Source organism: Vibrio sp. VB16, assembly GCF_015594925.2.
GTDB lineage: Bacteria > Pseudomonadota > Gammaproteobacteria > Enterobacterales > Vibrionaceae > Vibrio.
In genome coordinates this window covers 2,937,350-3,052,692 of record NZ_CP087590.1, presented here as the reverse complement: position 1 = coordinate 3,052,692, position 115,343 = coordinate 2,937,350, and the positions used below count along the sequence as shown (strand labels likewise).

The window sequence follows — 115,343 nt, the reverse complement described above, 5'->3', positions numbered from 1 at the left end:
TTGTTACAAGCTTACTAAGCTAGGTATATATGCGTTTTGGTTAAAAATAGCATGACTAATTACATTGATTATCGTTCTAAATTGGGCAGATAATGAATGAACTCACAGCAGCGATTTATACGAGAAGAACTCTTAGGGAAGGTGAAGGCCGGTGAACAAACCGTTATATGTACTGAAATTTGGTGGGACGTCGATTGGTTCTATTGAGCGAATTAAAGCCGTTGCGAATAGAATTATTAAGACGAAATCCTCAGGGGTTAATGTTGTCGTCGTTGTTTCTGCAATGTCGGGTGAAACCAATCGACTGATGAGTCTAGCGCAAGAGATTGACGACGTGCCAAATGCGCGGGAGTTAGATGTATTGCTGTCTGCCGGAGAGCAGGTTGCGATGTCTTTACTTTCGATTGCGATAAGTAAGCATGGTTATAGCAGCGTGTCGTTGACAAGCGGGCAGGCTCAAATACTAACAGATAACGTTCATAACGATGCCACTATCCGACAAATTAATACTAGCCATATAGAAGGTCTATTAGCGGATAACAAGATAGTGATTGTTGCTGGTTTTCAAGGGACCACTGAATATGGCGACATTACAACGTTAGGGCGTGGTGGCTCTGATACTACAGCGGTTGCACTTGCCGGTGCTCTGGGGGCTGACGAATGTCAGATATTCACCGATGTCGACGGAATATATACCTGCGACCCTCGAGTAGTTAAGAGCGCACGAAAATTAGATCGTATAGACTTTCCTAATATGGAGGAGATGTCTAGAAAAGGGGCCAAAGTTCTTCATCTCCCTAGCGTACAGTTCGCGTGGGCTCAAAATGTGCCATTAAGAGTACTCTCTTCTTTTTCTCACGATAAAGGAACTCTCGTTAAAGGAGAGGCTTGCGATAAGGGCATTTGCGGTATTGCGTTACAAAGGTCATTGATATTTGTGCAAGTGGATGCCGATGATCTGGATTCATTAAAAAAACAGTGTCGGCTGCTTGGAATTGCGCTGTGGAACGTGATCGAGGAAACAGATCAGAGTGGTGTAGTGATCCTTCAAGAGAGTTTTGCTAAGTTAAGTCTGGTTTTTATTGAAAAAATCCGTAATAGTGAAGCGGTGAGTGCATTGACTATTGTCGGTAGCAAAGCGAAAGGGATTTTGCAGCAGTCTTGTGAATTATTTGCACAGCATGATATAAAAATTCTAAACCGCGCGGCAGGGATAAACTACTCAACGTTTATTCTTAAGCCTGAGTTATTAGAGAAAACAGCTAATCTTATTCACGAAAAACAGATTAAATTCAAGGTAGAGCTTGAAGAACAACGAAAATTAGCTATTTCTTAACTAGTATTGTTTACGAAGATAGATGTTTTGTTGGATAATAAGCCTTATTACAGAGAAAGTTCAGAGATTACTCAAGGAGTGGAAAAATGCTGATTTTGACTCGCCGAGTTGGCGAAACGTTAATGATAGGTGATGAAGTAACAGTGACAGTACTTGGTGTCAAAGGGAATCAAGTTCGAATTGGTGTGAATGCTCCGAAAGAGGTATCCGTCCACCGCGAAGAAATATACATGCGTATCCAAGCTGAAAAAGGGACGGCGACGAGTACCGTAGCAGGAAGTAATCCAGTACCAGGTAGCAGTACGGTATCAGGAAACTACTAAGCGTAGATATCGCAAAAAAGGCTAGCAATGTGCTGGCCTTTTTTGTTTCGGTATAACCGAAAAATAAAAGTAATAAGCAAAGAAAACTGTGTTTTTCTAAGATGTTGGTTGATTAGTGCCCTATCAAACGTTTTTTACTTAATTTAACTAAGAAAGTATTTGACATATTTTTAGTAAATCGTAATATGTGCCTCCGCAAGATGGTGAGGTGGCCGAGAGGCTGAAGGCGCTCCCCTGCTAAGGGAGTATACGGCTTAATACCGTATCGAGGGTTCGAATCCCTCCCTCACCGCCATCCTTGTGTTTAGTAGAAATTATGCGCTCGTAGCTCAGCTGGATAGAGTACTTGGCTACGAACCAGGCGGTCGAAGGTTCGAATCCTTCCGAGCGCACCATTTCTAACATGTGGTGAGGTGGCCGAGAGGCTGAAGGCGCTCCCCTGCTAAGGGAGTATACGGCTTAATACCGTATCGAGGGTTCGAATCCCTCCCTCACCGCCATTACTAACCTAGTTAGTAATACAATGTAATTAGTAACACAATGGTCTCATTTGACCATTTTTTTGTTTCTCAGAAACATAAACGTGATATATTTCACAACCTGTGCGCTCGTAGCTCAGCTGGATAGAGTACTTGGCTACGAACCAGGCGGTCGAAGGTTCGAATCCTTCCGAGCGCACCATACATCAAGGGTAATGTGGTATCTGAACGCTGACATGCTTCTTTTCCAAGTATGAATTATCAGGCCATGTACCGATAAAGAAATTGTGCGCTCGTAGCTCAGCTGGATAGAGTACTTGGCTACGAACCAGGCGGTCGAAGGTTCGAATCCTTCCGAGCGCACCATACATCAAGGGTAATGTGGTATCTGAACGCTGACATGCTTCTTTTCCAAGTATGAATTATCAGGCCATGTACCGATAAAGAAATTGTGCGCTCGTAGCTCAGCTGGATAGAGTACTTGGCTACGAACCAGGCGGTCGAAGGTTCGAATCCTTCCGAGCGCACCATACATCAAGGGTAATGTGGTATCTGAACGCTGACATGCTTCTTTTCCAAGTATGAATTATCAGGCCATGTACCGATAAAGAAATTGTGCGCTCGTAGCTCAGCTGGATAGAGTACTTGGCTACGAACCAGGCGGTCGAAGGTTCGAATCCTTCCGAGCGCACCATACATCAAGGGTAATGTGGTATCTGAACGCTGACATGCTTCTTTTCCAAGTATGAATTATCAGGCCATGTACCGATAAAGAAATTGTGCGCTCGTAGCTCAGCTGGATAGAGTACTTGGCTACGAACCAGGCGGTCGAAGGTTCGAATCCTTCCGAGCGCACCATACATCAAGGGTAATGTGGTATCTGAACGCTGACATGCTTCTTTTCCAAGTATGAATTATCAGGCCATGTACCGATAAAGAAATTGTGCGCTCGTAGCTCAGCTGGATAGAGTACTTGGCTACGAACCAGGCGGTCGAAGGTTCGAATCCTTCCGAGCGCACCATACATCAAGGGTAATGTGGTATCTGAACGCTGACATGCTTCTTTTCCAAGTATGAATTATCAGGCCATGTACCGATAAAGAAATTGTGCGCTCGTAGCTCAGCTGGATAGAGTACTTGGCTACGAACCAGGCGGTCGAAGGTTCGAATCCTTCCGAGCGCACCATATTTTCTTCAAATCACCCGCTCGTCTGATACCATTCTTAACTCTAAGATTTCTAACAATTCCAATACGCCAAGAACCCGTAACATCTTTAGTGATTCTCGTTAACAAAGCATTAGCATATTAAGTGTATGGTTTTTACATCTTGCTGTTTTTTAGAAAGAAATTTTAATTTTATTACCTATCTCTCAGTATTTATTGCTGTATTCGCTTAATTTATTTTTAGCGTTCCGTTAATATATTTCCAAAGAGGCTGATTTGTAGTAATTCGTATAGTTTTAATGGATTAAACAATAGAAAACTCTGTTAGCTTATTTGAACACGTATTCGAAATTGACAATTAGACCCCAATCGAGATAATCCTTAACGACAAGTTTGTGAATGGATCTCAAGCTTAGGATTAATTGTCTCTAAGACAGCGAAAGGAAGCATAATGACAGATATTGGAAGTTTATTGGAACAGGCCGCTACACTCATGCTCACTGGTATGGGTGTCGTGTTTGTGTTTCTGACCATTCTTGTATACCTAGTTCGGCTGATGTCTTCGCTGGTACCTGAAGAAGTACCACAACTGATAGCTGCCCCAATTCAACATTCTAAAGTTCAACAAACATCATCTACTGTTAGTCCAAAAGTTATAGCGGCGATTTCTGCTGCGGTACATCAGTACCGAACTTCTCATACTAAGTAGTAAATTTAATAAGATTAAAAGGAGTTATTAAGCATGTCTAAACCACTTGCTCTTACTGATGTTGTGCTACGCGATGCCCATCAATCGTTATTTGCTACTCGTATGCGTATCGAAGATATGTTACCGATCGCAAAGGAACTGGACAATATAGGCTATTGGTCTTTGGAAACATGGGGTGGTGCAACATTTGATTCATGTATCCGCTTCTTAGGTGAAGACCCGTGGGAACGTCTGCGTGAGCTTAAAAAGGCGATGCCAAATACACCGATGCAAATGTTGCTGCGTGGCCAGAATTTATTGGGCTACCGCCATTACGGTGATGATGTTGTTGAAAAGTTTGTTGAACGATCTCATAAAAACGGTATGGATGTTTTCCGTATCTTTGATGCGATGAATGATGTACGTAATTTCCAACAAGCAGTGAAATCTGTTGTAGATGTAGGGGCTCATGCTCAGGGCACACTCTCTTATACGACAAGTCCGGTTCACAATTCAGATACATGGGTAGACTTAGCGAAACGCCTTGAAGATCTTGGATGTCATTCTCTTTGTATCAAAGATATGGCAGGGCTGCTCAAACCCTATGAAGCTGAAGAGTTAGTTACTCGTATTAAGGCGTCTTGTGACGTGCCTCTGGCGCTACACTGTCATGCGACTACTGGTTTATCTACCGCAACGGCTATAAAAGCCGTTGAAGCGGGTCTAGACATACTAGATACGTCAATCTCCTCTATGAGCCAGACCTACGGTCATACGCCAACGGAAACCGTTGTGGCGATGCTAGAGGGCTCTGAGCGTGATACTGGTCTTAAACTAACGGAGATAGAACCGATTGCCGCCTATTTCCGTGAAGTTCGTAAAAAATATGCGAAATGGGAAGGGGCGATGAAGGGCGTGGACTCACGTATTCTGATTGCTCAAGTACCCGGCGGCATGTTAACGAATATGGAAGGCCAGTTAAAAGAGCAAGGCGCTGCTGATCGTATAGATGAAGTATTGGAAGAGATCCCGCGTATTCGTAAAGATCTTGGCTTTATCCCATTGGTCACCCCAACATCTCAGATTGTGGGTACTCAAGCGGTCATCAATGTTTTAACCGGCGAACGCTATAAGAGTATTACTAAAGAGACGGCGGGTGTACTTAAAGGTGAATATGGTCAAGCACCAGCTGAAGTAAATAAAGAACTGCAAGCTCGTGTATTGGATGGAGCAGAGGCGATCACTTGCCGTCCAGCCGATCTGATAGAAGATGAGCTGGATACATTGACAACGGAATTATTGGAAAAAGCAAAAGCAGAAGGCATCTCTCTAGCAGAAGATACAGTAGATGATGTCTTAACTTATGCGTTATTCCCTCAAGTGGGTCTTAAGTTTCTTAAAAACCGTCGCAACCCAGACGCGTTTGAACCCGCTCCAGGTAAAGAAAAACCAGCACCAGCACAAATTGCAGCACCAGTGGTTGGCGGTGTTGAATCGTACAGTGTTAAGGTGGATGGTCAAGTATACGATGTCGAAGTCGGTCCACAAGGTCAGCTTACGACAGTGACACCTACTACTGTTGCACCAACAACTACTCCTGCAGCAGCGAGCGATGCTGAAGTGGTTCTTGCACCGCTCGCTGGTACCATTTTTAAAGTGATGATTGCCCCTGGAGCACAGGTTGCGGAAGGTGAAGTACTTCTCATCTTAGAAGCAATGAAAATGGAAACAGAAATTCGCGCAACAAAAGCTGGAACAGTTGCAGAAATCAACGTTAAAGAAGGTGATGCCGTAATGGTTGGTTCTCCTCTACTTAGCTTGGCTTAAGGGAGAATCATGGAAGGTTTAATGCGTCTTTGGAATGATACAGGAATAGCCAATTTTGAATTTGGTCAGATCTGTATGATCGCCGTCGGATGCCTGTTACTATTTTTGGCCATTCGTAAGGGCTTTGAGCCCTTACTATTGCTGCCAATTGGTTTCGGTGCAGTACTAGCAAATATCCCTAATGCTGGTTTTACTGAGCCTGGCGGTATGCTTTACTTCGTGTACCACGTAGGTATTGAGACTGGTGTGTTCCCATTAATCATCTTTATGGGTGTAGGAGCAATGACCGATTTTGGTGCCTTAATAGCTAACCCAAAAACCTTGTGGTTAGGTGCCGCGGCTCAATTCGGGATTTTTGTAACACTGTTTGGTGCTATCTTATTGAATTACATACCTGGTATGGAATTTACTTTAGCAGACGCGTCGTCTATTGCTATCATTGGTGGTGCTGATGGACCGACGGCGATATTCTTATCCAGTCGATTATCGCCTGATCTTCTGGGTCCTATTGCGGTTGCTGCATATAGCTACATGGCATTAGTGCCTATCATTCAACCACCGATAATGAAGGCATTAACCACGCCAGAAGAACGTCAAATCAAGATGGCCCAGTTGCGTCATGTTGGTAAGACCGAGAAAATACTGTTTCCACTCGCTGTCCTGTTAATGACAATACTTTTCTTACCATCAGCAACACCTTTGGTGGGGATGTTTTGTTTAGGCAACTTGATGCGTGAAGCTGGCGTTGTTGAGCGTTTATCTAAAACGGCACAAAATGAACTAATTAATATTGTGACTATTTTCTTGGGTCTCGGTGTTGGTTCTAAATTACAGGCCGATAAATTCTTAAACCTAGAAACGTTAGGTATTTTGGCGCTTGGTGCAGTGGCATTTAGTATCGGTACGGCGGCAGGCGTACTTATGGCTAAGCTAATGAATAAGTTATCAAAAGAAGATATTAATCCACTTATTGGTGCGGCAGGCGTTTCTGCTGTACCTATGGCTGCACGAGTTGTGAATAAGGTCGGCCTTGAGGCCAATCCACACAATTTTTTATTGATGCATGCGATGGGGCCCAATGTGGCCGGTGTACTTGGATCTGCGGTAGCTGCTGGTATTTTGTTAGCGTTGGTCGGTTAATATCTGGTCGTAATCCAAACAATTGGGTTAACCAAGTAGAACAAAATGGTTTATAGTCAAAGGGATGCTAACGCATCCCTTTTTTCGTTTGTTTGAGGGGAACCAAGTGACTGAGAATATAAAAATAGTAATACCTGAGTTCGGAAAACCTGATGTTTTGGATTTTGTGAGTGGAGAGATACCTAAACCTCAAAAAGGTGAAGTTTTAGTAAAGGTCTATTTTTCAGGCTTGAATCCGATTGATGTCAAAACCCGAGCAGGAATGGGCTGGGCTGCGGCTCAAAATAAAGATAATTTACCTTGGACGCCTGGTTATGAAATATCGGGTAAAATTGTCTCTATGGGTGAGAATACGCAACGGTTTGTCGAGGGTGATACTGTCGCGGGGCTGGTTGGTTTTCCATTAAATGCAGGTGGATACAGTCAATATCTTTGTGTGGCGGAAAAACATTTGAGTTTGGTCCCCAATGCAGTAACGTTAGAGGCTGCAGCTGCGTTACCAGTAGCGGGACAAACGGCGGCTCAGGCACTAAATAAAGCGGGTGTAAAAGCGGGGGATAGGGTTCTGATACTTGCTGGAGCAGGAGGCGTTGGACATATTGCTGTGCAGATAGCAGTAGCAGCGCAAGCAGAAGTCTACACCACGTGTAGTGAATCAAATTTGGATTTCCTTGCAAACCTTGGTGCTCATGCCGTCAACTATCAGTTTGCTCCTGTATCTGAACGAGTTTCCGATGTGGATGTACTTATTGATCTTATTGGTGGTGATGTTGCTCTTGATGCCCTTAAGTGTTTGAAAGATAAAGCCAAAGTAGTCACTGTTCCTACCATCACCAAAGATCTGATCTGTGAAAAAGCTAAAATTTTAGGGTTTAGTGCTGATGGCATGCTTGTAGAACCGAATCCAGAACAGTTAGACACTATGTTATATATGGTAAGTGTTGGTTTGTTGAAAGTAGATGTTCAGCCAGCGATATCGTATAAAAACGTTGTAGAGGCCCATCATAGGCTTGAGACCGGGCATACTAGAGGCAAGTTAGTATTGGACATGCGGTGTTAGATCAGATCGCTCTGTATTTTACTGACTCAGCCCTTTGGGTATTAGGGATATCTGGTTTCTTGAGTGCAACCTTGCTACCCGGCGCTTCGGAAGCGACGTTGATTGCGACCTTGGGTATTAAACAACACACGGTTTTTTCTGTTATTTTTATCGCGACTTTAGGTAATACGTTAGGTGGCCTTACAAATTATTGGATAGGTTTATGGTTACCAAATCGAACTCAAAAAGAAAAACATGGTCATAAAGCGATAGGATGGCTAAGTCAGTACGGTTATGTTGCCCTTCTTTTTAGCTGGCTTCCAGTTATCGGCGATCCTCTATGTTTGGCAGCAGGATGGTTGAGGATGAAATTTCTTCCCAGTTTTATTTTAATAGCCCTCGGTAAGGCATTGAGGTACAGCGCTCTAACCGCGTTGTTTTATGGATTGATTTAAGGATTTATTAATGAAAAAAATAGGGCTCAGTGCGATCTTTTTAGTCGCCTTATATGGTTGTTCTCAAACAACATCAACAGATAGTGATATTCAAGTACCTGAAGGTTTTACTTTCATTGAGCAATCATTAGCTCAACCCAACAAGGTTTCGATACCTTATTCCAAGTTCGTTCTTGATAACGGACTCACATTGATCTTGTCACCGGATGATTCAGACCCTTTAGTACATGTGGATGTGACTTATCACGTCGGCTCAGCAAGAGAGGATGTCGGGAAATCTGGTTTTGCCCACTTTTTTGAACACATGATGTTTCAAGGTTCAGAACACGTGGGAGATCAAGAGCATTTTAAAATAATCACTGAAGCTGGTGGTACGTTAAATGGTACGACCAACCGAGATAGAACCAATTATTTTGAAACCATTCCCTCCAATCAATTAGAGAAAATTCTTTGGTTAGAATCGGATCGTATGGGTTTTCTTATTGATGCTGTATCACAAAAAAAATTCGAAATACAAAGAGATACGGTTAAGAATGAGCGTGCACAAAATTATGACAATCGTCCATACGGTTTAATGTGGGAGCGATTAGGTGAAGCACTTTATCCCGAAGGCCACCCATATTCTTGGCAAACAATTGGCTACGTAGAAGATTTAGATAGAGTAGATGTTAACGATTTGAAGGCATTTTTTCTTCGTTGGTATGGTCCAAATAACGCGACGTTAACCATTGGTGGTGACATCGATGTAGAGCAAACACTCAATTGGGTCAGTAAGTATTTTGGTTCAATTCCTGAAGGGCCAGCCGTAGAGAACTCAGAAAAACAACCGGTTAAATTGGATAGAGACAAATACATTACGCTCGAAGATCGAATAAAACAGCCGATGGTAATGATTGGTTGGCCAACCACCTATCGAGGAGAAGAGAGTCAAGCGGCATTAGATACCCTTGCGTCAATCTTAGGTAGTGGAAAAAATAGCGTTTTATACCAAGAGTTAGTGAAGACTGAGAAAGCGATAGACGCAGGAGCGTTCCATCAGTGCGCTGAGCTCTCTTGTAGTTTTTATGTCTATGCAATGGGCGATTCTGGTGATCAAGGTGACTTAAGTAAAATTTATGATGATCTGATGGCGGCGCTAAACAACTTTAAAGCGAATGGAGTAGAACAAGATAAGCTTGAACAGATTATTGGCCAAGCAGAATCTAGCGCCGTATTTGCATTACAGAGTGTTCATGGGAAAGTGACTCAATTGGCTTCCAATGAAACGTTTTATGGTCAACCGGACAGGATAGAGCGACAGCTGGAACAACTTAAAGGTGTGACACCTGAAGCGGTAATCAATGCCTATAGCAGGTTTGTCGATGGAAAAAATAAGGTGACATTGAGTGTTGTACCAAAAGGGCAATTAGATTTAGAGGTAAAAAAAGCAGATTTTATTACCCCAGAGAGAACACTACCTAAATACAATAAAATTGAAAGCGGCGATTTAGAATATTCTAAAGCAGAGGACAGCTTTGATCGATCGATAATGCCTTCTGTTGGCGGCGCCGTTAAAGGTAATATGCCTGAACTCTACAATGTTTACCTAGATAATGGGATTGAGGTTCTAGGCACTGAATCAAGCGAGACCCCTACGGTTGAATTGCAGATTTTATTACCTGCTGGGCACAGATATGTATCTAAAGGTCAGGAAGGCTTGGCAAACTTTACATCTGAAATGATGCAAGAAGGTACGACAGAAAAAAGTATCGAAACGATTCAAGCCGAGCTCGATAAATTGGGTAGCTCTATTAGTTTTGGTTCTGGAAACTACACGACAACGATCAGCGTTTCTTCATTGAAGAAAAATCTCAGTCAGACGTTAGTCATTGTTGAGGAGATGCTCTTTAAACCAGAATTTAAACAAGATGATTTTGACCGTTTAAAGAAACAATCGTTAGAAGGTCTTATCTATGAACACCAAAGACCTGCATGGTTAGCATCGCAAGCAACCAGACAAATACTGTTTGGCAGATCGACATTTGGCCGTTCAAATGATGGTACCTTAAAGTCGATAGAGAGCATTCAACTTGAAGACGTGAAAGGGTTTTATAATAGTAATTATACTCCGCTAGGAACCCAAGTTATTGTTGTCGGAGATATTTCTAAAGAGACATTAATCCCCAATCTTAAATTTCTGAGTCAGTGGGAAGGGTCTGATGCACCGATACTACGACCTCAAATAGTAAAACCACCGGTAGGACAACATATCTATCTTGTTGATAAGCCAAGTGCGCCACAAAGTGTAATTAGGTTAGTCCGACAAGGACTGCCATATGATACGGTTGGTGAACAATACCTCAACCAACTCGCTAATTTCAATCTGGCCGGTAACTTTAATAGCCGAATTAATCAGAATTTACGCGAAGATAAAGGGTATACCTATGGTGCGAGTGGTTATCATGCGAGTAATAAAGAGATAGGTATCATTGTCTTCGATGCTCAAGTTAGAGCAGATTCAACCGTCCCATCTATTCAAGAGTTCATTAAAGAGATGAAACGCTACAGTGAAGATGGCATGACCTCTAAAGAGTTAGCGTTTATGCGCTTGGCTGTTGGTCAACAAGATGCTTTGAAATACGAAACACCAAGCCAAAAGGCGAGATTGCTGTCAAATATACTTAATTATTCGTTAGATGATGACTATATAGAGCAGCGGAACGCGGTATTGAGTAATGTAAATCGCTCTACATTGAATGAGGTTGCAAGCAAATGGTTTAATCCTACTGACTACCAAATTATAGTAGTAGGAGATGCTAAGAGCTTAAAACCTCAATTGAAAGATCTGGATATACCAGTGGTAGAACTTGAAATTTCTAAGTAGCGCACACATATAAAGAGAGGCACAAATTGTCTCTCTTTATACTCGCTGCATACAAAAATGCAGAACTAGTATTTTATATAAAAAAGCGTAACCTACGCAAAAACAAGATTAAAAGTGGTCACCATTTTGACAAATTTTTCCTCAAGACTGAAAAAAGTAGCGAAAAACCCTGATAATTTTAAAAACATTGGTCGTGGTGTTGAGCGCGAAACTCTTCGATACACCTTGGATGGGCATTTAGCACTAACACCACATCCTGTTGGTTTAGGGTCTGCACTGACAAACAAATGGGTGACCACCGATTTTTCAGAATCATTATTGGAGTTTATTACCCCTGTTTCTACTGACGTAGAAGAATTAATTGGTCAGCTATCCGATATTCACCATTTTACCGTGAAAGAGATGGGAGAAGAGAAGCTTTGGCCTCTCTCCATGCCTTGCTATGTCGAGAATGAAGATGATATCGCCTTCGCACAGTATGGCTCATCGAATGTAGGTAAAATGAAAACGCTATACCGTAAAGGACTTAAAAACCGTTATGGTAGTTTGATGCAGATTATTTCTGGTGTTCATTTTAATTTTTCGTTTCCTGAAAGCTTATGGGATTCTCTTTACGGCGAGCAGTCAGATAGCGATAGAGCCAATACAAAATCAGATGAATACTTCAACGTTATCCGAAATTATTACCGGTTTGGTTGGTTAATTCCTTATTTCTTCGGTGCCTCTCCTGCTATTTGTTCTTCTTTCTTACAAGGTAGAGAAACCGAGTTACCTTTTGAAAATATCGGTCAGACGCTTTATCTTCCTTATGGTACATCCTTACGATTAAGTGACTTGGGTTATACCAATAGTGCTCAGAGTGAGTTGCAAATTAATTATAATAATCTTGATGGATATCTAGACGGTTTAGAAAAAGCGATTCAAACGCCTTCAAGTGATTTCGCCCAGATCGGTATCAAGATAGACGGAGAGTACCAACAACTTAATAGTAATGTTCTGCAGATTGAAAATGAATTGTATGCTCCCATTCGTGCCAAGCGCGTAGGTCAATCTGGTGAAAAACCATCAGAAGCATTAAAGCGTGGTGGTGTAGAGTACATAGAAGTACGCTCATTGGACGTAAACCCATTCAGTCCGATAGGGGTAACAAAAGAACAGATTCGGTTTTTAGACCTCTTTTTAACCTGGTGCTTGATTAAAGATACAGGCCCAATAGACAATAAAGAGCTTTGCTGTTGGAAGGATAACTGGAATAGAGTTATTCAAGAAGGTCGCAAACCCGATTTGATGTTGACGGAAGACTGTGATGGCAAAGAGCGTACGTTACACGATTATACTAAGCACATTTTTGCTGATCTACAGCTGATTGCCTTTGAGATGGATATGGCGAGTGATGGCGATGAGTATCAGCAAACATGCCAAGAACTGATGACGTGGATAGACAATCCTGAATTGACTATTTCTGGCCAGTTATTAGAGAAAACAAAAGAGCTAGGCGGTATTGGTCAGGTTGGTTGCACCTACGGTCGCGAGTATAGAGACCACCACCTATCAAATCACTATAATGTTTATAGTCAACAAGAGATGCAATATGAAGTAAGCGCTTCTCTTCAAGCTCAAAAAGAGATAGAGCAAGCTGACGAAGTGAATTTTGATGAGTTTCTTGAAGACTACTTCTCATACCTAAAATAATGAATCGGCTCGAAATCTGAATCGAGCCAATGGAGATATAAAAATGCCGTTACTAGATAGTTTTACTGTTGATCACACAAGAATGAATGCACCAGCTGTTCGCGTGGCAAAAACTATGCAAACGCCAAAAGGGGATACGATTACTGTATTTGATTTGCGTTTTTGTGTGCCAAATAAAGAGATACTCTCTGAACAAGGTATTCATACGTTAGAGCATTTGTATGCGGGCTTTATGCGTGCACATTTAAACGGTGCGGGTATTGAAATTATCGATATCTCTCCAATGGGTTGCCGTACCGGTTTTTATATGAGTTTGATTGGCACCCCAGCAGAAGAGCACGTAGCAGATGCGTGGTTAGCCGCGATGGAAGATGTGCTAAAGGTAGAAAACCAAAATAACATTCCAGAGCTAAATGAATATCAATGTGGTACCTATGGTATGCACTCTTTAGCCGATGCGAAAAATATCGCCAAAAATGTGATTGAAGCTGGGATTTTAGTGAATAAAAATGACGAGTTGGCATTGCCTGCTTCGATGTTGAAAGAGCTGAATAAGTAAACGTATTTTTATTTGAAGCGAATGGTATTTTAAAGGGAGTGTCACCTTATGGTGACACTCCCTTTCTTATGACTGAATGTTAAGTTCGAACCGGCTACTTCCGAGCAGGAAAGACTTTAACTAAGCTGATCCTGTTTTCCGTAAACTTCATGATTTCCATTAGGTGTTTTTCAACCTCGATACTAACTTGGCTTTCAGGGATATCTTCTAGGTGTTCTAATATAAGCCCATTAAGTGTTCTTGGTCCGTCCGTAGGCAGTTGCCACTTCAAACCCTTATTAATGTCACGAATATTGGCACTTCCTTCAATGAGGAAGCTCCCATCACCCTGTGGGGTGATTTCTTCAGATAGACTTGGTGCTATAGACGTCGTAAATTCGCCAACGATCTCTTCCAAAATATCCTCGAGAGTGACAAGACCAATAATATCGCCATATTCATCGACAATGAGTCCTATTCTTTCTTTATTACGTTGGAATTTCAGTAGTTGCACGTTTAGTGGCGTCGCTTCTGGTATGAAGTAAACTTCATCTGCTGCACGTAAAAGTGTCTCTTTTGTAAACTCATTTTTTTCTAGCATCAAACGATAAGCTTCACGTAAACGCAGCATTCCGACAACTTCGTCTATTTGGTCGCGATAAAGTACGACTCGCCCATGTGGTGAATGCGTTAACTGTCGAACGATTGATTTCCAGTCATCATTAATATCGATACCCGTAATTTCATTCCTAGGCACCATAATGTCATCTACAGTGACGTTCTCTAAATCGAGAATGGATACCAGCATTTCTTGGTGACCACGAGGAATGAGACCTCCGGCCTCGTTTACAACAGTACGAAGTTCATCAGAGCTTAAAGGATCCTCAGTAGGGTGTGTCGCTTTTATACCGAATAATCGTAATACACCATTGGTAATTAAATTCACCATTAGCACGACGGGTGCAAGCACCTTCATCAGTACGTTTAATATAATACTGCTGGCATAGGCGACTCTTTCTGGATAGAGCGAAGCTAATGTTTTAGGGGTAACTTCAGCAAAGACAAGCACAACAAGCGTTAATAACCCCGTCGCTATTGCGACACCAAGATCACCAAATAGACGCATTCCAAGTATGGTTGCGATGGCAGAGGCGAGGATGTTGACTAAGTTGTTTCCAATGAGAATAAGGCCAATTAAGCGGTCGGGGCGGCTTAATAGCTTTTCGACACGTTTTGCACCTTTATGGCCTTTTCCAGCCAGATGCTTTAGTCGATATCGGTTTAAGGACATCATTCCAGTCTCAGAACCTGAAAAATAACCAGAAATGACGATTAGACATGCGAGTATGGTAAACAGTACACCCGTTGATATGTCATTCAATGTTTGGAATTCCTTTTTTTAATTATCGCTCAATTTATGACTTAAGTGATTTGAGCTGTCAATTATATTATGAATAAATAGTGTTTTTAGTAGCGGGTAATCGGTTAGTTCAAAATGATTTCTCGAACAAATCGGCTGCCAAAATAGGCAAGTGTAAGCAAGGTTGCACCTGCAATCGCAAACCATGTTACCTTTTTACCACGCCAACCTTTTTGATAATGTCCCCAGAGTAATACGGAATAAATTACCCAAGCAACAAAAGAAAGAATAGATTTATGGGCTGAACCACGCGCAAACATATCATCTAAAAATACGAATCCAGATAATAGCGTTAAGGTTAGCAGACCATTGCCAATGAGGATTATGTTAAAAAGTTGCCTTTCTACTTTTAATAATGGCGGCAGATTAGGGTTCACTGCCATCGCTTTTTTGTTCTTCAATTTATAGTCTAACCAAGCGAGCTGAATTGCATATAGTGCGGCAATCGTTAAGGTCGCATAAGCGAAAAGTGCGATTGTAATATGGATTAACAATCCCATTTTCCCTTCAAAGTGAGTAATGAATGCACCAGGTAAGAAATTTGAAGCGAGAATGCTAATAATCGAAAACCCGTAAACGACAGGCAACAAAAACCACAAACGGGTTTTAAACATCGCCAAGCTCATTACTAATGAAGTAATAAAACTGACGAGAGAAGCAACATTGAGCATGCTCAAGTTTTGTCCGCTTGAACTGTTGTGAATTTGGCCGTGTAATAGCCATACGTGGAAAATAATTGCTAACGCCGCACTCACGAAGACTGTTTTTGCCTTTATGTGGGTCTGCTGAGATAGCCCTGGGACTATTGTTGCGGTAGCAATTGCATATAAAATGGCAGCGGCAATAGCGATTATACTGTCCATATTTTCCTAATAAATTCTTATCTAATGAACGGATTATAACGCGGTTAAACTCGATGAGCTATCTAAGGATCGAATAAATCATCGTTTAGATTTTGGAAGATCAATTACCTAAGGTATACTGCCGACATTAATCGCCCTTGCTTTGCTAAAAGGTGTTTCGAAAAGTCCAGCTAAAGAGACAGACATGTTTGAGAATTTAACGGATAGACTATCCAGTACACTTAAAAATATTAGCGGCAAAGGTCGCCTAACAGAAGACAATATAAAAGAGACACTACGTGAAGTACGTATGGCTCTTTTAGAAGCTGATGTCGCCCTTCCTGTTATACGTGAGTTTATTAAGCGCGTAAAAGAAAGTGCCGTTGGTGTAGAGGTTTCTAAATCATTAACCCCCGGCCAAGAATTTATAAAAATAGTTCAAACAGAGCTAGAAGGGGTAATGGGTGAATCTAACGAAGAGCTCAATCTAGCCGCCCAACCACCAGCCATAATTTTGATGGCAGGTTTGCAAGGTGCCGGTAAAACAACCAGTGTTGCTAAGCTCTCTAAACACTTAAAAGACGTTAACAAGAAAAAAGTGTTGGTTGTCTCTGCCGATGTTTACCGCCCTGCGGCGATTAAACAGTTGGAAACGCTTGCGTCTGACGTAGGAGTGGATTTTTTCCCTTCCTCTGCTGATCAAAAGCCGATTGATATTGCGAATGCTGCCGTTGACCATGCTAAGAAGAAATTCTATGACGTTCTTTTGGTTGATACCGCAGGCCGTCTAGCCATTGATGAACAAATGATGGGAGAGATCAAAGACCTTCACGCCGCGATAGAGCCAGTAGAAACGTTGTTTGTTGTCGATGCAATGACGGGTCAAGATGCCGCGAACACAGCAAAAGCCTTTGGTGATGCATTACCTTTGACTGGTGTTATCCTGACAAAAGTAGATGGTGATGCGCGTGGTGGTGCTGCACTATCCGTTCGTTATATCACTGGCAAACCGATTAAGTTCTTAGGTGTGGGCGAAAAAACCGACGCACTTGAACCTTTCCATCCAGATCGCGTTGCTTCACGTATTCTTGGTATGGGAGACGTTCTATCTTTGATTGAAGATTTAGAACGTAATGTCGACAAAGACAAAGCCGCCAAAATGGCGAAGAAGTTCAAAGAGAAGAAAGGTTTTGATCTTGAAGACTTCCGTGAGCAACTTGGACAGATGCAGAATATGGGCGGCATGATGGGAATGATGGATAAACTTCCAGGCATGAGTAACCTACCTGCTAATGTTAAAGATAAAGTTGATGACAAGATGTTCAATCAGATGGAAGCAATGATTAGCTCCATGACAATGAAAGAACGTTTACGCCCTGAATTAATCAAAGGCTCACGTAAAAAGCGTATTGCTGCAGGTTCTGGCGTGCAAGTGCAAGATGTGAATCGCATGCTAAAACAGTTTACTCAAATGCAGAAGATGATGAAAAAAATGCAGAAGGGTGGCATGAAGGGAATGATGCGAAATATGCAAGGAATGATGGGCGGCATGGGTGGCGCAGGTGGCATGGGCGGAATGGGTGGACCATTCGGCCGATAACACTCAAACATGAATATATGGCGCAAGCTATGCGCCATATAGCTTTGACTAATATTTTCTTACTGCTTTAGCTGCTTGATCCTCCTACCAAAATATAAACATTTCCGAAACCGTTTCTAGATCACAAAAAGCCTTGCAAAAACCCCAAATAAGAGTAAAATTCCGGGGCTTTAAATTGGCACGAGACCCCAGGTTGTTAAATTAAAAATTACGGCTTTTGGGGTTATTTTTATTATTGAGAAAGCAAAGAGGACGATATGGTTACCATTCGTTTGGCACGTCACGGCGCAAAGAAGCGTCCATTTTACCAAATCGTAGTAGCAGATAGCCGCAACGCAGCTACTGGCCGCTACATTGAGAACGTTGGTTTCTTTAACCCAACAGCTCAAGGTCAAGAAGAAGGTTTACGTATTAACCTAGACCGCGTTAACCACTGGGTTAGCGAAGGTGCTTCACTATCTGACCGTGTTACTAAACTAGTAAAAGACGTTCAAAAAGCGGCTTAATTATTATGTAACAAAGCAATGTCGGTTAAAGGAAACGAACTAATGAACGAGCAAGCTGAAAGAATCGTAGTTGGCAAATTTGGTGCGACTTACGGTATCAAAGGTTGGCTTAAAGTTATTTCCTATACAGACGATGCTGAAAGCATTTTTGACTATAGCCCTTGGTATATAAACCAAAAAGGCAAATGGGTTGAATACAAGGTTGAAAGTTGGAAGCGCCATAACAAAGGTATGGTTGCTAAAATTGAAGGATTAGAGATCCGAGAGGACGCTCATCTTCTAACTAACTTTGAAATTGTGATTAATCCAGAGTCATTACCGGAACTGTCAGAAGATGAATTTTACTGGCGTGAATTGTTTGGTATGCAGGTATTAACAACGAAGGGATACGACCTCGGTACTGTCTCTGATATGTTAGAAACTGGTGCAAATGATGTTTTGGTAGTGAAAGCAAATTTGAAAGATGCTTTTGGCCAAAAGGAACGATTAATTCCGTTTCTTGAAGAGCAAGTGATTAAAAATATTGATCGCGATGCTCAACGGATCGAAGTTGACTGGGATCCTGCGTTTTAAACTCCACAGTAGAGCGAGAGAACAGATATGTGGGTTGGCATAATTAGCCTATTTCCTGATATGTTCCGTTCAATTACTGAATTTGGGGTTACAGGTCAAGCGGTTAAAAAAGGTCTTTTGTCAGTTGAGATATGGAATCCTAGAGATTTCACTCACGACAAACATCGAACAGTCGATGATAGACCCTACGGTGGTGGTCCTGGTATGTTGATGATGGTGCAGCCTTTGCGCGAAGCCATACAAACTGCTAAGAAATCAGCACCGGGAAAGACGAAGGTTATTTATCTTTCTCCTCAAGGTCGAAAACTTGACCAAAGTGGAGTTGAAGAGCTTGCTACGAACGAGAATATGATTCTTATTTGTGGACGCTATGAAGGGATAGATGAACGCATCATACAATCTGAAGTTGATGAAGAATGGTCAATTGGGGATTTTGTGATGACGGGTGGTGAACTGCCAGCCATGACGTTAATTGATTCAGTATCGAGGTTTATACCCGGTGTACTTGGAGATTTTGCGTCAGCGGAAGAAGATTCTTTCGCAAATGGTTTGCTAGATTGTCCGCACTATACACGTCCTGATGTTTTAGATGGAATAGAAGTACCATTGGTACTGAAATCTGGAAATCATAAGGATATTCGTCGCTGGCGATTGAAACAATCGTTAGGCCGTACTTGGCTTAGAAGACCAGAGCTCTTGGAAAACCTAGCTCTGACTGACGAACAGGAACAATTACTAACTGATTTTATAAAAGACTATCGGTCTTAAAATACAGTTAAGTAACCTATTTTATTTAGTATCAGTTTATTCTAGGAATTTTAAAAATGAGTAACATCATCAAGGCTCTTGAAGAAGAGCAAATGAAACAAGACCTTCCAAAGTTCAGCCCAGGTGACACTGTTGTTGTTCAGGTTAAGGTAAAAGAAGGCGATCGCGAGCGTCTACAGGCCTTTGAAGGCGTTGTAATCGGTATTCGTAATCGTGGCCTACATTCAGCATTTACTGTTCGTAAGATCTCGAACGGTGAAGGTGTTGAGCGTTCGTTCCAAACTCACTCTCCTATGGTTGATAGCATTGAAGTTAAACGCCGTGGTGCAGTACGTCGTGCCAAGTTGTACTACCTACGTGAGCGTTCTGGTAAGTCAGCTCGTATTAAAGAGAAGCTTGCTAAGAAGTAATGCTAACCAGCATTCTCAAATAGAAAACGGGTTCCATATGGAACCCGTTTTTTTATACGAGAAATAAAACTGTAAAAAAGAGTACTTAATCTTGCCAAGTAACGATTTAAACCGTCGTTTAATAAGGCTCTTCTGACCAACCATCTGAATCTGACATGTCGGGAGCGCCTGCGATCGTGTTTTTCTCATCAGCCCATTCCCCAAAATCTATCATCTGGCATTGCTTACTGCAGAAAGGACGATATTGGTTCTCTGTACTCCAAACCACCTCTTTTTTACATTGAGGACAAGAAACGATAGATGGTTTAGATTTAATTGGTGTAGACACGAATTGTATTCCTTAATTACAAATAGCAAGATCGAATTCGACATCTTGGCTATAGGCTTGTCCATTATCAAAGGACATAAATTTTATCGCAAATCGATTTTTGTGTCCCGAAATCATCGGGAAAACACCATCAGCTAACGGTATATTCAAACGTAAGATATTTGCCTCTTCTGCATCACTCTGATAAAAGCCGTTACGGGCTATTTGTGGATTAAAATATCCGGTTTCTCGGCAGAGTTTTAACCATAGATTAAGTGATTTTGACAAGGGTGCCAACGTGTTCATCCATCCTTGAGCATTTCTTTGTCTTTGCTCGATAGGGAGGTGATTCCAATAATGCAAAGCCGGTAGGTCAAAACAACATGTTCCACCAGGTAAGTTAAATCGTTGACGTATGGAGCTTAAAAATCGGTCTTCTTTCAATGTACGACCAAAGCGTTCTGCAGCCATGAGATACTTATGAGTTGTGTCTAACTCTTCCAATACAGTAAGTAGCTTCTCTTGGTCAACACCATCAACGTTTAACCAATGCTTATAATTAAGGCGCTGCTTCTCTAAATCTTTGGCTAATTCAGCTTTTAATTGGATCTGTTCAAATATCTCAAGTAAATCAAAAATTGAACGGAAAAATTGATGATACTGTAGATTATCGACAAAGCTTGCGGAGTGGTGCATCTGTCTCATGAGTGCTTCTACTCTAAGATAGATACGGGTCTTTTCATTTAGTGGGTGTTCAAATTTGTGTTTTGTCATTCCGCGACCTTACCGTCTCCTTTGGTTTACTTCTTTGATCATGCTCGACTTAGCGACATATAGTGCTGATGAAGCTTCGAAACTTGAGGTAAAAGATCAATGTTCTCATTGTCATTTTGAATAACATCGTCTGCAAATTTCAACTTATCAGCTCGACTTGCTTGAGCTGAAAGTATCGATTTTACTTGAGACTTTGAAACATTATCTCGTTCCATTGTCCGCCTTATTTGCACCTCAGTACTGACATCAACGACTAAGATTCGATCTGTCATTGATTGTAGTTGATTTTCAACCAATAAGGGAACTACTAATAGTGCATAAGGTGTTGTTATCTTATCGAGATCTTGTTTCATCTTGTCGCGAATCATGGGATGCAGCAAGTTATTCAGCCAAGTCTTCTCATTCTGGTCTGTAAATACCCGAGATCGTAGTGCTGTTCTATTGAGTTCACCATTTGGACTTAGTATATCTCTTCCAAAGTGTTCAGTAATTTCGGCTAAACCAATAGTGCCGGGTCCAACAACTTCTCTTGCAACGACGTCGGCATCAACAATACCGATATTGAAGTGGTGCTGAAATAGATTGGCAACCGTCGTTTTGCCGCTAGAAATGCCTCCCGTTAATCCAATTATATATGGCATGTTAAATACCTAATACAGAAGAATAGTACCAGACCATGATTTGATTTCCCCATAGTAGACTTATCCATCCAGCAATAGCAAGATATGGACCAAAGGGAAACTGTCTATCGATTCCTTTTTTTTGCAAGCGTAATTGAATGAGTCCGAATATGAGTCCCACAAAGGAAGACAATAACACAATCATAGGTAGGTGTTGCCAACCTAACCAAGCCCCAAGTGCCGCGAGGAGTTTAAAATCGCCATATCCCATGCCTTCTTTACCTGTGACTATCTTAAATACCCAATACACGCTCCATAGACAAAGGTACCCAGCAATGGCTCCAATTACGGCATCTTGCAAAGAGACTGGGCTCCACCCAATCAACGCAAGGAAGAGACCAAACCAAGTTAATGGTAAGGTGATGCTATCGGGAAGAAGCATGGTATCGAGATCGATAAACGTTGCTGAGATTAATGCGAAAGAAAAGAAGAGAAGAGCTATAGAGTAGTAACTTAGTTCAAAATAGTAAGCAATTGTGCAACTCATTATTGCCGTTAATAACTCGACCAAAGGATAACGAATACTAATAGGTTCTTTGCAATGATGGCACTTTCCTTTGAGCAATAACCAACTTATTATTGGGATGTTATCAATTATACGTAATGGCGTTTTGCATCGAGGGCAACTAGAACGAGGAATACTTAAATTAAATTTTTTGTTATCCAATGGGATATTAAGATCTGGGAATGTTTCCGCACAATCTTGTTTCCATTCGCGCTCCATCATGATTGGTACGCGGTGTATTACCACATTTAAAAAACTGCCGACAATGAGTCCAAATATCCCCGCGAAAACAGGGTAAAGCCAAGGGTAATACTCGAATAATTCCATTTATAGGCCTAGGTAAAAAGAGGTGCAATACGCATTCTATCCTAATACGTCCATCATGTTAAAGATAGGTAAGTAGATAGCGATGACTACACCACCGACAACGACACCCAAAAACAGAATAAGTAAGGGCTCTACTAAGGTATTCAATTTATCTATGCTCTCATCTAGTTCTGTATCAAACGTATCCGCAACTTTATTTAGCATGCAATCAAGTGCTCCAGATTGTTCCCCTACCATGACCATTTGAATCATTAAATCTGGAAAGCAGTGGGTTTTCGTCATGGCTACATAGATAGGTACACCAGTTGATACTTCATCGAATAGTTGATTCACGGCTGCTCTAAAATAAAGGTTAGTGGTTAGATTTATGCTGTTACGAATGGCGCTGATGACGGGAACTCCGGAACGAACCATTACCGCCAATGACCGACTAAATCGAGCAATGATAGATTTCACGATCAGAGGGCCAACAACAGGGATACTGAGTTTTTTTTTGTCGATGAGCCGATGAAAACGATAAGAGTAGACAATGAGAAACTTATAAAACGAAGTAAGTGCGATTAACCAAGTTAACTGCTTGGCCGTATTAGTACTTAACCAGTGAGAGAGGGAAATGATTTTCTGAGTAAACCAAGGTAATTGAGCACCAAAACTACGGAACATATGTTCAAATTCGGGTATGACCTTTACTAACATCAAATAGGTGACTAAAAAGGCTAATAATAAGACAAAGATAGGATAGATCATTGCTTTCACAAGCTTAGATTTTTGTTGCGTCGTTTTTTCTCTATAATGAGCAATTCTTTCGAAAGTTTGTGCTAACTGCCCGGAAAGTTCAGCGCTAGAAACCAAATGTACATAGGTATTGTCAAATAGGGGACTGGCCTTTTTAAGGGCTTCGGACAGTGGACATCCTTCCTCAATCGCATTTTTAATTAAGGTAATAACAAGTTGGCCACCTGATTTAGGGTGATTATTTGCAAGCAGTGATAATGATAAAGTTAAGGAAAGTCCAGAATTAAGTAGTGTGGCTAATTGTCGAGTAAATAGATTGATGTCTTTTGCTGTCATTCGTTGTTTTTTTAGCGAATAAAATGAGATTTTGATCTGTTTTATATCTCTTATATAAATATTCCTATTTGTCAGTATTGAAATGACTTCATATTTATCTCTTGCGAACATAGTGTCATTTATTTGCTTTCCAGTAATATTTCGGCCGGTCCAGCGGTAACGCTGTAAGGGAAGTCGAGTTGATTTCATTTTTTGCCTTTGAATAGCTAGCGCGATAAGTGGGTACTAAAAGACTAAGGTTCGTTGCAATTCTTTGATACTCGTTATCCCTTCAATTAATTTATTTTTCCCTGATTCAGACAGAGGAATAAAACCATTCTCTAACGCTATGTCGTTTATTTTAGAAGCACTGTTTTGGCGTTCAATTGTTCTCATAAGGGTTTTGTCTATGTTTAGCAATTCGAATATACCAATCAACCCTGAGTAACCGTTGAGACAGTCGGAGCATCCGTGAGGATTAGCTTTGTATATTTGTAGAGAACCTCGAGGGTTTAGCTTTCGATTCGAAGAGGTTTCCAAATCGAATTCTTTGCATACAGGACATAATGCCCGTGTAAGTCTCTGCGCGACGACTAATGATAAGCATGAGGCTAGGCTAAATTTATCTACCCCCATGTTAAGCAGTCGAGTAACTGCTTCGCTAGCTGAGTTGGTATGCAGTGTGGAAAGTACAAGGTGACCAGTTTGTGCCGCTTTAATTACAATCTCAGCGCTCTCAATATCACGAATTTCTCCGACCATAATAATGTCAGGGTCTTGTCTTAGAAGGGCTCTTAGGGTGGAGGTGAAGTTCAGGTCGATTTTGTCGTTCATTTGTACTTGATTGATACCTAATAGGTTAATCTCGATCGGATCTTCAGCCGTTGATATGTTCTTTTCTGGTGTATTGAGATAGGTGAGCGCGGTATATAGTGAAATGGTTTTACCACTTCCTGTAGGGCCGGTGATTAATATTAATCCTTGAGGTTTACTAATTGCAGACACATAGAGGTCCAATTGCGTTTGGGATAAACCTAGGGCTGTTATGTCTAATGGGACTGATTGTGTTTTGAGCAATCTAAGGACGATCTTTTCTCCCCATAATGTTGGCAATGTAGAGACGCGAATATCAACGCTCTGTTTAGACGTTAGCGTGTGTTTAATCCGCCCATCTTGCGGAAGTCTTTTCTCTGCAATATCCAAGTTGGCCATTACTTTTATTCTAGAAGACAGCCTATTTGCTAATTGGGAGGGCGGAGAATCTATCTCGACTAATACACCATCGCATCGTAAGCGAATACGGTATTTATGTTCATAAGGCTCGAAATGAATATCTGAGGATCTTTTCTGTATTGCCTCTAACAAAACCTGATTGATATAACGGCTAATAGGGTCATTTCTTTGCAACTCAGCACTAGTTATGTTTAGTTCTTCATCAGAAAGAGGCACCAATTCAGATAGTTGGTCATTGCTGATGTTTCTAATTATATCCATAGTTACTCCTATACGCTCACCTAACCGATTTCAATATTCAACCCATAGCTATTAAATCAAAATACCGTGCCTGTTGAGCATTGTTTTGGGACAACTAATTTTTCAGTAACGTCTGTAATGCATGTCCAACTTCCCACGTTATCGCGATTAAGTGCGATTTTCTTCTTATTAAATTGAGTATCACTACTCATCGTTAGGATCAGTTGACCTGATAGAGGGTGGTTGGTTGCTGACTTTGTTTCGATATCACCTAGTGATGAAGCGGTCGCACCGAGATCTGAGGCAATTTGGCTTGAAGATAACGTCGGGAACGCTCCACTCGTTGCTATGTAATCTTCTACATTAATCTTAAGTGCGGCAACGGTTGCCATTGCGGCACCTAATTGAGACTTTTTGATGTAATTTTGATACTGAGGAATGGCGATAGAGGACAACACACCAATAACAGCAACGACTATCATCAGTTCTATTAAAGTGAAGCCACTACTTCTTATGTTGCGATTATGGGGTAGGCGGAAACTACCGCTGCTCTTGAAAGCGGTGTCGGGGTTAAAAAGCATAATATTCTCCTGCTGTGGGTCATAACGAAAAGCAAGAGTAGAAAGAACGGGGGTAAACAGAAACGCTGTCGATCAGAGAACGCGTGTCGATTAATGAAAATTATTTTTTGTTGCGGGTGTTGTTAAAAATGATCCGACAGAAACTGAATTAGACCATGCCTAATCTAATGCTAGCTGATCTGGAGTGAACATTGATTTACGGGAAAAAAAAAAGAGGCTAGGCCTCTTTTCTCATAAACTAATTTATTATTGTCTTCTAACGATGCTCGAAGATAGTTACTTAAAACGCATTGACAGGTCCATCGCTTTTAGGTGTTTGGTTAATGCGCCCACAGAGATATAATCAACACCCGTTTCCGCAAATTCTCTAATGGTCGCTAATGTTACGTTTCCTGAGTTCTCTAAATCTGCTCTGCCAGCGTTGATTTTCACTGCTTCTCTCATCATATCGGTAGTAAAATTGTCTAACATAACGATATCAGCACCAGCGTCAATTGCTTCTATGAGCTCCTCAAGCGATTCTGTTTCAATTTCAACTGGCTTGCCAGGGTTAAGCGTTTTCGCCACTGAAATGGCCTTATTAATACCACCGCAAGCGATGATGTGATTTTCTTTAATTAAATAGGCGTCGAATACTCCGATACGATGATTAAAACCACCACCGCAGGCAACCGCATATTTTAGCGCGCTGCGTAAACCCGGAATAGTTTTACGTGTGTCTAGTAGCTTGCAGTTTGTTCCTGCGATCTGTTGGGCATATTTTGCAGTTGTGGTTGCGCAACCAGACAATGTCTGAATAAAGTTCATGGCGTTGCGCTCACCCGTCAATAACACTCTTGCGGGACCAGATAGCGTGCACAAGGTTTGATTTGGTTCGACCTTGTCACCATCTTGTACATGCCAATCTATGCTTACCTTACTTCCAAGTTGTTTAAACACTTCATCAGCCCAAGCCTGCCCGCAAAAAACGCCCGATTCACGAGTAATAATGGTTGCGACGCTTTGTCGATCTGACGGAATAAGCATTGCGGTGATGTCTGCCGTAACCTCCAATGTACCGCCTAAGTCTTCACGTAGTGAATCTGAGACTGTACGTGTTATTTCTAAAGGAAGTTGCTTTTTTAAGTAATTAAGGCGAGCGTCGCTGTCGTGTGTATTTTTCATGGCTGATCTGGCGCAAGTAGGTAGGGAGTAGGGAATGATACTCCGGCTTGTGAATTATTTCAGCAGGAAAACGAGCAATTTGTGTATCTAATGTTAAAAACTTGCCCAGTAATGCCTACCAAGCCCTTGTTGTCATTCTGATAGTTGCGATAGAGTGTCAAAGATTAACCAGTTCAGGAATGCATAATGAGAATTACAACGGATGCTTGGTTGGAAGGTGTGAGGCATGTACCCTCTCCTTATTGCGATACACGGCCTAATGAGGTGAATGTGAGTTTGCTTGTTGTTCATAATATAAGCCTACCTCCAGGCCAATATGGCGGCAACGCAATTGAACAATTTTTTACTGGCAAACTTGTACCAAGTGAACATCCATTTTTTGCCGTCATTCATCAAATGAAGGTCTCGGCTCACTGTTTAATTCGTAGAGATGGAGAAGTGGTGCAGTTTGTACCATTTAATATGAGAGCTTGGCATGCTGGGAAATCTAGTTTTTCAGGCGTAGAGCGATGCAATGACTATTCCATTGGTATCGAATTGGAAGGTACCGATTTTGATTCGTACACAGATCAACAATATGTGTCTTTAGGACGGGTTACAACGCTATTGATGGAACGATATCCGTTTATAACTACCGATCGAATTACGGGTCACCAATACATTGCCCCACTAAGAAAAACGGATCCAGGTTTGGTCTTTAATTGGCGCTATTTTCATAGTGTAATCAAGTGTGACTAATCGTATTGTAGTCAATGATGTTGCGTGTTTTAACAAAACGCAAAGAAACATTTTTTTAACAAGAGTGAAAATTATTATACTTAATGTAGCTACATCAACAGATTAATGTATATCGATGACAATGAGATGTTAATCTTATGTTACACGTGGTATTTTATATGATTTAAATCAATTTTCGTCTAGACACTAACGTTATTTTTATGTTAACTTTTGTCCACTTTAAAATTGGTAATACCAATTTACATGGTTCACAAATTTGAATAATTGAGTAATAAATAACGATATGGCTTATCAAAGGATACGTCAGCCTAAACTTTCCGATGTGATAGAGAAAGAAATTGAAAGGCTGATATTAGAAGGAACATTCTCACCAGGCCAGCAATTGCCGCCGGAGAGAGAACTAGCGACGCAATTTGATGTCTCGCGTCCTTCTATCCGTGAAGCGATTCAAAGACTAGAAGCCAGACGTCTTTTGACTCGTCGTCAAGGTGGTGGAACCTTCGTAAGCGAAAGCTTATGGAAAGGTTTTTCAGATCCGCTACTTGAACTTCTATCTACTCATAATGAAACCCAATTAGACTTGTTAGAATCTCGCCACGCATTAGAAGGAATATCGGCCTACTTTGCCGCTTTGCGTGGGACAGAAGAAGATTATATAAGAATTCGCAGTATCCAAGTGCGGATCCAAAAAGCGGAAGAAGAGAAAAATGTAGAGCAAGAAGCCGCCGAAGTAATGAAATCACTCATCGCTATCACTGACGCCGCCCATAATGTTGTGCTACTACATATTGTTCGAAGCCTAGCGCCTCTTCTTGAGCAAAACGTATTACAGAATTTAAAACTATTGAACCGCCGCAGTGATGTGGCTGGAAAAGTAAGTAGACACAGAGCTAATATTGTTGATGCGATCGTTTCTGGACAGCCTGAACAGGCTCGTGAACTTTCTCATTCTCATTTAGCTTATATCGAGGAAACATTGTTGGATATCAATCGTGAAGAGAGTAGAAGGAAACGCTCTTTACGTAGAATCCAGCAGAGCGATAAGTCGTAATTGAATTATCGCATGTTCACTAGATCCAACTAATAAAAAGGATAGACCGCCATGTCTGAAGTCATTAATAATGACGTTGATGCACTGGAAACTCAAGAGTGGCTTGCTGCACTAGAGTCAGTAGTACGTGAAGAGGGTTTAGAGCGTGCACAGTTCTTACTAGAAACAGTTTTAGATAAAGCACGTCTTGATGGTGTAGATATGCCTACTGGTGTTACTACAAACTACATCAATACGATATCTCCCGATCAAGAACCCGCTTATCCAGGTGATACTACTTTAGAGCGTCGTATTCGTTCTATTATTCGCTGGAATGCAATTATGATTGTATTACGCGCCTCTAAGAAAGATTTAGAGTTGGGCGGTCATATGGCGTCTTTTCAATCTTCAGCTGCGTTCTATGAAACGTGTTTTAATCACTTCTTTCGCGCACCCAATGCGAAGGATGGTGGTGACTTAGTTTACTATCAAGGCCATATTTCTCCGGGTATTTATTCTCGTGCATTCGTAGAAGGCCGATTGACGGCAGAGCAGCTTGATAATTTTCGTCAGGAAGTGGGTGGCAAGGGTATTCCTTCTTATCCGCATCCAAAATTAATGCCCGAATTCTGGCAGTTCCCAACTGTCTCTATGGGACTTGGCCCTATTTCTTCTATTTACCAAGCTCGATTCCTCAAGTATTTAGATGGACGTGGACTTAAAGATACATCTGAGCAGCGTGTTTTTGCGTTTTTAGGTGATGGTGAAATGGATGAGCCGGAGTCACGCGGCGCGATCTCATTTGCCGCTCGTGAAAAACTTGATAATTTATGCTTCCTTATTAACTGTAACCTACAGAGACTTGATGGTCCTGTAATGGGCAACGGTAAGATAATTCAAGAGTTAGAAGGCTTATTTAAAGGCGCGGGTTGGAATGTAGTTAAGGTTGTTTGGGGCAGCGGCTGGGATGCACTGCTTGCCAAAGATACATCAGGTAAACTACTGCAGTTAATGAATGAAGTAGTTGATGGTGATTATCAAACATTTAAATCCAAAGATGGCGCGTATGTACGTGAGCATTTCTTTGGACGTTATCCCGAAACTGCAGCGCTTGTGTCTGATATGACAGATGCTGAGATCTTCGCCCTAAAACGTGGCGGTCATGATTCTTCGAAGCTTTATGCCGCGTACCAAAATGCAGCACAAACCAAAGATCGCCCAACGGTTATCCTTGCTAAAACAGTTAAAGGTTATGGGATGGGTGGAGCAGCTGAAGGTATGAACATCGCTCACCAAGTGAAGAAAATGGACATGACACATGTTCAACAACTTCGTGATCGTTTAGGCCTAAAAGATCTTGTTTCTGATGAAGAAATGAAGTCTCTGCCTTACTTAAAACTGGAAGAAGGGAGCGCTGAATTCGAATATCTACACGCTCGTCGTAAAGCGTTGCATGGTTATACACCTGTTCGTTTGCCTAACTTCACTCAGCCGTTAGAAATACCTCAACTGGATGAGTTTAAGCCACTACTTGAAGAACAAAAGCGTGACATCTCGTCAACAATGGCATTTGTGCGTACGCTTAATGTGTTACTGAAAAATAAAGGCATTGGTAAGAATATTGTTCCTATCGTTGCTGATGAAGCGCGTACTTTCGGTATGGAAGGTTTATTCCGACAAATTGGTATTTATAACCCACAAGGGCAAAACTATACACCTCAGGATCGAGATATTGTCTCTTATTATAAAGAAGCGACATCAGGTCAGGTACTTCAAGAAGGTATCAATGAGCTAGGTGCAATGTCTTCATGGGTGGCGGCTGCGACATCGTACAGCACCAATGATTTGCCAATGATTCCATTTTATATCTACTATTCTATGTTTGGTTTCCAACGTGTTGGAGATATGGCTTGGATGGCCGGTGACCAACAAGCACGTGGTTTCCTATTGGGAGCAACGGCGGGTCGTACAACATTGAATGGTGAAGGTCTTCAACATGAAGATGGTCATAGCCATATCATGGCAAGTACAGTACCAAATTGTATCTCTTATGATCCCACTTTTGCTTATGAAGTGGCTGTTATTGTACAAGACGGTATTCGTCGCATGTATGGTGACCAAGAGAACGTGTACTACTATTTGACACTTATGAATGAAAACTATGCGATGCCAGCGATGCCAGAAGGTGTTGAAGAAGGTATTCGTAAAGGTATCTATAAGCTCGAAACTCACGAAGGTAGTGAAGGCAAAGTTCAATTGCTGAGCTCTGGAACTATCATGAATGAAGTTCGCAAAGCAGCAGAAATTCTAAGTGAAGAGTATGGTGTTGCCTCTGATGTTTATTCTGTTACCTCGTTCAATGAAGTCACTCGTGATGGGCAAGAAGCGGAACGTTACAACATGCTTCATCCTGAAGCAGAAGCAAAAGTGCCTTATATCGTTGACGTTATGGGTTCTGAACCAGCAATTGCAGCAACGGATTATATGAAGAACTATGCGGAGCAAGTTCGTGCATTTATCCCTGCCGAGTCTTATAAAGTGCTTGGTACTGATGGCTTTGGTCGTTCAGATAGTCGCGAAAATCTGCGTCGTCACTTTGAAGTGAACGCTGGATATGTCGTTGTCGCAGCTCTAAATGAACTGGCGAAACGTGGTGATGTTGAGAAATCTGTGGTAGCTGAAGCAATCAAGAGATTCGACATCGATGCAGATAAAACTAACCCGTTATACGCATAAAATAGGACAGAATAATGGCAATCGAAATTAATGTACCGGATATAGGTGCGGATGAGGTTGAAGTTACTGAGATTCTTGTCAGCGTAGGCGACAAGGTTGAAGAAGAGCAATCTCTTATCAGCGTTGAAGGCGACAAAGCTTCAATGGAAGTTCCTGCGTCACAAGCGGGAATTGTAAAAGAGATTAAAGTTGCTGAAGGCGACAAGGTAACGACGGGCGCATTGATAATGATCTTTGAAGCCGCTGATAATGGAACAGTTTCAGCTCCGGTTCCAGAACCTGAAGTAGCCTCAACGGTTGCTGCAGTCGTCTCTCTAAAAGAGATCACCGTACCGGATATCGGTGGTGATGAAGTTGAAGTCACTGAAATAATGGTTGCTGTCGGCGATGTTATCGATGAAGAGCAATCACTTATTACTGTTGAAGGCGATAAAGCTTCAATGGAAGTACCAGCTCCATTCTCTGGTACGTTGAAAGACATCAAGATAACTGAAGGCGACAAAGTTACCACGGGTTCACTTATCATGGTTTTTGAAGTGACAGAAGGCGGAGCGGCACCAGTTGCCACAATAACGCCGACTGAGTCAGTGCAAGCTGTCGCTGAGCGTAAAGAGATCAAGGTACCTGATATTGGTGGTGATGAGGTTGAAGTCACTGAGATCATGGTCGCAGTGGGTGATGCTATTGAAGAAGAGCAATCACTTATTACCGTTGAGGGCGACAAAGCCTCAATGGAAGTGCCTGCCCCGTTTGCTGGTGTTTTAAAAGAAATCAAGATCACAGAAGGCGATAAAGTTACTTCTGGTTCTTTGATTATGATATTTGAAACGATGTCTGCAGGCACGCCAGTAGCCGCAGTAACTGCAGCCGCACCTTCAGTAGCCGCTCCCGCAACTAAACCAGAAGCACCTAAAGCCGCCGCATCACAAGCGCCAACAACGGGTGAGTTTGAGGTTAATAATGACTATTCGCATGCGTCTCCCGTGGTTCGTCGTATCGCACGTGAGTTCGGTGTCAATCTAGCGAAAGTTAAGGGAACGGGTCGTAAGAGCCGTATCCTTAAAGAAGATGTTCAAAGCTACGTTAAAGAAGCATTGAAACGTCTTGAATCTGGTGCCGCCGCCGCAGGTAAAGGCGATGGTAGTGCACTTGGCTTACTTCCTTGGCCGAAGATTGATTTTAGTAAGTTTGGTGATGTCGAGACTAAACCGCTATCACGAATTCAGAAGATTTCTGGTGCGAATCTCCACCGTAACTGGGTAATGATTCCACATGTTACACAGTGGGATAATGCTGATATTACTGAACTAGAAAAATTCCGTAAAGAGCAAAATGCAGTAGAAGCGAAGAAAGATTCGGGTGTTAAGATTACGCCTCTCGTGTTTATCATGAAGGCGGTTGCGAAGGCGCTTGAAGCATTCCCGACATTTAACTCTTCATTGAGTGAAGATGGTGAAAGCTTAATACTGAAGAAATACGTTAATGTAGGTATCGCGGTTGATACTCCAAATGGCTTAGTGGTTCCGGTATTCAAAGACGTGAATAAGAAAGGCATTTATGAGCTTTCTGACGAGCTAATGGCTGTATCGAAGAAGGCGCGTACGGGCAAACTTACTGCAGCGGATATGCAAGGTGGTTGTTTCACCATTTCAAGTTTAGGTGGTATCGGCGGAACAGCGTTCACTCCAATAGTGAATGCGCCTGAAGTCGCTATTTTAGGCGTATCTAAGTCTGAGATGAAGCCTGTTTGGAACGGTCAAGACTTTGTGCCGCGTTTACAATTACCTTTATCGCTCTCCTACGATCACCGAGTGGTTGATGGAGCAGAAGGTGCTCGATTCATTACTTATCTAAATGGTTGTCTATCGGATATCCGTCGATTAGTACTGTAGTAAAAATGAAAGGTGGCGATGTAGCCACCTTTCTTGTTTTATAATTTCATATCATTCTGGTTAGTTTCGAGTATGGTATTTATAAATTAACGACAATAATTTCATTGATACGGCATTGCTGTTAATGGAATTGTTGTACAGCTCACAGGCTAAATGGAATTTCTTTTCACTTCGTTAACAAGTTTGTAAACTGTTGGGGTCTGAAAGAAAAAGAAGTTAACAATTATCGACTTTAGCCTGTTAGGGATAATGACTACAAGAGGTCACAATGAGCAAAGAAATTAAAGCCCAAGTCGTCGTACTTGGTGCCGGTCCTGGTGGATACTCCGCTGCATTCCGTTGTGCAGACTTAGGTTTGGAAACCGTACTTATCGAGCGCTATAGCACACTAGGTGGTGTATGTCTGAATGTTGGGTGTATTCCATCAAAAGCATTGCTGCACGTAGCGAAAGTAATTGAAGAAGCTAAAGCCCTAGCTGAACACGGTATCGTGTTTGGTGAGCCACAAACTGATATAGATAAAATACGTCTGTGGAAAGACAAAGTGGTTGGACAGCTAACCAACGGTATCGCTGGTATGGCTAAAATGCGTAAGGTTACTGTTGTTAATGGTTACGGAAAATTTACCAGCCCGAACTCTATTGAGGTTGACGGTGAAGACGGTAAAACAACGGTAAACTTTGACAACGCGATTGTTGCCGCTGGCTCTCGTCCAATTAAGCTGCCGTTTATTCCACATGAAGATCCACGTATTTGGGATTCTACGGATGCTCTAGAACTGAAAGAAGTACCTGGAAAACTACTCATTATGGGCGGTGGTATCATTGGCCTAGAAATGGGTACGGCATATCATTCTTTAGGTTCTAAGATCGACGTTGTAGAAATGTTTGATCAACTTATTCCTGCGGCGGATAAAGATATCGTCAAGGTGTACACCAAACGAATTAAAAACAAATTCAATTTGATGCTGGAAACTAAAGTAACAGCAGTTGAAGCGAAAGAAGATGGTATCTACGTTACGATGGAAGGCAAAAAAGCGCCTGTGGAACCAGAGCGTTATGATGCAGTACTCGTTGCGATTGGTCGAGTACCAAATGGTAAGCTTCTTGATGCGGAAAAAGCAGGTTTAGAAGTAGATGACCGCGGCTTTATTAATGTTGATAAGCAGATGCGTACAAACGTACCTCATATCCATGCTATTGGTGATATTGTAGGCCAACCAATGCTTGCTCACAAAGGTGTGCATGAAGGGCATGTTGCTGCTGAAGTTATTTCTGGTAAGAAACATTACTTTGATCCTAAGGTCATTCCTTCTATTGCTTATACTGAACCAGAGGTTGCTTGGGTTGGTAAAACAGAAAAAGAAGCAAAAGAAGAAGGAATAAATTACGAAGTAGCCTCTTTTCCTTGGACTGCTTCGGGTCGTGCAATTGCATCTGATTGTTCAGATGGTATGACTAAACTTATTTTTGATAAAGTATCTCATCGCGTGATTGGTGGCGCTATTGTTGGTACTAATGGTGGCGAGCTATTGGGTGAAATAGGTCTAGCAATCGAGATGGGTTGTGATGCTGAAGATATTGCATTAACCATTCACGCACACCCAACCTTACATGAATCTGTAGGGCTTGCTGCGGAAGTATTTGAAGGTACAATTACCGATCTTCCAAACAGAAAAGCGAAGAAGAAGTAATTATATTTTCTTGAAAAAACCGCCTTTATTGGCGGTTTTTTATTGCCATAAAAAAGCGATGGTCGCCCATCGCTTTTTGTTTATTGCCAATTAACGTTATTATTTTAATCTTCTTTATAGATACAAAGCATATTCAAAAAACTATCGGTGAACTGGTCAAGATGTTGTTTATCATTGTTACGATTCGCTTCCAAATAGATAGCGTAACAGATGGCATGAAACATTTTAGCCAGGTTTTCAGGTTTTTGATTTTCACATATCTCCCCACGTTCAATAGACTGGGAAAACATGTTTTCTACTAATAGTCGACTGTTTTTATTGAGAGAAACATAAAGCGGCCACACTTCATCGCGAGCTGATGCACTCCACTCAAACCACACTTTTAACCAGTGCTCATTTTGTAATACCAGTTCACACATATTATCTGCTGTGTTTTTAAGATTTTCTTTAGCATGTAAAGAAGTGTCTATATTCTCATTGAGAAAAGCAGAAAACTGACGAACAACATGGTGTAATACCTCGTCGACGAGGTCTTCTCTTGTAGGGAAATAATTGAAAACCGTAGCAACTGAAACTTGTGCAATTTCAGCTATATCGGCGTGGCCACCACGGCCTATACCACGACGGGCAAAAACGTCTAATGCAATATCCATTAATTGCAATTTACGTTTTTGCGGGGACAAACGAGTCCGAGGATGTTTCTTTATCATGTCCATAACGGGTTTACCTTGCCAAATCGTTGATTATCTAATTTATACTTATTATGATTGTTTATATTGCTTAATGAGTGTACAAGTGCATATAAATGCGGTCAATTTATACAGTTAACAATTATGTCACTAATTTGAGATTCCCCCACAAAACAGAATGAAATCTTATATTTCATTTACATTAATGATGTAAATGTTATTAGTGATAGTCGGGTTAGAACTTATAGAGCTAAGCCGGAGATCATCACTAGAACTTAGTTAGCAACCACCACTAGAGTAATGTTAGAATACGGCAAGATTTTTAGTGGTATATTTAGCGTTTATAGCTTAACCAGATAATTGAGAAGAGAATGAAACATACAGTTGAAGTGATGATCTCTGAAGAAGAGGTTCGACAGCGTGTCCAAGAGCTTGGTAAGCAGATTACGGAACATTATGGCGATTCCGAAAACTTAGTAATGGTTGGACTCTTAAGAGGCTCTTTCGTTTTTATGGCCGATCTTGCGCGAGCAATTAAGATCAATCACTCAGTTGATTTTATGACGGCCTCGAGCTACGGAAACACGATGGAAAGCTCTCGTGATGTACGTATTTTAAAAGATTTAGATGATGACATTAAAGGTAAGGATGTACTGCTGGTTGAAGATATTATCGATACTGGCAATACATTGAGCAAAGTGTGCGAAATATTGTCGATACGTGAGCCTAACTCAATTGAGATTTGTACGCTATTAGACAAACCTTCACGCAGAGAAGTAGATGTGTCGGTTAAATGGATAGGGTTTGCGATACCAGACGAGTTTGTTGTTGGTGTCGGTATCGATTACGCGCAAAAGTATCGTCACTTACCTTACATTGGTAAAGTAGTACCTCAAGAATAAATCCAAAAAAGGAGCGCATTTATGGGCTCCTTTTTATTCGGGTATTTTTCAGTTTATCGCGTTTTTTATTGAGTTATAGACCAGAAAATATTGGCTATATTTCACCGTGACTAGTCAGTTTAGATATTGCACCTTGGTAGGCAATTTCTAAAGATTCTCTGCTGTGGCTTCGCATACCTAGATCTTTTAGCTTTCCATCATCGATACCATAAATGACACCGTGAAGATCTATCTGTTGACCTCTCTCCCAAGCGTTCTGCAATATGGTTGAATTACCCAAGTTATACACTTGCTCGGCTACATTGACCTCACAAAGCTTGTTACCCCATTGCTCTCGAGGATATTCGCCTAACCAATTGCGGTGTTTAAGGTAGATATCTCGAACGTGTAGTATCCAATTGTTAATAAGACCTAATGGTGTGTTGTCTATGGATGCGTTGACACCACCGCAACCGTAGTGACCACAAACGATAACATGTTTTACTTTTAATACATCGACGGCGTACTGAACGACTGAAAGGCAGTTTAGATCGGTATGAATCACCTGATTTGCAACATTACGGTGAACAAAAAGCTCGCCGGAATCTAATCCTGTCAGTAATTCTGCTGGCACACGACTATCCGAACACCCAATCCATAGATAATCTGGACTTTGTCTTTCTACTAATTTAGTGAAATATTCAGGACTCTCTGAGGTCATCCGATTTGACCATTCAGCATTTTTTTCAAATAGTTCTTTTATATGTGGCATTTATGTTCCCTCTGTATTTTACATACTATACACATGCTACTGAATTGGTTCCCATAATAGTTAATGCTTTTTTACATTTACATTACTGGTAAGAGTAGTTGTTGGCGTTTAATAGGCTATTTCACACAAGGCACTTTTATTTAGATGATTCTAATAAATAAATGTTGTTTTTATATGGATTAGCCCCCATTTAGTTTTACTGTCACTCTGTATTTATCGTCTCCATACGAAGCTGCAAGGCCACTAAATAAGATCATAACTATGTACGCACTAGAAATAAAAGATTTGAGAAAGACCTATTCAGGTGGTTTTGAAGCACTGAAAGGGATCAGTTTACAGGTCAAAAAAGGCGATTTTTACGCGCTCTTAGGTCCTAATGGAGCGGGTAAGTCCACAACTATTGGTATTATCTCTTCTTTAGTAAACAAAACATCTGGGGAGGTAAAGGTTTTTGGCAACAATATGGACACTCACCTAGAGCAAGCAAAACAGCACCTCGGCCTTGTACCGCAAGAATTTAATTTTAATCAGTTTGAAACCGTTGAGCAGATAGTTATACAGCAAGCGGGTTACTATGGCGTGTCAAAAGAATTAGCCAAAGATAGGGCAAAGAAGTGCCTTACCCAACTTGATCTTTGGGAAAAGCGGTCAGAGCGAGCACGTAACCTTTCTGGTGGTATGAAACGACGTTTAATGATCGCCCGTGCTCTGATGCATGAACCCAAACTGCTTATTTTAGATGAGCCTACCGCGGGTGTGGACATAGAATTACGTCGTTCTATGTGGCATTTTCTTAAAAAAATAAATGCGGAAGGAATCACGATTATACTGACTACTCACTACTTAGAAGAAGCGGAGATGTTGTGCCGAAATATCGGCATTATTAATCGCGGTGAGTTAATCGAAAATACAACAATGAAAGAGTTACTCAACAAGCTGGATGTTGAAACGTTTATTCTTGATTTGGATGAAGGTAGTTCTAAACCTGAGCTTACTGGTGTGAATTCTATGACTCATCATAATGACTCTCTAGAAATTGAGATAGACAAGACACAAGGTTTGAATTTTGTCTTTAGTCAATTAACTGAGCAAGGCATCAATGTTTTATCGATGCGAAACAAAGCGAACCGGCTAGAAGAGCTATTTGTGAGTATTGTTCGAGAACAGAGCGGGAAATAATTAATTATGTATCAAATTTACTGGACAGCTTTTAAGAGCTTATTATCGAAAGAGATCAATCGCTTTATGCGTATCTGGGTACAAACGCTCGTACCGCCTGCGATTACAATGACACTCTACTTCATCATTTTTGGCAATCTCATTGGTTCTCGAATTGGAGAGATGAATGGTTTCAGCTATATGGAATATATCGTTCCTGGTTTGATCATGATGTCGGTTATCACCAACTCATATTCTAATGTTGCCTCTTCTTTTTATAGTTCCAAATTCCAAAAGAATATCGAAGAGTTACTGGTCGCTCCTGTCCCTAATTACGTCATTATTATCGGCTTTGTTATGGGCGGGGTGACTAGAGGATTAGCCGTAGGCGCGATTGTAACGGTTGTCTCTTTATTCTTTGTCGACTTGCAGGTCGAGCATTGGGGGATCATTATTGCGACAGTCTTTATGACGTCTGTTGTCTTTTCTTTGGGCGGCTTAATTAACGCTATCTTTGCCAAAACCTTTGACGATATATCGATAATCCCAACGTTTATTCTGACACCTCTAACTTATTTAGGTGGTGTATTTTATTCGATCAACCTGTTACCAGAATTTTGGCAAGGGGTCTCAAAGATTAATCCCATTGTATATATGGTTAATGCCTTTCGATATGGTTTCTTAGGTGTATCTGACGTAGGGATTGTGACCTCTTTTACCGTACTTATTGCTTTTGTCGTCGCGTTGTACGCTATAGCACATTACTTAGTAACGAAAGGTATTGGACTTAGATCTTAGGGTATCGGTTACGATTGGATATAAAAATAGCTATCAGTGACTGTTGATAGCTATTTTTATTTATCGATATTGGTAATAGAAACGACGAAATCAAATACAATTTTAACGCATCATTGGTATTACTCTTGCTCTTTTTCTTCCGCAACTAACTCAAGTACCTGGTTATCAATTAATCTTGCTTTACCTAAGAAAGCAGATATCAATATAACGGCTTGAGATGTCTCTTCACCAATAATCAAAAGCGATTTCGCATCACGAATGAATATTTCATCTGGGCGTAGACCAGCGGCTCTTAGTTGGTCTTCTGCATCTTCAATGACTGAGTCGTAATCGTTTCTGCCTCCTCGAATTTGGCTGCTTATCCAACGCATTGTTCTTGCTAATACGGGAGCACGCTGACGTTCATCCATAGTGAGAAGTGCGTTGCGAGAACTCATCGCTAATCCATCTAATTCTCTAACGGTTTGCACACCGATAATCTCGGTGCCCAAGCAAAGGTCTTCGGTCATTTGTTTAATAACAGCAAGCTGTTGGAAATCTTTTTCACCAAAACAGGCAAAATCGGGTCTAACGATATTAAATAACTTGGTGACTATCGTCGCCACACCGCGGAAGTGACCGGGACGAGAAATACCTTCAAGCATATGTGATAACTTAGGTACTTCGACGAAGGTTTGTTTATCTAAACCCTCTGGATACATCACTTCAGGGGGGGGGGTAAACACGAGTTCGACACCCTCGCCATTCAGTTTACTTAAGTCCTTGTCCAAGGTGCGAGGATAATTATTTAGATCATCTGCTCGTTCAAACTGCATTGGGTTAACAAAAATGCTCACCACAACAACATCAGCATATTCCTTTGCTTTACGTACTAGAGTTAAGTGCCCTTCATGAAGGTTGCCCATTGTAGGGACAAAGGCAATGGTTCTACCGTCACGTTTCAGAAGAGTAATTTGCTCTCGAAGAGAGGAAATATCTGAGATAGTTTGCATTATATTGTTCCTCAAGCGATGGTGTGGTCAGAACCAGGGAAAGTACCATCTTGTACTTCTGAGATATAGAGAGACACCGCCTTACGAATGTCTCCTGTTTTAGCTAAGAAGTTTTTAGAGAACTTAGGCATATAATTAGCGGAGATGCCGAACATATCGTGCATTACCAAAATTTGACCATCGGTATCGCTTCCCGCGCCAATGCCGATAACAGGCACGTCAACGGCTTGGGTGATTCTTTTTGCTAATTCAGCAGGTACACATTCTAAAAGAACAATTTGAGCGCCTGCTTCTTGCATTGAAATAGCATCACGAACCATTTGATCCGCCTTTTTTTGATCTCTACCTTGAACTTTATAGCCACCAAAAACATTGACAGATTGAGGTGTTAGCCCCAAATGAGCGCATACAGGAACGGCACGGTCGGTTAAATACTTAACCGTGTCAACTAACCAGTCGCCACCCTCTAACTTAACCATGTTAGCACCCGCTTGCATTAGTTTTGCAGCATTTTGGCCCGCTTGTTCAGGCGTTGCATAACTCATAAATGGCATGTCGGTCATCAGTAGGCTGTTTGGGCTTCCCGCACGCACACTACGGGTATGGTAAGCCATATCATCGATGGTGACAGGTAAGGTACTATCTTGCCCTTGGAGTACCATCCCCAAAGAGTCACCAACAAGCAGTACTGGCATTTCTTGTTGTTCAAAAAGTTGAGAAAAGCTTGCATCATATGCAGTTGATGAAGCAAATTTACGACCCTCTCTTTTCCAAGTGATGAGATCGTTAATAGTGATTTTTTTCATGTGTAATCCTTTTCAGATGGAATGGACTATTATTGCCAAACATTTAGGCCATTTTTATCTACTTGAAGTAGTAGATTTGATAGCTCGGTTCCATCTGGAAGCTTCAAATTTGGTGCGATTTCTGCGAGCGGATAGAGAACAAATTCTCTCTCTTTCATTCCATAATGAGGAACAGTAAGGCGCTCGGAATTTATCGTTGAGTTGCCATAAAGTAGAATGTCTAAATCTAAGGTACGAGACCCCCAGCGTTCATCTTTACGTACGCGACCATGCTCTAGCTCAATCGCTTGTGTTGCGTTGAGTAGCTCTATGGGCGTCAACTCTGTTGTTATCGCCGCAACAGCATTAATATAGTCAGGCTGATTTTGTGGTCCCATAGGAGCACTATTATACAATGATGATGCCAGTATAAATTGGGTCTTTGGCAAATTTTTCAATGCTTCTATTGCATTTTTTGTTTGATTGACAGGATCATTTAGATTGCTGCCAATCGCAATGTAGACCGTTATCATTACTCTGGTTTACTTTTCTTGTTGCGATAGTTCTTACGGCGACGAAAGCTTGGTTTGTCGTCTCCTAATTCGTTACTCATTGTCTGGCGTGTATTCCGTCCTGAGTTTTGGTAGGTCTGCCACCATTTAGCGAGTTCTTTTGCCTCACCCTGCTCGACTTCACCACGCATCTCTAAAAAGTCAAATCCTGCACGGAACTTGTTAAGTTCCATAAGGCGTGTTGCTCTCTTGCCGCTTCTTCTTGGTAGTCTTAGCTGAAGCTGCCAAATTTCTCTGATCGTTGCGGTATGCCTTCTTGGTATCGCAATACTTTTTACTTGTTGATCCAATACAACATTGCTTGCTTCCATGATGGCATCGTAATACGCGAGGCCTTTTTCTGCCATCATCTGGCGTGCGACTCGGTTAAGTGGATACCAAAGTAGGGCTGCAAACATAAAGGCAGGATTAATTCGTTTACCTTCATTGATTCGCTTGTCTGTCGAGTCTAGAACAAGTTCAATCATGTGCTCAGTTTCAGAGTCACCTTCGTCAGTAAATTCTTCTGCAACAAGTGGAAAGAGCGCTTTAAAGAGATCGTAATCTCTCATTAATAAATAGGTTTCGAAACCTTGCCCAGATTGAAGGAGCTTGAGTGATTCTTCAAAAAGACGAGCAGATGGAATGTCTTCGAGCAAATAGGCTAGATCGAGGATAGGATCTGCGGTAGTCTCGCAAATATCCATATCTAACTTGGCAGCGAAACGTACTGCTCTCAGCATTCGAACGGGATCTTCACGGTATCGTGTTTCAGGATCTCCGATAAGACGGATCAATCCATCATCGAGATCTTCTTTACCGCCGGCGAAATCTTGAATACTGAAGTCGGCAATACTGTAATACATGGCATTGACTGTAAAATCTCGACGCTCAGCATCTTCTTCAATGGTCCCGTATACATTATCTCGGAGTAACATGCCCTCGTCAGATTGCGCCGATACATTTTTAGCTGGCTCTTGATGATGCCCACGAAATGTTGCGACTTCGATAATCTCGCGGCCAAACATAATATGAGCTAGGCGAAATCTTCGACCAATCAGGCGGCAGTTTTTAAATAATGCGCGAATCTCTTCTGGAGTGGCATTTGTGGCAATGTCAAAGTCTTTTGGTTTATGACCTAAAAGTAAATCTCTTACACCACCACCAACTAAGAATGCATCAAATCCGGCATTGTTAAGGCGATAGAGCACCTTTAATGCACTGTCACTAATGTCTTTACGGGAAACTCCGTGCTCATTTCGATTGATAATGTTCAGCTTGATTTCTCCAATATATTAATTGTTAGTTGGATGGTTTTGTCTGCCAATAGTTATATATTTCATTGTTTGCCAGTTGGCATTCATAGTCAAATTAAGCAATTCTAATTTGACCTTCATGTGCTAATGCCAAAAACGGTGCTAATAATAGCCTACGGAGCACCATTTGAGAATGGTGTTGTGATCTTGGTCTCCGGTGGCAGTACGTTAACTGACCAGTTTGAGCATCCCCATGTCAAAATATCATCCAATGTTGCCTCTTGAACCTCTTGAGGAATAACAAAACCTAAAAATTGCATTGCCTGAATAAGAGTAGGCGTTGGTTGTTGCAAATTAATGGCTCTCGCATGATTTTGTTTGGACAGTTTATGCCCAAATTCATCAATCGCCAATGGTAGATGAAAATAACTAATTGGCGTCGTGTTTAGAAGCCGATAAAGACCAATTTGGCGTCCCGTTGGTTCGATGAGGTCTGAACCTCTAACTACTTCGGTAATACCTTGCTCTATGTCATCGAGCACAACCGCTAAATTATATGCAAATAATCCGTCTCGACGTTTGATTATGAAGTCTTCAGAAGCTAACGCATCAGGGATATCTATCTTACCTCGAACAGAATCGACAAAATACGTTATTGGGTCATCCACTCGTATTCGTACAGCGCACTCTTTCTGTGTGGTTATTTTTTTGTCCCGGCAGGTTCCAAGATAAAAACCACCTTGGGCTTTGATTTTTTTCCTACTGCATTGGCAATAATAGGCCTGCCCAGTGGCTAACCATTCATCAATCTTTTGTTGGTATGTGTTGTGACGTTGACTTTGATACATCACTTCTCCATCCCAATAGAGATGGTATGCTTCGAGTGTCTTTAGGATATGGGTGGCGGCGCCAGGTATCTCTCTTGGCGGGTCGAGATCTTCCATTCTAACCAACCATGTTCCGCTGTTCGACTTGGCTTGGAAATAACTGCCAAGAGCCGCAACAAGTGATCCAAAATGTAACGAACCTGAAGGTGATGGAGCGAAACGACCTATATATCTCATAATTAAATCAGTATTAACTCGGTATAGTAAAAGAAAAAAGGGAGCCAAGGCTCCCTTTAGTTTTTACTCTTAGATTAACCTTGCATCTGTCTTTCTTTCATTTCCGCAAGGGTTTTACAATCGATACAAAGATCGGCTGTTGGGCGAGCCTCTAATCGACGAATACCGATTTCAACACCGCAAGACTCACAGAATCCAAAATCATCTTCTTCGATCTTATTGAGCGTCTTTTCAATTTTTTTGATTAAACGACGTTCACGATCTCGGTTACGCAATTCAAGACTGAATTCTTCTTCTTGTGATGCTCTATCAACTGGATCTGGAAAGTTAGCGGCTTCATCCTGCATGTGGTGCACAGTCCGTTCAACTTCATCTCTAAGTTGGTCACGCCAAGCTCCTAAGATCTTGGAAAAATGATCCATCTGTTCTGGTGACATGTACTCTTCACCAGCTTTTTTTTGGTAAGGCTCAACGCCTGCTATGGCTAGGATGCCTAGCGCTTTTTTCTTTTCTGGCATACCACGTCTCCTACTTACACCAACATCAACTGACTTGTAGTTAATTTTAGGCGGGTATCTATAGCAGAAAGAAAAGCTGGAAGCAAATTAAGAAATTTCATAATTGCCTTCTGTGTGAGGTCTGCATCATTTTTTATTAATCGATAAACTCGATAGAAGAAACGAGGCGAATCTCACGGCTTGATAATTCTGCTTTATAACAGAGTATTTCAACACCAGCTTCTTTTGCTTGTTTTAGTAATTGTGAATAATTTGCATCTATATGGTGTGCAACGGACACTTTTTCAATGCCTGAATGTAAAACAGCGAAAAAAAGTACCGCCCTGTTACCACAATTAACCATTTCTGTGAGCTCACGCAGATGCTTCTGACCGCGAGTTGTCACGGAATCAGGAAAGTACCCTTGTCCACTATTTTCTAGTAACGTGACGCTTTTTACTTCTACGTAACAAGGGGCTTTTCCCTTACCTTCAAGATAAATGTCTACACGGCTGTTTTCACTGCCATACTTAACTTCTGTACTCAATTTATCGTAGTCTAAAAGCTCCAAAATGACATTGGTATTGATTGCTTCAACCACAAGATTATTTGCTCTAGCGGTATTTACGCAAATATTTTCACCACTCGCGTTCTGACTGAGTTCCCAACTATTTGGATATTTTCGCTTCGGATTGTCAGAAGTTGAATACCAAATGATATTTCCTGCGTCAGCACAGCCCGTCATCGCCCCAGTGTTTGCGCAGTGTATGGTTCGAATTTCTCCTGATGGAAGTTCTATGTCAGCCAAAAAGCGCTTGTAGCGTCTGATTAATGTGGCAGATTCTAGCTTAGGTTCAAAGTGCATCTTTTCACTGTTTTCATTACAATCTCGTTTAACTAGTAAATCATAAGGTTTCACCTTGCCACAACTACCAATTGAAACTGTTATTTCAGATCTGTTAACTCATGTCGAAAAGAGTGACCAAATCATCCTTAAAGCTCAACCAGGTGCAGGAAAATCAACCTATTTCCCACTTCAGCTGATTAAACATAAGGTAATTAAAGGTAAAATAATCATGCTGGAACCTAGACGTCTAGCGGCGAGAAATATCGCTTATTTTTTAGCAAAGCAGCTTGGTGAGAATGTAGGGGAACAAGTCGGGTTTCGCGTAAAAGGTGAAACAAAGGTGAGTTCGAATACCAAACTTGAAATAGTGACCGAAGGAGTCATGACTCGTATGCTTCAGTCTGACCCTGAGCTTTCAGGTGTCGATCTACTAATATTTGACGAATTTCATGAAAGAAGTATTCATGCTGACACCTCTCTTGCTTTTGCACTAGAGGTGCAAGAGGCGTTGAGGGATGACCTTAAAATTGTCGTGATGTCAGCAACGCTAGATCAGCAGGCGTTACAGAACCTCCTTCCTCGAGCTGCGTATATTGAATCTGACGGAAGAGGCTTCCCAATTCACTATCGCTATTCGCCACTGCGTGTCAATGAGCGCTTGATTCCGAGTATGACCAAAGCCATTTTGCATGCAGTGCGAAATGAACAAGGCTCCATTTTAGTTTTCCTCCCAAGTTCTGGGGCCATTAAGCAGTTAGCGTTAGAGCTTGGAACTCTGGATGAAAAAACGCAGGTCTATCCTCTTTACGGACGATTAACGTTTCAACAGCAAGAGCAGGCAATTGCGCCGAGCCCCAAGGGACACCGGAAAATTGTGCTCGCGACGAATATTGCCGAAACATCGTTAACAATTGAAGGCATACGTATCGTTATCGACTCAGGTCTTGAGAGAGTGGCTAAATTTGATTTAAGGACTGGAGTTACGAAATTAGAAGAGGCTAAAATTGCACAATCTTCTGCTATACAAAGAGCGGGAAGAGCCGGCCGTCTTGAAGATGGCATCTGTATTCGTTTATATAGCGAAGATCAATTTAAACAGTTTGCTTTAGTACCAGAACCAGAGATACGGCATAGTGATCTTTCGTCGCTATGCTTGGAGTTGGTCCAATGGGGAACCACAAAAGCGGATGAACTTCATTGGTTAGATACGCCTCTGACAACAAGCCTAGAACAAGGCTTTACGTTACTTGAAAAGTTAGGGCTGGTGTCCGATACACGACAGTTAACATCACTTGGTAAGTCTGCCCAAAAACTCGGAATTGACCCCAGACTTGCTGCGATGTTAGTTAAAATACATCAAATGAATGAAACTTTGCTGCCTACGGCATTGGCTTTAATTCCGATTGTGGAAGAGTCGACACAGGTGAATGTAGATATCGCTCAATCACTGTATGCGCTAAAGCATAGAAAAAATAGGTCGCAAAGTGTCATTGAACGCAGAGCAAGGCAACTAGCTGAAAAAATGGGTACTAGTTTCTCTCTATCTTGTATAAAAGAAGAGGAAGCTGGGCTTTGCCTAGCTCTGGCGTATCCAGAACGAATTGCTCAACAAAGAAAAGGACAGGATGGACAGTTCCTGTTGGCCAATGGACATGGGGCCTCTATTGATGATTTGGAACCCCTGTCTACGAACGAGTATGTTGTTGTCGTTAACCTAATGCGAAGCTGGCAGGATACGAGTAGGGTATTTGTAGGTGCAAATTTAAACATAGATGAATTACATCAATTTAATCCATCTATCTTTGATTCTATTGAGTGTATAGATTGGGACGAAAATAAAGGGCAACTTGTCGCCGAAAAGCATTTGAAACTTGGAAAGTTGATCATAAAAAAAGAAGTACTTCCGAAAACAAATGCAGAAAAAATGACACAAGCTCTACTTAATTTTGTTCGTCGAAAAGGACTTTCGTGCTTGAATTGGACACCAGGTAGTCTGGCTCTCTTAGAACGAATGCGTTGCGCTTCAGATTGGTTCAGCGAGAAATCGTGGCCGGACTTAACAGAAGATGGCTTGGTCGATCATTTGGACAAATGGATAGAGCCATTCATGGTTGGAAAAGTGAGCGTAAAGAGTCTTGAACGTATAGACCTCTCTCAGGCCTTACTGGCATATCTTGGTTGGCCTTTGAATAAAGAGATCGATGGTTTATTGCCGGTGTACTATCAAGTTCCAACAGGAAGCAATAAGAAAATAATTTATAAAGCAGGAGCAGAACCCATGGTATCGGTTCGTATGCAGGAAGTGTTTGGTGAGAAAACATCACCACTAATAGCCGATGGACGAAAACGGATAGTATTGGAGTTGCTGTCACCTGCTCATCGTCCACTGCAGATAACATCAGATTTGGCTGGTTTTTGGATGGGAAGTTATAAAGAAGTGCAAAAAGAGATGAAGGGAAGATACCCTAAACACCCTTGGCCTGACGATCCTGCCAATCACATTGCGACAACTAAAACTAAACGACAATTAAAGTCATGATAAATAAAAAAGAAACAGTTTCTAAAAAAACAATAACGACGAAAAAAGCCGCACCGAAAAAGAAGGTGCCGACTAAGCGACCTGTCGCAAAAAAATCGTCAAGTAGAACCACTAAAGGAAAACCAACCAAACGAGGTTGGTTAAGATATTTGTGGAGCTTAGCGTGGAAGGTATCGGTTGCCGGTGGCGCAATAATTGTGTTTGTCGGCATTTATTTTGATTCTGTAGTAAAAGAGCGCTTCGAAGGACAACTTTTTGATCTGCCTACGGTTGTTTATGCTCGTGTGTTACATCTGTCTCCCGGGATGGAATTTAGCATCAAGGAGATGAAACAAGAGTTGGATGCGTTAGCTTATAAAAAAGTTCGAAGTCCTAGGCATGCGGGGGAGTACTCTGCGTCATCGACAAAAGTAGAAATGATTCGTCGCCCATTTGATTTTGAAGACGGGCCTCAGCCTGATAGGCACGTGATGCTTCATTTTGATAATTTGGGGCTTAATCGAATTCAATCATTAGAGCAAAAGGGTGATCTTGGCTTTTTACGAATAGAACCTAAGATGCTTGGAATGTTAGAAAAAGAGGTGAATGAAACTCGCCTCTATTTGAAACGCAATCAGTTCCCTGAATTTTTAGTTGATGCATTATTAACGACAGAGGATAGAGATTTTTATCAACACGATGGAGTATCGCCGACCTCTATACTACGAGCCCTAGTCGCGAATGTTAAAGCTGGACGAACCGTTCAGGGCGGGAGTACGTTAACCCAACAGTTAGCCAAAAACCTTTTTTTAACAAGAGAAAAAACGATTTGGCGCAAAGTTCGTGAAGCGTATATTGCGTTAATTCTTGACTACCGTTATGACAAAGATAGGATATTGGAAGCGTATCTAAATGAGGTTTATCTAGGACAAAGTGGTGGACTTGCAGTACACGGTTTTGGTTTGGCATCTCGTCTTTATTTTGGCGTTCCGGTACAAGAGCTCAGATATGACCAGCTTGCTCTCCTTGTCGGTATGGTAAAGGGCCCATCTTACTATAATCCAATAAAAAACCCTGAGCGTGCTAAAAAGCGAAGAGACCTTGTCCTGAGACTGATGATGCAACAGGATTATGTGACTGCTAGTCAATATAATCAAGCGGTTAGCCGTAATTTAGATATCCAAGACAATCCTAGAATTGCAAGTCGGCAACCCGCTTATTTTCAACAACTCAAGAACGAACTAGCGAAAAAACTGGGCGGAGAGTTTACTACATTTGCGGGGTTGACCCTATTTACTACCTTAGACCCTGTTTCTCAAACTATGTTAGAGAAAGCGATTGAGAGAAAACTCCCAGACTTGGAAAAGAAGAATGGAGTTGGACTTGAGGCTGCTGCTATTGCCGTCGACAGAAAAACGGGTGAAATTAGAGCTATGGTGGGAGGGAAAAGGACTGGGTATGACGGCTTTAATAGAGTTTTAAATGCGAGTCGACAAATTGGTTCTCTTGTAAAACCGGCGGTGTATTTAACCGCGTTATCTTACCCTGATGAATATACTCTTGCGACAACGTTAAAAGATGAACCAATACAACTGAAAGGCAGCAAAGGCACGATATGGAAACCGAAAAATTTCGATAACAAATTCCGAGGTTCAGTCCCGCTCTATCAAGCCATGGCTAAATCGATTAATATTCCAACAGTAAGGTTGGGACTTAAGTTAGGCATTCCTAAGGTGACAGATACTCTAGCAGCATTGGGTGTTGATAGAAAAGAGATCCGGCCCGTACCTTCTATGTTTTTAGGTTCATTTTCTCTGACACCTTATCAGGTTGCTCAGATGTACCAAACAATAACAAACTCTGGTCAACGAGCACCGCTTAGTGCTTTACGGGTAGTAAAAGACCTGGATGATGAGATACATTATCAGTCAATGCCAAGGAAACAGATTACCATTGATGAACAAGCCGCATGGTTAACAACCTATGTTATGAAGAAGGCTGTATTAGAAGGTACCGGAAGATATCTACAGAATCAGTTTAGCTGGGCAGGTTTAGCTGGAAAAACAGGTACGAGTAATGACAGTAGAGACAGTTGGTTTGTGGGCGTTGATGGCCGAGAAGTTGTGACTTTATGGGTAGGAAGGGACGATAATAAACCCACAAAACTGACGGGTTCTACTGGTGCATTACGAGTATATAACGAGTATTTATCTTTCAGAATACCACAACGATTGCAGCTACCTTGGCCAAAAGGAGTGACGACAATGGGCTATGCTAAGCAGAAAAATGGCGGTCTAAAATTGGAGTGTGGGAATGCGTTTAAACTGCCCGTGTGGGATGCAAGTGGTACATTGAAAAAATCGTGTGAGAGCTCCCCTACACAGTGGCTAAAGAATCTTTTTGATTAACAATGGGATGCTTTATAGTCATTGTATTATCTGTTTGATTTTTCCGATATGTAAAAGGATTTAATGTGGAAAATGTACGCCTGTTTTGTTGTTCTATCATTGTTACTGTGATGAGTTCGATTTTCTCACCGTTGGCATTAGCCAAAGGTGAGAGTATGCCAGCATCAAATGAGGACACCACAGGTAAAGTTAAACGTCCCACCATCGCCGTTGTATTAGCCGGAGGTGGCGCAAAAGGTGCCGCGCACATCGGTGTACTTAAAGCTCTGGAAGAAATGCATATACCAGTAGATATTATTACTGGTACGAGTATGGGCGCGTATGTTGGTGGACTCTACGCGACAGGCATGAGTGCAGATGAGATCGAATCGCTTATCTATTCAACAGAATGGAACAGCGGTTATCGAGATAGGGTTGATCGAAGCGAAAGAAGAGTCATAGAAAAAATTCATGAAGATCACTATCAGATTAATGCTGACCTAGGTGTTGGTTTTGGAGAGTTTCGCTCCCCAAAAGGTGTTGTTCAGGGGCAGGGGATGATGGAGATACTGAGAGAAACCTCCGGTAATCTGCCTAAATTTGACTCTTTTGATCAACTGCCTCTTAAGTATCGTGCCGTGGCCACCGATATCGTTAAACTAGAAGAAGTAGTTATTGATAAAGGTTTATTAACCGATGCAATGATGGCAAGTATGTCCGTACCAGGGGCGTTGCCTCCTTATGAAATAGATGGAAAGTTACTCGTTGATGGTGGTGTGACTAACAACATGCCAATTGGTCTTGCAAAAGCGATGGGTGCAGATATCGTTATCGCCGTCGATATTAGCAGCGAATATTATAATGAAGACGAGATAGAAAATTTTGTCGCAGTTGGTGGCCAACTTTCAAACTACCTTGTCCGACGGACAACGGATGAACAGATAAAATTATTGACCGAGCAAGATACATTGTTAAGTCCTTCTGTTGGCAACATGGATACGATGGAATTTGATAAAATGCCGGAGGCTTATATCCGAGGCTATGACATTGCCTTCAAGGAAAAAGAGAAGCTGTCTCGTTATTCAATATCCACGTCTCAGTACCAAAACTATATTGACGAAAAAGAAGAGGCTAGACGAACGCTGACTTATGGTGATGAACTGGTCATTGATCGTATTACCCTTAATAATAATTCACATTACGATGATCGTTTGGTTCTCAACAGACTCGGTATTCAAACGGGTGAAAAGATACCAACAGAAGTAATGGAGAAAAAAGTTCGTAATCTTTATGCCCTAGACCGATTTGAAACGGTCACCTATCATTTTGAAACAGACAACGATGAAACCAATTTAGTTGTTGATATAAAAGAGAAAGGGTGGGGTCCTAATTATATGAATTTCCGCTTTTTCCTAGAAGAAGATTTCACTTCCGATAGTCAATATTCTCTTGGTGTGTCGACCAATTTTACTGGTTTGAATAGTGCGGGTGCCGAGTTAAAGCTTAATTTGGACTTAGGAACAGATAGAAGAATCGCCTTGGTATGGACATCTCCGTTTCTGTTTAATCCTAATATAATAAGCTTAGCTAGCGTTACGTATAGTAAAGATAAAAAAAACACACCCGTAGAGGGGTTTGGATCGGGCAGTTCTTTAGATATGACAGAGAACTCACTATCGACGACTTATACTGATTTGACGCTTGAAGCCGCATTAGGGTATCAGCCTAAATTTTGGCATTCTACTTATGTTGGCTTTCGATATATAGATGGTGAAGCCAACCTAACGACACTGCCTGTTTTTGGTGACGTTAACTACACTCGCCAAGGCCCTTTTGCTCGTTTTCGACTGGACACATTGGATGATTATAGCCTACCCACTTCCGGTTTTCTTATTGATTTAGAATATTTTATCTCTGATGACAGCGTACGTGGACGTTCCATATCGGACACTGGTGGAGGTGATGTAATTGAATACAGCAATGATACGGTTCATGAGATTTCAACCAAAGTACGTGGTGCATTTAGTATTGATAAGCACACCTTTGTTGCGGGTCTCGAATATGGCTTAGTTGAGGATAAAACGGGCAACAATCCACCTATCCAGCCTAAAGAACTCGGTGGTTTTTTACGACTATCTGGTGTCTCTAGAGACAGTTTAGTGGGGGAAAATCTACTTTTTAGCAGTATCGTTTATCGATATAAATGGTTTGAGAATGATTTTGGCCTATTTACGGCGCCTGTCTACTTTGGCGCGTCCCTAGAATATGGCGGAGTGTGGTCAGATACCGACATCTCTTTTTCTGATGCGCCTCTTTATACCGCAGGATCTGTGTTTGCTGGTGTTGCGTCTCCCATAGGACCAATTGTGTTTGCATATGGTTTGACAGAAGATAATTACCAGTCGTATTACTTGATTGTGGGCCATACATATTGATGTTGTATTGCCCTTTAAAGATTAAAGTTTGTTAATGATTTTTAGTAGAACTTTAGTCGTAAGTTGCTATGTTGGTCAAATTGATTAGATTTTAATTTTTCGTTAAATTTGCTATTCTCTACGCACAGTTTGGCCATTGCCACTGTTGATGTTTTGGGACAAATCAACACTAAAAATGGTGGTAAGCCATATTTCCAAGGATGTTTGTTTTTTATATACAAACCGTAATGAGAGGAAGAAGTCGTGCTTGAAGCCTATCGTAAACACGTCGAAGAGCGTGCTGCTGAGGGAGTTGTTGCTCAACCCCTAAATGCTGAACAAGTTACTGCACTAGTAGAACTTGTAAAGAACCCACCAAAGGGTGAAGAATCCATTATTCTTGATCTTTTTGAAAACAGAATTCCACCTGGTGTAGATGAAGCCGCTTATGTAAAAGCAGGTTTCTTAACGGCACTTGCTAAAGGTGAAGTATTTTCCTCGTTAATAAGCAAAGAGAAAGCCACCGAACTGCTTGGAACAATGCAAGGCGGTTATAACATTGATTCTCTTATCGGATTTCTAGACGACGAAGGTTTGGCTCCAATTGCCGCGAAAGCACTTTCGCATACTTTGCTAATGTTTGATTCATTCTATGATGTTGAAGAAAAAGCAAAATCAGGAAATAAGTACGCTAAACAGGTGCTTACCTCTTGGGCTGAAGCTGAATGGTTTTTATCAAAACCTAAACTACAAGAAAAAGTCACCTTAACGGTGTTTAAAGTAACCGGTGAAACGAATACGGATGACCTTTCACCAGCCCCCGATGCATGGTCTCGTCCTGACATACCTCTTCATGCTTTGGCGATGCTAAAAAATGCGCGTGAAGGCATAAATCCCGATGCTGCAGGGACAATTGGTCCTATCAAGCAGATCGAAGTTCTAAAAGAAAAAGGTCATCAATTAGTCTATGTTGGTGATGTTGTGGGTACCGGATCTTCGCGTAAGTCGGCAACTAACTCAGTACTTTGGTTCATGGGGGATGATATTCCTAACGTTCCGAATAAGAAAGCAGGCGGTTATTGCCTTGGTGGTAAAATTGCACCTATCTTCTTTAATACAATGGAAGATGCAGGTGCTCTACCAATAGAGGTTGATGTTTCCAAGCTTAATATGGGTGATGTAATCGACGTTTATCCATTTGAAGGTCAGGTGAAGAGTCATGAAAGTGGTGAAGTTTTAGCTGAATTTGAATTGAAGACGGACGTGTTAATCGATGAAGTTCGTGCCGGTGGCCGTATCCCACTTATCATCGGTCGCGGACTAACAGATCGTGCTCGTGTATCGCTAGGTCTCGATACTTCAGACGTATTCCGCCGACCTGTAGAGGTTGTGGACACGGGTAAAGGTTATTCGTTAGCTCAAAAAATGGTTGGTAAAGCGTGCGGTATAGATGGTGTTCGTCCTGGGACGTATTGTGAGCCTAAGATGACAACGGTTGGATCGCAAGATACGACAGGCCCGATGACTCGTGATGAACTCAAAGACTTGGCGTGTTTAGGCTTCTCAGCTGATTTAGTGATGCAATCATTCTGCCATACATCCGCGTATCCAAAGCCGATTGATGTGAATACGCATCATACGTTGCCAGATTTTATTATGAATCGTGCAGGTGTCTCTTTACGTCCTGGCGATGGTGTAATTCACTCATGGCTAAACCGGATGTTACTGCCTGATACAGTTGGTACTGGCGGTGATTCTCATACACGTTTCCCTCTAGGTATCTCTTTCCCTGCAGGTTCTGGTTTGGTTGCATTTGCTGCTGCAACGGGTGTTATGCCGTTGGATATGCCTGAATCTATTTTGGTACGTTTTAAAGGTGAAATACAGCCAGGAATCACGTTACGTGATTTGGTTCATGCTATCCCTTACTACGGAATTAAGCAGGGACTATTGACGGTTGAAAAAGCAGGTAAGGTCAATGAATTCTCAGGCCGGGTGCTTGAAATTGAGGGTGTTGATCATCTTTCAGTAGAACAAGCATTTGAATTGTCTGATGCCTCAGCTGAACGTTCAGCTGCTGGTTGTACGGTTAAGTTGTCCAAAGAGTCGATTTCTGAATATCTCAGTTCGAACATTGTTATGCTTAAGTGGATGATTTCAGAAGGCTATGGCGATCGTCGTACTATAGAGCGCCGTATTAAGTCGATGGAAGAGTGGGTTGCAAACCCTGAGTTGATGGAAGCGGATAGCGATGCAGAATATACGCATGTAATAGAGATTGACCTTGCGGACATCAGTGAGCCCATTCTTTGTGCTCCGAATGACCCGGATGATGCTCGTGTGTTATCAGACGTACAAGGCACAGAGATTGACGAAGTCTTTATTGGCTCATGTATGACTAACATTGGTCATTTTCGTGCTGCTGGTAAGCTCTTGGACAATTATACGGGGCAACTTGATACTCGGCTATGGATTGCACCACCGACTAAGATGGATAAAGACCAACTTACGGAAGAAGGGTACTATGGTATTTTTGGTCGAGCAGGGGTGCGTATTGAAACTCCGGGTTGTTCACTCTGTATGGGAAACCAGGCACGTGTTGCAGATGATGCAACGGTCATGTCTACCTCTACTCGTAACTTCCCTAACCGTTTAGGTACAGGAGCAAACGTCTACTTGGCTTCCGCTGAACTCGCCGCTGTGGGTGCAATATTAGGTAAAATTCCGACTAAGGAAGAGTATCTCGAATATGCTAAACAGCTTGATGCAACAGCATCAGATACCTACCGTTACTTGAACTTCCATAAAATGGGTCAGTATACGAAAAAAGCGGATACGGTGATTTTCCAAGAACCAGCATAGAAAACTCGCTGATTTAGCTAAAAAAAGCCCGCTCAAATGAGCGGGCTTTTTAATGTGATACTAGTTCTAAAAATGTATGCATAACTTGACGGAATGCTTACATGTGCTATGTCTTAATAATGAGACAGTAAATTGTAGCGAATGTCTTGATAATGTAAGGACTGGCTTAGCGGTTCGAATATTGAACCCTTTGTTTGAATGTAATTCTCATAAAACAATAAGGGATTTTTGATGGGAACTCAATTCCGTATGGATTCTGTCCCCGGCTCACTCGTAGTGGTAAGCGGTAAGCACGAACCTTGGTTATCTGTATTAGAACAAGCTGGTTGGCAATGTCAAAGATGTGGCGACTTACGTAAGGCCGATACACTTTTACATGAAATCGGCCCCTGTATTGGTATTGTCGATTTAAGTCAGGATGAATTCAGCTTAAATGGCATTGCCAACTTAGTTAGCAGTCACAAGCATGTTCGTTGGATTGCTTTTATTAGAGAGTCGCAAATTGGGTCTGACACTATTTGTCAGTTCATCGTTAACTTTTGTATTGATTTTTTTACCTCTCCTATCCCAGATGCTCAGCTTATGAGTACGATAGGGCACCAATTGGGGATGCTTAAATTAGAGAAAAAAGTATGGCCTAATTTTGGTAGCACTAAAGACATGGGGATTTCCGGTGAATCGGTATCTATTAAGCGCCTTAGAGAACAAGTGAGGCGAATCGGTTCCACAGATGTCAGTATTCTTATCTACGGTGAGAATGGTTCAGGTAAAGAGAGCGTAGCAAAAGCGATACATAATATGTCGGCACGTTCTAAAGAATCATTCATTACGGTTAACTGTGGTGCGCTTTCAGAAGCAAGAATGCAAGAAGAAATATTTGGTATTGGCACGGAAGAAGGCGTGGAATGCTTCTTGGAAAAGGCGAATGAAGGTACGCTTTTTCTTAATGACATCTTAACGTTACCACGCTCACAGCAGCGTAACCTTTTGCGCTTTATGCAAGAAGGAAAGATAGACACTGTCGACGGTAATAAACAACTTAACGTAAGAATATTGGCAGCATATAGCTCTGATATTGAAAAAGCATTGGTTGATAAGGATTTTAATGACGAGCTGTATCATTATATTAATGTCTTAAGAATTAACGTTCCCAGTCTTAAAGAAAGAGCGGGAGACATTGGCATTTTAGCTAAACAGTTTTTGCAGGAGTACTCCAAAGAGTACAACGCGCAGGCAAAAGACTTTTCAGACGAAGCGGTTAAGGCATTGACTCAATATCATTGGCCTGGAAATGTAAGAGAGCTTATGAATCAGATAAAACGCGCTGTGTTGATGTCTGACAGCGATATTATCGAATTACCACAACTGGATTTACCACAGATATCAAGTGGTAAACGTAGTCTGAAAATTATTCGCGAGAATGCAGAAAAAGACGCCTTGATATATGTACTAGAGTCGCATGATGGGCAGGTATCACCTGCTGCAAAAGAACTAGGAGTATCGAGAGCGACTATGTACAGATTACTCAATAAACATAACCTGATAACTGAAGCTATGTAGTTTTTATTCTTCGTAATAAATGGCGCGTACTAAGATGTAATGCTGTTCGGTTAGTGCCAAATACTTCGTCATTCCTGTGGAAACGGGAATCTTGGTTATATTAGATCCCCATTTTCATGTAAATGGCACTGAGATTTATTAGGGTAGTATATTACTCTGGATACTCATACGTACATGGTGTAATAAGTTGTGATGATTTCTATAAGTCGTTAAAATTTAGAGATATTAGTTATATTTTATAATTTAATTAAATAAAGGGTTGAAGAAATAAACAATTTGGTTACAATTTCACCGTGAACTGAAGTTCACACATTTCTTAATTGGATTAATTAGTTAGATAGGAGGCGCGATATGAAACAGTTAAAACGAATTCATTTTTGTTGCGCTTCTGTGATCTTAAAAACGCAAACCATGTCAGCAACTCATGCGGTTGATTTGCGAATAGATCTATCTGATAACTAACTAGTCCGTAAACCTTATAAGGCTGCGGAAAGATAGCAGCTAAATAGGGAACCTTTCAATTATTCCCCATTAAGATGTTATTTTTCCCAGCAGAGATACTGGAGAAAAAATATGAGTCGTTCTATTTATTTACACCTTGCTGTTCTTCTTGTTAAAGCCGATCTGAAAAGAGAAGAAAGAGTATGGAAACGAAAGCTACGCCGTTCTGTATATGATATCCCTTGGGAGAGTGCACACCTACTAAAGGATATCGGCCTTGAAACTGACGGTCGTACTATTGGTTACAGTCAACCTAGCCATGTCATCGTTGAACGTCGTATCCGTCATCTTCGTCGCGTACACCGTTCTCGAATTGTCACGTAGAGGTTGGGGGGAGCTCTAGCTTTTGGTAGGCTTCCCCCGTTCCAATTTTCAAATGTACGTAAGAATAACTAATGTAGAGAAACGTTTTTTGATTGCTTATGTTTAGATACCAGTACGACTTTAGTCCTAAGCATCATCTCTATTTTTTAAACCAATGTACCTATCGATTTAATAATACATGAGCGAACAAGTGCTTATGTTATTTCCTCTAGATAGGCATGAATCGTATCTTAATTATCAGTGTATTGAATATTAAAAAATCATTAATATTCTTATTATTCAATAGGATAAGTTAATTTAAATTAAAATTTATGCGTGGCTTTAGCGATGCAAATGCACATGATTTTTGAGTGGTCAGTGTTGATGACGATGTTATAAATCAATTGTTTTTGATACTGTTTTATTGAATATATTGAACAGGTTTCATCTTGGAAAAATAAGAATGATTAGAAAATGTTGCAGTCTGGTCTAAGCTTAGTATGAATAAAGGAGGATCCTATGCAAAAGATTCAGCTCGAACACTGGTTACATGCCGATCATTCTGGGAAACATATTGCGCCGAAATTGTATGTCATTGGTTGTGAAGATCTGTCAAATTATCTACTTGCGGTGGAATACAAGCATAAATTGGAACCCGTTCACAAAGATGGAGAACCGATGCATTTTTCATCTCTTGAGCAAGTTAAGGATGTTCTTTCGCGGTTAGGGGTGGAATCTGTCTATTTACGTTTGCACAACACAGATGATGAATGCAGTGCCTTTGGTGATTCTATCCCTTATCATGATATAGAAATGTCCTTGCAGACACATTAAAAATTGATATCGACTACGTTGATCATCGTTTTATCGAATACATTTTATCTAACGAATTGGTCTCCGTAAGGACATTAACACACGCGAAACATAAGTTTCGCTTGCATACCTAATGAGCTAGTCTTATCTTTCTGATTTGGCTGGTTCTTTTTTAGCCTTTGAGATAGTAAGATCAAGCAGTAGTTGGCCATGATTTTTTGTCGAATAAATGATCGATAATTGAGGACGTTAGAATGATTTCAAAATGGGCACAGCGTTTTTTTCAAATGGCTGAGTTAGTGGGTTCATGGAGTAAAGATCCTTCCACACAAGTTGGTGCGGTAATTACTGAAAAAAATCGCATCGTATCTGTTGGTTTTAATGGCTATCCGCATGGTGTTTCAGATAGTGCTAGTACCGATGATCGTGATATGAAATACCTTAAAACTCTCCATGCGGAAGAAAATGCGATTTTGTTTGCTAAGCGGGATCTCGATGGCTGTGAAATTTGGGTGACACATTTTCCGTGTCCAAATTGTGCGGCGAAGATTATTCAGACCGGTATTGCTAGCGTACATTGTCCTGAGCAAACAGAAGATTTTCTCTCTCGTTGGGAAGACAAAATCAACGTTAGCCAAGATATGTTTTTGCAAGCAGGTGTAAAGGTAGATTGGTTACCGATTTCAGAAATTAAGTAGTCGATTGACGTTTGATAGCGGCGTTAAGAAAAGTGCCGCTTCAATATTTTATGAGTGAACTGAGTTCTTAAGTAAAAGCCTCTTGGTGTCGTTTTTATTGGATTTCCTGTTGCGCCATACGCTTGTGTGAAGACTCGACTGTTGGCTGCTTTGGGTCTTAACTGCAAAACCTCTCCATGTCTCGCCGTTATCTGCTCTACTTGGCCTAAAACGATCATCTCCATTAACTCTTCCCAATCTAGTTGTAGTTGGTCTTGTTCTTCTTTGTTCGGTGACCATAAGATCGGTGATCCTACCTTACGATCAGCTAACGGTATTTCCCGCTCACCTTCTATCGGGATCCAAAGTACTTTAGATAGTTTTTGTCGTACATGGCTTGTCTGCCAAGTTAAACCATGTACACCGACGAGTGGTGCGACACATACAAAGGTCGTTTCTAGTGGTTTTCCTGTGTAACTAATAGGAATGCTCTTAAGTTCTATTCCTAGATCCAAGAAATCTTGTTGTGGTTTGCTCCCTGCCGTAGCACCAAGGTGCCATTCAAGTAATTGACCAACCCAACCTTTGTCGCGTTTTAAATCTGGAGGAACGATCATATTCGCATCTTCTGCGAGCTCAAGAAATGAAAGCCCTGCAATATCTAACGCTCTTTGCAAGAGCTCCGCTTCGGTTTTTGGTTCTGGTTTCATTATTGACCACTAGACTAAAAAAGTTATTGTAACAAACTCCAGAGAAAGAACGGAGTACCTGTGAAGATCTATGCCTTTTATTTGAGATTAACCCTAGTTATCCACAGGCTTGTTAGAAAAAACGCAATATTAATTGTAACTGGATCAATTAACAGTGGTTTTGATCGGATTTTGGAGTTGATATTATCTTCAAATAATGAAAGTTAGGATCAATGATGTGGATAAGAACCTCTGTGGTTGATCTTTGACCGATCAAAAAAAGATGAAGATCTTCAGTCAATTTTAGCGACAGTTGATCCTTTAATTTTTATGTAACTTGTTGTTAAATTATGATTTATTTTAAATATTCTTGTGAAGCATTTTTTGTCCCTGTGTAATGTATGAGCAAGTGGATTTAGTTCACTGGAATTCTTCACAAACTTATTCACAGAAAAAGTGAATAAATTGGCTAGGTGTCATTAGATAGTGTTGATAACTAGTATATTGGCTAGAGTTTATTCAAAAGTGAGTGTTGGCTAATAAATATTACTTAAACTTACACTGTAAGTTTGCGACATCTAGGGATATGTGAAAAAATCATGCCAACGAGAATTTTCTAGAGGTTGGCCAGTGATCGATGGCGATGGTTACCGCTTAAATGTGGGAATCGTGATTTGTAACAACCATGGTCAGGTATTCTGGGCTAAACGATACGGGCAACATTCTTGGCAGTTTCCCCAAGGGGGAATTGATGACGGAGAAACTCCTGAGCAAGCAATGTTCAGAGAGCTATACGAAGAAGTTGGTCTTACTAAACAGGATGTAAAAATAGTAGCAACAAGCCGTCATTGGTTAAGGTACCGCCTACCAAAGCGCCTTGTTCGTTGGGATTCTAAACCTGTTTGTATCGGGCAAAAACAGAAATGGTTTTTACTGCGCATGATTTGCGATGAGTCGCAAGTAAATATGCAACGTGGTAATACCCCTGAGTTTGATGGTTGGCGTTGGGTTAGTTTTTGGTACCCTGTTAGGCAGGTTGTTTCATTCAAACGTGATGTCTATAGGCGTGCGATGAAAGAGTTTGCTTCTTTAGCTATGCCTTTTAAGGAGCGAAAGTCGAAAGGTAAACGTAAAAACCGTAGAGGATAGCAATGCTAACTCAGCTGAGGGATATAGTTGAAAAGGTTATAAGGCTTGATGATGTACATCAAGCTTTAAACCTTTTGGTCAAAGAAACGTGTATTGCGATGCAAACAGACTGTTGCACTGTTTATTTGGCTAATGATCAGCAGCAACGGCTTGAGTTAATGGCAACTCAAGGTCTGCAATTGCAAGGCCATTCTATTCATATAGATTACTCTGAGGCACTTGTGGGACTGGTGCGTCGCAGTGCTGAACCGCTAAATCTAGCGGAAGCATCAAAACATCCAAATTATAAATTTTTTCCTCAATTAGGTGAGCAGGTTTACCATTCATTTCTTGGTACGCCAATCATTCATCGAAAACAAGTCTTAGGTGTTTTAGTCATTCAGCAAAAATCACCTCGATTGTTTAGTGAAATCGAAGAGTCATTTTTGGTGACACTTGCCGCACAGGTCGCAGTTATCGTTGCTCACGCCCAAACGAAGGGCCATTGGTTGCTTGCTGAACAAAAGACAATAAGCATCTCTGGTATTGCGGCTTCTCCAGGTGTCGCTGTAGGCCCATTCTGGTGGGACAATACCCAACCTGAACTCTCAAACGTTTTACCCGCCTCTGCTGTAAACACCGAACAAGAACATGAATGGTTAATGTTGGCGATCGAGAATGCAATTACCGATTTTAGGCGAATGCGCAAAAGATTCGATGGTGAGTTAAATAAAGATGCATTGGCGATTTTTGACTTATTCACTCACCTGTTAAATGACCCAATGTTGCGTGCGGACCTTAAAACACAGATAAACAAAGGTGATAGAGCTGATTGGGCGTTGAGACAAGTCGTGGAGACCTATTCACATCGATTTGCTCAAATGAGTGATGTGTATATGCGCGAAAGAGCTCAGGATATTAAAGAGCTAGGGCAAAGGTTGCTTTATTTTCTACATAATTCGGAATCTGGTCAAATTGATCTGAGAAAGCCCGTTATTCTAGTTGTTAGAGAGCTTACAGCATCAATATTGGCAGGCGTGCCCAAGGAACAATTATTAGCGGTTATTTCATTAGAAGGTGCCGCTAATTCGCACGCCGCTATTCTGTCTCGAGCATTAGGTGTTCCTGCCATAATGGGAGCTAATCTATCACCAGAAGCTATCCATGGTCGCATGGGGGTTGTTGATGGATACAGCGGTAAGATCTTGGTTGAGCCCAACGATCAATTATTACAAGAATACCGATCATTACAAGGTGAAGAATTTGAGCTTTCTCAAATGGTTGAGGGTGAACTTAGTCAAGATGCCTGCACTAATGATGGAACAAAGATTGAAGTATTGTTAAATGCAGGTCTGAGTGCGGACACAAATATAGCCATTAACAAAGGCGTTGATGGTGTCGGTCTTTACAGGACAGAAATTCAATTTTTATTACAACATCGATTCCCTTCAGAGGATGAGCAGGCTCAACAATATAGACGTGTCCTAAAGGCGTATATCAATAAAAAGGTGATAATGCGAACGTTGGATATTGGTGGAGATAAGCCACTACCATACCTTCCTATCGAAGAAGATAATCCATTTCTTGGTTGGAGGGGCATACGTTTTACGTTAGATCACCCAGATATATTTATTATTCAGTTAAGGGCAATGTTGCGGGCGAGCATTGGTTTGGATAACTTACGTATATTACTACCCATGGTGTCTAGCTGTCAGGAGTTAGACGAAGCGTTAAAACTTATCGATCAGGCGTTTACTGAAGTTAAGCGTTTTGAGCCAAAAGTCGCTAAACCTGAGATAGGTATCATGGTTGAAGTTCCATCTATGATCTATTTGTTGCCTATGGTTGCGGATAAAGTTGATTTTGTTTCTGTAGGGAGTAATGATCTTACTCAATATTTGCTGGCGGTAGATCGTAATAACTCTCGCGTTTCTGATATTTACGAATCTATCCACCCCGCGGTTATCATGGCATTGAAGCAAATACTTGATACGTGTAATCAATACAATATCCCGGTGAGCTTATGCGGGGAGTTGGCTGGCGATCCTGTTGGTGCATTGTTGCTTGTTGGTTTAGGATATCGTTCGTTAAGTATGAATACCTCAAATGTGGCCCGAGTAAAATATCTATTGAGGCAAACAAGCGCGACAGAATTAAAATCATTTTCTGACAAAGCTTTGACTATGCGATATAGCAAAGATACATATACTATGATGTTGAAATATTTAGAAAACAAGAATCTCGCAGGTTTTACTCGCGCAGGAAAGCAATAAACGTTCTTTTGGTCTTAAAGGTGTGTTTGCTGTATTTTTGCGTGATGTTGCGGGTAAAATATTGTTATCCGTATAGCCCGCTATGCAATTAAGGAAGTAAATTATTATGGCTCAAGGCTTTATTGAGTTTCCACAGATTGATCCTATCCTCGTGTCTCTTGGACCAGTTTCGGTTCGTTGGTATGGATTGATGTATTTATTTGGGTTTATGTTCGCTATTTGGTTGGCAAATAGAAGGGCAGATCAACCCAATAGCGGATGGACAAGAGAACAGGTTTCGGACTTACTATTTGCCGGTTTTTTAGGTGTAGTGGTAGGAGGCAGAATCGGCTACGTGTTGTTTTATCATTTTGATCTGTTTTTGGATGACCCACTGTACTTATTTAAAGTCTGGACAGGTGGTATGTCATTCCATGGTGGATTGATTGGTGTTATATCCGCAATGGGATGGTATGGATATCGGAACCGCCGTACATTTTTCAGTATTGCAGACTTTGTCGCGCCGCTGGTTCCTTTTGGCTTAGGGTTGGGTCGACTCGGTAACTTTATGAATGATGAACTCTGGGGGCGTGTTACTGATGTTTCTTGGGGGGTTCTTTTTCCTAGCGGTGGTTATTTACCTAGACACCCATCGCAGCTTTATGAAGCTTTTCTAGAAGGTGTTGTACTCTTTGTAATATTGAATGTATTCATACGAAAATCTCGACCAGCTGGAGCGGTATCGGGGTTATTCCTAATTGGTTATGGTTCGTTTCGCTTTATTGTCGAGTATTTCCGAGAACCCGACGAGCATTTAGGGTTATTTGGTAATTTTGTGTCTATGGGACAAATACTCTCTTCTCCAATGATTATAATTGGTATTTTGATGATGATTTGGGCGTACAAAACAGATAGTCGTATACAAACGGTTAAAGGTAAATAAGTGAAGCAGTATTTAGATTTGTGCCAACGTATTGTTGACGAAGGGGTTTGGATTGAAAATAGCCGAACAGGTAAGCGTTGCCTGACGGTTATTAATGCGGATTTAACCTATGATGTAGGTAATAACCAACTTCCCCTTGTCACAACTCGAAAGAGTTTTTGGAAAGCCGCTGTTGCAGAGCTACTTGGTTATATTCGAGGCTATGATAATGCGGAAGATTTTCGTCATTTAGGCGCCAAAACTTGGGATGCGAATGCAAACTTAAATGAGGCTTGGCTGGATAACCCATATCGTAAAGGTGATGATGATATGGGCAGGGTATATGGTGTTCAAGGACGTAGATGGGCTAAACCAGACGGTGGTTTTGTTGATCAACTAAAAAAAATTGTTGATGATTTAACGAATGGTAATGATGATCGAGGTGAAATCTTAAATTTTTATAATCCTGGTGAATTTCACATGGGTTGTTTAAGGCCTTGTATGTACAGTCATCACTTTTCTTTACTAGGAGATACCCTGTATTTGAATAGCACTCAACGTTCATGTGATGTGCCATTGGGGCTTAATTTTAATATGGTTCAGGTGCACGTATTTTTGGCTATTATGGCTCAGATTACCGGTAAAAAAGCGGGGCTGGCCTATCATAAGATAGTTAATGGTCACATATATGAAGACCAATTAGAACTGATGAGAGACGTTCAATTAAAAAGGGAGCCTCTAGTTGCACCACAACTGAAAATAAATCCTAAGATTCAATCTCTAGAAGACTTAGAGACTTGGGTCACATTAGATGATTTTGAAGTAATTGGCTATGAGAGTCATGATGCGATTAAGTACCCGTTTTCGGTATAGTCTCGACCCTATGAATACATGAATTAAAAATCCCCAGCATCTAAGATGACTGGGGATTTTTTACTTTCGCGAACCTTTATAATATCAATCTGGAAAACTGACGGAACATGAACGTACTTAGCTTGGTGCTCGTTCTACGTTTTTAGAGTCCGCTAATTTAACTTGGTTTAGGATCACATTAAGTCGTTAATGCGAGAATGGCACCCGGCATTACAATGAATACAGCAATTAAATAGATAGCGACGACGGATTTATTTTTCATTGCCATATCTGAAATAATATCGGCGCCTTTAAGTGGTAATTCACGTAAGAATGGAATACCAAAGATGAATACAGTTGCGAGGATATTAAAGGTTAAATGAACCAGTGCAATCTGTAACGCAAATACGGCATATTCCCCCGTTACAGCAGTTGCAGCAAGTAAAGCCGTGATACAAGTCCCTATGTTAGCACCTAAGGTGAATGGGTAGATATCTCTCACTTTGAGTACGCCTGTACCTACGAGTGGCACCATCAAGCTTGTTGTCGTAGACGAAGACTGTACCAAAACGGTAACAATGGAACCTGATACGATACCGTGTATAGGACCTTTACCTATCGCACTTTGAAGAATGTCTTTTGCACGACCAACCATCAGTTTTTTCATTAACTTGCCCATCACAGTGATCGCTAGGAAAACAGTAGTGATACCTAGGGCAATAAGAATGATGCCAGCAATACTGTCACTAAATGCGCCGAGAGGCTCCTTGAGCGCTGATATGACAGGTTTAGTGATAGGTTTAACAAAGTTAAACCCTTTTATACTCATATCGCCAGTGGCAAGCATAGGAGAAATTAACCAATGAGATATTTTTTCTAACATACCAAACATCATTTCGATTGGTAGGAATATAAGCACCGCAAGCAAATTAAAGAAATCGTGAACAGTGGCACTGGCAAAAGCGCGTTTAAATTCAACCTTGCAACGCATATGCCCTAGGCTGACTAAGGTATTGGTTACAGTGGTCCCTATATTGGCACCCATGATCATTGGAATAGCTGTTTCAACAGGTAAACCACCTGCTACTAAGCCCACAATGATAGACGTGACAGTACTAGATGATTGGATGAGAGCCGTTGCGACTAAACCTATCATTAGACCAGCTACGGGGTGAGATGCGAATTCAAAGAGTGTCTTAGCTTGCTCGCCAGTAGCAAGTTTGAAGCCACCACCTACCATTGAAACAGCAAGCAGAAGTAAATAAAGCATGAATACCAAGTTCGCCCAACGCATCAAATTCTTGATAGAGCTTTGTCGCGGTGTAGCGCTCGTTGTCGCTTGGTTCATTTTTTTCTCCAGGACCATATTTAAGTCAGTTTACTTATCTGATCGGAATAGTAGAGAATGAATATTTCAATAATATTACACTTTTATAAAATTGATGATTTAGTTTGGCGGCGTTTTATGGGGGAATGTATGGTATGAAATAAACGCTATCTATATGAAAATTAATAGATAAAACATTTTAGCCTTGATGATTTGTTATAAGGTTAACCAACAAATTGACAAAAAAGTGCACATCTCACCAAATTTACTGTCATCTTCGACATATAAAACCTCGGAAAAACCAATCATTATCCGGATTTAGATCGGATATAACGAAAGTTAGGTTTAACACAGCGTATCAAGTAAACTAGGTCAAAAGAACTCTGGAAATTATCATGTCACATTTGAATTATAATCATCTCTACTATTTTTGGATGGTGTGCAAGCAAGGCTCTGTATCTAAAGCCGCTGATGCTTTGTTTTTGACCCCTCAAACGGTCACAGGGCAGATAAAAGCACTTGAAGAGAGGGTGGGTGGAAAGCTAACAAAACGAAATGGTCGAAATGTTCAACCAACAGAACTTGGCCAGCTAATATATAAGTATTCTGACAGAATGTTTGGACTAAGCTATGAGATGCTCGATATTGTAAACTACAGTCAACGATCAAATGTATTGTTTGATGTTGGTGTCGCGGATGCGCTTTCCAAGCGTCTAGTGAGCAAAGTTCTCATGACAACAATTCCTGAAGATAACAGTATTCATCTGCGCTGTTTTGAGTCAACCCATGAGTTATTACTCGAACAATTGTCACAACACAAATTGGATATGATTCTTTCAGATTGCCCAGTTGATTCGACTCAAAGCCCCGGCCTTTACAGTAAAAAATTGGGTGAGTGTTCGTTAAGTTTTTTTTGTTATGGCAGAATTGACGATATCGATTTTCCAGTTGTTTTAGAAGAGAGAAAAATTTTGGTACCTGGCAGTCGTACGTCAATGGGACGAAAGGTGTCTCAATGGTTTGATCAACAGGGTATTAGGGCAAATATTTTAGGTGAGTTTGATGACGTAGCATTGATGAAAGCCTTTGCCCAATCTCATAAAGATGTCATTTTTCTCGCACCAAACCTTTATCTTTCTGAAATACTTGAAGAGTCACCACTCCAATTAATTGCAAACGTGCACGACCTCAAAGAAGAGTATTACGTTATATTTGCAGAAAGAATGATTCAACACCCTGCGGTAAAGAATGTTTGTGATGCGGATTTTAGTAATTTGTTTGACTAAATTAGTGTTTTCTTGTGTAGATACTTGCCGAAAGCGTCATATAGCGGTAGTTTGTATCGCTATTATTGGGAAAAAACAGTTACATTACAAGAATAGATGAGTTAACCAATGACATTCCTAGCTAGTTTAAGTTTGATGGAGATTGCGAAATGAACCTACAGGATATGGAAAAAAATTCTGCTCAAGCCGTTGCTTTATTGAAAGCGATGGCGAACGAAAGAAGGTTACAAATCCTTTGTATATTGCATGATCAGGAATTATCTGTAGGTGAACTGTGTACTAAACTAAGCCTCAGTCAATCCGCTTTGTCTCAACACTTAGCATGGTTAAGACGAGATGGGCTTGTTTCGACAAGAAAAGAGGCACAGACAGTATACTATTCGCTATATAGTCGCGAAGTTAAAGAGATGATTCGCTTGCTTCATTCTTTGTATTGCGGCTCTTGAGCTTATAATTCTCAAATTACAGATATAAAAAAACCGGCAATCGCCGGTTTTTTTTATCTTAAATCAAATCTTTTAAAAACCCTAGGGTTAATTAAAGTGCTTTGATTGCAGAAGCGAAACGAGACTTATGACGTGCAGCTTTATTCTTATGAATAACGCCTTTATTCGCCATACGGTCTAGAATTGGTGAAACTACTGCTAATGCAGTTGTTGCAGCTTCTTTATCGCCAGCTTCAATAGCGGCGATTGTTTTTTTCATGTAAGTGCGCATCATAGAACGACGACTAGCATTATGCTGACGACGTTTCTCAGCTTGGATAGCGCGCTTCTTAGCAGATTTACTGTTTGCCAAGGGTCTAACTCCCAGAAACTTAGTTTGGTGACAATTTAAGGCGGAGGAATATGCCTCTTTATCGCCAATATGTCAAATGATTTGTGCAAAAACCCAGCTAATCCACACAATTTTTGGAATAGTTAGGTTAACGCGGTTAAGATGGCGGGATTCTAACAGTATTTCTATGCCAATGCCATTAAATAAACCAACCAATATGGATGGTTGTGAGATTCTGGTGTATAACGTCCCTAATTATCTATATAAAAGAGGTGTTTGTGAGCAAGCGACTCCTAAAGTCAGGCTTAATTGTTAGTGCAATGACGCTCATTTCACGTGTGTTGGGATTAGTTCGTGATGTGGTTGTCGCGAATCTCATGGGCGCAGGGGCAAGTGCGGATGTATTCTTCTTTGCCAACAAAATTCCGAATTTTTTAAGGCGTCTATTTGCTGAAGGCGCATTTTCTCAGGCATTTGTTCCCGTATTGACCGAATACCAAGCGCTTGATGATAAAGAAAAAACGCGAGAACTGATCGCAAAGGTGTCGGGTACATTAGGGGTGTTAGTCACGATAGTGACTTTGTTTGGCGTAGTAGGATCTGGCGTTGTCACTGCTCTTTTTGGCGCAGGTTGGTACATCGATTGGCTTAACGATAGCCCTTCGGCACACAAGTTTGAACTTGCCAGTTTGATGTTGAAAATTACGTTCCCCTATCTCTGGTTTATCACATTTGTTGCACTTTCAGGGGCAATATTAAATACCTTAGGAAAGTTCGCCGTATCGTCTTTCACTCCGGTATTTCTTAATGTGATGATTATTGGTTCTGCCCTATTTATCTCGCCAAACCTAGCACAACCGGAAATTGGTCTCGCCATTGGGGTGTTTTTGGGGGGAGCGGTTCAATTTATGTTTCAAATTCCATTTTTGATGAAGGAAAAAATGTTAGTGAAACCGCAGTGGGGTTGGAGTGAACCTGGTGTGGTTAAGATACGTACCTTGATGATTCCAGCATTATTTGGTGTCTCTGTTAGTCAAATTAACCTTCTGTTGGATACGTTTATTGCCAGCTTTTTAGGGACTGGTTCTATTAGTTGGCTGTATTACTCTGATCGTCTTTTAGAGTTTCCTCTGGGTTTGTTCGGTATTGCAATTGCAACGGTCATCCTTCCTGCGCTTTCGCGTAATCATGTTGACGCTCATAGCATCGGCTTTAAAAATACGATGGACTGGGGTGTTCGCATGGTTGTGTTGCTAGGCCTTCCTGCAATGCTCGGATTGATGTTGTTAGCTAAGCCTATGTTAATGGTACTTTTTATGCGTGGAGAGTTTTCCGTATATGATGTTCAGCAAGCCTCATTGTCTCTATTTGCCTATGCATCTGGCTTGCTCAATTTTATGCTTATTAAGGTGCTCGCGCCAGGATATTATTCGCGACAAGATACAAGAACGCCTGTGAAATATGGCATCATTGCGATGATATCAAATATGGTCTTCAATGCTATTTTTGCCTATTTTTATGGCTATGTAGGTTTAGCGATGGCAACCGCTCTGTCTGCATTTGTAAATATGGCGCTACTGTATCGTGGTTTGCACATGGCCGATGTGTACCGATGCTCTAAGCAAACTATGATGTTTGTACTGCGTTTAGTTGTCGCAGGGATAGTGATGGTCTATGTCCTCCGTTGGCAGTTACCCGATATTGCTTTGTGGCTTGATTGGACATTAATGGAGCGAGTGATGGTACTCGCAGCCTTGATCGGGGCAGGGGGGATAACGTACCTACTTACGGCAGTGTTATTGGGTGTTCGTATGAGTCAATTATCACCCATTAAATAGCGGTTTTTTTCTTTAAAAGGCACCCTCCTAATAATATTCTTGGATATTAAAGGAAATGTGTTACGTTGCTTAGCTATAAAAGCAGTTACGGACAAAGGATGTTTGGTATATAATCCGTCGGTTTCGCACTAATGATATTAATAAATTTGAGTTTGTAATTGATCCAATGGAACTGATTCGAGGCATTCACAATATAAAAGCGCATCATAAAGGGTGCGTTCTGACTATTGGTAATTTTGATGGGGTTCATTTAGGACACTCGAAAGTATTAAGTCAGGTTGCTCATCAAGCTAAGCTTCTGGATCTTGTCTCAACCGTCATGACTTTTGAGCCTCAGCCGATGGAGCTTTTTGCCAGAGATAGGGCACCAGCAAGGCTCAGTCGCTTACGCGACAAGTATGTTCAACTGAAGAAGCTGAACGTTGACCGATTACTGTGTGTTAACTTTAACAAGCGTTTCGCCGAATGGTCAGCTGAGTCATTTATCCGTGACTTATTAGTCAAGCGGTTGGGTGTTAAGTTTTTGGTTGTAGGCGATGATTTTTGCTTTGGTAAAGATAGAGCAGGAAACTTCTCTATGCTTCAAGAAGCGGGCATAAAATATGGCTTTGAAGTCGTGAGTACACAAAGCTTTTGTGTGCAAGAACAAAGAGTCAGTAGTACGGCTATTAGAAAGGCGCTTAGCGACAATGACTTAGCGGCGGCGGAAATGCTGCTTGGCCGAGCATACAGTATCAATGGTCGTGTGTCGCATGGACAAAAACTAGGCAGAACCATCGGCTTTCCAACGGCTAATATACCGTTAAAGCGTTGTGTTTCACCTGTATCCGGTGTGTATGTAGTACAAGTACATGGTATCGGCAATAAGCCTATTGGTGGTGTTGCGAATATAGGTCAGCGGCCTACGGTAAATGGTGTCCGTCAACAGTTAGAAGTACACCTATTTGATTTTAGTGATAACTTATATGGAAAGCAGCTCGAAGTTGCTCTATTAAAGAAACTTCGAGATGAAAAACGTTTCGATTCGTTCGAAGCATTGAAACAACAAATAAAAATGGATGCTGAAGCAGCAAGGGTGTGGTTGCATCAGCTAGAGAATTAGCCGAAATGTCGGTTAAATAATGTCTAACGCTCGCCCAAGATAACGGAATTAAGAATCAATGACAGACTATAAAGATACCCTGAATTTACCAGAAACAGGGTTTCCAATGCGCGGTAACTTGGCCAATCGTGAGCCAGAAATGCTTAAGCGTTGGTATAAAGAAGATCTTTACGGTGAAATCCGTAAAGCTAAGAAAGGCAAAAAATCTTTTATATTGCACGATGGCCCTCCTTACGCCAATGGTGATATTCATATCGGTCATGCATTAAATAAGATTCTTAAAGACATTATTATTAAATCTAAAACCCTTGCTGGATACGATGCACCTTACGTTCCGGGTTGGGATTGCCACGGTCTACCTATAGAATTAATGGTAGAGAAGAAAGTAGGCAAACCAGGACAAAAAGTAACGGCAGCAGAGTTTCGTGAGAAATGTCGCCAATATGCTGCGGTGCAAGTTGAAGGGCAAAAGGAGAGCTTTAAACGTCTCGGAATATTGGGCGAGTGGGATAAACCTTATCGCACAATGGACTTTGGTACAGAAGCTAACATCATTAGAGCACTAGGAAAAATTGCAGATCAAGGCCATCTATTGAAGGGTTTCAAACCTGTTCATTGGTGTACAGATTGTGGTTCTGCTCTTGCAGAAGCAGAAGTGGAGTATAAAGATAAAATCTCCCCATCTATTGATGTGAAATTTGCAGCGAAAGATGAAGCAACGGTTGTTGAGAAGTTTGCTTTAATTAAAGATCACGAAGGTCAAGGTGACGTATCTATTGTTATCTGGACGACAACTCCATGGACATTGCCGGCTAACCGTGCGGTAACTGTTAGAGCGGATCTAGAATATGTTCTAATTCAGGTAGAAGGTGATAAGCCACAACGCCTCATCGTTGCATCTGAGTTAGCAAAAGAAGTGATGGATCGTACTGGTATCGAACACTACCACAACCTTGGTTTTGCGACTGGTGAAGATCTAGAGCTTGTTCGTTTTAAGCACCCGTTTTACGATTTTGATGTCCCTGTTATCCTTGGTGATCACGTAACGACCGAAGCGGGCACCGGTGTTGTACATACTGCACCTGGCCATGGCCAAGAAGATTTCGTTGTTGGCCAGCAATATGGACTTGAAACTGCCAACCCTGTTGGTTCAAACGGTGTATTTTTACCAGATACAGAATTTTTTGCAGGTCAACATGTATTCAAAGCCAACGATTCTGTTTTAGAGGTTCTAAAAGAGCATGGTGCTTTATTGCATCATCATGCGTATGAGCACAGCTACCCACATTGTTGGCGTCATAAAACACCAATCATTTTCCGGGCCACGCCACAATGGTTTGTGTCTATGGATCAAGCCGGTCTACGTGCAAAAGCACTAGAAGCGGTTAAAGGTGTTCAGTGGATCCCTGATTGGGGTCAAAGTCGCATTGAAGGGATGATAGAAGGCCGCCCAGAATGGTGTATTTCTCGTCAGCGTACTTGGGGTGTTCCGATTGCTTTGTTTGTTCATAAAGAGACGGCAGAACTTCATCCTAATTCCCCAGAACTTATTGAAAAAGTAGCTAAGCTGGTAGAAGAAAAAGGCATTCAAGCATGGTGGGATGTTGATCCTGCCGAACTGCTTGGTGACGACGACGCAACTAAATACGAAAAAGTACTCGATACTTTGGATGTCTGGTTTGATTCTGGTGTCACTCACTATTCGGTTGTAGACAATAGAGAAGAGTTTAACGGCCATAGTGCAGATATGTACCTAGAGGGCTCAGATCAGCATCGTGGTTGGTTCCAGTCATCAATGATATCTGCTGTTGCTATGAAAGGTGTTGCTCCTTATAAGCAAGTGCTAACTCACGGCTTTGTGGTAGATGGCAATGGCCGCAAGATGTCTAAATCTATTGGTAACGTCGTGGCTCCGAAGGATGTCACTAACCGATTAGGTGCGGATATTCTCCGTTTGTGGGTTGCTTCAACAGATTACACTGGTGAAGTGGCCGTGTCTGATGAGATCTTAAAACGTAGTGCAGATGCCTATCGCCGCATTCGTAATACCGCTCGATTCTTCCTAGCGAATCTAAATGGGTTCAATCCAGAAACAGATCTTGTGCCAGTAGAAGATATGGTTGCAATCGATCGTTGGGCTGTCGGTCGTGCAAAAGCAGCACAAGATGAAATTGAGAAAGCGTACGATGAATATAATACACATGGAGTAACGCAACGTTTGATGCAGTTCTGCTCTATCGAAATGGGTTCGTTCTATCTCGATGTGATCAAGGATCGCCAGTATACCGCTAAACATGGTGGTAACGCTCAACGTAGCTGTCAGACGGCATTGTATTACATTGTAGAAGCATTGGTTCGTTGGATGGCTCCAATCATGTCATTCACTGCTGATGAGATATGGAATGAAATGCCTGGCAAGCGCAATCAATACGTGTTCACAGAAGAGTGGTTTGACGGGCTATTTGGAATATCAGATGGTGAAGAGCTAAATGATGAGTTCTGGAATGACGTTCAAGCTGTCCGCGGGGCGGTGAATAAACTTCTGGAAGTTGCTCGTAAAGAAAAAGTGATTGGTGGTGCTCTGCAAGCCGAAGTAACCTTGTATGTTGATAGTGCGTTAGCACAGAAATTAAACAAACTTGAAGATGAATTACGTTTCGTTTTATTGACTTCAAAAGCAGCCGTTAAATCAATTGATGAAAAATCAAATGAAGCACAGGCGACGGAAGTCGAAGGTCTCTATGTAGAAGTTAAAGCTTCTGAAGCTGAGAAATGTGAGCGCTGTTGGCACCATGTTGCAGATGTAGGCACGGTGAATGGTCACGAGAATATCTGTGGTCGCTGTGTTACAAACGTTGAAGGTGACGGAGAAGAGCGTCATTTCGTTTAGTTAAAGGTAGATATGAACGTTAAATCACTGGCAATTAGACAATCTGGAGTGCGTTGGCTTTGGCTGGCGGCTCTGGTGTTTGTTGTTGATATCGGTATCAAGTTATTGGTGATGGATAAAATGGATTACGGTTGGGCGAATCGAATAGAGATAACGCCTTTCTTTAACCTACTTTATGTACATAATTATGGTGCTGCATTTAGTTTTCTGAGTGAAGAAGCAGGTTGGCAAAGATGGTTTTTTGCCAGTATTGCTTTCTTTGTCAGTGGATTGCTTATTTTTTGGATGAGCAAACTTCCTGCAAAAGAGAAATGGAATAACATTGCTTATGCAATGATAATTGGTGGTGCGATTGGTAATGTTTTCGACCGAATCGTTCACGGCTTTGTAATTGACTATCTTGATCTGTTTTGGGGTACCTATCACTGGCCTGCATTTAATCTAGCGGATAGCACTATTTGCATCGGTGCGGCAATGATTATATTAGACGGGTTTAGGAGCAGAAAAAGCGATTAGTCAGTAAGGAATTGCTTAACTAATTTTAAAAAACACCAGAGATTAATCCTCTGGTGTTTTTTTATGTATTTTAAAATGTGATTTGGTTCTCTTTTTATTACATAAAATATTCTTAATTAGGTGTAAAGATCCAACCTAGAAGCCTTCTAACGCCTTACTTCTTGTGTTATTTTTAGTTATTCTTAAAATTGAGACAATTGTTCTGGTGTAATTTATCTTATTTAATGGTATGGGATTCTGTGTTGATTCAAGCTAGAATGGAATAAATGACAAAATGATTAATGAGAGGGGCCGTGACATGCGTAACGATAATCTAAAATTGAGTCCTGTTGATAGCAAGACAAAAGCGGCTTTTGCAAAAGTATGTCAGGATGCAGGCCTTACTCCACGCGAGGCTTTAACATTGTTTACTGAGTCTGTTGTTGAGCAGGGAGATATCCCCTTTCATCTAAAGGCGAAGCAACTAGAGTCATGTATGTATGGAAATAATGCTTCTTCTCAAATCCGAGTTCCAACGCAAGATCTTCAGAAAGAAGATATGTTGTTTGCCGATACTGAAAGCCGTTTCTTCAATGAATTGATGGGCATCTAACGCTGCTCTTTCTCACAACTCTTACGTCCTGAATAAACTTGTGGTTTTTTATATCTTCACTTGGTGGTTAAATAGAGAAATGGAAAGTCTTTATTTTCACTAAGGAATGCCTTAACCCATGTCTCAAATTCAAACTAATGTCACTTTAGACAACTCAACTATTGCATCCAATAGCACGGTCACTCTGCATTTTACAATCAAGCTAAGTAATGGCTCGGTTGCAGACTCAACTCATAATATGGGTAAACCGGCTCAACTAGCTATTGGTGATGGTAGCCTTAGCGAAAATTTCGAGAGTCATCTTATCGGTTTATCTCCTGGTGATACTAAAGTAGTTGAGCTGAAGGCCGCAGATGCATTCGGTTCGGCAAATCCAGATAATATACATCATATGGACAAAGCAAAATTTGTTGGTGATGCCGCCGTTGAAGTTGGTACGATAATGGCCTTTTCTGGACCTGATGGAATGGAAATTCCCGGTATAATAACCGATATAGCAGGTAATTCCGTTACCGTTGACTTTAATCACCCTTTAGCTGGACAAGATGTTACCTTTGAAGTTGAAATATTATCGGTAGAATAAATGCTAAAGATATATCAAGAGCAAATTAATGAAAGTATTACTCGCTAATCCTAGAGGATTTTGTGCCGGAGTTGATCGTGCAATCAGCATCGTAGAGCGCGCATTAGATTTATATCAAACACCAATCTATGTAAGACATGAGGTGGTACATAACCGTTTCGTCGTTGAAGGGCTTAAACAGCGAGGTGCCGTCTTTGTTGAAGAACTCAGTGAAGTGCCAGATGATAACATCGTTATTTTTTCTGCTCATGGCGTATCGCAAGCCGTTCGGGAAGAGGCAAAATCTCGCGATTTAACGGTCTTTGACGCGACATGCCCATTGGTTACCAAGGTGCATATGGAAGTCGCGAGAGCGAGCAAAAAAAATATGGAAGTGGTTCTAATTGGTCATGCGGGTCATCCCGAGGTTGAAGGGACAATGGGACAGTATGCGAGTGACAATGGTGGCATGTACCTCGTGGAGAGGCCTGAAGATGTAGATAAGCTTGTGGTTAAGAATCCGAGTGAGCTGCATTATGTAAGCCAAACTACGTTATCGGTTGATGAAACAGCCAGTGTGATAGACAGGTTGAGAGAAGTCTATCCCAGTATTCAAGGTCCTCGAAAAGACGATATTTGTTATGCAACACAAAACAGACAAGATGCTGTTCGTGGTTTATCTTTGGAGGTGGATGTATTGGTTGTCGTTGGTTCAAAAAACTCCTCGAACTCTACGCGGTTAAAAGAGCTTGCAGAAAAACTGGGCACAAAAGGATACTTAACCGATTGTCCGGAGGACATTCGAGCCGAGTGGTTTGAAAATGTGACCAAAATTGGTGTGACCGCTGGTGCATCTGCACCTGAAGAGCTTGTAGACCAGATTCTTAATAAAATAAGAGAATTGGGAGCAACGGAAGTAGAAGAAGTTCAAGGCAGGAAAGAGAATATGTTCTTTGAAGTGCCCAAGGAGTTACAAATTAAAAATGTGACTTGAGAAATAATTTTTGAGCTAAAGCGGTTTCATCAGAAAGGGTTCCCATTGGGAACCCTTTTAAATTAATGCTTAACACTTTTATTCAATGCTCAGGTTATGTGTTGAGCTAAAGCGATTATGCAGTTTTAACCGGAGAATCGGGTTCCTCTTCATCTGCTAAGTCTGTTTCACCCTTGCCTTTCGATACGGTAATAACGTAAGCAGCAGCGCCTAGAGCGGATACAACACCGATTACAGTAGATATGGTAATTGGCAAGCCAAAGCCTAACTTAGCGCTGCTCATGATGAATGAGATACATACTGTTGTCATGAACATCGCGGGGATAGTAGCAATCCAGTGTAATTTATTGTGGCGAAGTAGGTAAGCCGCCGCGGTCCAAAGCATGATAGTTGCTGTAGATTGGTTTGCGAACCCAAAGTAGCGCCAGATAATACCGAAGTCAACTTGAGTTAATATACCGCCAACTACGAATAGTGGAAGCGCCATAAGAAGACGTTTTGGCAATGTTTTTTGCTCAACATTAAAGTATTCAGCAAGGATGAGACGGCTTGAACGAAATGCGGTGTCACCTGATGTGATAGGTAGAATAACCACGCCTAGGAAAGCTAAGATACCACCAAATACACCAAGAAGACCAAATGAAGCACTATATACTACGTTACCTGGACCACCAGCTTTAACCGCTTCTTGAAGACCTTCAACTGAACCAAAGAAAGAGAGCGCAAGTGTACACCAGATAATAGCGATAATACCTTCACCAATCATTGCACCGAAGAATACGAAACGACCATTCTTTTCATTTTCCATGCATCGAGCCATCAGTGGAGACTGCGTTGCGTGAAAACCTGAGATAGCACCACACGCGATAGTGATAAACAGCGCTGGCCATAGAGGCATATTGTTCGGGTTCATGTTATTGAATAGGTCACTGATAACAAAGCCACCCATTACCGTGTGCTCACTAGAGAAAGCAACTGCAGCCATCAAGCCAACAGACATGAATACAAGTAATGCACCAAAGAACGGATAGAAACGACCAATGATTTTATCAACAGGGACAATCGTTGCGATTATATAGTATGCAAAGATGAGTACGACCATGCTCACTTTAGACATTTCGAAAGATGTTTGCTCATTCACAAGGTTTGTGATCATGCCAGCTGGTGCAGAAACAAACACAACGCCGACTAAAAGTAAAAGAACGATAGCAAAAACATTCATAAAATGACGTGCACCGTTACCTAAGTAACGACCAGTTATCGCAGGTACAGATGCCCCTTTATTACGAATTGATAGCATTCCAGAGAAGTAATCATGAACAGCACCAGCAAATATACAACCTAGTACAATCCATAACAGAGCCGCTGGCCCATATAGTGCACCCATGATTGGACCAAAAATTGGACCCACACCTGCAATATTGAGTAACTGTACAAGGTAAACCTTAGGTGTTGACATCGGCACAAAATCGACACCATCTTGCATTGTGTGCGCTGGAGTTTTGCGATTTTCATTAATACCGAAAACCTTTTCAACAAACGCACCGTAGATAACGTATCCGCCAATTAAGGCCGCGACACAAAAGAGAAACCACATCATAATATTCGTCCCAGTGTTATTAGTAATTTGTATAATTCAGTGTCAATACTAAAACGAGTGAATGCTAGCTGCATCCGATTCTTGAGTGAGTGGCACTATTCAACATTAAGTGGTTTCTGTGTAAATTTAATGGTTTTATTACTTCGATTGATCGAGTTCGATGTTTGGTTTCTAATTAACAGTAAATAGTGGAAGTTGAAATTATAGGTGTTTGACTTTCAAGATAAAATAGACCATTTTTGTATTGCATATATTTATATTAAGGGGTTTCTGATGTTGTTTAACAAATTGGTCGTGTTAACACTTTCATTTTTGGTCGTGGCTTGCTCATCTAGTAATGTCGATCTTGCCAAAAAAGGAGATTGGCACGAAATTGGTTTTTCCGATGGTATTAAAGGACATCATTCTCGCTCTTTTAGCGATCTACAACAACTAGGTCAAGCAAATCAAGCTGAGTATGATCAAGGTTACCTTAAAGGCGTTGAAGAGTACTGTAATCCTGATTTTGCCTACCAAATAGGCCTTTCCGGACAATACTATGAGGGTGTGTGTGAAGGTACTGAAGAGTCTCAGCGATTTCGCATGGAGTGGCAAAGAGGTTGGAACGAGTCAAACTAAAACATATTCGCATGTTAATGGTTTGCTATTAGTAGATACCGGGAAGGGGGGCTCACCCCTCCACTGCCTTTCTTAAGAAACCATTTTGTTTATCTAGCAATCGATTCGTCGCATTCTGTCGCTTGCATGACAATACGTACCGTTGTAGCCGTGGGGGTTTCGCCCTTCCGATATCAATTGCGATAAGGCAGAGATCAGTGCTTCATTGGTCATTAGAGTACTCCTATTACTCAGATGGGTAGATAACACCTAAAGATGCGTATCTAGAGGCTCCGGTGACGTCCGGTAAATTGCTTGGTAATCCCTTCACTCGTCGATAAGCCAACCAAGCAAATGCGATGGCTTCCATATAATCACTGCTTACTCCTTTATCATCCGTAGTGCAAACCGTCCAAGCGGGAAGATAAGTATTGAGTTTCTGCATTAACAAAGGGTTGTTTGCCCCACCACCACATACTAGTAACTCTGGATTGGTTCCTATCGTATGATTTTCTATTTCCTGACATATAGTGACGGCGGTAAATTCTGTCAGCGTTGCTTGAACATCTTGTGGTAAAAATTGGTTATCAAAATGCTCGAGTATCTCGGTTAACCAAGCTAGATTAAAAAGCTCTCGTCCAGTGCTTTTAGGGGCACTTAGTGAGAAATAATCTTCGGTGCATAGACGCTTTAGTAATTTAGGTATAATTTTTCCAGACGTGGCATATAAGCCATCTTCGTCAAACTTCTTACCTATCTGCTCATATATCCAAGCGTCCAATAACATATTTCCTGGACCAGTATCATAGCCGATGGTAGGCATTTCAGGTCTAAGTACTGAGATGTTGGCGATTCCACCAATATTTAAAACCACTACGGTAGAATGCGTTGGTTGAAAAATTGTTCGATGAAAAGCAGGAACTAAAGGCGCGCCTTGCCCTCCTAGTGCCATATCTTTACGTCTAAAGTCGGCAATAGTCGTAATACCCGTTTTAGCAGATATGATATTGGCATCGCCAAGTTGCATGGTAAATGGATTGTCACCAGTGGGTTGGTGGTATACCGTTTGGCCATGGTTACCAATTGCGACGACATCTGAAGCGTTGGTTCCGGTCTTGTCTAAAAGTTGTATCACGGCATCTGCATATAAAATACCGAGAGATGTCTCGAGCTGCCCAATGGTAACAATATCGGTAGACTGTCCTGTTGCGAAGCTGAGAATACTTTTTTTAATAGGTTCGGGTATGGCATAGCAATCAAAATCAATGAGTGTCGTTTCATTATCGTTAATTTCTACTAAGGCAGTATCAATACCATCTAGGCTGGTCCCTGACATGACGCCAATATAGAGTTCTTTTTTATTCATAAAAAATGACTACCCTCAGTAGAAAGTGAATTGTTTAGATAACGTATTGGAAATTGATTATATCTAAGGTACTTAAGGTTATAATCATTTTTTGATTGTACATCAACATTTTCAGGAGATTATAGATGGGGCCACTTTGGATTGATATTTCAGGATACGAGCTAGACGCAGAAGATAGAGAGATCCTGCAACACCCAACGGTCGGTGGGTTAATTTTATTCTCTAGAAACTTCCACGATAATGAGCAGTTATTGGCCCTGTGTGATGACATCCGAAAAGTAAGTAAAGGTCGCGCCCTTATTGGTGTGGATCAAGAAGGAGGCTTGGTTCAGCGATTTCGACAAGGCTTTACTCTTATTCCTTCGGCGCAAGCCCTCTCACAATATGAAAATAGTGAAAAATTAGCTCATCAAGCCGGTTGGTTGATGGCGGCAGAATTGATAGCGCACAACATAGATCTTAGCTTTGCTCCTGTTTTGGATAAAGGACACGAATGCAAGGCGATAAGAAGTCGCGCATTCGGTAATGACATCCACACTATATTGAAGAATAGTACCGCCTACATGAAGGGTATGAAACGGGTAGGCATGGCGACCACTGGAAAGCATTTCCCCGGGCACGGCGGTGTTATTGCTGATTCTCACTTGGAGACGCCTTATGACCATAGAGATACTATTTTTGAAACTGATATGGCTATTTTTAAAGCACAGATCGAGGTGGGCATTTTAGATGCGATGATGCCAGCTCATGTTATCTACCCTCATTACGATTCAGAACCTGCAAGTGGCTCTAAGTATTGGTTGCAAGACGTTTTGCGTGAAAAATTAGGCTTTTCAGGTGTTGTCTTTTCGGACGATTTGAATATGGAAGGGGCATCGGTAATGGGTAGTGCCGTAGAACGAGCAGAGCAGGCGCTAGCCGCTGGTTGTGATATGTTGTTACTTTGTAATAATCGCAACCGTAGTGTGGACATTTTAGACAGGCTTCCAATCGTCCAGACCCCAATAGCAGAAACGTTGTTTAAGACGCAAAGTTTTACATTGTCAGAACTAAAGCGATCGAGGGAGTGGATTGAGGCTAGTGAAGCAATGAAAAAAGTTGTTGGCTAACTCATTGTTAATCTAAGCTCTAGATGATTTAGACAATACCTAATTTCTCTTTTAGTGATTTTAGGTATCGACGGCTAACCGGAACCGGATAATCATTTCGCGTTATAATTTCGGCTAAGCCATTTTCTAACAATTTTATTTCTTTGATGGCCTTAGTGTTTATTAAGTATTGTCGGTGGCAGCGAAGAAGATCGGTCTTTTCCTCTAATACTTTTAATGTCAACTGACTGGATGCGATTTGCTCTGCGCTTCGGATATGTACACCGCTGATATCACTGAATGCATATTCGACGTCTCGAGTTGGAATAATCATGATTCTATTTAAGCCTATACAGGGGACTTGTTCCAATGATGCGGGGGCCAGTATAGACAAATCTTGTGTCTCAATTTGTTTGTTATGTTGTTTTACTAAACGACAAACCGTCTTTTCTAGTCGTTTTATTTCGATAGGCTTTAACAGGTAATCAAATGCATTGTCTTCAAATGCTTGAATGGCGTATTGATCAAAAGCAGTAACAAAGACAACCATTGGCATGGTATCGGGATCAAGCATTGCAAGCAGTTCAATGCCTGATATTTGAGGCATCTGAATGTCTAAGAAAATAACATCAGGTTTCAATGCATTGATCTTTTTCAGTCCTTCAATTGCATTGCTGGCTTGATCTATAACTTCAATATTATTAGTGTCATGCAATAGATTGGCGAGTTCTTCGCGAGCTAGCTGTTCGTCATCGATGACTAATGCAGTAAGCATTATGATCCCTTATTGTGTTATTTCTCATTAGGAATGATAAAGCTCATTCGTGTTATTTGGTCTTTTTCGACGTAAGTTTTTAGCTCCCCGTCACGGCCAAAGTAATTAGATAAGCGCTTGCTCACAATTTGCATACCTAAACCTTTATGATCTTTCCTTGGTTCTAGATAGCTTCCAGCGTTATCTTCAACAATTATTTCACAGCCCATGTCGTTACATTGGCTGTAAATCTTAACTTTTCCACCTTCTAACATGTGGGACACACCATGTTTAATCGCGTTTTCAACGAGAGGTTGTAGCGTAAAACTCGGTACTTTTCTATCCTGTAATTCAGAGCTAATATTCATCTCTACTTCTAATCGATCACTGAAGCGTGCCTTCTCGATAGTTAGATAGGCATTTACGTGAGCTAACTCCTCTTTTAAGCTAACCGTTTCTATATTTTGTTTAAGATTACTGCGGAAAAAATGAGAAAGATGTTGAATAAGCTCTCTTGCCTTGTCAGGGTTTTTACGAATAACAGCACTAATTGTGTTGAGTGCGTTGAATAAAAAATGAGGGTTAACTTGAGCGTGGAGAAGCTTTATTTCAGACTGAGATAACAACATCTGTTGTTGTTGATAGTCTCCATAAAGAATTTGGCTTGAAAGCAGTTGAGCTATTCCTTCAGCCATGGACATATTGATAGTAGAGAATAGTTTTCGCTTAGGTTCGTAGAGCTTTATTGTTCCGACGACCTTATCGCCAGCCCTTAAAGGAATAATGAGTGCTGACCCCAATTTGCAGTTTTCGGAAATAGAACATTGATAAGGATTGTCTTTACCATTTAAGTAAATGATGTCATTTTTTTCAATGGCATCCAATGTACATTGAGACGAGATAGGGGTGTCCGGTTTATGATGGTCATCCCCAATACCGACAAACGCCAGTATTTTATTTGTGTCCGTTATTGCGACGGCTCCCACATTCGTTTCTTCATAAACAATTCGCACTATTCTTGCCGCATTTTTAGAGTTAAACCCAGAATTCAAAATACCGACAGATCGTTCAGCAATATTAAGAGCTCTTCGGGAAAAGGTGGCTGAATATTTTTCGAAAATGGTTTTTCTGTCTTGTAGAATACTCATAAAAAGTGCAGCACCAATTGAGTTGGCAATAATCATAGGTGCCGCGATGGCGGAGACGAGGGTATAAGCTTGGTCAAAAGGTTTTGCCACAATAAGAAGAATGAACATCTGAATGATTTCAGCGAAGAGGGTGATAGAAAAAACGACGCTAGGATTAAACAGTTGTTCCTGCTTATTTTTTTTTATTAAGTAACTATGAAGTACACCACCAATTACGCCCTCAGCTGTTGTTGATATCGCACACGCGATGTCAGTAAAACCACCCAAGGTATAACGATGTATACCTCCGGTGAAGCCCACAGCAAAACCAACAATAGGCCCGCCAAAAATGCCGCCCATGACAGCGCCGATTGCACGAGTGTTAGCGATGGCATCATTAATTTGCAACCCGAAGTAGGTTCCCATTATACAAAATAGCGAGAAAATTACGTAACAGTTAAGCTTGTTTTCAAGACGGTTTGAAATATTGAGTAGGGGTAAAAATACGGGCGTTTTACTGAGCATATAAGCCAAAACAAGATATACGCACATTTGTTGTAACAACGAGAGAATCAATTCCATATGTTTAGCCCAGTAGAAGTTATTACAATGCCATTTTATGCGAGATTAGGTAAATTGCGTAGAACCTAGATCATATTTATAACACGTGGTATTAGCTAATGATGTGTAAATTTATTTTTACACAAAATGTTTTTATTTATTTACACTTGAAAGTTTTATTAATACTGGTAAATTAAGCATTAAGTTGGCTGTTACGAATCACTGACGAAACTAAGTGTAAAAAAATATTTACGGAAAATAAGATGAAAAAAAGCACATTAAGCAATATCAACATCAGTGATGAACAGGTTTTAATCACTCCTAATGAGTTAAAACAGAAATTGCCTCTTAGCGATAACGCAAGACAGTTTATCCAGGAATCTCGTCAGACGATTTCAAACATTATACACAAGAAGGATCATCGTTTATTGGTTGTTTGTGGTCCATGCTCAATTCACGATGTAGATGCTGCGATGGAGTACGCGAAACGCCTTAAAGCACTTTCTGCAGAGCTTAAGGATCAGATATACATCGTTATGCGTGTTTACTTCGAAAAGCCACGTACGACGGTTGGTTGGAAAGGCCTTATAAATGACCCTCAATTAGATGGGACCTTTGATATCGAGCATGGGTTGCATGTGGGCCGTAAGTTATTGGTTGATTTGGCTGAAATGGACATCCCTTTAGCAACGGAAGCATTGGACCCGATTAGTCCACAATATCTTTCTGATACATTCAGTTGGGCAGCGATAGGTGCTCGTACTACTGAGTCACAAACTCACCGTGAAATGGCAAGTGGGCTTTCTATGCCTATTGGATTCAAGAATGGCACCGACGGTAGTCTATCGACAGCGATCAATGCGATGCAGGCAGCCTCTTCTAGTCACCGTTTTATGGGAATTAATACAGAAGGGCAGGTCGCGCTTCTGACTACTCAAGGGAACAGCAATGGCCATGTGATTTTGCGTGGAGGAAAACAAACGAATTATGATTCAGTTTCTGTTGCTGAGTGTGAAGGTGAGTTAGCCAAATATGACCTTGATGCCGCTTTAATGATAGATTGTAGTCATGCCAACTCACGTAAAGACTATCGTCGCCAGCTTTTGGTCGCTGAAGATGCAATTTCTCAAATACGCGAAGGTAATAAATCTATCATAGGATTAATGATAGAAAGTCATTTGAACGAAGGGAATCAGCCATCTGATATACCATTAAAGCAGATGGAGTACGGGGTATCTATCACAGATGCATGTATTAATTGGCAATCAACTGAGGCACTATTACGCAATGCACATAAAGAGTTGGTGCCATTCTTACAAGATAGAGTTAAGTGATGAGTCACTGATTTAAGAGATAGAAGTGACGAATAATTTTACCAAACAGTGGAGCGGCTTTTAGCAGCTTCATTTTTTATTTAGTAAATACAGATATAGGCAAATTTGATGGCAGTTGAATTAAGTGAGTTACGTGATCAAATTGACGAAGTAGATAAGCAGATGATTGAGCTTCTGGTTCGTCGTCTTTCTCTCGTCGAAAAGGTCGGAGAAGTCAAGAGTGAACACGGTTTGCCTATCTATGCCCCTGATAGAGAAGCGGCAATGCTTGCTTCTCGTCGACAAGAAGCAGAGAAGCGTGGTATTCCACCTCAGCTAATTGAAGATATTCTACGCAGAACAATGCGAGAGTCATATGCGAGTGAAAAAGATTCTGGTTTCAAATGCTTAGCGCCTTCATTGGGCCCTGTTGTTATTATTGGTGGTAATGGCCAATTAGGCAGTTTATTCGGTCGTATGTTTACACTTTCTGGGTATCAAGTGAAAGTATTAGGTAGTAAAGATTGGGATAATGCTGATGATCTGTTACATGATGCTGGTTTAGTCGTTGTTACCGTGCCTATTCACTTAACAACGGGCGTTATAGAGAAATTAAACGCGCTACCTGATGACTGTATTCTTTGTGATTTAACCTCGATAAAATCTAAACCACTAGAAAAAATGCTGAGTGTTCACGGTGGCCCAGTGGTTGGTTTACACCCAATGTTTGGACCTGATGTACCGAGCCTGGCAAAACAGGTTATTGTCTATTGTGATGGTCGCGGTAGTGAGGAATATCAATGGTTGTTAAAGCAATTTGGTATTTGGGGTGCCAGCTTATGTAATATCGATGCGAAAGAGCATGATCATGGAATGACGTTAATTCAGGCTTTGCGTCACTTTACTTCGTTTGCATATGGTCTCCATTTAAGTCGTGAAAACCCTAATATAGATATGTTGTTACAGTTGAGCTCACCTATCTATCGCTTGGAGCTCGCTATGGTGGGTAGACTATTTGCTCAAGACCCAAACCTATACGGTGATATTATTTTATCATCGGAAGAAAATATAGAGATGATTAAGCGTTTCCATACTAGTTTCGGTGAAGCGATCAAAGTACTTGAAGGTCATGACAAAGCCACATTTGTTGAAAGCTTTGAGAAGGTGAGTGATTGGTTTGGTGACTACTCGCAACAGTTTATGACTGAAAGCCAAAACCTTCTTAAACAAGCGAACGATGCAATTCATCGTGGTTAAGCTTCTTTAAGCTCAAATCTAGGTTAATTTTAAAGCCCTCTATTCTAAGTGAATAGAGGGCTTTAATTTGAGTATTTTAGCGGCCTTTTTTATTCGTTTTTTAGTGATATTAAAGGCGATAATTGTCGATGTAATGCGTTAACTTTGATTGGCGAATAGGAGTTGTCCGTATCGCTCTAATTTTGAGAGCCTGTCTTTCGCGTTGGTCATAAACTCCGTCTTTGCTTGCCCTTTAAGCGATTTTGATTGAGGCAATTTGACGGTTCTTGGGTTTTTGTGAACACCGTTAACGAGGAATTCGTAATGAAGATGAGGACCAGTTACACGCCCCGTACTACCTAATGTCCCGACGGATTGCCCCTGTTTAACTCGCTGGCCGGTTTTAACATAGCGACGTGTCATATGTAGGTATTTAGTAATATAAGTGTTGCTGTGGCGTATAAATACATAGTTGCCGTTGTACTGGTTATAGCCGGATTTTTCCACTACGCCGTCACCAGCAGCCCATATAGGTGTTCCTACTGGGGCAGAATAATCGGTCCCACGGTGAGCAACAACTTTACCAGTGACGGGGTGGCGTCTCCTTGGGTTAAAGTTGGACGTTACCCGCCTAAAGTCTATTGGAGAACGTAAGAACGCCTTTTTCATTGCCCTGCCGTTTTCGTCGTAATAGTTGCCTGTGTTGTCGTCAAGTATTGCCTTAAACGTTTCGCCTTGATTAGAAAAAATGGCAGCAATAATTCGCCCGCGTCCCATTTTTTCTCCTTCGACCACTTTTTCTTCATAGAGCACTCTAAAACTGTCGCCCGCACGAATATCAAGGGAGAAATCTATATCCCAACCAAAAATACCGGCAAGTTCCATTATTTGATTGGGCGTTAGATCGGCGGAAAGTGCAGCGTTCCAGAAATTAGAGCTGATCTCAGCTTCCGTGTAATTAAACTGAATATTAACGGTTTTCGTTTCGAATGCCGCTTTATATCCAATATCGGCTTTACTTATTCGAAAAGTTTCAAATGGAGTGATAACTCGTTTTATCTGCAATAACTCGTGGTTTTCATCAAAACCAAATGTGAGTTCTTCACCCACGCGAAGACGAGAAAGCTGTTTGTTGATTTCTGTATCACTAGAGATAAGTTTGTGTAGTAGTTGTGCCGATAATCCAATTCTATTGAATAACTTAGCGGCACTTTCACCGGAGGCTATTTTATATTTCTCCCAGCGAACGACTGATTCAGGCAGAATACTGTTGTTTGTTTCTAACGTTTCGAGAGATATGGCGAGGGGATAGTGTCGACCAATTTCTAGAGTATTTTGGTTTTTAGTTAGATCTTCGCTATCAGGAAGAAAAATAACAACGGTAATTAGCGCTGAAAACAGTAAAATCAGGGCGCGATGGATAATCGGAAGTCGAAAAAAAGTAGAAAGCATGGTCGATAATTATTAAATTTGGTGAAATTCGTCAATACTGAGTTTAACTGGTTTCAAAATACATAGCTATTCAAGTAAACTGTGCAACTATTAATTTTTGCCAAATCTGTGGGAGTTAACAAGAATGGCGAGTATAGAAGCAGCATTGGCTGAGATAAAGCGCGGTATTGATGAACTTTTACCGGAAGAAGAACTGATTGCAAAACTGAAAGAGAATCGTCCTTTACGTATTAAGTTAGGCGCAGATCCAACGGCGCCTGATATTCATTTAGGACACACCGTTATACTAAATAAATTACGTCAGTTTCAAGAGTTGGGGCATGAAGTCACATTTTTGATCGGCGATTTTACTGGTATGGTTGGTGACCCATCAGGTAAGAATACAACGCGACCACCACTGACTCGTGAAGATGTATTAGCAAATGCAGAAACGTATAAACAACAAGTATTTAAGATACTAGATCCTGAGAAAACTAAAATTCAGTTTAACTCAGAATGGTTATCGGAGCTTGGCGCTGAAGGAATGATTCGCTTGGCCTCAAATCAAACCGTCGCACGTATGTTAGAGCGAGATGATTTTAAAAAACGCTATTCGAACAATCAACCAATCGCGATCCATGAATTTATGTATCCACTTCTTCAAGGATACGATTCTGTTGCGATGGAGACAGATGTCGAATTAGGTGGCACAGACCAAAAGTTTAACCTACTAATGGGGCGTGAACTGCAGAAGGCAAACGGTCAGAAGCCTCAGTGTGTGCTTACTATGCCTCTTCTTGTTGGCCTTGATGGTGAGAAGAAGATGTCCAAGTCAGCTCATAACTACATCGGTGTGAGTGATGCGCCTAATGATATGTTTGGTAAAATCATGTCTATTTCTGATGTTCTTATGTGGAGTTACTACGAGTTACTATCCTTTCGTCCATTGGCAGAAATTGAGCGGTTTAGAACCGATGTTGAAGCTGGCAAAAATCCTCGTGATATTAAAATTCTACTTGCGAAAGAAATTATTGCTCGTTTCCATACAGAAGCAGACGCTGAAGCAGCGGAACAGGAATTTATTAATCGCTTCCAAAAAGGTGCGATGCCAAATGAAATGCCAGAGTTTGAATTTGAGTCAGGTATTGCCATTGGTAATTTGCTGAAAGAAGCGGGTTTAGTGAATTCAACATCAGATGCTATGCGAATGATTCGCCAAGGTGCGGCAAAGATTGATGGGGATAAAATAGAAGATACGAAACTGATTCCTGAAACAGGAACAGCGGTATATCAAGTAGGTAAGCGTAAATTTGCCCGTATCACACTGAATTAATGATTATTCCATAATCATTATGCAGAGGCGCTTTTATAGCGCCTTTTTTACATTAAACTGACGTGAAAATATGTCCTATAGTGATAGAATGCGCTCGCTGCAAATCGCAGTAACCTTGGAGATTTATATGAACAATATCGACCATCCTCCTAGTATCAAGGGAGAAAGATAACCGCGACGGTATTGGCATTCTTCATTCCTACCCAACAGTAGGCGATCTTTTGTTTCATCCCTCCTCTCTATTTTTCTCCAGATATTATTTAAATTACCGATCTGAAATCAATAAAGCATTCTTGTGTTTGGTTTTTTTTGAACGGTGATAATGATGGTCGTCAGCTAATCGGGAGATTCGCCATGACGGTAATAAACCATGAATATTTAGAAACAAATAGCGCCTTTTCATTCATAGAAATAGGGGCTGCGAGAAATGCTTTTTTGCAATATGAACAAGACCAACAAATTCATTTTCTGACTATTATGCCAATAGAGGAGGCGGTGGGGATTCTTGAGCACTGCACCGTTGGTTATGTGCAACATCTAATTCAGCAGCTCGAACTTCAGGGCTTTGATAAGCAAGCACGGCACTATGCTCACCAATTAGGCTTTATACGCTCGGAGGCTGAACCCACGAAAGGTTACCTTTCCACTGGCGTTTTGGACCATGTAAAACAACGTGTGGGATGGATAGTGATGCTTGCCTTATTGGGTATCGTATCGGGCCTTATTATCTCGCAATATGAGGACACGTTAAGTCAATTGGTATTGCTAGCGATATATATGCCCGTCATCGCGGCCGCAGGGGGGAATACAGGTTCGCAAGCGGCAACACTAGTGATTAGAGCGTTAGCGACGGGCGAACTAAAAAAACGGCAATGGTTTAAGGTTTTTTTGAAAGAAAGTCGTATAGCCATTTGCTTAGCGTTGGTCATCGCGTTGGTCATCGTCGCGCGTATTTTACTCTTCAGTGACTCTGGAGCAATGGGAGGCTTCGATATCAATATTGTCGCGCTAGCGATTGCTATTGCGCTGTTTATTCAGGTTACTATGTCGACGACATTGGGGGGGCTACTCCCGATATTGGCGAGAGCGTGCAAGTTGGACCCAGCAGTATTGGTGAGTCCGGTGCTTGCTTCTATTGTTGATATATCTGGGATGTGGATCTATTTTACGGTAGTGAACTACTTTTTGGGGATAGCTTAATCAGATCTCGATAGAAGGCCTGTTCAAACCGATATACAGAGGGGAGTGAATTAGATTCCTTCTCCTCTTTATTTGGAAAGTAGTCACTAATAAATTGCACAAAGATTGATTTTGGTCGGCCATTTTCATCTAACACATATCCAGCCATATTATAGGTGCCATATACGGAGCCACTTTTCGCTTGCATGTATCCTTTAATAGATGGTTTTTGCATGCTTTTTCTGTATTTTAAAGTGCCAGTTTCACCCGATTTTGGCAACATTTTCATTAAATTGAGGGTTGAGTCATTCTTCCAGATATAATCGAGTACTCTACTCATGTTGCGAGCCGTGATTCGATTGTTTCTGGATAAACCAGAACCATCCGCTAATTGGGCGTCGCTTAAATCTATACCACTGTTAGAAAAAATAATCTGTTTAATTGCTTCAGTGCCATTATTAAAACTACCAGCTTGAGAATAGAAACGAGAACCGAGCGTTTTAGTAATATTGTCGGCAATTAGGTTGGATGATTTTTTTAGCATGGTATCCAACATTTCATTTAAAGGAATTGATGCATGGGATGCAACGATTTTCCCTTGTATGTCATTGTGTTTAGCGATCTGACCATTGAATGAAATCTGATGTTTAGCCAGTAATCTACGGATAACGGACTCTGTGTAAGCCTGTGTTTCTTGTACTGCAAATTTTAGCGGCAAAGGTTTTTTCATCTCCGTTAAACAACCAGAAAGGTGATAGGTATTGTTATCTGAAGTCAGTAACTCTAGTTGGCACTGCCTCTCTTTCTGTTCATCTTTGGAAACGGTAATAGCCGTCGTTCGCACAGTAATAGGCTGGTGCTCTGGTACGTAGACTCGAGTCGTTCCATCTACATTGGTATAGATAGATGCTTGTACACAGTTTCCATCGAGTGTTATTGCGCTAGAAGGAGCGCTATAACAGACCCCTAAGATATCCCATGGCCAACCAACAGCTCTTTCGTATCCAGTAAAAATACCATTATTAAGCCAAATATTTCCTTTTATAGAACTCATCCCTTGTTGGGATATTCGTTTAAATAAGTCATCTAAATTTTTTGTTGTTAGCGTTGGGTCACCAGAGAAGCGCACAATAATGTCGTTGTCTTTCGACTCTAATTGACTTTTGAATCTGAAATTATCACCGAGCTCCAATTTTGCTGCTAATGCAGTAATTATTTTCAAAGTACTGGCTGGTGGGAAAAGTTGGTCTGAGTTGATAGATAAAGGTGAACCAACTGAATTGTTTACCAATAAGCTAACGCGACTGCCTTGGGGTAAGGTGTCGATAGGAGCGTATCCGAATAGGTAACTTGAGAATCCTACACATATAAGTGTGATAATTGTGCGCATAGCTAACCTAGTGGGATTAGTGTGATAAATTTAAGAAAATTGAGTATATAGAATAAAAAAAACGCCCGCTATCAAAAGCAGGCGTTTTCTAAGTAATCAACTTCTTGCTAATCCAATAATGAATTAGAAATCGTAGCGAAGACCTAGTGCGATTTCATCTTCTGCACCACGCTCACCAACTGTACCAGTACCTAGTTGGTCATTTTTGTCCAATAGGTTGAAGTTGTAAGAGATGTATGTACGGAAGTTAGGCTTGAAGTAATAGGTTGCATCTACTGCTACGTTGTCAGCTGATGTGTGGCTACCAGTTTCTGCGTTGTTGTATGTAGTAGTGAATACAACTTGATTCATTTTGTATGCAGCAGCGAGTTCGTAACCTGTGTAGTCTTGAACGCCAGAGAAGTTGCTTGAGCCACTATATTGAGCGCCATCAAAATCTTTCTCTCCGTCGGTAAACGTAGTCGCAGCATAGAAAGCACCAATCTTGTATGATGCAGCAAGCATGTACTCATTGTTTTGGTCTTGATCTGCGTAACCAGCACCTAAAGCAAGGCCAGTATCAGCTACACTATAAATAGCTGATAGAGAATAGCCGTCTTGGCCATTGTCTGTATAACCGCCATTTACGTTATCATCTTGAGAATCAGCAAAGCGGTAGCTTGCTTTTACTGCTAAGTCAGAAAATGCGCCTTTGTAAGAAACCATGTTATCTGCACGGTCCGCTGCATTTATTTTGTCAGCAGCGCTGTTACCGTGATATGCCATGATATCAGTGAAGTCTGTGATGACTCCAAGAGCTCCATCATTTTTACCGTAAGTGATTTCACCAAATGTGCCACCAAATCCAGCGTATGCATAACGGTTAGTTATGCTATCACTGTTTGAATCAGTAGAAGCACCGGCGTCAGAAGTAACGAATTCACCTTCATAGAAACCGACACCGTAAAAATCATCGGTGATTTCAGTTTTACCTAAGAAGTTTAAACGTACACGAGATTTGTCATCAGCAGTACCATCTTTAATAGACATACGCGCTTCTGCACGACCACCTATTTCTAAGCTGTTACCATTTGAACTATATACTGTTGTACCGTCTATAGAACCAGCTTGCTTGCCGTCAGCTGAAGCAAAAGCGCCTGTTGACAAAGTCGCTGCGGATACTGCTAAAACTAAAATTTTCTTGTTCATGTGGATCATTCCTAATCTGACAAATTATCTAAGGGGTAAATAATTTTTTGGTTTAAACACGGACTATTACAGCACCCGAAATTGCCTAAACTCTTTATATAGACTTCAAGGTGTTGTGTTTCCTCGTGAACAATTTGTACAGCGAAAGTTCCATGACTCGTTAGTAAAATTATATAAAAACCACAATCGAACACTGTGCGATCATTGTTAAGTTGCTGATTGTTTGAGTTTTATTTTGCATTTATGACTAGTGAGAATTATAAGTAAATCGATGTTTTTTAGATTTTTTTAGTTATTGATTTGAAATGAAATGAGTAAAAAAGCACAAAGTTGCTGTTCAGGTTTGTTTTTGTGATACAAAACGTGAATATAGATGATTAATCACTGATCTTTGTTTACACTAATCAAAATCAATTCGTTCCTAAACCCACTCAGCACTTGTTGAGCGGGTTTGTATTGTCCAAAGCTGACTTTGGTCTTAGAGGTTTAAAATGGAAAAAGTCCCAATGACTCTACGTGGTGAAAAAAAACTACGTGAAGAATTAGAAATATTATTGAAACGTCGCCCGCTTATATCGGCTGCAATTGCAGAGGCTCGTGAATTAGGTGATTTAAAAGAAAACGCTGAATATCATGCCGCTCGAGAAGAGCAAGGTATCTGTGAGGCGCAAATTAGAGATATTGAATATAAGCTATCAGTAGCCCAAGTTATCGACGTTACTAAAATGGATAACACGGGTAAAATTATCTTCGGTACTACGGTGACCTTAATTGATTTAGATACAGAAGAAGAATCCACGTATCAAATTGTCGGCGAAGATGAAGCGAATATTAAGGCGGGTCGTATTTCTGTAACCTCACCAATCGCACGTGGCCTCATTGGCAAGTTGGAAGGTGATGAAGTGATTATTTCTACCCCTGGTGGAGATAAGGACTACGAAATCGATAAAGTCTTATACGTTTAGACGTATAATGAGTTCGAGATATAAAAAAGGTCGCTTTAATTGCGACCTTTTTTATCATTCTGTTACAGAATGATTCATTAATTACTTTCTAGGTATCTCAATTTTTCGTTGTTCAGATTGGCGATAAATAACTAAAACTTTACCTATGCCTTGTACTTTTTCGGCCTTAGTTTCACGAATAATTGCATCAATAATGAGTTCCTTGGTGTCTCTATCTTCTGATGCAACTTTAATTTTGATTAATTCGTGGTGATCAAGGGCCAGTTCTATTTCAGCCAGAACAGCCTCGGTCAATCCGTTCGCGCCCATTAGCACAACTGGTTTTAAGTTGTGTGCTAGGCCTTTAAGGTGCTGTTTTTGCTTGGTGCTTAGATTCATTACGCGGCCAATTATGTTAGTAGTTAAAAGTGCTCAAGTTTCAAAAGATTAAAAAATCGCATGATAATTTTTGAAAGTTAAGCGGATTCGGGGTTGAAAAACCGTATTTTAGCGCCATCTAATCACGAAGACTAATTTTTCTACCATACTTATTTGGTTATTTGTCGAAATTTACTAGGAATAGAATGAGTAAATCGAAACTTTCAGCAAGTTCTGGACGTTGGCTTAAAGAACACCTTGATGATAAATATGTCAACGAGGCAAAGAAAAAAGGTTATCGTTCACGTGCTATATTTAAGATTGAAGCGATTCAAGAAAAAGACAAATTGCTTAAACAAGGCATGTCTGTTGTAGATTTGGGTGCAGCTCCAGGAGGATGGTCACAGTATGCGACCAAAGTCGTTGGCGATGCAGGCCAAGTAATTGCGTGTGATATTTTGCCAATGGATTCCATTGCCGGAGTGAATTTTTTACAAGGTGACTTTAGGGAAGATGCAGTATTAGAGGCACTATTAGCAAAAATTCAACCGAATATGGTTGATGTGGTTATGTCAGATATGGCGCCTAATATGGCGGGAAACTTGTCAGTTGATCAACCAAGAGCTATGTATTTAGTAGAGCTTGCACTTGATATGTGCCGACAGGTTCTTGCTCCTAATGGTAGCTTTGTTGTTAAAGTGTTCCAAGGTGAAGGCTTCGACCAATACGTGAAAGATGTACGCGACATATTTAAAGTCGTGAGAATAAGAAAACCAGACTCATCGAGAGCTCGTTCTCGAGAAGTCTATATAGTAGCCACTGGTTATAAAGGCTAACTAACGCGCTGTAGCTACGGACAACGATCTGTAGTACTCTACTTTTAATTACAATTAGTTATCGAGAGGCTGCCACCTTGAGTGACATGGCAAAAAATTTAATTCTATGGCTGGTAATCGCTGTTGTCTTGATGTCGGTATTCCAGAGTTTTGGACCTGGTGAAAGTAACGGCAGAACGGTGGATTACACCACGTTCGTACAAGAAGTGGGACAAGGCCAAGTTCGTGAAGCAACCTTTAATAATCAAGAAATCGTATTCTATCGTAGCGACAACTCTCGCAACGTTACTTATATGCCTTTCTATGACAATAAGTTGCTTGATGATCTCATAAATCAGAACGTAAAGGTTCAGGGTTCTCCACCTGAAGAGCAAAGTTTGCTTGGTTCTATCTTTATCTCTTGGTTCCCGATGATCCTGCTTATTGGTGTGTGGATTTTCTTCATGCGTCAAATGCAAGGCGGCGGTGGCAAAGGCGCGATGTCCTTTGGCAAGAGTAAAGCTCGTATGATGAGCGAAGAGCAAATCAAAACCACATTTGGCGACGTTGCAGGTTGTGACGAAGCCAAGGAAGATGTGAAAGAACTGGTAGATTACTTACGTGATCCAAGTCGATTCCAAAAACTAGGCGGTAAAATACCAACGGGTGTGTTGTTGGTTGGTCCTCCTGGTACAGGTAAGACGCTCTTGGCAAAAGCTATTGCTGGCGAAGCCAAAGTACCGTTCTTTACTATCTCAGGTTCAGATTTTGTTGAAATGTTTGTTGGTGTTGGTGCATCTCGTGTGCGTGACATGTTTGAACAGGCAAAAAAAGCGGCACCTTGTATTATTTTCATCGATGAAATCGATGCCGTAGGTCGTCAACGTGGCGCTGGTGTTGGTGGTGGACATGATGAACGAGAACAAACGCTAAACCAAATGCTTGTTGAGATGGATGGTTTTGAAGGTAATGAAGGTATTATCGTCATTGCAGCAACAAACCGCCCAGATGTACTTGATCCAGCATTATTACGCCCTGGACGTTTTGACCGCCAAGTTATGGTTGGTCTTCCTGACGTTCGTGGTCGTGAGCAGATTCTAAAAGTACATATGCGTAAAGTCCCTTTATCTGATGATGTTGAACCTTCGCTTATCGCTCGTGGTACGCCTGGTTTTTCTGGTGCGGATTTAGCAAACCTTGTAAACGAAGCCGCACTTTTCGCTGCTCGTGGTAACAAGCGCAATGTGTCTATGGTTGAGTTTGAACTCGCGAAAGATAAGATCATGATGGGCGCGGCGCGCCACTCAATGGTTATGTCTGAAGAGTCAAAAGAATCGACGGCTTACCATGAAGCGGGTCACGCAATTGTCGGTCTTTTAGTGCCAGATCATGATCCTGTTTATAAGGTATCTATTATCCCACGTGGTCGTGCTCTGGGTGTGACGATGTTCTTACCAGAACAGGATCGTATCAGCATGTCTCGTTTGCAATTAGAGTCATCGATTGCGACTCTGTATGGTGGACGTCTCGCGGAAGAGATCATTTACGGTGCGGATAAAGTATCAACAGGTGCCTCAAATGACATTGAACGTGCAACTGATATCGCACGCAAGATGGTGACTCAATGGGGTTTCTCTGAAAAACTGGGTCCTCTTTTGTACGCAGAAGAAGAAGGTGAAGTATTCCTTGGTCGTAGTGTCACACAGACAAAACACATGTCTGATGATACCGCTAAGTTAATCGATGATGAGATTCGTATCATTATCGATAAAAACTACAAACACGCTCAGAAGATTTTGGAAGAAAATATGGATATCATGCATTCTATGAAAGATGCGTTGATGAAATATGAAACCATTGATGCAGGACAGCTGGATGACTTAATGGCGCGTAAAGACGAAATACGCGAACCTCAAGGTTGGACGACTGACTCTGCAGATCTAGTGAAGAAATCGCGTGACGAAGCAAAAGAAGTACTGAGCGGAAGTGCGAAGAAAGAAACGTCACCAGAAAAACCGGTAGACGAATCGCCTGAAGAAAAAGCAGAAGATCAAAGTGATGTTGAGAAAGATAACAAATCTGAGTGATTTCTGAATAAATAAAACCAAGACCTCGATATAATCGGGGTCTTTTTGTATATTCAATATGCCTAATGATGATATTAAAATCCAACAACAAAGAGCTTAACCTAGATACCGCCAAGGTAATGGGAATATTAAATGTGACCCCTGATTCATTTTCTGACGGTGGTGACTACAACAATATTAACGATGCTTTAGTTCGCGCTGAAAAAATGATAGAGGCGGGTGTAGCTATCATTGATATCGGAGGTGAATCAACTCGTCCTGGGGCACCTGACGTTACTTTACAAGAAGAGCTCTCAAGAACGATTCCTGTGATTAAGGCAATACGGAAGCATTCTAACATCTGGATCTCAATCGATACGAGTAAAGCCGAGGTGATGCGGCATGCGATAGACGCTGGAGCCGACATTATTAACGATGTCCGTGCGCTGAATGAACCAGGAACACTAGAAGTAGCCGCTCAGTTTGATGTGCCCGTCTGTCTTATGCATATGCAAGGACAGCCACGAACGATGCAGTCTAATCCAATATATAGCGACCTTTTTTCAAATATAGAAGATTTTTTAGTGGGCCGAATAGCAGCTTGTGAAAATGCTGGTATTGATAAAAGTCGAATTATTTTAGATCCTGGTTTCGGATTTGGTAAGTCGTTACAGCATAATTATCAATTGCTTGATAAATTAGAGAGTTTTCACCATTTTGGGTTTCCATTACTCGTTGGTATGTCTAGGAAATCCATGTTGTTTAATGTGTTAAATAAACAACCGCCTGAGACGGTGGCCGCGAGTGTTGCTTGTGCAACTGTCGCGGCATTAAAAGGTGCACAAATTATACGAGTGCATGATTTTGAAGAGACGTTGGATGCATTAAAGATTGTCCAATGTCTAAATGAATATAAAACTATTTAAGTAGGAAATTCCCTATGTCAGAAAGACGTTATTTTGGTACCGATGGTGTACGCGGCAAAGTTGGTCAGTTCCCAATCACGCCGGATTTTATACTAAAACTAGGTTGGGCTGCTGGACGAGTTCTCGCTAAGCAGGGCACTAAACAGGTTATTATTGGTAAAGACCCTCGAATTTCTGGGTACATGCTTGAATCGGCATTAGAAGCTGGGCTGGCAGCAGCAGGGCTAAATGCAACGTTAACTGGGCCAATGCCTACACCAGCTATTGCGTATCTAACTCAGACTTTTCGTGCTGAAGCAGGTATCGTTATTTCTGCTTCTCATAATCCATATTATGATAATGGCATAAAGTTCTTTTCGTCTGAGGGGATGAAGTTACCTGATGAAGTTGAGTTGGCAATTGAAGCTGAATTAGATAAAGAACTTGTCTGCGTGGAGTCTGCCGAACTCGGTAAAGCGGCGAGACTTGTCGATGCCGCAGGACGGTATATTGAGTTTTGCAAGAGTACTTTTCCGAAAGACCTTAATTTAACCACCCTTAAAATCGTTTTGGATTGTGCAAATGGCGCGACGTACCATATTGCCCCTTCAGTGTTTAAAGAGCTGGGCGCAGACATCATAACAATAGGGGTTGAGCCTAACGGTACCAATATTAATGCTGAGGTCGGTGCGACCGATGTCAGAGCGCTTCAGAAACGAGTCGTGGAAGAAAAAGCAGATTTAGGTTTAGCATTTGATGGGGATGGTGATCGTATTATTATGGTCGATCACGAAGGCAATAAGGTGGATGGTGATCAAATTGCTTATATCATCGCCCGTGATGCCTTGCGACGAGGCGAGTTGAAAGGTGGTGTGGTTGGTACATTAATGACAAACCTTGGTATGGAGAACGGTCTCAAGCAACTAGGTATACCCTTTGTTCGGGCGGCTGTTGGTGATAGGTATGTTATGGAACAACTACAGGAAAAAGGTTGGTCTATCGGTGCCGAAAACTCCGGACATGTCATCTTGCTTGATAAAGTTACCACCGGTGATGCTATTGTCGCTGGGTTACAGGTTTTAGCATCGCTAATAGGCAGCGAAATGTCCCTCAAAGAACTGACGGAAGGCATGACGCTTTATCCTCAAGTATTGGAAAATGTACGATTCAGCGGTAATTCTAATCCATTAGAAGCGTCAGCGGTTATCAATGCGACGAAAGAAGTGGAACAAAAACTGGCTTCAAAAGGACGAGTCCTTTTAAGAAAATCAGGTACTGAACCGTTAATTCGTGTAATGGTTGAGGGTGAAGACGAAGAACTTGTGAAGTCGTCTGCGTTAAAGATCGCCGATGCGGTTAGGTCGAGCTTTGACGCTTAATTAACCACTTAGTATTTAAGTGTAAATTTTTACTTGTCAGCCTAATACCAATCCTATAGTATTGCTCGGCCTTCGATACCGGAGGTCGTTAGCTTTGCCTTTATTTATTATAGGCGTTGCTAGTTAGGCAAATAGTAACATAGGTGGAAAAATGACTACTATATTACTTGTGGTTTACCTGTTGGCAGCGGCTGGTGTAATAGGTCTTGTTTTGATTCAACAAGGTAAAGGCGCAGATATGGGAGCATCTTTCGGTGCCGGTGCTTCAAACACAGTGTTTGGTGCTGGTGGCTCAGGAAGTTTCCTAACCCGAATGACTGCAATATGTGCAACTGTATTTTTCGCTGTAGCTCTGATGTTTGGTAACATGGCAACACATCAAACTGAGTCTCAATGGATTGACCCTACACAAGGTCAAATAATCCAAGAAGAAGCTGCAGACGTACCGAGTGAAATTCCCGCTGAAAAGAGTGGCGACGAAATTCCTCAATAAGTAATTGTTTTAAAATGACAATTGTTATTAATTTATTGATTGTTTTTTAAAAAGCATAAGCTTTAAATGCCGAGATGGTGAAATTGGTAGACACGCTAGCATGAGGTGCTAGTGCCTTAGGGTGTGAGGGTTCAAGTCCCTCTCTCGGCACCATTAATTTAAGATTGATAGTAATGTCAGGATTAGGTTGATGTAACTTGTAAATCAATCTGTTGAGCGTATAATGCTCGACAGTCGGACGCGGGGTGGAGCAGTTTGGTAGCTCGTCGGGCTCATAACCCGAAGGTCGTCGGTTCAAATCCGGCCCCCGCAACCAATACTCACTGAGTCTGATTTATAAGTTTTCATAGTTAATGGCGATTTACAGAGTCACATTAACTATGAACTAAATAATAATTATTTTTGGTTATTATTTAGTATTATCAGGGTCCAGCAATAATAAACCCCGACTTTTTCGGGGTTTTTTATTATCTGTACTTCGCCAATTAGGTCGAAATACAGTGTTATTGCTTGGGGTTTAGATTGGGCTCTGAGCCCTTTTTTTGTTTCTGGAGTGGTTAAATGACTGGTTTAGAAAGGCAACTAACTGAAATGCTTGAGTCTCCTGTAGGAGCGTCGGGTTATGAATTAGTCGGTCTCGAGTTTATTCGCGCAGGCGAACACTCAACTTTACGTATTTATATTGATAGTGAAAACGGCATTAATGTTGATGATTGTGCTGAAGTAAGCCGTCAGGTAAGTGCAGTGCTAGATGTCGAAGATCCAATCTCGGTAGCGTATAGCTTGGAAGTATCTTCTCCTGGCTTGGAGAGACCACTTTTTAAAACAGAGCATTACCAACAATTTATTGGTCACGAGGTCAATATTGTTCTCAAAATGGCTATGGGTAACCGCCGTAAATGGAAAGGTGTTATTCATGCAGTTGACGGTGAATTGATAACTATCATCGCTGAAGAACAAACTGAAGAATTTGCAATGAGCAATATTTCGAAAGCTAACCTGATCCCTAAATTTTAGTTCTCCTAGAGAGAATTGTTTGAGAGGCTAGATTAATGAACAGAGAAATTTTAGCAGTTGTTGAAGCTGTTTCTAACGAAAAAGCGGTTCCTCGTGAGCGTATTTTTGAAGCGTTAGAAATTGCATTAGCGACAGCCACGAAGAAAAAACACGAACTGGAGATTGAAGTTCGTGTCGAAATCGACCGTAAAACAGGTAATTTTGGTACGTTTCGTCGCTGGATGGCGGTTGCAGAAGTAGAGAGTCCAACCAAAGAGATCTCTATTGAAGCTGCGCAATACGAGGACGAAACAATTGAACTGGGCGATTACATCGAAGATGATATCGAATCCGTTACGTTTGACCGTATTACTACACAAACGGCTAAGCAAGTTATCGTACAAAAAGTACGTGAAGCTGAGCGTGCCCAAGTTGTTGAGCAGTTTATCGATAACGAAGGCGAACTGGTTACTGGTGTAGTCAAAAAGGTAAATCGTGAATCAATTATTATTGATTTAGGTAGCAACGCCGAAGCGGTAATCATGCGTGATGACCAACTTCCGCGTGAAAACTTCCGTCCAGGCGATCGTATTCGTGGCCTTCTATATTCAGTGCGACCAGAAGCACGTGGATTCCAGTTGTTCATTAGTCGCTCAAAGCCTGAAATGTTGACAGAGCTTTTCCGTATCGAAGTGCCAGAGATTGCTGAAGAGTTGATTGAACTTAAAGCGGCTGCACGTGATCCTGGCTCTCGAGCTAAGATCGCAGTGAAGACAAATGATCGCCGCATAGACCCTGTAGGGGCGTGTGTAGGTATGCGTGGCGCTCGTGTTCAGGCCGTATCTAGTGAACTAGGCGGTGAGCGTATCGATATCGTGCTTTGGGATGATAATCCTGCACAATTTGTTATTAACGCAATGGCGCCAGCTGATGTTGCATCGATTATTGTTGATGAAGATGCGCATGCTATGGATATCGCTGTTGAAGCCGATAATCTCGCACAAGCGATTGGCCGTAATGGTCAAAATGTGCGTTTAGCTTCTCAACTATCTGGTTGGGAATTGAACGTAATGACGGTCGAAGAGTTACAGAAGAAGCACCAAGAAGAATCCGTCGCTTCTATCGAAAACTTCATGAAGTATCTTGATATAGAGCAAGAGTTCGCAGAGATGCTAGTTGAAGAAGGCTTCTCAACTTTAGAAGAAGTCGCTTACGTACCCGTTAATGAATTATTAGAAGTGGACGGTCTGAATGAAGAGATCGTTGAAGAGTTACGTGGCCGCGCTAAAGATGCGTTAACAACGTTAGCTCTTGCACAAGAAGAGTCATTCGATGGTCTAGAACCAGCAGAGGACCTATTAGGTCTCGAAGGTCTAGAACGTGAATTGGCATTTAAGTTTGCAGCCAAAGGCGTTGCAACACTAGAAGATTTAGCTGAACAAGGCATCGATGACCTAGAAGGCATCGAAGGTCTAACAGAAGAACGAGCAGGCGAATTAATTATGGCTGCACGTAACATCTGTTGGTTTAGCGACGAAGATTAATTTCAGCAAGGAGGTAGCGCAATGACGCAACTAACAGTTAAAGCACTGAGTGATGAAATCGGTACACCGGTTGATCGCTTGTTAGAACAACTTGCTGATGCCGGTATGAAAAAGACCAGCAACGACAATGTTTCTGATGAGGAGAAGTCACATCTTCTTACTCACCTTAAGAAAGAACACGGTGACACTTCTGGTGAAGCAGAACCAACACGTTTAACTTTACAACGTAAAACGCACAGCACACTAAGTGTTGCTGCAACTGGCGGTAAGAGTAAAGACGTGAAAGTTGAAGTACGTAAAAAACGTACTTACGTTAAACGCAGCGCAGTGGATGAAGAAGCTCAACGCGAAGCAGATGACGCAGCAACACGTGAAGCGGAAGAAGTAGCAAAACGTGAAGCTAAAGAAACCGCTCAACGCGACGCAGAAGAAGCGGCAAAACGTGAAGTAGAAGCTAAAGCTAAGCGTGAAGCGGAAGCGGAAGTAAAAGCGAAACGAGAAGCCGAAACAAAAGCTAAGCGCGAAGCAGAGCAAAAAATGAATCCAGAAGAAAAAGCAAAACAAGACGCGGCTCAAAAAGAAGCAGATAATTTGAGAATTCGTCAAGACGAAGAAGCGAAGAAGAAAGCGGAAGCTATCGCGCTTCAATTACTTGAAGACGCTCGTAAGTTGGCTGAAGACAATCAAGAACGCTGGACGGAAGAAGAGAAGAAGAAGAAGGCTCAGGAAGAGACGACTGACTACCATGTCACTACTTCAACTCACGCTCGTGAAGCCGAAGATGAAGCGGATCGTCAAGCTGCTGCACCTGGTCCTACTAGTCGCCGTAAGCGTAAGAAAAAAGCGCCTGAAAGCAACGAAGCGCAAGGTCGCGGTGGTCGTAACCAACGTGGAAGAGGCCGTAAAGGCAAGCTGGCTAAACCAACGTCAATGCAACAACATGGTTTTGATAAATCAGCAACGGTTGCTAAGCAAGACGTTGTAATTGGTGAAACAGTCGTTGTGTCTGAACTGGCGAATAAAATGTCAGTGAAAAGCTCTGAAGTCATCAAAGTGATGATGAAAATGGGTGCAATGGCAACGATTAATCAAGTTATTGACCAAGAAACAGCGTCTCTAGTGGCTGAAGAAATGGGTCATAAAGTTATCTTACGTAAAGAGAATGAACTTGAAGAAGCGATTCTCTCTGATCGTGATGGAACAGAACACGCGGTGCCACGTGCACCTGTTGTTACTATCATGGGTCACGTTGACCACGGTAAAACATCAACACTGGATTATATCCGTAAAGCCCACGTTGCATCTGGCGAAGCGGGTGGTATTACACAGCATATCGGTGCTTATCACGTTGAAACCGACAACGGAATGATTACCTTCTTGGATACCCCTGGACACGCCGCGTTTACCGCAATGCGTGCTCGTGGTGCTCAAGCGACGGATATCGTTGTACTTGTTGTTGCTGCAGACGATGGTGTTATGCCTCAAACAGTAGAAGCGATTCAGCATGCGAAAGCGGCTGGCGTACCTCTTATTGTTGCGGTGAACAAGATCGACAAAGAAGGCGCAAATCCAGATAACGTTAAGAATGAGCTTGCTCAATACAATGTTATTCCTGAGGAGTGGGGCGGCGAGAACATGTTTGCTCACATCTCTGCTAAACAAGGAACGAACATTGAAGGTTTATTGGAAACGATTCTTCTTCAATCTGAAGTTCTTGAGCTGACTGCTGTTGCTGATGGTATGGCGTCTGGTGTTGTCGTTGAATCTCGTCTTGATAAAGGACGTGGTCCAGTTGCAACGGTACTAGTTCAATCAGGTACTTTGAATAAAGGTGATATCTTACTTTGTGGTCAAGAATATGGCCGTGTTCGTGCAATGCGCGACGAAAATGGTAAAGAAATCACTACAGCAGGTCCTTCAATTCCTGTTGAAGTTATCGGTCTGTCGGGTGTTCCTGCTTCAGGTGATGAAGCCACGGTAGTACGTGATGAGCGTAAAGCACGTGAAGTCGCCAACTATCGTCAAGGTAAATTCCGCGACGTGAAACTTGCACGTCAACAGAAATCGAAATTAGAGAACATGTTCTCTAATATGGAAGCTGGCGAAGTAGCAGAACTTAATGTTGTTCTGAAAGCGGACGTTCAAGGTTCTGTCGAAGCGATATCAGATTCACTACTTAAACTTTCTACTGAAGAAGTAAAAGTGAACGTAGTCGGTTCAGGTGTCGGTGGTATTACAGAAACTGACTCTGTTTTAGCCGCTGCATCTAACGCTATCATCCTAGGTTTCAACGTTCGTGCTGATGCATCTGCACGCCGTATGATTGAAAATGAAAACTTAGACCTTCGTTACTACTCAATCATTTACCAATTGATTGATGAAGTTAAACAAGCGATGGGTGGTATGTTGGCACCAGAATTCAGACAAGAAATCATTGGTCTTGCTGAAGTACGTGAAGTATTTAAGTCTCCTAAACTGGGTGCTATCGCTGGTTGTATGGTTACCGAGGGTGTTATCAAACGTAATGCGCCTATCCGTGTTCTACGTGAAAACGTGGTTATATACGAAGGTGAACTAGAATCGCTACGTCGTTTCAAAGATGACGTGCAAGAAGCGAAGAATGGCTACGAATGTGGTATTGGCGTTAAGAACTATAACGATGTTCGCGCTGGTGACCAAATCGAAGTATTCGAAACGATTGAAATAAAGCGTACCCTCGATTAGTCATTATTGGCTAACGTTTGAAAAACGGTTGTTAAATACACCATGAGGGGCTTTAGCCCCTCATTTTTTCTAAGAGAAAAAATAATGTCAAAAGAATTTAGTCGCACGCAACGCGTGTCGCAACAATTACAAAAAGAACTCGCGCTAATATTACAGCGTGAAGTTCGAGATTCCCGCATTGGTATGGTTACTATCTCTGACGTGGAAGTCTCTCGTGATCTTGCATATGCAAAAGTGTTCGTTACCTTCTTATGTGTTGGCGATCAGACACCAGAGAAAAGTCTTGCAGCGTTGAAAGAACATGAAGTTAATGTGCGCATGATTTTAGGCAAGCGCATTCGCCTAAGACTAACGCCAGAAGTACGTTTTACCTACGATAATACGCTTGTGGAAGGCATGCGAATGTCTAACCTAGTGAGTGAAATAATCAGTGATGACAAACGTCGAGCTCATGAATCTGGCCGAGACGAAAGTGTTGATCACGATGATAGTGGTCTGAACGAGGAAAAAGAGTAATGGGTCGCAGAGGTCGTCGTAAAGGTCGCCCTGTAGATGGCGTTATATTGCTGGATAAGCCAGCTGGAATTACTTCTAATGACACACTTCAGAAAGTAAAAAGAATCTACTTTGCAGAAAAGGCCGGGCATACTGGCGCTCTCGATCCGTTAGCGACTGGCATGTTACCAATCTGTTTTGGGGAAGCAACTAAGTTCTCCCAATTTCTACTTGAATCGGATAAACGCTATCGAGTTGTCGCTAAACTTGGTGAAAGAACCAATACGTCTGATTCAGATGGTGAGGTGGTTCAGACCCGTGATGTGAAAGTCGATCGCGGACAGCTAGAACGCTGTATTGCCAAATTCCGTGGTGAAACCGATCAGATCCCATCAATGTTTTCAGCTCTGAAGCATCAGGGCAAGCCGCTATACGAATACGCGAGAGAAGGCATCGAAGTTCCGAGAGAATCACGGAAAATTACTGTTTATTCCATTGAACTTCTGAGCTTTGAAGGTACGGAAGTTGAAATGGAGGTGCACTGTTCTAAAGGGACATACATTCGAACGATTGTTGATGACTTGGGTGAAATGTTGAGCTGCGGTGCTCATGTTACCTATCTTCGTCGCACAGGTGTATCGAACTATCCATACGAAAATATGGTGACGTTAGAGCAGCTAGAAGCATTATTAGAGAAAGCGCGCGAAGAAGATATTGCCCCACGCGAATTGCTTGACCCACTCTTGATGCCTATGGACTCGGCAGTACAAGATTTACCAGAAATCAATCTGATCCCAGAACTAACGCATATGGTTCAGCATGGTCAACCCGTACAAGTATTTGGTGCGCCAACTGACGGTATAGTAAGAATGACTAGTGGTGAAGAAAGGCTATTTATTGGCATCGGCGAAATAGACGATGATGGTAGAGTCGCCCCAAAGAGATTGGTCGTTTTTCGAGATGAAGAACTTTAGGCGCTAGATTTGGTGTATGTAGGGTTGTTACGCAAATATCGCTTGCGGTTAGATGCGTAGCAAAGTAATATGCGCGCTCATCGTGTCAGCTGAATCAGAGATTGGCGGCACACTTTATTAACTCAACTCTTATTTAGGAGAGATTATGTCTCTGAACGCAGAAACAAAAGCAGCTATCGTAGCCGATTATGCACAAGGCGAAGGCGATACAGGTTCACCAGAAGTACAAGTAGCACTACTTACTGCTTCTATCAACCACCTTCAAGGTCACTTTGCTAACCACAAACACGACCACCATAGTCGTCGCGGTCTTTTACGTATGGTTTCAAGCCGTCGTAAGCTACTAGACTACTTGAAAGGTAAGAATCTAGAACGTTACCAAAGTCTTATCAAACGTTTAGGCCTACGTCGCTAAGAACAGTTTGTAAAAAAAGAGGCTATTTATAGCCTCTTTTTTTTTATCAGAAATATTCCTCGCTTCTACCTGCACATATCCACGTTTTTCATCTATAATACTGCCCAACTGAGCTTTGCTTAGTCAATCTGCACTTTATCTAGTATTACAGTCAGCGTAGCCGGCCTTAAGGTCGCGACTAATGAAAATTTTCTATCAAGATACTTTTCATTAGTCGCGATTGGTAATACAGAAAGGTGTATTCCCTATGTGATTCTGATTACTCAGAATCCAGTTATATGAAAGGAAATATAATGTTCGCGAATCCTATCGTAAAAACATTCCAGTATGGTAACCATACTGTTACTTTAGAAACAGGCGTAATAGCACGTCAAGCAACGTCTGCTGTTATGGTAACAATGGACGATACAGCAGTATTAGTCTCTGTTGTTGGTAAAAAAGTAGCGGTTGAAGGCCAAAGCTTCTTCCCGCTTACTGTTAACTACCAAGAGCGTACATACGCCGCTGGTAAAATCCCAGGTGGTTTCTTCAAGCGTGAAGGTCGCCCATCAGAAGGCGAGACATTGACAGCGCGTCTAATCGACCGTCCAATTCGTCCTCTATTCCCAGATGAATTCAAAAACGAAGTTCAAGTTATCGCAACGGTTGTATCTGTAAATCCAGATGTTCAACCTGATATCGTAACAATGATCGGTACCTCAGCCGCTCTTTCTATCTCTGGTATTCCATTTAATGGCCCTATCGGTTCTGCTCGTGTTGGTCATATCGATGGTCAACTTGTACTTAACCCAAGCAATACCGAACTAGAAACATCTAAGTTGGATCTTGTTGTTGCTGGTACTGATGGTGCCGTGCTTATGGTTGAATCAGAAGCAGATAACCTATCAGAAGAAGAGATGCTATCTGCGGTAGTATTTGGTCATGATCAACAACAAGTTGTTGTCTCTGCAATAAAAGAGTTTGCTGCAGAAGTCGCAACACCTTCATGGGATTGGGTTGCACCAACAGTAGACGCAGATCTTAAAGCGAAAATTGCTGAGCTAGCTGAAGTTCGTTTGACTGAAGCTTACCAAATCACAGAAAAAATGGCTCGTTATGAGCAAGTTGGCGAAATTAAGTCAGACGTTGTTACTGCGCTTTCTGCTGAAAATGAAGAGCTTGACGTGAACGAAGTGAAAAAAATGCTTGGTTCATTAGAGAAAAACGTAGTACGTGGTCGCATCATTGCGGGTAGCCCTCGTATTGATGGACGTGAAAAAGATATGGTTCGTGCACTTGATGTACGTACTGGCGTTCTTCCTCGTACTCACGGTTCTTCACTATTTACTCGTGGCGAAACTCAGGCATTGGTAACCGCGACTCTTGGTACACAACGTGACGCTCAAATCATTGATGAACTAACTGGTGAGAAGAAGTCGCACTTCCTTCTACACTATAACTTCCCTCCATTCTGTGTAGGTGAAACTGGTTTTGTTGGTTCACCTAAGCGTCGTGAAATTGGTCACGGTAAGCTTGCAAAACGCGGTATCCAAGCGGTAATGCCTTCAGCTGAAGAATTCCCGTACACGGTTCGTGTTGTATCTGAAATCACAGAATCTAACGGTTCTTCTTCAATGGCTTCAGTATGTGGTACATCACTAGCTCTTATGGATGCTGGTGTTCCAATTAAAGCTTCTGTTGCGGGTATCGCAATGGGTCTAGTTAAAGAAGGCGACGACTTTGTTGTTCTCTCTGACATCCTTGGTGATGAAGATCACCTTGGTGACATGGACTTTAAAGTAGCGGGTACTAATGAAGGTATCACCGCACTTCAGATGGATATCAAGATTGAAGGTATCACTAAAGAGATCATGCAAATTGCGCTTAACCAAGCACAAGGCGCTCGTAAGCACATCCTTTCTGTAATGGATGAAGCTATCTCTGGTGCTCGTGATGATATCTCTGAGTTTGCACCTCGTATCCACCAGTTGAAGATTAGCACTGACAAAATTCGTGACGTTATCGGTAAAGGTGGCGCTGTTATTCGTGCGCTTTGTGAAGAAACGGGTACAACTATCGAAATAGAAGATGACGGTACAGTTAAAATTGCTGCAACGTCTGGTGAGCAAGCTGAAGATGCGATTAACCGTATTAAAGAGCTAACCGCTGAAGTTGAAGTTGGCACTATTTACATTGGTAAAGTTGCTCGTTTGGCTGATTTCGGTGCGTTTGTTACTATTCTTCCAGGTAAAGACGGTTTAGTACACATTTCTCAAATCGCTGACAAGCGTGTTGAGAAGGTGACGGATTACCTAAGTGAAGGACAAGAAGTTAAAGTTAAAGTACTAGAAATTGACCGCCAAGGTCGTGTACGTCTAAGTATGAAAGAAGCACAAGATAAACCAGCTGAAGAAGCACAAGCTCCAGAAGCTGAATAAGCTCTGTAGCTGCGTTAGCTAGGCTTCTCGATTGTGGATAGTGTAAATCCTGAGAGATAATAGCTTTCCTAGCGTATATAGCGTAAAGCGTGTTATAAAAGGGGGAACATGATTGTTCCCCCTTTTCTTTTGCTACTAAAAATGGTTATGCGGAAATTGTGGATCATAAAAGGAGATAGGCGTCTGTGAAATGGTTTCAAATAGCAAGTCTGGGATTTTTGATAATACTTTCGGGTTGTGCCACTAACCCGAGTAATAATTCAAACCAGTGGGTTTATCCGCCAATGGCTGTGCCGTTACAAGCGAGTATTCAGCAAGAAGTGCAGATAGCAAGGCTAAATCAATTGTTAAAACGTCCAGACTTAGAAAACGCCGTTAGGGCGAAGATGTTTTATGAACGAGGAAGTTATTATGACAGCGTCGGCCTACGCGATTTAGCCCGTCTAGATTTCAATAAATCACTGAGCATCAATCCTGCTCAACCAGATATTTTCAATTTACTCGGTGTTTATTTTACTCAAGTAGGTGAATATGATGCCGCGTATGAAGCATTTGATTCGACATTAGAACTCGACCCTTCGAATGAATATGCGGAACGCAACATGGCGATTGCCCTTTATTATGGTGATCGTATCGATCTATCTTACCAAGAGATGCAAGCGCATTATTCGGATCATCCAGATGATCCCTTTAGGGCGCTATGGCTCTATATAATTGAGCGTGAAATAGACGCAGCTAAAGCGGAAGAAAATTTAAGATCACGCTACTCAGATAAGAGCCAAGAATGGGGCTGGGTATTGGTTGGTATCATGCTGAATGAAGTAGGCGAAGAACAGGCTTTTAAAGCCGTTTTAAATGGAACGAGAGATAACGTTATGCTAGCGCAGCGTTTAACCGAAACATATTTCTATTTAGGTAAACGCTACCAGTTCTCTGGGCAATATGCTGATGCTATTGCGCTCTATAAGCTTGCACTGTCGTTTAATGTTTATGAATACGTAGAACATCGCTATTCTTTCTTAGAACTAGGACGTATCTATGATGACGTAAGGGCCTTACAAGAAGAAGCACAAAAAGAAAATGCGATTGAAAATGGATTAACGGTAGAAAAATAATCTATTGAGAATATTGCCTTGCTCAGCTTATCTTAATAAAAACGTTAGATGAAAATCTGGCGTTTTTTTTCTTGTAAATTAACCTATTTACATTAATATAGTTAGCCTTGCTAACTATATTGGGTTCTCTGTGTGTCTTTTCAAACCTGTTTAATCGATCTGGAACGTTTCATGTCAAAAGAGTGGCGTGTGCATGCGAAAGATGACCCTCTATCATCCTTAAGTTTCAATGAATTTGATTACTTAAAGGTTATTCAGTACTCAAGCGAACCTATTCGTATCACCGATTTAGCTTCCGAGATGATGGTAACCAAACCTTCTGCATCAAATATGGTGGTTAGGTTGGAAAGAAAGGCACTCGTGCGTAGAATTTCTTGCCCTGAAGATGCGAGAGCGAAAAGAGTCGTCTTAACTGATAAAGCGATAGAAGGTCTATCAACTGAAGATAGTGTTCTTCAAATTATTACAGAAAAACTTGAAAATAAAGTGTCAAAGCAAGAGTCGGAGCAACTCGTAAAAATCTTATCTAAGATGCTCAAGTAATATTAAAAAATTTTTAATTAATTAGTTAGCCTGGCTAACAGAGTGACAAGAAATGGAAAAATCCATCTACAAACAGTTTTGGAAATATACTATACCCACGGTTGCCGCAATGTTGGTCAACGGACTTTATCAGATCGTCGATGGGATATTTATCGGTCGCTATATAGGCGCGAATGGGCTTGCTGGGATCAACGTCGTATGGCCTGTGATCGGTTCTGTACTAGGTGTCGGTATGATGATCGGCGTCGGTACAGGTGCCATCTTGTCTATCAATAGTGGTGCGGGAAATGACAAGAAGGCAAAGGGTACGGTAAGTACAGGGCTTGCTCTGATACTGATGGTTTTCCCATTCATCGCATTGGTTTTATGGCAATATTCTGATGCCTTATTATTGGCTCAAGGTATTGAAGGTATCGTATTTGAATTAGGCCAACAGTACTTAAAAGTACTTATATTGGGCAGCTTGTTTTCGTTAGGTTCAATCGCGGTACCCTTTCTATTGCGTAACGATGGAAGCCCTAATTTTGCTACTTTTTTAATGGTGTTAGGAGCGATAATCAATATAGGATTTGATTATATTTTCATTGCCATACTAGGTTGGGGGTTAAAAGGGGCTGCGATAGCGACCTTGTTGGCACAAAGTGTGGTGACTATATTGGGTGTTGGATATTTCTTTAGTCGGTACGCTAAAGTGAGGATATCGTTCTTCAATTTCACAATCCACTATGGAGATATACCTCAGATACTCTCGATAGGTGCGTCGAGTATGTTCATGTACATGTATGGTTCTGTGATGGTTGCCGTACACAATTGGATGTTTATCCAGTACGGATCAGTTTTGACTATTGGTGCTTACGCGGTGCTAGGTTCTATTTTCACTATGTACTATTTGACTGTTGAAGGTATTGCCAATGGTATGCAGCCATTAGTGAGTTTCAATTATGGCGCAAATAATTTAGAGGCGGTACGCAAGCTGTTTTCTATCGCTTGTTGGGTATCAATATCGATTGGTATCGGCTTTATCGTTGCCATGAACCTCTATCCTGAACACGTTGTAGGGATATTTAACGATGATAACCCTGAACTAATGAAGCAGGCCATTATGGGGATACGGCTGCATATGTTTGCTATTTTTTTAGATGGTTTTATTGTCGTGGTGGCCGCTTATTACCAAGCGATTGGGGATAGTAAGAAAGCGATGTTTACAACGGTTGGAAATATGTTGGTTCAATTACCATTTTTATATGTGTTGCCGACCTTGTTTGGTCTCACAGGAGTATGGTTGGCCTACCCGATATCAAATATTATCTTAAGTGTTGTATTGGTTTTGATGTTGAAGAAAAATAAGGGCCGAAAAACAGCCCCTCAATACTAGGTTTTTTCTAAACCGGCTAATTGATGCCAGTAGCCATTACACTGAAAATCCCCTAGTTTCTCCGGGTTAGTGCCGTCTTCATTTTGACGAAATTGGTCCACTTTATCGAAGGTCTCTACATTCAAAGGGCTTAGTCGGATAACGTCAACTAAGCCTTTCATGTCCTTTAAATCGTTGATCAAGTTGTAACAGTAGCCAGATTGTGTCTGTATGCCATTAAGATTAAATAAAGATTGGCCCTCTTGGCTATTTACTTGTAAGCCTGTGGGGTACTTGATACAGCAAGTTTCGCATTCATCTTTGGGTTTATTCTCAGCTCGAGCGGTAAAGCAGCGAGCAGAATAAGCCAATGGCAGATAACCATGACTAAAAACTTCTGTCTCAAACTGATGTTTGATGCCAAGATCCTCGCATTGCAGGAGCACTTGCTGCAACCATTCTTTAGACAGTTCGACCGGCATGCACCAGCGTGTCATCCCTTTTTTAAGAAAAAGATTGAGCGTTTGTGCATTATAGGCATTTACAGCAGGACCAACAATAAATGGGACATTGTGCTCGTGCGCTAATTGGATAGCGGAAACGTCATTCGCTTCAATAGCAAACTCACCATTATCGATATACTTTTTCATAACGTTAACTTCACTAGGCGCTTCTAGCAACGCCATCGTGGATAACACGACTTGTTTACCACTGGAAGACAGATCCTTAGCAATACTTAACCAATCCTTGGTTTTCATTAATCGCCGTTTTGAGCATACGGCTTCACCAAGGTAGATGATATCAGCGCTAGAATTCTTCGCTTTTTCGTAAAAGCTTTCGACATCTTGTTTTGGCCAGAAGTAGAGTAAGGGGCCAAGAGCGTATTTTAATTGGTTGGACATACCTATCTCCGGTTATTGCCATTTACGGTGGTAAGCACCGAGCGTTGTTTGAGTACCTTCAGAAACATTGTCCAGCGCAGCATTCCATGTATCTTCCACATGATATGAATCTGGGTCTGCTTTGTATCGGTCGATCGCACTTCGCCATGTTCGGGTGACCTGTTCGACATAGGCGGGGCTTCGTTGGCGACCTTCTATCTTGACCGAAGAAACGTTTGCAGCGAATAGTTCAGGCAACAGAGATAAGGTGTTTAAACTGGTCGGCTCTTCTAACGCATGGTACCGCTTATCTTTTCCATTTAAGTTGACATCAAATCGACCTTTACATAGCGTTGGATAACCCGCATTTTCACCTTCGGCATAGCGATCAATCAAGATCTCATTAAGGCGAGATTCTAGGCCGTTATCTGTTTCTTGCCAGCGAACATACTTCGCTGGAGAGCAGGCACCAACAGTGTTAGGTGATTCCCCTGTCATATAAGAAGATAAGTAACAACGACCCTCTGCCATTATACATAGGCTACCAAAAGCAAAAACTTCGAGCTCTACACCCTGAGGGATATTGAGTGAAAGTTGTTTTACTTGATGGATAGACAATACGCGAGGTAGTACAACACGTTTAATATTGAAGTTTTGTTTGTAAAATTTGACGGCAGCTACATTGGTAGCAGAGGCTTGAACAGAGAGGTGTAACTCTAATTCTGGGTAAGTGGTTGCGGCATATTCTAAAATCGCCACGTCTGCAACGATAAGGGCATCAACACCCATTGCCGCTGCGTTGTCCACCGCTTTAGTCCAACGTTCAAATCCATCTGGGTGAGCAAATGTGTTCAGGGCTACATGAAGCTTTCTTTCGTGGTCGCGAATATACTGTACGGCTCTTTCCAGTTTTTTACCGGTAAAATTTAGGCCAGCGAAGTGTCTTGCGTTTGTATCATCCTTAAACCCAATATATACAGCGTCTGCACCACAGTCGACTGCGGTTTTAAGTGCAGGTAAATTACCTGCGGGGCATAGTAGTTCCATCAGAGCCAACCAGTTGTTCTTTATGGCTGTATTTTATGGGCTATATCTCAAGACAATTTTGATATAAGGCAGGTTTGTATAACTCTGCCTTTAGAAATGTGCGCGAACGTATAAAAACTGGACTGATATTGTTAGTTTTTGTGTCTTCGGTTTTGCGCTAATAGTTCTTCAATATCATGTTTTGGTTGTGGTCTATAAAAATGGAAACCTTGAATAGTATGACAATTCAAGTTTGAAAGTAGTGTGGCTTGTTGCCTTGTTTCTACACCTTCAGCAACGACAGTTAGGTCTAGGGACCGTCCCAAATTGATGATATTTTCAATAACGGTTACCTGTTTCGGTAACTTATCGATGTCATTTATAAACGCGCGGTCTATCTTGAGTTCGTCAATAGGAAATCGAGCCAAATAGGATAATGAAGAATAACCCGTTCCGAAGTCATCAATTGAGAGCGCAAAGCCTAAGTTTTTAATGGCTTTAAGCATTTGAAGTGTATGCTCACTGTCGCTCATTACTGCACTTTCTGTTAGTTCAAATGTGATACAGCTTGGATCCAATTCCGTTGTGCGCAATTGTTTTTCCATATAATCAATTAACTTGGGGTTACCAAATTGCTCAGGAGAAAGGTTTATAGCGACACGGCCAGGCAGTATTCCTTGTATTTTCCAACGTTTAACCGTAGCAAATACTTCACGCATAACAACCCGGCCTAAATGTTCAATTAATCCCGCTTTTTCAGCGACGGGAATAAAGGCGGCGGGACTGATATAACCTTCAATCGGATGTTTCCAGCGAATAAGTGCTTCAGCACCGTTAATGCTAAAGTCTCTCGCATTAACTTGAGGTTGATACCAGACTTCTAAACCATTCTGTTGCAATGCTTTCTGAAGTTCAATTTCTAGCCATAAGCGCATGCGCGCTTCTTTATTCATCTGATCATGGTACTTGACCAGACGGTTACGGCCTCTGTTCTTGGCTTCATACATCGCGGTATCTGCATTTTGCAATAATACACGAGCATCATTCGCA

General features: G+C 41.4%; 99 protein-coding genes and 12 tRNA genes (1 of these 111 cut by a window edge). 78 read left to right on the top strand and 33 right to left on the bottom strand.

The window, feature by feature from the left end:
* Positions 1-151: 151 nt before the first annotated feature.
* The 20 genes from IUZ65_RS13945 (at position 152) to luxS (ending at position 13,566) form a co-directional block, all read left to right on the top strand.
* Positions 152-1,336 (top strand): aspartate kinase, encoded by a 1,185-nt coding sequence (locus IUZ65_RS13945; protein ID WP_195704284.1) that lies wholly within the window; start codon positions 152-154, stop codon positions 1,334-1,336.
* An 86-nt stretch (positions 1,337-1,422) separates the two neighbouring features.
* Positions 1,423-1,659: a carbon storage regulator CsrA gene (gene csrA, locus IUZ65_RS13940; protein WP_195704283.1), complete on the top strand. Its 237-nt coding sequence runs from the start codon at positions 1,423-1,425 to the stop codon at positions 1,657-1,659.
* 202 nt (positions 1,660-1,861) lie between these two features.
* Positions 1,862-1,954 (top strand) — tRNA-Ser (locus IUZ65_RS13935).
* 23 nt (positions 1,955-1,977) lie between these two features.
* A tRNA-Arg gene (locus IUZ65_RS13930) sits at positions 1,978-2,054 on the top strand.
* Positions 2,055-2,066: 12 nt separating this feature from the next.
* Positions 2,067-2,159: transfer RNA gene (locus IUZ65_RS13925), tRNA-Ser, on the top strand.
* A gap of 104 nt (positions 2,160-2,263) precedes the next feature.
* Positions 2,264-2,340 (top strand) — tRNA-Arg (locus IUZ65_RS13920).
* Positions 2,341-2,427: 87 nt separating this feature from the next.
* Positions 2,428-2,504: transfer RNA gene (locus tag IUZ65_RS13915), tRNA-Arg, on the top strand.
* Between the two features lie 87 nt (positions 2,505-2,591).
* A tRNA-Arg gene (locus IUZ65_RS13910) sits at positions 2,592-2,668 on the top strand.
* An 87-nt stretch (positions 2,669-2,755) separates the two neighbouring features.
* Positions 2,756-2,832: transfer RNA gene (locus IUZ65_RS13905), tRNA-Arg, on the top strand.
* Positions 2,833-2,919: 87 nt separating this feature from the next.
* Positions 2,920-2,996, top strand: a tRNA-Arg gene (locus IUZ65_RS13900).
* A gap of 87 nt (positions 2,997-3,083) precedes the next feature.
* Positions 3,084-3,160, top strand: a tRNA-Arg gene (locus tag IUZ65_RS13895).
* 87 nt (positions 3,161-3,247) lie between these two features.
* Positions 3,248-3,324 (top strand) — tRNA-Arg (locus tag IUZ65_RS13890).
* A 430-nt stretch (positions 3,325-3,754) separates the two neighbouring features.
* Positions 3,755-4,012 (top strand): oxaloacetate decarboxylase subunit gamma, encoded by a 258-nt coding sequence (locus tag IUZ65_RS13885; RefSeq protein WP_195704282.1) that lies wholly within the window; start codon positions 3,755-3,757, stop codon positions 4,010-4,012.
* Positions 4,013-4,045: 33 nt separating this feature from the next.
* Positions 4,046-5,818 carry a sodium-extruding oxaloacetate decarboxylase subunit alpha gene (gene oadA, locus IUZ65_RS13880; RefSeq protein ID WP_195704281.1) on the top strand — a complete coding sequence of 591 codons (1,773 nt, stop codon included), beginning with the start codon at positions 4,046-4,048 and terminating at the stop codon, positions 5,816-5,818.
* A gap of 9 nt (positions 5,819-5,827) precedes the next feature.
* Positions 5,828-6,958, top strand: a complete 1,131-nt coding sequence (locus IUZ65_RS13875) for a sodium ion-translocating decarboxylase subunit beta (RefSeq protein WP_195704280.1) — start codon at positions 5,828-5,830, stop codon at positions 6,956-6,958.
* Positions 6,959-7,022: 64 nt separating this feature from the next.
* Positions 7,023-8,018, top strand: a complete 996-nt coding sequence (locus tag IUZ65_RS13870) for an NADP-dependent oxidoreductase (protein WP_195704279.1) — start codon at positions 7,023-7,025, stop codon at positions 8,016-8,018.
* The gene (locus IUZ65_RS13865; RefSeq protein WP_443083714.1) at positions 8,012-8,452 is read left to right on the top strand and encodes a YqaA family protein; all 441 of its coding nucleotides are present in this window, start codon (positions 8,012-8,014) and stop codon (positions 8,450-8,452) included. Before IUZ65_RS13870 ends, IUZ65_RS13865 begins: the two co-directional genes overlap by 7 nt.
* Before the next feature lie 10 nt (positions 8,453-8,462).
* The gene (locus tag IUZ65_RS13860; RefSeq protein ID WP_195704278.1) at positions 8,463-11,315 is read left to right on the top strand and encodes a M16 family metallopeptidase; all 2,853 of its coding nucleotides are present in this window, start codon (positions 8,463-8,465) and stop codon (positions 11,313-11,315) included.
* A 126-nt stretch (positions 11,316-11,441) separates the two neighbouring features.
* On the top strand, positions 11,442-13,007 hold the full coding sequence (gshA, locus tag IUZ65_RS13855) for a glutamate--cysteine ligase (RefSeq protein WP_195704277.1): 1,566 nt from the start codon (positions 11,442-11,444) through the stop codon (positions 13,005-13,007).
* A gap of 43 nt (positions 13,008-13,050) precedes the next feature.
* The gene (gene luxS, locus IUZ65_RS13850; RefSeq protein ID WP_195704276.1) at positions 13,051-13,566 is read left to right on the top strand and encodes an S-ribosylhomocysteine lyase; all 516 of its coding nucleotides are present in this window, start codon (positions 13,051-13,053) and stop codon (positions 13,564-13,566) included.
* A gap of 94 nt (positions 13,567-13,660) precedes the next feature.
* Here luxS and IUZ65_RS13845 read toward each other — a convergent pair whose 3' ends face one another.
* On the bottom strand, positions 13,661-14,926 hold the full coding sequence (locus IUZ65_RS13845) for an HlyC/CorC family transporter (protein WP_195704275.1): 1,266 nt from the start codon (positions 14,924-14,926) through the stop codon (positions 13,661-13,663).
* Positions 14,927-15,030: 104 nt separating this feature from the next.
* On the bottom strand, positions 15,031-15,828 hold the full coding sequence (locus IUZ65_RS13840; RefSeq protein WP_195704274.1) for a cytochrome C assembly family protein: 798 nt from the start codon (positions 15,826-15,828) through the stop codon (positions 15,031-15,033).
* Positions 15,829-16,012: 184 nt separating this feature from the next.
* Between IUZ65_RS13840 and ffh the strand changes: the two genes are divergently transcribed.
* The 5 genes from ffh to rplS all read left to right on the top strand — a co-directional run bounded on the left by ffh (position 16,013) and on the right by rplS (position 19,664).
* Positions 16,013-17,407: a signal recognition particle protein gene (ffh, locus tag IUZ65_RS13835; RefSeq protein WP_195704273.1), complete on the top strand. Its 1,395-nt coding sequence runs from the start codon at positions 16,013-16,015 to the stop codon at positions 17,405-17,407.
* 257 nt (positions 17,408-17,664) lie between these two features.
* Positions 17,665-17,913: a 30S ribosomal protein S16 gene (rpsP, locus tag IUZ65_RS13830; protein WP_195704272.1), complete on the top strand. Its 249-nt coding sequence runs from the start codon at positions 17,665-17,667 to the stop codon at positions 17,911-17,913.
* An 18-nt stretch (positions 17,914-17,931) separates the two neighbouring features.
* On the top strand, positions 17,932-18,486 hold the full coding sequence (rimM, locus tag IUZ65_RS13825; protein WP_195704271.1) for a ribosome maturation factor RimM: 555 nt from the start codon (positions 17,932-17,934) through the stop codon (positions 18,484-18,486).
* A 27-nt stretch (positions 18,487-18,513) separates the two neighbouring features.
* Positions 18,514-19,254, top strand: coding sequence for a tRNA (guanosine(37)-N1)-methyltransferase TrmD (gene trmD / locus IUZ65_RS13820; RefSeq protein WP_195704270.1), 741 nt, complete (start codon positions 18,514-18,516; stop codon positions 19,252-19,254).
* 56 nt (positions 19,255-19,310) lie between these two features.
* Positions 19,311-19,664, top strand: coding sequence for a 50S ribosomal protein L19 (gene rplS, locus IUZ65_RS13815; RefSeq protein ID WP_195704269.1), 354 nt, complete (start codon positions 19,311-19,313; stop codon positions 19,662-19,664).
* A gap of 118 nt (positions 19,665-19,782) precedes the next feature.
* On the opposite strand, the gene yacG is transcribed toward rplS, so the two are convergent.
* The 8 genes from yacG to nadC all read right to left on the bottom strand — a co-directional run bounded on the left by yacG (position 19,783) and on the right by nadC (position 26,525).
* Positions 19,783-19,980, bottom strand: a complete 198-nt coding sequence (gene yacG / locus IUZ65_RS13810; RefSeq protein ID WP_195705124.1) for a DNA gyrase inhibitor YacG — start codon at positions 19,978-19,980, stop codon at positions 19,783-19,785.
* Between the two features lie 24 nt (positions 19,981-20,004).
* A complete protein-coding gene (gene zapD, locus IUZ65_RS13805; protein ID WP_195704268.1) occupies positions 20,005-20,745 on the bottom strand; it encodes a cell division protein ZapD in 741 nt (246 codons plus the stop codon).
* A gap of 38 nt (positions 20,746-20,783) precedes the next feature.
* Positions 20,784-21,386: a dephospho-CoA kinase gene (coaE, locus tag IUZ65_RS13800; RefSeq protein WP_195704267.1), complete on the bottom strand. Its 603-nt coding sequence runs from the start codon at positions 21,384-21,386 to the stop codon at positions 20,784-20,786.
* A gap of 1 nt (position 21,387) precedes the next feature.
* Positions 21,388-22,257 carry a prepilin peptidase gene (locus tag IUZ65_RS13795; RefSeq protein WP_195704266.1) on the bottom strand — a complete coding sequence of 290 codons (870 nt, stop codon included), beginning with the start codon at positions 22,255-22,257 and terminating at the stop codon, positions 21,388-21,390.
* A 36-nt stretch (positions 22,258-22,293) separates the two neighbouring features.
* Positions 22,294-23,517, bottom strand: coding sequence for a type II secretion system F family protein (locus tag IUZ65_RS13790; protein WP_195704265.1), 1,224 nt, complete (start codon positions 23,515-23,517; stop codon positions 22,294-22,296).
* 36 nt (positions 23,518-23,553) lie between these two features.
* Positions 23,554-24,801 carry a GspE/PulE family protein gene (locus IUZ65_RS13785; protein WP_195704264.1) on the bottom strand — a complete coding sequence of 416 codons (1,248 nt, stop codon included), beginning with the start codon at positions 24,799-24,801 and terminating at the stop codon, positions 23,554-23,556.
* A 56-nt stretch (positions 24,802-24,857) separates the two neighbouring features.
* Entirely contained in the window at positions 24,858-25,361 is a 504-nt protein-coding gene (locus IUZ65_RS23415) for a pilin (protein ID WP_195704263.1), read from the bottom strand.
* A gap of 276 nt (positions 25,362-25,637) precedes the next feature.
* Positions 25,638-26,525 (bottom strand): carboxylating nicotinate-nucleotide diphosphorylase, encoded by an 888-nt coding sequence (nadC, locus tag IUZ65_RS13770; RefSeq protein WP_195704262.1) that lies wholly within the window; start codon positions 26,523-26,525, stop codon positions 25,638-25,640.
* A 186-nt stretch (positions 26,526-26,711) separates the two neighbouring features.
* Between nadC and ampD the strand changes: the two genes are divergently transcribed.
* The 5 genes from ampD (at position 26,712) to lpdA (ending at position 34,614) form a co-directional block, all read left to right on the top strand.
* A complete protein-coding gene (ampD, locus tag IUZ65_RS13765; protein WP_195704261.1) occupies positions 26,712-27,263 on the top strand; it encodes a 1,6-anhydro-N-acetylmuramyl-L-alanine amidase AmpD in 552 nt (183 codons plus the stop codon).
* Positions 27,264-27,546: 283 nt separating this feature from the next.
* Complete coding sequence (pdhR, locus tag IUZ65_RS13760) at positions 27,547-28,314, top strand: pyruvate dehydrogenase complex transcriptional repressor PdhR (protein ID WP_195704260.1); 768 nt, start codon at positions 27,547-27,549, stop codon at positions 28,312-28,314.
* Between the two features lie 51 nt (positions 28,315-28,365).
* Positions 28,366-31,029 (top strand): pyruvate dehydrogenase (acetyl-transferring), homodimeric type, encoded by a 2,664-nt coding sequence (aceE, locus tag IUZ65_RS13755; RefSeq protein ID WP_195704259.1) that lies wholly within the window; start codon positions 28,366-28,368, stop codon positions 31,027-31,029.
* Between the two features lie 14 nt (positions 31,030-31,043).
* Complete coding sequence (gene aceF, locus IUZ65_RS13750) at positions 31,044-32,921, top strand: pyruvate dehydrogenase complex dihydrolipoyllysine-residue acetyltransferase (RefSeq protein WP_195704258.1); 1,878 nt, start codon at positions 31,044-31,046, stop codon at positions 32,919-32,921.
* Between the two features lie 268 nt (positions 32,922-33,189).
* Entirely contained in the window at positions 33,190-34,614 is a 1,425-nt protein-coding gene (gene lpdA / locus IUZ65_RS13745; RefSeq protein ID WP_195704257.1) for a dihydrolipoyl dehydrogenase, read from the top strand.
* Positions 34,615-34,718: 104 nt separating this feature from the next.
* Here the strand turns inward: lpdA and IUZ65_RS13740 are convergent, their stop codons facing one another.
* The gene (locus IUZ65_RS13740; RefSeq protein WP_195704256.1) at positions 34,719-35,330 is read right to left on the bottom strand and encodes a TetR/AcrR family transcriptional regulator; all 612 of its coding nucleotides are present in this window, start codon (positions 35,328-35,330) and stop codon (positions 34,719-34,721) included.
* 344 nt (positions 35,331-35,674) lie between these two features.
* Here IUZ65_RS13740 and hpt point away from each other — a divergent pair, with 344 nt between their 5' ends.
* On the top strand, positions 35,675-36,205 hold the full coding sequence (gene hpt, locus IUZ65_RS13735) for a hypoxanthine phosphoribosyltransferase (protein ID WP_195704255.1): 531 nt from the start codon (positions 35,675-35,677) through the stop codon (positions 36,203-36,205).
* 94 nt (positions 36,206-36,299) lie between these two features.
* On the opposite strand, the gene can is transcribed toward hpt, so the two are convergent.
* Positions 36,300-36,956: a carbonate dehydratase gene (gene can / locus IUZ65_RS13730; RefSeq protein WP_195704254.1), complete on the bottom strand. Its 657-nt coding sequence runs from the start codon at positions 36,954-36,956 to the stop codon at positions 36,300-36,302.
* 261 nt (positions 36,957-37,217) lie between these two features.
* On the opposite strand from can, the gene IUZ65_RS13725 reads away from it, so the two are divergent.
* Both IUZ65_RS13725 and IUZ65_RS13720 read left to right on the top strand, forming a co-directional pair.
* Positions 37,218-38,135 carry an ABC transporter ATP-binding protein gene (locus tag IUZ65_RS13725; protein WP_195704253.1) on the top strand — a complete coding sequence of 306 codons (918 nt, stop codon included), beginning with the start codon at positions 37,218-37,220 and terminating at the stop codon, positions 38,133-38,135.
* A 6-nt stretch (positions 38,136-38,141) separates the two neighbouring features.
* Complete coding sequence (locus IUZ65_RS13720) at positions 38,142-38,912, top strand: ABC transporter permease (protein ID WP_195704252.1); 771 nt, start codon at positions 38,142-38,144, stop codon at positions 38,910-38,912.
* A gap of 119 nt (positions 38,913-39,031) precedes the next feature.
* Here the strand turns inward: IUZ65_RS13720 and panC are convergent, their stop codons facing one another.
* From panC to sfsA, 7 genes are all read right to left on the bottom strand, one after another.
* Complete coding sequence (gene panC, locus IUZ65_RS13715; protein WP_195704251.1) at positions 39,032-39,904, bottom strand: pantoate--beta-alanine ligase; 873 nt, start codon at positions 39,902-39,904, stop codon at positions 39,032-39,034.
* 11 nt (positions 39,905-39,915) lie between these two features.
* On the bottom strand, positions 39,916-40,710 hold the full coding sequence (gene panB, locus IUZ65_RS13710) for a 3-methyl-2-oxobutanoate hydroxymethyltransferase (RefSeq protein ID WP_195704250.1): 795 nt from the start codon (positions 40,708-40,710) through the stop codon (positions 39,916-39,918).
* A 29-nt stretch (positions 40,711-40,739) separates the two neighbouring features.
* Positions 40,740-41,222 (bottom strand): 2-amino-4-hydroxy-6-hydroxymethyldihydropteridine diphosphokinase, encoded by a 483-nt coding sequence (gene folK, locus IUZ65_RS13705; RefSeq protein ID WP_195704249.1) that lies wholly within the window; start codon positions 41,220-41,222, stop codon positions 40,740-40,742.
* Positions 41,222-42,532: a polynucleotide adenylyltransferase PcnB gene (gene pcnB, locus IUZ65_RS13700; protein WP_195705123.1), complete on the bottom strand. Its 1,311-nt coding sequence runs from the start codon at positions 42,530-42,532 to the stop codon at positions 41,222-41,224. Before pcnB ends, folK begins: the two co-directional genes overlap by 1 nt.
* 137 nt (positions 42,533-42,669) lie before the next feature.
* Positions 42,670-43,560: a tRNA glutamyl-Q(34) synthetase GluQRS gene (gene gluQRS / locus IUZ65_RS13695; protein WP_195704248.1), complete on the bottom strand. Its 891-nt coding sequence runs from the start codon at positions 43,558-43,560 to the stop codon at positions 42,670-42,672.
* A gap of 74 nt (positions 43,561-43,634) precedes the next feature.
* Positions 43,635-44,078, bottom strand: a complete 444-nt coding sequence (gene dksA, locus IUZ65_RS13690) for an RNA polymerase-binding protein DksA (RefSeq protein ID WP_195704247.1) — start codon at positions 44,076-44,078, stop codon at positions 43,635-43,637.
* Between the two features lie 136 nt (positions 44,079-44,214).
* Positions 44,215-44,922, bottom strand: coding sequence for a DNA/RNA nuclease SfsA (gene sfsA, locus IUZ65_RS13685; protein ID WP_195704246.1), 708 nt, complete (start codon positions 44,920-44,922; stop codon positions 44,215-44,217).
* A gap of 55 nt (positions 44,923-44,977) precedes the next feature.
* Here sfsA and hrpB point away from each other — a divergent pair, with 55 nt between their 5' ends.
* The 8 genes from hrpB (at position 44,978) to IUZ65_RS13645 (ending at position 58,960) form a co-directional block, all read left to right on the top strand.
* Positions 44,978-47,443 (top strand): ATP-dependent helicase HrpB, encoded by a 2,466-nt coding sequence (gene hrpB / locus IUZ65_RS13680; protein ID WP_195704245.1) that lies wholly within the window; start codon positions 44,978-44,980, stop codon positions 47,441-47,443.
* The gene (mrcB, locus tag IUZ65_RS13675) at positions 47,440-49,830 is read left to right on the top strand and encodes a penicillin-binding protein 1B (RefSeq protein ID WP_195704244.1); all 2,391 of its coding nucleotides are present in this window, start codon (positions 47,440-47,442) and stop codon (positions 49,828-49,830) included. Before hrpB ends, mrcB begins: the two co-directional genes overlap by 4 nt.
* A 110-nt stretch (positions 49,831-49,940) precedes the next feature.
* Positions 49,941-52,244, top strand: coding sequence for a patatin-like phospholipase family protein (locus IUZ65_RS13670; protein WP_195705122.1), 2,304 nt, complete (start codon positions 49,941-49,943; stop codon positions 52,242-52,244).
* A 243-nt stretch (positions 52,245-52,487) separates the two neighbouring features.
* Positions 52,488-55,085, top strand: a complete 2,598-nt coding sequence (gene acnB / locus IUZ65_RS13665; RefSeq protein ID WP_195704243.1) for a bifunctional aconitate hydratase 2/2-methylisocitrate dehydratase — start codon at positions 52,488-52,490, stop codon at positions 55,083-55,085.
* A 231-nt stretch (positions 55,086-55,316) separates the two neighbouring features.
* Complete coding sequence (locus tag IUZ65_RS13660) at positions 55,317-56,645, top strand: sigma-54-dependent transcriptional regulator (protein WP_195704242.1); 1,329 nt, start codon at positions 55,317-55,319, stop codon at positions 56,643-56,645.
* A 573-nt stretch (positions 56,646-57,218) separates the two neighbouring features.
* The gene (locus tag IUZ65_RS13655; protein WP_195704241.1) at positions 57,219-57,470 is read left to right on the top strand and encodes a hypothetical protein; all 252 of its coding nucleotides are present in this window, start codon (positions 57,219-57,221) and stop codon (positions 57,468-57,470) included.
* Between the two features lie 498 nt (positions 57,471-57,968).
* Positions 57,969-58,283, top strand: coding sequence for a DUF6482 family protein (locus IUZ65_RS13650; RefSeq protein WP_195704240.1), 315 nt, complete (start codon positions 57,969-57,971; stop codon positions 58,281-58,283).
* Positions 58,284-58,516: 233 nt separating this feature from the next.
* The gene (locus IUZ65_RS13645) at positions 58,517-58,960 is read left to right on the top strand and encodes a dCMP deaminase family protein (RefSeq protein WP_195704239.1); all 444 of its coding nucleotides are present in this window, start codon (positions 58,517-58,519) and stop codon (positions 58,958-58,960) included.
* 23 nt (positions 58,961-58,983) lie between these two features.
* On the opposite strand, the gene mutH is transcribed toward IUZ65_RS13645, so the two are convergent.
* Positions 58,984-59,649 carry a DNA mismatch repair endonuclease MutH gene (gene mutH / locus IUZ65_RS13640; protein WP_195704238.1) on the bottom strand — a complete coding sequence of 222 codons (666 nt, stop codon included), beginning with the start codon at positions 59,647-59,649 and terminating at the stop codon, positions 58,984-58,986.
* 609 nt (positions 59,650-60,258) lie between these two features.
* Here mutH and rppH point away from each other — a divergent pair.
* The 4 genes from rppH to IUZ65_RS13620 all read left to right on the top strand — a co-directional run bounded on the left by rppH (position 60,259) and on the right by IUZ65_RS13620 (position 64,803).
* Positions 60,259-60,777, top strand: coding sequence for an RNA pyrophosphohydrolase (gene rppH, locus IUZ65_RS13635; protein WP_195705121.1), 519 nt, complete (start codon positions 60,259-60,261; stop codon positions 60,775-60,777).
* Between the two features lie 2 nt (positions 60,778-60,779).
* Positions 60,780-63,029, top strand: coding sequence for a phosphoenolpyruvate--protein phosphotransferase (ptsP, locus tag IUZ65_RS13630; protein ID WP_195704237.1), 2,250 nt, complete (start codon positions 60,780-60,782; stop codon positions 63,027-63,029).
* 106 nt (positions 63,030-63,135) lie between these two features.
* Positions 63,136-63,951 carry a prolipoprotein diacylglyceryl transferase gene (gene lgt, locus IUZ65_RS13625; RefSeq protein WP_195704236.1) on the top strand — a complete coding sequence of 272 codons (816 nt, stop codon included), beginning with the start codon at positions 63,136-63,138 and terminating at the stop codon, positions 63,949-63,951.
* Complete coding sequence (locus IUZ65_RS13620) at positions 63,952-64,803, top strand: thymidylate synthase (protein ID WP_195704235.1); 852 nt, start codon at positions 63,952-63,954, stop codon at positions 64,801-64,803.
* A 178-nt stretch (positions 64,804-64,981) separates the two neighbouring features.
* Here the strand turns inward: IUZ65_RS13620 and IUZ65_RS13615 are convergent, their stop codons facing one another.
* The gene (locus tag IUZ65_RS13615; RefSeq protein ID WP_195704234.1) at positions 64,982-66,130 is read right to left on the bottom strand and encodes a Na/Pi symporter; all 1,149 of its coding nucleotides are present in this window, start codon (positions 66,128-66,130) and stop codon (positions 64,982-64,984) included.
* 374 nt (positions 66,131-66,504) lie between these two features.
* On the opposite strand from IUZ65_RS13615, the gene nhaR reads away from it, so the two are divergent.
* Complete coding sequence (nhaR, locus tag IUZ65_RS13610) at positions 66,505-67,395, top strand: transcriptional activator NhaR (protein ID WP_195704233.1); 891 nt, start codon at positions 66,505-66,507, stop codon at positions 67,393-67,395.
* Between the two features lie 149 nt (positions 67,396-67,544).
* Positions 67,545-67,841 (top strand): ArsR/SmtB family transcription factor, encoded by a 297-nt coding sequence (locus tag IUZ65_RS13605; protein ID WP_195704232.1) that lies wholly within the window; start codon positions 67,545-67,547, stop codon positions 67,839-67,841.
* Between the two features lie 91 nt (positions 67,842-67,932).
* Here the strand turns inward: IUZ65_RS13605 and rpsT are convergent, their stop codons facing one another.
* Entirely contained in the window at positions 67,933-68,193 is a 261-nt protein-coding gene (rpsT, locus tag IUZ65_RS13600) for a 30S ribosomal protein S20 (RefSeq protein WP_195704231.1), read from the bottom strand.
* Between the two features lie 257 nt (positions 68,194-68,450).
* On the opposite strand from rpsT, the gene murJ reads away from it, so the two are divergent.
* The 7 genes from murJ to ispH all read left to right on the top strand — a co-directional run bounded on the left by murJ (position 68,451) and on the right by ispH (position 76,666).
* A complete protein-coding gene (murJ, locus tag IUZ65_RS13595; RefSeq protein WP_331275666.1) occupies positions 68,451-70,010 on the top strand; it encodes a murein biosynthesis integral membrane protein MurJ in 1,560 nt (519 codons plus the stop codon).
* Between the two features lie 166 nt (positions 70,011-70,176).
* The gene (gene ribF, locus IUZ65_RS13590) at positions 70,177-71,112 is read left to right on the top strand and encodes a bifunctional riboflavin kinase/FAD synthetase (protein ID WP_195704230.1); all 936 of its coding nucleotides are present in this window, start codon (positions 70,177-70,179) and stop codon (positions 71,110-71,112) included.
* Positions 71,113-71,170: 58 nt separating this feature from the next.
* Positions 71,171-74,002, top strand: a complete 2,832-nt coding sequence (ileS, locus tag IUZ65_RS13585) for an isoleucine--tRNA ligase (RefSeq protein WP_195704229.1) — start codon at positions 71,171-71,173, stop codon at positions 74,000-74,002.
* A 12-nt stretch (positions 74,003-74,014) separates the two neighbouring features.
* Positions 74,015-74,518: a signal peptidase II gene (gene lspA, locus IUZ65_RS13580; RefSeq protein WP_195704228.1), complete on the top strand. Its 504-nt coding sequence runs from the start codon at positions 74,015-74,017 to the stop codon at positions 74,516-74,518.
* Positions 74,519-74,816: 298 nt separating this feature from the next.
* Positions 74,817-75,110 carry a type II toxin-antitoxin system RelB/DinJ family antitoxin gene (locus IUZ65_RS13575; RefSeq protein WP_195704227.1) on the top strand — a complete coding sequence of 98 codons (294 nt, stop codon included), beginning with the start codon at positions 74,817-74,819 and terminating at the stop codon, positions 75,108-75,110.
* A 118-nt stretch (positions 75,111-75,228) separates the two neighbouring features.
* The gene (fkpB, locus tag IUZ65_RS13570) at positions 75,229-75,693 is read left to right on the top strand and encodes an FKBP-type peptidyl-prolyl cis-trans isomerase (RefSeq protein WP_195704226.1); all 465 of its coding nucleotides are present in this window, start codon (positions 75,229-75,231) and stop codon (positions 75,691-75,693) included.
* 28 nt (positions 75,694-75,721) lie between these two features.
* Positions 75,722-76,666 carry a 4-hydroxy-3-methylbut-2-enyl diphosphate reductase gene (ispH, locus tag IUZ65_RS13565; RefSeq protein WP_195704225.1) on the top strand — a complete coding sequence of 315 codons (945 nt, stop codon included), beginning with the start codon at positions 75,722-75,724 and terminating at the stop codon, positions 76,664-76,666.
* A 115-nt stretch (positions 76,667-76,781) separates the two neighbouring features.
* Here ispH and IUZ65_RS13560 read toward each other — a convergent pair whose 3' ends face one another.
* Entirely contained in the window at positions 76,782-78,266 is a 1,485-nt protein-coding gene (locus tag IUZ65_RS13560; protein ID WP_195704224.1) for a carbon starvation CstA family protein, read from the bottom strand.
* 273 nt (positions 78,267-78,539) lie between these two features.
* Here IUZ65_RS13560 and IUZ65_RS13555 point away from each other — a divergent pair, with 273 nt between their 5' ends.
* Entirely contained in the window at positions 78,540-78,884 is a 345-nt protein-coding gene (locus IUZ65_RS13555) for a DUF2799 domain-containing protein (RefSeq protein ID WP_195704223.1), read from the top strand.
* 226 nt (positions 78,885-79,110) lie between these two features.
* On the opposite strand, the gene IUZ65_RS13550 is transcribed toward IUZ65_RS13555, so the two are convergent.
* Positions 79,111-80,229 (bottom strand): anhydro-N-acetylmuramic acid kinase, encoded by a 1,119-nt coding sequence (locus IUZ65_RS13550; RefSeq protein WP_195704222.1) that lies wholly within the window; start codon positions 80,227-80,229, stop codon positions 79,111-79,113.
* A 125-nt stretch (positions 80,230-80,354) separates the two neighbouring features.
* Between IUZ65_RS13550 and nagZ the strand changes: the two genes are divergently transcribed.
* Positions 80,355-81,338 carry a beta-N-acetylhexosaminidase gene (gene nagZ / locus IUZ65_RS13545; RefSeq protein WP_195704221.1) on the top strand — a complete coding sequence of 328 codons (984 nt, stop codon included), beginning with the start codon at positions 80,355-80,357 and terminating at the stop codon, positions 81,336-81,338.
* Positions 81,339-81,366: 28 nt separating this feature from the next.
* On the opposite strand, the gene btsR is transcribed toward nagZ, so the two are convergent.
* Positions 81,367-82,092: a two-component system response regulator BtsR gene (btsR, locus tag IUZ65_RS13540; protein ID WP_195704220.1), complete on the bottom strand. Its 726-nt coding sequence runs from the start codon at positions 82,090-82,092 to the stop codon at positions 81,367-81,369.
* Positions 82,093-82,109: 17 nt separating this feature from the next.
* Entirely contained in the window at positions 82,110-83,780 is a 1,671-nt protein-coding gene (locus tag IUZ65_RS13535) for a sensor histidine kinase (protein WP_195704219.1), read from the bottom strand.
* A gap of 242 nt (positions 83,781-84,022) precedes the next feature.
* Between IUZ65_RS13535 and IUZ65_RS13530 the strand changes: the two genes are divergently transcribed.
* On the top strand, positions 84,023-85,093 hold the full coding sequence (locus IUZ65_RS13530) for a 3-deoxy-7-phosphoheptulonate synthase (protein ID WP_195704218.1): 1,071 nt from the start codon (positions 84,023-84,025) through the stop codon (positions 85,091-85,093).
* 108 nt (positions 85,094-85,201) lie between these two features.
* Positions 85,202-86,329: a bifunctional chorismate mutase/prephenate dehydrogenase gene (tyrA, locus tag IUZ65_RS13525; RefSeq protein WP_195704217.1), complete on the top strand. Its 1,128-nt coding sequence runs from the start codon at positions 85,202-85,204 to the stop codon at positions 86,327-86,329.
* Between the two features lie 138 nt (positions 86,330-86,467).
* Here the strand turns inward: tyrA and IUZ65_RS13520 are convergent, their stop codons facing one another.
* Positions 86,468-87,760, bottom strand: coding sequence for a peptidoglycan DD-metalloendopeptidase family protein (locus tag IUZ65_RS13520; protein WP_195704216.1), 1,293 nt, complete (start codon positions 87,758-87,760; stop codon positions 86,468-86,470).
* A 124-nt stretch (positions 87,761-87,884) separates the two neighbouring features.
* Here IUZ65_RS13520 and tyrS point away from each other — a divergent pair, with 124 nt between their 5' ends.
* Together tyrS and IUZ65_RS13510 are read left to right on the top strand one after the other, a co-directional pair.
* The gene (tyrS, locus tag IUZ65_RS13515) at positions 87,885-89,072 is read left to right on the top strand and encodes a tyrosine--tRNA ligase (protein WP_195704215.1); all 1,188 of its coding nucleotides are present in this window, start codon (positions 87,885-87,887) and stop codon (positions 89,070-89,072) included.
* Between the two features lie 354 nt (positions 89,073-89,426).
* A complete protein-coding gene (locus IUZ65_RS13510; protein ID WP_195704214.1) occupies positions 89,427-90,272 on the top strand; it encodes a magnesium transporter in 846 nt (281 codons plus the stop codon).
* On the opposite strand, the gene dacB is transcribed toward IUZ65_RS13510, so the two are convergent.
* Entirely contained in the window at positions 90,238-91,641 is a 1,404-nt protein-coding gene (gene dacB / locus IUZ65_RS13505) for a serine-type D-Ala-D-Ala carboxypeptidase (RefSeq protein WP_195704213.1), read from the bottom strand. The genes IUZ65_RS13510 and dacB overlap by 35 nt on opposite strands.
* Before the next feature lie 123 nt (positions 91,642-91,764).
* The gene (locus IUZ65_RS13500; RefSeq protein WP_195704212.1) at positions 91,765-92,829 is read right to left on the bottom strand and encodes a porin; all 1,065 of its coding nucleotides are present in this window, start codon (positions 92,827-92,829) and stop codon (positions 91,765-91,767) included.
* 491 nt (positions 92,830-93,320) lie between these two features.
* Between IUZ65_RS13500 and greA the strand changes: the two genes are divergently transcribed.
* Positions 93,321-93,794: a transcription elongation factor GreA gene (gene greA / locus IUZ65_RS13495; protein WP_195704211.1), complete on the top strand. Its 474-nt coding sequence runs from the start codon at positions 93,321-93,323 to the stop codon at positions 93,792-93,794.
* 81 nt (positions 93,795-93,875) lie between these two features.
* Here greA and yhbY read toward each other — a convergent pair whose 3' ends face one another.
* Positions 93,876-94,172, bottom strand: a complete 297-nt coding sequence (gene yhbY, locus IUZ65_RS13490) for a ribosome assembly RNA-binding protein YhbY (protein WP_195704210.1) — start codon at positions 94,170-94,172, stop codon at positions 93,876-93,878.
* Positions 94,173-94,357: 185 nt separating this feature from the next.
* Between yhbY and rlmE the strand changes: the two genes are divergently transcribed.
* The 17 genes from rlmE (at position 94,358) to IUZ65_RS13405 (ending at position 112,407) form a co-directional block, all read left to right on the top strand.
* On the top strand, positions 94,358-94,987 hold the full coding sequence (rlmE, locus tag IUZ65_RS13485) for a 23S rRNA (uridine(2552)-2'-O)-methyltransferase RlmE (protein WP_195704209.1): 630 nt from the start codon (positions 94,358-94,360) through the stop codon (positions 94,985-94,987).
* An 86-nt stretch (positions 94,988-95,073) separates the two neighbouring features.
* Positions 95,074-97,053 (top strand): ATP-dependent zinc metalloprotease FtsH, encoded by a 1,980-nt coding sequence (ftsH, locus tag IUZ65_RS13480; RefSeq protein WP_195704208.1) that lies wholly within the window; start codon positions 95,074-95,076, stop codon positions 97,051-97,053.
* A gap of 68 nt (positions 97,054-97,121) precedes the next feature.
* Positions 97,122-97,958 (top strand): dihydropteroate synthase, encoded by an 837-nt coding sequence (gene folP / locus IUZ65_RS13475; RefSeq protein ID WP_195705119.1) that lies wholly within the window; start codon positions 97,122-97,124, stop codon positions 97,956-97,958.
* A gap of 14 nt (positions 97,959-97,972) precedes the next feature.
* Positions 97,973-99,316: a phosphoglucosamine mutase gene (glmM, locus tag IUZ65_RS13470; RefSeq protein ID WP_195704207.1), complete on the top strand. Its 1,344-nt coding sequence runs from the start codon at positions 97,973-97,975 to the stop codon at positions 99,314-99,316.
* Between the two features lie 151 nt (positions 99,317-99,467).
* Positions 99,468-99,809: a preprotein translocase subunit SecG gene (gene secG / locus IUZ65_RS13465; RefSeq protein WP_195704206.1), complete on the top strand. Its 342-nt coding sequence runs from the start codon at positions 99,468-99,470 to the stop codon at positions 99,807-99,809.
* A gap of 68 nt (positions 99,810-99,877) precedes the next feature.
* Positions 99,878-99,962 (top strand) — tRNA-Leu (locus tag IUZ65_RS13460).
* Between the two features lie 86 nt (positions 99,963-100,048).
* Positions 100,049-100,125: transfer RNA gene (locus IUZ65_RS13455), tRNA-Met, on the top strand.
* Positions 100,126-100,370: 245 nt separating this feature from the next.
* Positions 100,371-100,826 (top strand): ribosome maturation factor RimP, encoded by a 456-nt coding sequence (gene rimP, locus IUZ65_RS13450; protein ID WP_195704205.1) that lies wholly within the window; start codon positions 100,371-100,373, stop codon positions 100,824-100,826.
* Between the two features lie 35 nt (positions 100,827-100,861).
* Positions 100,862-102,349, top strand: coding sequence for a transcription termination factor NusA (gene nusA / locus IUZ65_RS13445; RefSeq protein WP_195704204.1), 1,488 nt, complete (start codon positions 100,862-100,864; stop codon positions 102,347-102,349).
* A 21-nt stretch (positions 102,350-102,370) separates the two neighbouring features.
* Positions 102,371-105,073 carry a translation initiation factor IF-2 gene (gene infB / locus IUZ65_RS13440; RefSeq protein WP_195704203.1) on the top strand — a complete coding sequence of 901 codons (2,703 nt, stop codon included), beginning with the start codon at positions 102,371-102,373 and terminating at the stop codon, positions 105,071-105,073.
* An 84-nt stretch (positions 105,074-105,157) separates the two neighbouring features.
* Positions 105,158-105,589, top strand: a complete 432-nt coding sequence (rbfA, locus tag IUZ65_RS13435) for a 30S ribosome-binding factor RbfA (RefSeq protein ID WP_195704202.1) — start codon at positions 105,158-105,160, stop codon at positions 105,587-105,589.
* Positions 105,589-106,542: a tRNA pseudouridine(55) synthase TruB gene (truB, locus tag IUZ65_RS13430; RefSeq protein WP_195704201.1), complete on the top strand. Its 954-nt coding sequence runs from the start codon at positions 105,589-105,591 to the stop codon at positions 106,540-106,542. The genes rbfA and truB overlap by 1 nt, the downstream gene beginning before the upstream one ends.
* A 145-nt stretch (positions 106,543-106,687) precedes the next feature.
* The gene (gene rpsO / locus IUZ65_RS13425; RefSeq protein ID WP_195704200.1) at positions 106,688-106,957 is read left to right on the top strand and encodes a 30S ribosomal protein S15; all 270 of its coding nucleotides are present in this window, start codon (positions 106,688-106,690) and stop codon (positions 106,955-106,957) included.
* A gap of 293 nt (positions 106,958-107,250) precedes the next feature.
* On the top strand, positions 107,251-109,374 hold the full coding sequence (pnp, locus tag IUZ65_RS13420; protein ID WP_195704199.1) for a polyribonucleotide nucleotidyltransferase: 2,124 nt from the start codon (positions 107,251-107,253) through the stop codon (positions 109,372-109,374).
* 185 nt (positions 109,375-109,559) lie between these two features.
* Positions 109,560-110,489 (top strand): lipoprotein NlpI, encoded by a 930-nt coding sequence (gene nlpI, locus IUZ65_RS13415; RefSeq protein WP_195704198.1) that lies wholly within the window; start codon positions 109,560-109,562, stop codon positions 110,487-110,489.
* A 132-nt stretch (positions 110,490-110,621) separates the two neighbouring features.
* A complete protein-coding gene (locus tag IUZ65_RS13410) occupies positions 110,622-111,032 on the top strand; it encodes a MarR family winged helix-turn-helix transcriptional regulator (protein WP_195704197.1) in 411 nt (136 codons plus the stop codon).
* A gap of 52 nt (positions 111,033-111,084) precedes the next feature.
* On the top strand, positions 111,085-112,407 hold the full coding sequence (locus tag IUZ65_RS13405) for an MATE family efflux transporter (protein ID WP_195704196.1): 1,323 nt from the start codon (positions 111,085-111,087) through the stop codon (positions 112,405-112,407).
* On the opposite strand, the gene IUZ65_RS13400 is transcribed toward IUZ65_RS13405, so the two are convergent.
* From IUZ65_RS13400 to IUZ65_RS13390, 3 genes are all read right to left on the bottom strand, one after another.
* Positions 112,404-113,288 (bottom strand): U32 family peptidase, encoded by an 885-nt coding sequence (locus tag IUZ65_RS13400; protein ID WP_195704195.1) that lies wholly within the window; start codon positions 113,286-113,288, stop codon positions 112,404-112,406. The genes IUZ65_RS13405 and IUZ65_RS13400 overlap by 4 nt on opposite strands.
* A gap of 12 nt (positions 113,289-113,300) precedes the next feature.
* Positions 113,301-114,314: a ubiquinone anaerobic biosynthesis protein UbiU gene (gene ubiU, locus IUZ65_RS13395; RefSeq protein WP_195704194.1), complete on the bottom strand. Its 1,014-nt coding sequence runs from the start codon at positions 114,312-114,314 to the stop codon at positions 113,301-113,303.
* Positions 114,315-114,445: 131 nt separating this feature from the next.
* Positions 114,446-115,343, bottom strand: partial view of an EAL domain-containing protein gene (locus IUZ65_RS13390; RefSeq protein ID WP_195704193.1) — the 3' end only. 1,139 nt of this gene lie beyond the right edge of the window; 898 of the gene's 2,037 nt are visible here — the last part of the coding sequence; the start codon falls outside the window, past its right edge; the stop codon is at positions 114,446-114,448.

Excerpts from the sequence above, each read along its gene's own strand:
- zapD (WP_195704268.1), bottom strand. The coding sequence starts at position 20,745 with ATGACAAAACACAAATTTGAACACCCACTAAATGAAAAGACCCGTATC.
- dacB (WP_195704213.1), bottom strand. The coding sequence starts at position 91,641 with ATGCGCACAATTATCACACTTATATGTGTAGGATTCTCAAGTTACCTA.
- IUZ65_RS13875 (WP_195704280.1), top strand. The coding sequence starts at position 5,828 with ATGGAAGGTTTAATGCGTCTTTGGAATGATACAGGAATAGCCAATTTT.
- sfsA (WP_195704246.1), bottom strand. The coding sequence starts at position 44,922 with ATGCACTTTGAACCTAAGCTAGAATCTGCCACATTAATCAGACGCTAC.
- ubiU (WP_195704194.1), bottom strand. The coding sequence starts at position 114,314 with ATGGAACTACTATGCCCCGCAGGTAATTTACCTGCACTTAAAACCGCA.
- can (WP_195704254.1), bottom strand. The coding sequence starts at position 36,956 with ATGCCACATATAAAAGAACTATTTGAAAAAAATGCTGAATGGTCAAAT.
- rpsO (WP_195704200.1), top strand. The coding sequence starts at position 106,688 with ATGTCTCTGAACGCAGAAACAAAAGCAGCTATCGTAGCCGATTATGCA.
- nusA (WP_195704204.1), top strand. The coding sequence starts at position 100,862 with ATGAACAGAGAAATTTTAGCAGTTGTTGAAGCTGTTTCTAACGAAAAA.
- lspA (WP_195704228.1), top strand. The coding sequence starts at position 74,015 with ATGAACGTTAAATCACTGGCAATTAGACAATCTGGAGTGCGTTGGCTT.
- IUZ65_RS13870 (WP_195704279.1), top strand. The coding sequence starts at position 7,023 with ATGCTAACGCATCCCTTTTTTCGTTTGTTTGAGGGGAACCAAGTGACT.
- trmD (WP_195704270.1), top strand. The coding sequence starts at position 18,514 with ATGTGGGTTGGCATAATTAGCCTATTTCCTGATATGTTCCGTTCAATT.
- tyrA (WP_195704217.1), top strand. The coding sequence starts at position 85,202 with ATGGCAGTTGAATTAAGTGAGTTACGTGATCAAATTGACGAAGTAGAT.
- IUZ65_RS13535 (WP_195704219.1), bottom strand. The coding sequence starts at position 83,780 with ATGGAATTGATTCTCTCGTTGTTACAACAAATGTGCGTATATCTTGTT.
- IUZ65_RS13670 (WP_195705122.1), top strand. The coding sequence starts at position 49,941 with ATGAGTTCGATTTTCTCACCGTTGGCATTAGCCAAAGGTGAGAGTATG.
- panC (WP_195704251.1), bottom strand. The coding sequence starts at position 39,904 with ATGCAAACTATCTCAGATATTTCCTCTCTTCGAGAGCAAATTACTCTT.
- nhaR (WP_195704233.1), top strand. The coding sequence starts at position 66,505 with ATGTCACATTTGAATTATAATCATCTCTACTATTTTTGGATGGTGTGC.
- ffh (WP_195704273.1), top strand. The coding sequence starts at position 16,013 with ATGTTTGAGAATTTAACGGATAGACTATCCAGTACACTTAAAAATATT.
- pdhR (WP_195704260.1), top strand. The coding sequence starts at position 27,547 with ATGGCTTATCAAAGGATACGTCAGCCTAAACTTTCCGATGTGATAGAG.
- IUZ65_RS13560 (WP_195704224.1), bottom strand. The coding sequence starts at position 78,266 with ATGATGTGGTTTCTCTTTTGTGTCGCGGCCTTAATTGGCGGATACGTT.
- ptsP (WP_195704237.1), top strand. The coding sequence starts at position 60,780 with ATGCTAACTCAGCTGAGGGATATAGTTGAAAAGGTTATAAGGCTTGAT.
- nadC (WP_195704262.1), bottom strand. The coding sequence starts at position 26,525 with ATGAAAAATACACACGACAGCGACGCTCGCCTTAATTACTTAAAAAAG.
- infB (WP_195704203.1), top strand. The coding sequence starts at position 102,371 with ATGACGCAACTAACAGTTAAAGCACTGAGTGATGAAATCGGTACACCG.
- aceE (WP_195704259.1), top strand. The coding sequence starts at position 28,366 with ATGTCTGAAGTCATTAATAATGACGTTGATGCACTGGAAACTCAAGAG.
- yhbY (WP_195704210.1), bottom strand. The coding sequence starts at position 94,172 with ATGAATCTAAGCACCAAGCAAAAACAGCACCTTAAAGGCCTAGCACAC.
- IUZ65_RS13795 (WP_195704266.1), bottom strand. The coding sequence starts at position 22,257 with ATGGAATTATTCGAGTATTACCCTTGGCTTTACCCTGTTTTCGCGGGG.
- ribF (WP_195704230.1), top strand. The coding sequence starts at position 70,177 with ATGGAACTGATTCGAGGCATTCACAATATAAAAGCGCATCATAAAGGG.
- folP (WP_195705119.1), top strand. The coding sequence starts at position 97,122 with ATGATATTAAAATCCAACAACAAAGAGCTTAACCTAGATACCGCCAAG.
- IUZ65_RS13840 (WP_195704274.1), bottom strand. The coding sequence starts at position 15,828 with ATGGACAGTATAATCGCTATTGCCGCTGCCATTTTATATGCAATTGCT.
- ftsH (WP_195704208.1), top strand. The coding sequence starts at position 95,074 with ATGGCAAAAAATTTAATTCTATGGCTGGTAATCGCTGTTGTCTTGATG.
- lgt (WP_195704236.1), top strand. The coding sequence starts at position 63,136 with ATGGCTCAAGGCTTTATTGAGTTTCCACAGATTGATCCTATCCTCGTG.
- IUZ65_RS13655 (WP_195704241.1), top strand. The coding sequence starts at position 57,219 with ATGAGTCGTTCTATTTATTTACACCTTGCTGTTCTTCTTGTTAAAGCC.
- rlmE (WP_195704209.1), top strand. The coding sequence starts at position 94,358 with ATGAGTAAATCGAAACTTTCAGCAAGTTCTGGACGTTGGCTTAAAGAA.
- IUZ65_RS13725 (WP_195704253.1), top strand. The coding sequence starts at position 37,218 with ATGTACGCACTAGAAATAAAAGATTTGAGAAAGACCTATTCAGGTGGT.
- IUZ65_RS13650 (WP_195704240.1), top strand. The coding sequence starts at position 57,969 with ATGCAAAAGATTCAGCTCGAACACTGGTTACATGCCGATCATTCTGGG.
- IUZ65_RS13575 (WP_195704227.1), top strand. The coding sequence starts at position 74,817 with ATGCGTAACGATAATCTAAAATTGAGTCCTGTTGATAGCAAGACAAAA.
- IUZ65_RS13740 (WP_195704256.1), bottom strand. The coding sequence starts at position 35,330 with ATGGACATGATAAAGAAACATCCTCGGACTCGTTTGTCCCCGCAAAAA.
- luxS (WP_195704276.1), top strand. The coding sequence starts at position 13,051 with ATGCCGTTACTAGATAGTTTTACTGTTGATCACACAAGAATGAATGCA.
- mutH (WP_195704238.1), bottom strand. The coding sequence starts at position 59,649 with ATGAAACCAGAACCAAAAACCGAAGCGGAGCTCTTGCAAAGAGCGTTA.
- IUZ65_RS13645 (WP_195704239.1), top strand. The coding sequence starts at position 58,517 with ATGATTTCAAAATGGGCACAGCGTTTTTTTCAAATGGCTGAGTTAGTG.
- gluQRS (WP_195704248.1), bottom strand. The coding sequence starts at position 43,560 with ATGAGATATATAGGTCGTTTCGCTCCATCACCTTCAGGTTCGTTACAT.
- IUZ65_RS13785 (WP_195704264.1), bottom strand. The coding sequence starts at position 24,801 with ATGGATATAATTAGAAACATCAGCAATGACCAACTATCTGAATTGGTG.
- IUZ65_RS13790 (WP_195704265.1), bottom strand. The coding sequence starts at position 23,517 with ATGAAATCAACTCGACTTCCCTTACAGCGTTACCGCTGGACCGGCCGA.
- IUZ65_RS13530 (WP_195704218.1), top strand. The coding sequence starts at position 84,023 with ATGAAAAAAAGCACATTAAGCAATATCAACATCAGTGATGAACAGGTT.
- tyrS (WP_195704215.1), top strand. The coding sequence starts at position 87,885 with ATGGCGAGTATAGAAGCAGCATTGGCTGAGATAAAGCGCGGTATTGAT.
- nagZ (WP_195704221.1), top strand. The coding sequence starts at position 80,355 with ATGGGGCCACTTTGGATTGATATTTCAGGATACGAGCTAGACGCAGAA.
- rbfA (WP_195704202.1), top strand. The coding sequence starts at position 105,158 with ATGTCAAAAGAATTTAGTCGCACGCAACGCGTGTCGCAACAATTACAA.
- IUZ65_RS13885 (WP_195704282.1), top strand. The coding sequence starts at position 3,755 with ATGACAGATATTGGAAGTTTATTGGAACAGGCCGCTACACTCATGCTC.
- panB (WP_195704250.1), bottom strand. The coding sequence starts at position 40,710 with ATGAAAAAAATCACTATTAACGATCTCATCACTTGGAAAAGAGAGGGT.
- folK (WP_195704249.1), bottom strand. The coding sequence starts at position 41,222 with ATGATAACGGTCTACATTGCGATTGGCAGCAATCTAAATGATCCTGTC.
- IUZ65_RS13660 (WP_195704242.1), top strand. The coding sequence starts at position 55,317 with ATGGGAACTCAATTCCGTATGGATTCTGTCCCCGGCTCACTCGTAGTG.
- dksA (WP_195704247.1), bottom strand. The coding sequence starts at position 44,078 with ATGCCAGAAAAGAAAAAAGCGCTAGGCATCCTAGCCATAGCAGGCGTT.
- lpdA (WP_195704257.1), top strand. The coding sequence starts at position 33,190 with ATGAGCAAAGAAATTAAAGCCCAAGTCGTCGTACTTGGTGCCGGTCCT.
- IUZ65_RS13510 (WP_195704214.1), top strand. The coding sequence starts at position 89,427 with ATGACGGTAATAAACCATGAATATTTAGAAACAAATAGCGCCTTTTCA.
- coaE (WP_195704267.1), bottom strand. The coding sequence starts at position 21,386 with ATGCCATATATAATTGGATTAACGGGAGGCATTTCTAGCGGCAAAACG.
- secG (WP_195704206.1), top strand. The coding sequence starts at position 99,468 with ATGACTACTATATTACTTGTGGTTTACCTGTTGGCAGCGGCTGGTGTA.
- btsR (WP_195704220.1), bottom strand. The coding sequence starts at position 82,092 with ATGCTTACTGCATTAGTCATCGATGACGAACAGCTAGCTCGCGAAGAA.
- greA (WP_195704211.1), top strand. The coding sequence starts at position 93,321 with ATGGAAAAAGTCCCAATGACTCTACGTGGTGAAAAAAAACTACGTGAA.
- IUZ65_RS13520 (WP_195704216.1), bottom strand. The coding sequence starts at position 87,760 with ATGCTTTCTACTTTTTTTCGACTTCCGATTATCCATCGCGCCCTGATT.
- IUZ65_RS13615 (WP_195704234.1), bottom strand. The coding sequence starts at position 66,130 with ATGAACCAAGCGACAACGAGCGCTACACCGCGACAAAGCTCTATCAAG.
- IUZ65_RS13605 (WP_195704232.1), top strand. The coding sequence starts at position 67,545 with ATGAACCTACAGGATATGGAAAAAAATTCTGCTCAAGCCGTTGCTTTA.
- IUZ65_RS13405 (WP_195704196.1), top strand. The coding sequence starts at position 111,085 with ATGGAAAAATCCATCTACAAACAGTTTTGGAAATATACTATACCCACG.
- fkpB (WP_195704226.1), top strand. The coding sequence starts at position 75,229 with ATGTCTCAAATTCAAACTAATGTCACTTTAGACAACTCAACTATTGCA.
- rplS (WP_195704269.1), top strand. The coding sequence starts at position 19,311 with ATGAGTAACATCATCAAGGCTCTTGAAGAAGAGCAAATGAAACAAGAC.
- IUZ65_RS13500 (WP_195704212.1), bottom strand. The coding sequence starts at position 92,829 with ATGAACAAGAAAATTTTAGTTTTAGCAGTATCCGCAGCGACTTTGTCA.
- ampD (WP_195704261.1), top strand. The coding sequence starts at position 26,712 with ATGAGAATTACAACGGATGCTTGGTTGGAAGGTGTGAGGCATGTACCC.
- pnp (WP_195704199.1), top strand. The coding sequence starts at position 107,251 with ATGTTCGCGAATCCTATCGTAAAAACATTCCAGTATGGTAACCATACT.
- csrA (WP_195704283.1), top strand. The coding sequence starts at position 1,423 with ATGCTGATTTTGACTCGCCGAGTTGGCGAAACGTTAATGATAGGTGAT.
- glmM (WP_195704207.1), top strand. The coding sequence starts at position 97,973 with ATGTCAGAAAGACGTTATTTTGGTACCGATGGTGTACGCGGCAAAGTT.
- rimM (WP_195704271.1), top strand. The coding sequence starts at position 17,932 with ATGTCGGTTAAAGGAAACGAACTAATGAACGAGCAAGCTGAAAGAATC.
- rimP (WP_195704205.1), top strand. The coding sequence starts at position 100,371 with ATGACTGGTTTAGAAAGGCAACTAACTGAAATGCTTGAGTCTCCTGTA.
- IUZ65_RS23415 (WP_195704263.1), bottom strand. The coding sequence starts at position 25,361 with ATGCTTTTTAACCCCGACACCGCTTTCAAGAGCAGCGGTAGTTTCCGC.
- IUZ65_RS13720 (WP_195704252.1), top strand. The coding sequence starts at position 38,142 with ATGTATCAAATTTACTGGACAGCTTTTAAGAGCTTATTATCGAAAGAG.
- IUZ65_RS13555 (WP_195704223.1), top strand. The coding sequence starts at position 78,540 with ATGTTGTTTAACAAATTGGTCGTGTTAACACTTTCATTTTTGGTCGTG.
- rpsP (WP_195704272.1), top strand. The coding sequence starts at position 17,665 with ATGGTTACCATTCGTTTGGCACGTCACGGCGCAAAGAAGCGTCCATTT.
- truB (WP_195704201.1), top strand. The coding sequence starts at position 105,589 with ATGGGTCGCAGAGGTCGTCGTAAAGGTCGCCCTGTAGATGGCGTTATA.
- aceF (WP_195704258.1), top strand. The coding sequence starts at position 31,044 with ATGGCAATCGAAATTAATGTACCGGATATAGGTGCGGATGAGGTTGAA.
- ispH (WP_195704225.1), top strand. The coding sequence starts at position 75,722 with ATGAAAGTATTACTCGCTAATCCTAGAGGATTTTGTGCCGGAGTTGAT.
- oadA (WP_195704281.1), top strand. The coding sequence starts at position 4,046 with ATGTCTAAACCACTTGCTCTTACTGATGTTGTGCTACGCGATGCCCAT.
- IUZ65_RS13400 (WP_195704195.1), bottom strand. The coding sequence starts at position 113,288 with ATGTCCAACCAATTAAAATACGCTCTTGGCCCCTTACTCTACTTCTGG.
- ileS (WP_195704229.1), top strand. The coding sequence starts at position 71,171 with ATGACAGACTATAAAGATACCCTGAATTTACCAGAAACAGGGTTTCCA.
- hpt (WP_195704255.1), top strand. The coding sequence starts at position 35,675 with ATGAAACATACAGTTGAAGTGATGATCTCTGAAGAAGAGGTTCGACAG.
- IUZ65_RS13550 (WP_195704222.1), bottom strand. The coding sequence starts at position 80,229 with ATGAATAAAAAAGAACTCTATATTGGCGTCATGTCAGGGACCAGCCTA.
- mrcB (WP_195704244.1), top strand. The coding sequence starts at position 47,440 with ATGATAAATAAAAAAGAAACAGTTTCTAAAAAAACAATAACGACGAAA.
- IUZ65_RS13860 (WP_195704278.1), top strand. The coding sequence starts at position 8,463 with ATGAAAAAAATAGGGCTCAGTGCGATCTTTTTAGTCGCCTTATATGGT.